Here is a 115,343-nt window from a genome sequence, read left to right on the forward strand (position 1 = left end):
GACTTGCGCGATTTGTAGAACCCGCCAATGGGCAATACGTCCTGCCCGCCAAGAAAGCCCAAGCGGTGGATTTCCTCAGCCTTGGTCTGGATGCCGCTCACGCCGATACCGCTGATGCGGCTGATCATGCCGGGGAAGAATTCGGCACACATGGCGCGGGACAGGCCGACCGCCTCGAAGTTGAGGCCGCCGCGATAGGATGAGATCACCGAAATACCCATCTTCGACATGATCTTGAGCAGGCCCTGATCAATCGCCTCGCGGTATTTGCGCACCGCCTGCGTCAGCGTCATGTCCAGCAGTCCGCGTTCGATTCGGTCGGCCAGGCTGTCTGCCGCAAGATAGGGGTTCACGACAGTCGCGCCGGCGCCGATCAGCACCGCAAAATAGTGCGGATCGATACATTCGGCCGAGCGGACGTTGATCGAGCAGAAGGTCCGCAGCCCCTTGCGCGTCAGATGGCTGTGAACCGCCGAAGTGGCCAGGATCATCGGCATCGCGACCTTGTCTTCGCTTGCCAGATGGTCGGTCAGGGTCAGATGCCCGGCACCCGAACGCACGGCATCCTCGGCTTCGGCGCGGATCCGGTCCAGACTGCGGCGCAGGCCTTCCTTGCTGCCGCCTACGGGGAAGGTGCAGTCGATTTCGACACTGTCGGCGTTGAAATGCCGCTTGAGGTCGTCGAACTGCGCATTGCCCACAAACGGGCTGTCGAGCACCAGGATCTCGGTCTGGGCGCTGGATTCATCCAGCACGTTCTTGAGGTTGCCGAACCGTGTTTTCAGCGACATGACCCGGAATTCCCGTAGGCTGTCGATGGGCGGGTTGGTCACCTGACTGAAATTCTGGCGGAAATAGTGGCTTAGCGGGCGGTACTTCTTGGACAACACCGCGCTGGGGGTGTCATCGCCCATACTAACGATGGTTTCCTTGCCATCCTCAGCCATCGGGGCAAGGATCTGCTCCAACTCCTCGATGGTAAACCCGGCTGCAATCTGACGGCGACGCAGTTCAGCGCCCGAGAACATGGCCTTTTCACTGACCTTTTCCAGCTCTTCGTCCAGCTCGTTGATCTTGCCGACCCACTCGCCGAACGGCTGGCTTGCCGCCAGTTTGTCCTTGATATCCACGTCGTGGAACAGCTTGCCTTCTTTCATGTCGACGGCAATCAGCTGTCCCGGGCCAAGCGCGCCTTTTTCGCGGACGGATCCTTCGTCCACCGGTACCATCCCGGCCTCAGATCCGGCGATCAGCAGGCCATCACCCGTCACGACATAGCGCATCGGGCGCAGACCATTGCGGTCAAGCCCGCCACAGACCCAGCGGCCATCGGTCATCGCCAGGGCGGCGGGGCCGTCCCAGGGTTCCATGACGGAGTTGCAGTAGGAATACATGTCGCGCCAGGCTTCGGGCAGTTCGAGCGCCTGCTTGGACCAGGATTCCGGTACCAGCATGGTCTTGGCCATCGGCGCATTGCGCCCTGCCCGGACCAGCACTTCGAACACTGCGTCCAGTGCCGCACTGTCGCTGGCCCCGTTGGCGATGATCGGCTTGATGTCGTCTGCCATCTCTCCGAACGTGGCGGATGCCATACGGATCTCGTGCGACTTCATCCAGTTGACGTTGCCCTTGAGCGTGTTGATTTCGCCGTTATGGGCCAGCATTCGGAACGGCTGCGCCAGCCACCACTGCGGGAAGGTGTTTGTGGAATAACGCTGGTGGTAGATCGCAAATGCGCTCTCGAACCGCTCGTCCATCAGGTCGGGATAGAATTCGGCCACATCCTGCGCCAGCATCATCCCCTTGTAGATGATCGACCGGCAGGACAGAGACGCGATGTAAAGTTGACCGACTCCCTGCGCAGCAGCCGCCTTTTCGATGCGGCGGCGGATGACATAAAGCTCCCGCTCAAAGGTCTCTTCATCCACGCCTTTGGCGTTGGAAATCAGGATCTGCTCGATCTCGGGGCGGGTCGCATTGGCCTTGTCGCCAAGGCATTCGACATTCACCGGCACGTGCCGCCAGCCATAGATGTAATGGCCCATCCGCAACACTTCGGATTCGACGATCGTACGGCAGGTTTCCTGCGCGCCGAAGTCGGTACGCGGCAGAAACACCTGACCCACGGCCATCAATTCGTTCTTGCGCGGTGTGTGCCCGGTGCGGTCAATCTGGTCGTAAAAGAACGAGACAGGGATCTGTACATGGATGCCCGCACCATCACCGGTCTTGCCGTCCGCATCGACGGCGCCGCGGTGCCAGATCGCCTTAAGCGCGGAAATTCCGGCCTCGACAACCCGGCGACTTGGTTTGCCGTCGATCGACACCACAAGACCGACCCCGCAGGACGAATGTTCTTCGTCAGCCGCATAAAGGCCATTTTCGGTCATCCACTTGCGCTTGGCTTCTTCGGCCCGCACCCAATCTGCATCATACTTGGTCATGTCTGCGCTCCTTCAAGAAATGCCGCGAAACCAGCTTCGATCTCGGCCTTGGTTTTTCTCTCGTGATCCCCGGCAAAGGCATAGCCGTCCGGTTTCACGTCAATATAGATTTCCGTCCCGAGGGTCAGGCCCCCCGCATCCTCGACCAGACCGGCCGAGATGCTGTAATAATCGTGCTCCGGCAGCGTCAGGTGATACCACAACGTCGTACCGCAAGTATCGCACCAGGCGCGCTCGGCCCAGTCGGACGAGGCATAGGTCCTGACCGGCCCTTCATATTGGACCGACCCCGGCTTTGCGTCGATCTCAAGCAGGGCCGATCCGGTCCAGCGGCGGCACATGCCGCAATGGCAGGCCGACAGTTTGTTTTCCGCCGCCTGAAATTCCACCGTCACTGCGCCGCACAGACATTGTCCCAGCATGCTTACCCCTCCGTTATTCCCAGACGCGCAAGTGTCTCAGCCTCGCTCAACCGTTCACGGTCACTCGCCAGCGCATAGGAGCCCGGCTTGCAGCCTATGAAAATCTCACGTGCGATCACCAGTCCCCTGGATCAGCTCAGAAATCCTGATCCGGAGGGGGCAATCCATTACTCTGCGGCGACCACACCAGCGGCGTTCAACTGCTGCAGGATCGCTTCGGCACAGTCGCGCCCGTCGCGGATGGCCCAGACGACAAGCGATGCACCGCGCACAATGTCGCCCACCGCATAGACGCCCGGCATATCCGTAGCGCCCGTGGTGAATTCGGCCTTGACCGTACCCCAGCGTGTTACGGCCAGTTCGGGCTGGTCCCAAAGCTTGGGCAGATCCTCAGGCTCGAACCCGAGCGCCTTGATGACGATGTCAGCATCTTCGACATAATCCGAACCCTCAATCACCTCAGGGCTTTGACGGCCCGTGGCATCTGGCAAACCCAGCCGCATCCGTTCGACGATCACGCCGGTGACGGTATCGCCTTTGAAGGCCTTGGGCGCGGTCAGCCAGTCAAAGACAACGCCTTCTTCCTCGGCATTCTGCACTTCGCGCTGGCTGCCCGGCATGTTGGCGCGGTCGCGGCGGTACAGACATTTGACGCTTGTAGCGCCCTGCCGGATCGCCGTACGCACGCAGTCCATTGCCGTATCACCGCCGCCGATCACGACGATTTTCTTGCCCTCGGCATTCAGATCGCCGTTGTCGAATTCCGGCACCGCGTCGCCAAAGCTTTTGCGGTTGCTGGCGGTTAGATAATCGATCGCCCGAACGATGCCTTTGGCACCAGAACCCGGCCCTTGCAGATCGCGGGTCTTGTACACACCCGTCGCGATGATGACCGCGTCATGGGCATCGCGAATTTCCTGGAACGAGATATCCTCGCCCACAGTACAGTTCAGCCGGAAGGTCACGCCTCCAGCCGCCAGCTGCTCATTGCGGCGCATGACGATGGGCTTTTCCAACTTGAAGCCGGGAATCCCGTAGGTCAGCAGCCCGCCGGCGCGGTCGTAGCGGTCATAGATCGTGACCTGAATGCCCTGTCGGCGCAGCACATCAGCGGCGGCAAGGCCCCCGGGGCCGGCACCGATGATGCCGACGCTTTCCGTGCGCTCGACCCGCGGCTTGATCACTTCGACCCAGCCCTCGTCCCAGGCGGTGTCAGTGATGAACTTCTCGACCGATCCGATGGTGACGGTGCCGTGCCCCGACATCTCGATCACGCAGTTGCCTTCGCACAGGCGGTCCTGTGGGCAAATGCGTCCGCAGATTTCCGGGAAGGTATTGGTGGCCTGACTGACCTCATAGGCCTCTTTCAGCCGCCCTTCGGCGGTCAGGCGCAGCCAGTCGGGGATGTTATTGTGCAGCGGGCAATGTGACTGGCAATAAGGCACACCGCACTGGGAACAGCGCGAAGCCTGCTCCTGCGCCTTTGCCTTGGCGTATTCCGCATAAATCTCTTGAAAGTCCTTGTTGCGCAGGCTTGCATCCCGCTTGGCGGGCATGGCCCGTTCGACTTCTACGAACTTCAACATTGGCTGCTTCGCCATAAACCGCTCCCATTCCGTCTGGAATTTCTCTTTACTCAACAGAAAAACGAAAGAAAAGTCATAAGTGCTGACCCATATGTCGAATAATTTTCGAAAACCCAAGCCTCAGTAAGCGACCACTTGGAAAATTAGGTATACATGCGGACCTATATTCGACCTTTCCTCTTTATTCTATGGGCTTATACGAAGACACATCTTCACACACGAGGGCACCCATGCCACTGACCCATCTGATCATTCTTGCCTTGATTCAGGGCATTACCGAATTCTTGCCGATTTCGTCCTCGGGACACCTGATTCTATTGCCAAAACTCGCAGGCATTCCGGACCAGGGTCAGGTGATCGATGTCGCCGTTCACATCGGGACGCTGCTGGCGGTCATCATCTTTTTCTGGTCCGATGTGCGCATCGCCGCCGCGGGCACCCTGCGCCTGCTGCGTGGCAAGGTCGACACCCCGGGTGCCTTCCTTGCACTTTGCCTCGCGATTGCCACGGTGCCGGTGGTGCTGGCCGGTCTGGCGCTCAACCTCAGCGGCCTGAACGACATGCTGCGCTCGGTCGCTGTGATCGGCTGGACCATGCTGATTTTCGGCATCGTCCTTTACTGGACCGACCAGCGCGGGGCCGGAGTGAAGCAGGACACCGACTGGACCCTGCGCGACGCCTTCAAGATGGGTCTTTGGCAGGTCATCGCGCTCATCCCCGGCACATCGCGTTCGGGCATCACAATCACCGCTGCGCGCCAGATGGGCTATGCCCGTCCCGATGCGGCAAAGCTGTCGATGCTGATGTCGATTCCGACTATCGCCGCCTCCGGCCTGCTGCTTGGCATCGAGGTGGTGCACGACGCCGACATGTCCACAGCGCGCGATGGCGGAATTGCGGCGGTTCTGGCGTTTTTCTCGGCGCTGGTAGCGCTCACGCTGATGATGCGTTTGCTGCGTTCCGTCAGCTTTACCCCCTACGTGATCTATCGGGTTATCCTGGGGATCGCGCTGCTAGTCTACGCGTATAGCTAAGGCCATACAAAGGGCAGTGCCACCCTTAGCGGGCAGGCGCTGCCCGGCGCTTTTGTGCGGACGTACCGCGTGGATCACATGCCGAAAATCTAGACCCGATGATACGGACTGCCCGCCAGAATCGATGCCGCGCGGTAGAGTTGTTCGGCCAACATCACCCGTACGAGCATATGCGGCCATACCATTTTTCCGAAAGAAAGCGTGCTCTGCGCCTGCTCGCGCAGCGACGGGTCGATACCATCCGCGCCGCCGATCACAAATGCCAGATCACTGGTTCCGCTGTCACGCCATCCCGCCACCCGGTCCGCGAACTCGGGCGAGGACATTACCGGCCCGCGTTCGTCTAGTGCACAGATGAGGGCCCCGGTCGGGATCACCTTTTGCAGCAATGCCGCCTCGGCGGCCATGCCGCCACCCTTACGGTCCTCGACCTCATGCACCGTCACGGGGCCAAGACTGAGCGACCGCCCGCCGCGGTCGAACCGCCGCAGGTAGTCGTCAAGAAGCTCGCGCTCGGGACCGGTTCGCAACCGGCCCACCACGCACAGATGTACCCGCATCTACTGGGGTTTGGCCTTTGCCAATTCGCCAGCAGGCATCCACATCTTTTCCAGCTGATAGAATTCGCGCACTTCCGGACGGAAGACATGAACAATCACGTCGCCCGTGTCGATAAGCACCCAGTCGCCGGTTTCCTTGCCCTCGACCTTGGACAGCACGCCGAACTGCTGCTTGAGATCGTCGACCACCTTTTCGGACAGCGCAGCAACCTGACGGGACGAACGCCCCGAGCAGATCACCATGTAGTCGCCAATGGCAGTCTTGCCGCGCAGATCAATCTGCACGACATCTTCAGCCTTGTTATCATCGAGACTGGCAAGGATCGACGCGAGAATCTTTTCGCTGGTCACATCCAGATGGGTCACGCCCGACATGGGCATTCCCGGGTGAGCGGCATGGGCCGCATCAGTATTGAATGACAGGACATTGTCCTCCTGATTTTGCTGCGTCGACCACATCCCCGACGCTGGTGTATTCTCAAGATAACACCGCAGATGTGAAATCTCAATGTCAGGCTACATTTCAGCAGCGCAAGAGGGGTCCCATAGGGTGATTCTGGCGAAACCACCAGCACTGTCTCAGGGATGGATCACAATTGTTCGATCGCCGTCACTGGCCCGGTCGGCCGGATCACGCGCCGTAGGGCACCCAAACCGTTTTGACCTCGGTCGCGGCATCCAGAAACGCTCGCCCTTCACCCGTCGGCCCCATCCAGTCGCACGCCATGCCGTTGTTAACCCAGGTCCGTTTCAATGAGCCCGCAGCCCCCTTTTCGATCACCGCAGAAACATCCGCCGTCGAAAAGCTCCAGACGGCTTCGACATCCATGTGGCTCGCCAGAGTCGGTGCCAGTTCCGCGTGGCTGCCGGTCAGGATGTTGACCACCCCCCCGGGGACATCTGATGTATCGAGCACCTGATAAAGGTCCGCCGCGATCAACGGAAAGGCATCCGATGCGACCAGAACCGCCCGGTTGCCCATAGCGATCACTGGTGCCAGCACCGAGATGAGGCCCAACAGAGGCGCTTCATCCGGGCAAAGCGCGCCGATCACGCCACAGGGTTCGCGCAGTGCCAACGCGACCCCGCGCATTGGCACCTGCGTCACGCGCCCTTCGTATTTGTCGGCCCAGGCTGCGTAGGTGAACAGACGGTTCACTGCAGCGTCAACCTCGCGGGCGCCGTCGCGGCCGCCGGTCATCCGGTCGATGGACCGTGCGAATTCGCCTGCACGGGCCGAAAGGTTCTCACCCAGATAATATAGGATCTGCGCCCTCAGATGTGCTGTCGTCCCGGCCCAGGCTTTTGCCCCCCGCGCTGCTTCGACCGCATTTCGGATATCCTTGCGGTTCGCCAACGGTGACTGTCCGATCAGTTTGCCCGCCTTGTCATAGACATTGCGCATATAGCCCCCGTCGGGCCGCGCCTGCTTGCCTCCGATATAGAGCTTTGCCGTGCGGTCGACGGCCTGGGGATTGGCCTCATCGCCTTTGAACGCCTTCACCGGTTTCAGCGCCTTCGCGCCAACGTCCTCGCGCGTATAGGCCAGCAATCCGTCCCAGCCTCCCTCGCGACCAAAACCGGATTCGCGCATCCCACCAAATGGGGCTGACGCGTCAAACATGTTGGTTCCGTTGATCCAGACCACCCCGGCGACCAGTTTCGGTGCGATGTCCAGTGCGACGTTGATATTCTCGCTCCACACCGTCGCGGCCAGCCCGTAGCGCGTGTTGTTGGCAATCTCGACAGCCTCTGACGGCGTGCGGAAGGTCGTCGCCACCAGCACCGGGCCAAAAATCTCTTCCTGCATCAGGGCCGAGGCCGGGCTAAGCCCTGTGATCAGCGTCGGCGGATAGAAACACCCCTCGGGACAGGGCGTTGCGGCCCGGTGGGTTTCGCCTTCGCTGTTTCGATCCACAAGCACCCGGATCCGATCCAGCTGCGCCGGATCGACGATGGCGCCCACGTCGATGCACTTGTCCAGCGGGTTGCCGATCCGCATGCCATCCATCCGCGCGCGCAACTTGGCATAGAACCGCTCGGCGATCCCCTCCTGTACCAGCAGGCGCGACCCGGCACAGCAGACTTGCCCCTGATTGAACCAGATCGCATCCACCAGACCTTCGACCGCTGAATCAATATCCGCATCCTCGAAAACGATGTACGGGCTCTTGCCACCCAGCTCCAGGGTCAGCGCCTTACCGGAACCGGCCGTCGCCTCGCGGATTTTGCGGCCCACCTCGGTCGAGCCGGTAAAGGCGATCTTGTCGACTTCTGCGCTGACGATCATCTCGCCCACCGCGCCGTCCCCGGTCACGATATTCACCACACCCTTGGGCAGGCCCGCCTGTCGGCAGATATCGGCAAACAGAAGTGCCGTCAGCGAAGTGTACTCTGCGGGCTTCAATACGACGGTATTGCCCATGGCCAGCGCCGGTGCGACCTTCCAGGCCAGCATCAGCAGCGGAAAATTCCAGGGGATGATCTGTCCGCAAACCCCCAGCGCGACGCGTCCCGGCAGCTCAGATTCCATCAGCTGCGCCATCCCGGCGTGGTAGTAGAAATGCCGCTGCGCGAGGGGAATATCGATATCCCGGCTCTCGCGGATCGGCTTGCCGTTATCCAACGTCTCCAGCACGGCGAAAAGCCGCGAGTGTTTCTGCAACAGCCGCGCAAGCGCATAGAGGAACCGCGCCCGCCCCGGTCCGCCCAGCTTTGCCCACTTGGGCTGTGCGCGGCGCGCCGCCGCGACCGCCGCATCGACATCGGCCGACCCGGCCTGTGACAGGGTGGCCAGAACCTCTCCGGTCGCTGGGTTGCGGGTTTCAAAGCCGTCGCCCCGAGCAGTCATTTCACCGTCGATGAAATGGCCGAACGTGCTGCCCTGCTCTGCCAGCCAGGCCTTCGCCTCAGCGGCGCTCTCGGCTGCGGGGCCATATTCCATCGACTCGAATATCTCGCTCACGCTCATCTCTTCTTCTCTTTCCAAATACGCAAATCCGACCAGCCAAAAGCCCCGTCAGGCCATGGCGTGTCGCCAGTTGGCCGAATAGGCGCCAGTCACATAATGCTCCAGCTGCCGCTCGATGTCGCCCAGCAGCGAGGACGCCCCAAAGCGGAACAGATCGGGCCGCAGCCAGCGATCTCCAAGCTCGTCCTTGATCAGCGCGAGGTAAGTGAGCGCATCCTTGGCCTTGGATATCCCGCCGGCGGGCTTGTAACCCACGCGAAACCCGGTCGCCTCGTGATAATCCCGGATCGCCCGCAACATCACCAGGGTCACCGGCAGTGTCGCGTTCACCGGTTCCTTGCCGGTCGAGGTCTTGATGAAATCCGCCCCTGCCATCATGCAGATCAGCGACGCCCGCGCCACGTTTTGCAACGTCCCCAGCTCACCGGTGGCAAGGATCGCCTTCACATGCGCCGCGCCGCAAGCCGCACGAAAATCGCGCATCTCGTCATAAAGCGCCTGCCAGTTCCCCGTCAGCACATGCCGACGCGAGATCACAATATCGATTTCAGCAGCACCCGCCGCCACGCTTTCACCAATTTCGGCGACACGTAGGTGAAAGGGCGACAGCCCCGCCGGAAACCCCGTAGACACCGCCGCAACAGGAATGCCGGACCCGGCCAGCGCCGCGACAGCGGGGGCAATCATGTCGTGATAGACACAAACCGCGCCGACCGTCAGCCTTGGCAGACCCAGTGCATCGAGCACATCTGCGCGCACCGGATGACGCGCCTTGGCACACAGCCGCTGCACCCGCCCCACCGTATCGTCGCCTGCCAGCGTCGTCAGATCGATGCAGGAAATCGCCCGCGCCAGCCAGGCAGCCTGCCACTCTTTCTTGACCGACCGCCGACCGGGCAAGGATGCCGCCCGCCGCTCGATCGCGGATCGGTTCGCCGTGGCCCGCATCACCCAGTCCAGATCCAGCGGGATCCCCGGGTTGCGCGGTTCAAGAGTTTGCGGAAGGTTTCCGACCCCACTGAGGGCAGTCCCCTGCCCGGACACTCCGTAATCCGGCATGTTATCCTCCGTCGTGAAGCCGTTTGCGACAACTGTGGCGGCCGCGGCACACAAGTTCAAGAGCAACGCAACGCCACCCCGCGCGCAAAGGCCGGGCGTTCCGGCGGAACTTCGCCCCGTTATTGCGAGTTACTCGCAATTGAGTTGACTATTTGCGAATGACTCTCATATTCAATTTTAACAAACAGGATTGAACCGACTATGAAACTCGACCGCCGCTCGCTCCTCCTTGGCCTCGCCAGTGTGTCTTTTGTGCCCACAACCGGCTTGGCGCAGGACCGGCTGGCCATCACCGCCACCACCGGCATGATCGCCGACGCCGCGCGCCACATCGGCGGCGACGTGGTAGACGTGACTGCCTTGATGGGGGCTGGTGTCGATCCGCACAGTTACCGCCAGACCCGCACCGACATCGTCGCCCTCACACGCGCCGATCTTGTGTTGTGGAACGGTCTCTACCTCGAAGCACAGATGGAGGACTTTCTGCTTCGCCTTGGCGAACGCTCATCCGTCGCCCCCATCGGCGAGGCCGTCCCCAAGGACCAGCTCCTCCACCACGCCGCATACGAAGGCCGCCCCGATCCGCATATCTGGATGGTTCCGGATATTTGGCGCCATGCAGTTCTGGCCGCCCGGGACGCGATGAGCCAAGCTCGTCCCGACCTCTCCGCGACGTTCGAGGCGAACGCCAAATCCTATCTGGCCGAAATCGACGCCACCGCGACCTACGCAGCCGACGCCCTGTCCAAGGTGCCCGAAGAAACCCGGATTCTTGTCACGGCCCATGACGCCTTCAGCTATTTCGGCCGTCAGTACGGTTTTGAAGTCCTCGGCATTCAGGGCATCTCGACCGAAAGCGAAGCCGGCTTGCAGCGCATCGGCGGCCTTGTCGATACGCTCGTCAGCCGCAAGATTGCGTCGGTGTTTGTGGAAACCTCAGTATCAGATCGCAACATCCGCGCCCTGATCGAAGGTGCCGCGGCGCAGGGCCATGCCGTCCAGATCGGTGGTGAACTATACTCTGACGCCATGGGCGAACCGGGCACCTACGAGGGCACCTATATCGGCATGATCGACCACAATGTGACCACCATCGCCCGCGCACTGGGTGCCGACATCCCCGCGACGGGCATGTCGGGCCAGCTGACGAACGGAGCCTGAGCAATGACCGCCGCCCTGCCCCACACCGATCCTGCGCAAAGCCCGCTTGCCATCCGGGGGCTCACCGTGTCCTACGGCGAACAGCCGGTGGTATTCTCGGTCGACATGACCGTTCAGGACGGTGCGATGACTGCCATCATCGGCCCCAACGGCGCGGGGAAATCGACCCTTCTCAAGGCCGCGCTGAACATCGTGAAACCGCTGTCTGGCCACGTCACCGTTTATGGACGCCCGCTCGCCGAACAGGCCCACCGCATTGCCTATGTCCCCCAGCGCGCAAGCGTCGACTGGGACTTCCCGACCGAAGTTCTGGACGTGGTCTTGATGGGTCTTTATCGCGACCTTGGCCTGCTTGGCCGCGTCCGTGCGCGCCACATTACCCACGCAAAGGAATGCCTTGCCCGCGTCGGAATGGAGGATTTCGCCTCACGCCAGATCGGCCAGCTTTCGGGCGGCCAGCAACAGCGCGTCTTCCTTGCCCGTGCGCTGGCGCAAAAGGCCGACCTTTATCTGCTTGATGAACCCTTTGCCGGGGTCGATGCGGCAACAGAACGCGCTATTATCGACGTGCTGAAAAGCCTTCGGGCCGAAGGCAAGACCGTGGTCGCCGTGCACCATGACCTCTCCACTGTGCGGGCCTATTTCGACAATGTCTTTCTGATCAACCGCCGCAAGATGGGCGAAGGGCCGATTGCCGCCTCCTTTACCCCGGAAACGGTGCAGGCCACCTATGGCGGGCGGCTGGCCGACGGACAGATTACCCAACTGACGCAGGAAGCCTGAATGATTGACGCGCTGCTCCTGCAGATCGGCTATAACGCCACGCTGGTCACGCTCGGCTCGGCGGCATTGGGCCTTGCCGCCGGTGCCACGGGCACCTTCCTGTTTCTGCGCAAACGTTCTCTGGTCGCCGATGCGGTTAGCCACGCAACGCTGCCCGGACTCGCGCTGGCCTTCATGCTGATGGTTGCCCTTGGCGGAGACGGGCGCAACCTCGCGGGGCTGATGTTCGGCTCGGCTCTTTCGGCCTGGGTTGGCCTGCTCAGCGTGTCCTGGCTTACCCGCAAGACAAGGCTTGCCGAGGATGCCGCGATCGGTGCGGTACTGTCAGTCTTCTTCGGCTTTGGCATTGTCCTTCTTACGGTTGTCCAAACCCTGTCCTCGGGCCGTCAGGCCGGGCTTGAAAGCTTCCTCCTTGGGTCCACTGCGGGTATGCTGTTCAGCGATGCCATGCTGATCGCCGCGGGGGGGCTCACAGTCCTTGCCAGCGCCCTCGCCCTGCGTCGGCCGCTGCTTCTGGTGGCGTTTGATCCCGGATATGCGGAAACCCAAGGCATCAACGTGCAACGGATGGACCTGGCTATCATGACGCTGGTGATGGCGATCACTGTTGTCGGCCTCAAGGTTGTTGGCCTGATCCTGATTGTTGCCCTGCTGATCATCCCCGCCGCCACGGCCCGGTTCTGGTCCAACCGCGCCGACCGGGTGGTGCTGCTCGCCGGCCTGTTCGGTGGCCTCTCGGGCTATGTCGGCGCCGCCATTTCCGCGACCGCCCCGGGCCTGCCGACGGGGCCGATCATCGTGCTGGTCGGATTCGCATTCTTCATCGCCTCACTGCTGCTTTCTCCGGCGCGGGGAATTCTTTCTGCCGTTGTGCGCCACCGCGCCTATCAACGCCATGTCCATCTGCGGCAGGGGTTGCTGTCCCTCGCCCAGAACCAGCCGGTTTATGAGGCCATGACCCGCTGCCTATTGCGCCGCGCTGGCCTGGTGCGCGCCGATGGCGTCCCCACCGCCAAGGGCCACAGCCATGCCGCCGCCGCCCTGCGGGACGAAACCCGCTGGCAGGCGCTGCGTTCGAGCGCGCATCTGTCGGAACTGTCCGCCCGCGACGACGGCCTGACGCTGATCCTCGACGTGCTCACCCCCGACCAGATCGCTGAGTTGGACCGCCGCATCACTTCTGAGCAGAGGGCCATCTGATGGGCGCCGAATTCGTCATCCTTTCGCTTGCGCCGCTGTTGATCGGCATCTTCGCCGCTGTGGCCTGCGCGCTGCCGGGCAACTTTCTGCTGCTGCGTCGGCAGTCGCTGATCGGGGACGCCATCAGCCATGTCGTCCTGCCCGGCATTGTCGTCGCCTTCCTGCTGACCGGCCAGATCGCCGCCTGGCCGATGATGCTGGGCGCCGCCGGGGCAGCCCTTGTGGCTGTGGTGCTGATCGAAAGCATCCGCCGTCTTGGCCGGGTCGATGTGGGCGCGGCGATGGGGGTTGTCTTTACCTCCATGTTCGCCGCCGGGGTGCTTTTGCTCGAACAATCCGACACGTCTTCTGTGCATCTGGACGTGGAACATGCGCTTTATGGCAATCTGGAAAGCCTGATCTGGCTAGACGCCACCGGCTGGTCGTCCCTGCTCGACCCGGTGGCCCTGCAGGGGCTGCCCCCCGAATTGCCGCGCATGGCGCTGACCCTGCTGGCCGTTGCCTGCTTCACCTGGATCTTCTGGCGTCCGCTGAAGCTCACCACCTTTGACGAAGGTTTTGCCCGCACCCTTGGCATCCCGGTCCAGTTGATCAGTCTTGGGCTTGTTGTCACCGCCGCCATCGCTGCCGTCGCCGCCTTTGATGCGGTCGGATCAATCATCGTGATCGCGATGTTCATCTGCCCCCCCGCGACGGCGCGGATGATGACCAACCGCCTGTCCGCGCAAATATGGTGGAGCGTCGCCTTCGCTGCCCTCTCGGCAATTCTAGGCTATGTCCTTGCCGGCTATGGCCCGCTTTGGTTTGGTGCCACCGATGCAGTTTCGGCTGCGGGGATGATCGCCACCGTTTCCGGCCTTATGCTGGCCGTCGTCGCGACCATCGGGCCGCATCGCACCGCGTGATTGAGACCAACCTTGCGGGAGGTCACCTTGGTTCCTTCGGCCACGCGGGAATGCTGTAGATCTAAAACGGCAATGCCGGGGAACGACTGTAATCGGACCGCATATAACCAAGATCAACCACATGTGGAGTTTTGGGGAACAGGAAAACGGTCCGGCGACTTTTCACCTGATGAAGGTCACGCTTTAGCAATATGACAGCGGGGATCATCTGCAGGTCCAATTCGCAAATTTCCTGGTGACCTACACAGGTGTACATGCATTTTGACCAGTTCTCAGCTTTTCTGAGACTGATCGGCTCAGTTACGCAATGCTTGAGATCGCTGGATCGTCCGCCCGATCAGATCATTGACCTGCCTCGGAGCTTCGATTGATGAGGAATGCCCTGCGCCATTGAAGATCTCCAGTTTCGCCCCCTTGATCGCCGCATGTATGGCATGGATTTCCGAGGTTCCGTGGCGACATCCTCATCACCGACGCCAATACCGACTGGCATCCTGATCAATTCCAAAAGGTCACCGCAGCCGACACGTTCAATCACACCCGACACCGCCCGGGTGATGCCGATGCGATCATTGGCGGCAATCGCCTTCGCCCACCGCACCTTTTCCGTCGCTCGGGTAGCGTCGGTCAGAAAGGTCTGCCCAAACACGATTGGCATGACGCGACCAACAACAGCCCACAGCCCGATCCAGCGGGCCACAAGGTTAAGAAGCCGGTATTTTGCCCCGTTCTCAACAGGTTCAGGGTCTGCAGAAGTAGACAGAAGCGTGAGCGTTTTCAACAAATCCGGGTTTCGAGCCGCCAAGCGCATACCAACGAACCCGCCCATGCTGAGTCCGACAAAGTGGCACGGCGCGATCTCAAGGTGCCTGATAAGTGCCGCCGCATCTGCGGTCAGCGTCTCGATATCATATCCACCTTTGGTCACACCACTTTGGCCCTGACCACGGTGATCAAAGGCGATGCAGCGATGGTGCTTTCGAAAATGGGCTATTTGTGCCTCAAACATCGCGCCATTGAACAAAAGCCCGTGTGAAAACACGATGACCTCACCGTCACCACCAGTGTCGGTGAAATAGATACGCGCTCCATTCAGGTCAGCATAGGGCAATCTTCTTTTCCTCGGGCAATGGCGATCTCGCCAAGCTTAGCATGATGCGAGTTCGTTCGGCAGAGCGACAGGTGCATGCCGACTGTCCACCACATTATATGCTTGTTGAACACACTTGCTGCTAGGCACAGGAAGGGCGGCATTGGCGACGCGTTTCGTATTGATCTGAGCATTTAGTGCCCTCCCATCCGACAATCTTAAACGTCGGGCAGATGAGGAAGTATTTTGATGCATCAGTATATCCGCCCCTTCTGTTGAGGGCGGATGTCTTGAAGTGACTGTTCCGGGTGAAAGACTTTGACGACGAAATATGCATTGATTTTAACCTTTCAAACGTCGGCTTGAACGTTCGGTTAAGTCAACGTTAACCATGACTGAGTCTTCAATGTCTGGCGACAGAGGGCATACCCCGCGAAGAGGCATACGAAATGGCGATGAGCAGATGGCTGGAAAACCATGTGCGCAGCATCGAAGACAGCCCCGTTCTTAAGGGTTTTCTGCGGGCGCGGCACAAGAAGGGGCCGTCAGGTCCTGCGGGGTTCTCAGAAGAAGCCTTGCAGGGTCTTCGCGACCTTGAGGCACGGTCGGTACCAGCCGGCGTCGAAACAAGACCCGCCAATGCGCCCGCCTACCAAAAAACCACCCGATTGTCGGCTGAACATTCTGCCGGCGGCGGGTTGGTCACAGGGGACGATGGCGTGCAGAGGCCGCATTATTGGGGGCATCGGGAACGGTTACGCACGCGATTTCTCAAAGGCGGGCACGCACCTTTACCGGAATACGAATTGTTGGAATTGCTTCTGTTCAATGCGATCCCGCGCATTGATGTGAAACCATTGGCCAAAAGGCTACTGGCCACTTTTGGCGATCTGAACGGCGTTATCGCGGCGTCCAAATTTCGCGTGCTGCAGGTCGAAGGGGCGAATGAATGGGTCTATTATCATTTGCGTCTGAGCGAGGCCTTTGCCCAGAGAATGGGGCAAGCCAAGGTTCTGAACCGGGAAATCATGTCGTCTTGGGGGGATCTGGTTAGCTACTGCCGCACCGTCATGGCACACCGCGAAACCGAACAATTCCGCATTCTCTTTCTCGACAGAAAGAACATTCTCATTGCGGACGAAGCGCAGGCCACGGGGACAGTGGGCCATGTGCCGGTCTATCCCCGTGAAGTGGCCAAACGCGCGCTGGAACTGAATGCCAGCGCCTTGATCCTCGTTCACAATCACCCATCGGGTGATCCGACCCCCAGCATGGAAGACATCGACATGACGGAACGGGTTCGCTTTGCCTGCGAAGCCATTGAGGTCACCGTCCATGATCACGTAATCATCGGTAAAGACCGGGAAACATCGTTTCGAACAGAAGGTATGCTGTAACCGTATTCTATCGCTCCATACGTCGAATTCGCGCTGCAACCACGCCGCTGGAAACGGAGTTTTCCAGCGCTAAGGTATCATGTCAGGGTGTTGCATTTGCCAATTGACCGGGCGTCGGACACTGCTAGCATCGCTCATCATTCCCTGTTTCAGGACACGTCGAAAATGAGTCGAACCACCCGCCTTGTTCCCGCTCTGCTGGCTCTTTTCCTCGCGCCCGGCCCGCTGATCGCAGACAGCGCCTCTGGCGAGGCGCCGATCCCCAAGCTTGGGCCCGATGCCGTGCCCGTCACTGCTGATCACGCCTATCTGACCGGCGCGGCGGCCCCCGATTACTGGGCTTTCTCGGCCTTCATCAAGCCGCAGGTGACAACCTCCGCCTGCTCTATCGCTGCTGTCACCGGGGCGCTCAACGGTCTGCGCGGCCTGCCAGCTAATTCAGAAGACAAGATCACCACGCAGCAGCAGATGCTGGATCTGGTGGGCGAGGCCGATTGGGTCACTCTGTCAGCCGAAGGCGGCGACGGGGTGACGTTCGACCAGCTCGTTCGATTCACCGACGCGGCCTTGAAGGCCGCAGAAATGGGCGGCTATCACACAAAGATCCTCAAGCCCGCCAATGACGCCGCCACCACTTTGAACGATGTGCGCGCGCTGCTGAAGGCCAACGAAGCCTCTGCCGATGACGCGCTGCTGCTCTACTTCAATCAGGGTGTCGTCACCGGCGATTGGGACGGGCCCCATGTCGCGGTCATCGGAGCCTATGACGCCTTGGCCGACAAGGTCCTGATCCTAGAGGTAGATCAGGAATGGTATATCCCCTACTGGACTCCGACCACGGTACTGCTTGCCGCCATGCTCAGGCCGACCGGAGCGGAACATGGGGTGCTGGAAGGGGAAACCGGCGGTCTTGTCCACATAGTGAAGTAAAGCCCGGAGCGCGATGGCAGGCACAGCCACGCCAATCAGACAGGTGACGCATCTGAGTTTCGGCACTGTCAGGCCGTTCCCGATCTCCCCACTGGACCAGTAAACACCTCGCTGAGCCGAAGGTTGGCTACGGCATCGGCGTTAAAGAAAGCAGCCATTGCGCAGCTTGCGCAATCCTGCGGTCGCCCCAAAAATCTGTGCAGGAGGGAGCGGACTTCCGTCCGAGACTGTGCTAGCCGAATTGGTCAACACTGACGCTCAATCCAGGACAGCCCTACATGACCCTCCCCAATCGCGTACTCGATCACGCTCGCATCCCCGAGCTCAGCAATCCCTACTTCGGAAAGGTTCGTGACTGCTACGACCTTCCTGGGAATCGGCGCATTCTCATTGCCTCGGACAGAATATCTGCTTTCGATCGCATCCTTGCCTCGATTCCGTTCAAAGGGCAGGTTCTGACCCAAATGGCGCGATATTGGTTTGAGCGCACCGCTGATATTTGCGCAAATCATGTTATTGAATATCCGGATCCCAACGTCGTGATCGCCAGAAAACTTCAGATCCTCCCGGTCGAGATCGTCGTGCGCGGATATCTGGCGGGAACAACCAGCACCTCCATCCTGACACGCTACAAGGCTGGCGAAAGGGTCATTTACGGGCACGCCTTTCCTGATGGGTTGCGCGATCATGCAAAGCTGCCCAGCCCCATCATCACACCGACCACGAAGGCCTTTGATGGCGGGCATGACGAACCATTGACCGCTGAAGAAATCCTCTCGCAGGGCCTGCTGACAGAGGCCCAGTGGGACGCTGTTTCTTCAGCTTCCATGGCGCTATTTGCCCGAGGACAGGAGATCGCTGCGGATCGCGGTCTGATCCTCGCGGATACAAAATACGAATTCGGCACGGATGAGGACGGGAAGATCTTTCTCGCGGATGAGATTCATACCCCCGACAGCTCCCGTTTCTGGCTGGCCGATGGCTATGACAGTGCTTTTGCGGGCGGCACCCGCCCGCCGTCCTTTGACAAGGATGTCATTCGCACCTGGGTCGATGCCAGATGTGACCCGTATCACGATGCGCTACCGGAAATTCCGGCAGAACTGATCGACACTACGGCTCAGGTCTATGTCGACGCTTTTCAAACCATCACCGGACAAACCTTTGAACCTGATGTTTCCGGAGAGACGCCATTGGCGCGCATTCGAAACAATCTGTCTCGCTTTTTCAACATCCAGCAGATCTGAACAGGTCAGGCGCGCCAAGTTTTTTGGTCAGTTGCGGGCACGACTGACCGTCCCTCGTTGCAAGGGGCGGTCCGGCTTTGTGAGGCAGTGCTGGGTGCCATTGGCCTCGCATATCATGTCAAAGCGCATTGCACGGGAATAGATGGTGCTCAGGCTCCGAAGCTGCTCCCGTGATGAACTTGTCCCATCTTGCTTTGTCCCACGCATGAGAGCGGGATCGCACCATAAAACCGTGGGATCAAATACATCTGCGCGATACGACAGCGGTCACGCTAATGGGTGCCATCGTCGCGCCGCACATGTCGGCGTTTTTACATCAAAACCAAAGGGCTGGAGAATTTGATCAATCATCACGCCAATCGCTGGTTGGACGTGCTTGGGATCGACGTCGATCTGGCGCGCTGTGGATCCCAGTTGTTTAGCCCTGCCAGATCCCGTCAAGGGGCGCGATTTTCTCTGCGCCCGGGGCAGTTTTGGCCCAAATTTCACATCCGCAGGGTATCAGTCAGCGCCCTGTGACTCTGGGGCAGACGTCGCACCCTATCCCAGCTCCATCGTCGCAATCGCCTGAAGGCTTGGGCCGACACTTGGCGGGCAGCCGCGATACATCCGCGCTGTGGCGAAGGGCACCTGAAACCCAGCCCCCTCAAGCGCGGACCGCAGGGCCGCATTGGAGGACGGCAGATCAATGACCAGCGGCCCGTTGGGGCGAAGGTCGGCGATGTCAGCAATCAGATCAAGCGCCGACGCGGTATCCGGTGCAATGATTGGCCCGATCTTTGTTCCCTCACGACAGGCGCGCCAAGTTGCAAAGCCTATGATACCGCCATCGCGCCTCAGGATTCGGGTGCCGCGCAGATCGCCCTTGGGCTGCAGCCAAGCACTTAGAAACACCGGCCGCGTCACACCATTGGCCCGCGCATCCAGTTCGATCAACGTGGCCAAATCGCCTGGGAGCGGCGCACAAATGCCGGGCGTCGTTCTGGCAGGCCAGCGTCCTTCATGCCTGAGCGTGGATCCCACGCGCACGAACCCCGAAATGCGGTAGTTGGCTTCCTGCTCCGGCACCCCATCAAGGCCGATCGATCGCGCCCCCGCATGCTCAATGGCATGGCGCCAGATCGCCATCCCAAGACCCTTGCCACGCCAATCCGGGTGGCAGATGTAAAGCCCCAGAAAGGCATCCTTTGCCCCGTGATTGACGACCGAGATCGCGGCAACAGGCGTATTTTCCACCCGCGCGAGGAAGAACCCCATTGGATCAGCGGCATGAAAAGCCTCTGCGTCGGCCATCCCCGGATTCCATCCGGCTTCGCCCGCCCAGCCGAGGACGGTTTCAAGCTCTTCTACACTCATCGCAGTGATCTGGATATCGCCGGGCATAGCTGTTTCGCCTCTTGTCATGGAACTGGGGGTCATATGACCGTCGCGGCCATAGTGATCGCACCTTTCGGGGCATTTCAAGGTGATGCGCCGTCATAGGTTGCCCCTCGCCTTTGGCCACTATCACCAAAGTTTCAATAGCCGACCTTTCCGTTCCCGGAACCCGAAAAATAGCGAAAAAATCCGCCCTGCAGAGCACAGAGAAGAGCCGCGAAATGGTCATTGTTTTACCTGACGGGCTCAACACATTTGTCGTCCTGCCCAAGCGTCTCACATGCAGGCAGGACCAATGAAGACCAACAGGCCCTCCGTTGGCCCCGGCTACCTGACAACCTCTCTGTTTCCCAAGGCCATCACCCAGAGCGGAAAGCCGGCAGGACGACACAAGAAAAAAGCCCCGCGCAGCGGCAAGGCTGGCGGGGCATCACTCGTTAAAAACGTGGCACAGGTCAGGCCAGCTCGGGCGTGATGGTCAGACCTTTGGTGATCGCGTTGGAATAAGGGCAGACGCCGTGCCCGCCCTCAATCAGGTTCTTCGCGATTTCGGGGTCAACGCCGGGCAGGTCGACCTTGATCTGGATGTCGAGGCCAAAGCCGAGATCTTCACGCGGGCCGATGCCCACGGTGACGTGCACCTTGGCATCATCCGGGACAGTCAGTTCTTTCTGGCTGGCGTAGAACCGCATCGCGCCCATGAAGCAGGCCGCGTAGCCCGCCGCAAACAGCTTTTCCGGGTTTGCACCGTCGCCGCCCGGACCACCCATTTCCTTGGGAACCGTCAGATCAAACGCCAGCGTGCCGTCGTCGGTCTGTGTGTGACCGTTGCGGCCGCCGCCAGAGGACGTGGCGCTGATGGAATAAACAATCTTGGTCGGCATTGAGCTCTCCCTTTTATCGTGCACGCTTAAATCGTGAGCGATACATAATGTCCGCACGGCCATACAGTCAAGGCTTGCGACTAGATCGTGCGCGATATAATTCTCGGCCATGAGCAGAACCGATCCGGAAACCACTGGTCTCGAGCACATGCTGTGCTTTGACCTATATGCTGCGAACCACGCCTTCGGACGGATGTACAAGCCGTTGCTGGAACCGCTTGGCCTGACCTATCCCCAATACCTCGTGATGGTGACCCTGTGGGCCGCCGCACCGCTGAGCGTCGGGGACATCGGACAGCGGCTCGCACTGGAATCCAACACGCTGACCCCACTTTTGAAACGACTCGAAGCGATGGGGCTGGTGCAGCGGACCCGGGACAGCGCGGACGAGCGGCGGGTCTCTGTCGATCTGACAGACACTGGACGCGCGCGGGAGGCGCAGGCCGCCCATGTGCCAGGCTGCGCGGCTGAGGCGACGGGACTGAGCCTGGACGAGTTGCAGGCTTTGCATCAACAGTTGCGCAAGCTGCGATCCGGCCTGAAGCGGGTCTGATGGCCACGCACTTCTTCGATCAAGGCACCTCGGCATAGATAGCGCCGCGGCTGGAAGTACGCTACGGATCGGTCCGGATACCACAGTAAGGAGAGCAAACAATGATCGCCTTTCTGGAATTGATGGTCGGTGGCTTTGTCCTGCTGACGCTGGTCTATATCGGCATTTCGCTCTATTCCCGCTCTGTGCGGCGCGGCAAGTTGATGGCCGAATGGAAAGAGGAGGGCATGACCGGTGATCGGGATGCCTTTGTCGAACAGGGGCTCAAAGACTATGACGGATCCTTGCGGCGCAAGCTGATCCTTGGCGTCTATGTGGTGCCGGTTACACTGATGGGGCTGATCATCTACCTCGTCAATTTCTACTGAGAGGAGACCGCGATGGTCTACGTCAAATGGGTCTTTATCCTTCTGTTCTGGGGCTGCTTGGCCACCTTCCTGCACTACACCCTGCCGCAGCACGACATCGTGCGTATCACCGACACCTACGGTAAACGGGTCGATCCGGGCGAGAACAGCTGGTTCTGGGCACAGCCGGACGTGGGCACGGACGGGAGTGTCGCCAACCGGGACGTGTTCTTTATTCAGACACGGCGCGCCGGCGGGGATGTCATGGTCTATCGCAACGAGGACACTGGCTGGGGCTGGCCGCCCTACTTCAAGTTCGACACCTCTAACCTGCAGGCCGAAGCCTCTGATCTGCGTTCGACCGCTGCAGCGCCGCAATGGGCGGTGCTGACGCATTATGGCTGGCGCAACGAATTCTATTCGATCTTTCCGAATGCAGTGGGGATCCGCGCGGTGGACGGCCCGGATGTAACGATCATCCCCTGGGTCAACATCATCATCCTGACGCTACTGGCCGCCTTTTTCTGGGCGATCTGGGTGCGGTGGCGGAGATTCCGCCGCAATCGAATCGATCCGATACTGGAAGACATGAACGATGGCTTTGAGGCCGCCGGGGATTCCTTTGCCGAAAAGCGCGGCCGGTTTGGTCGCTGGCTGAACGGGCGCAGAACCAAGTGATACGACCCGTCCGGGACTACCGCTTGCCGTAGTAAAGCCCCACCACATGCTCGGCCTCGGCAAAGAACAGCCAGCGGGCGGTCAGAACGCCCGCGACATGGCTCAGCACCGCCAGCAGGGCGGTGATGTGGTGGAATGGCGCGAGCAAAAGCGCCACCGGTACAACCACCATAAAAACAAGGGCGATGATCCGAAGTTTCAGCGCGTGGCGTCGCGCAACGACATAGACCATTTCCCGCAGCAGATAGTTGCTGCCGGTATGGGGCGGCTCGAACGCGCGGACCGTGCCGCGCCCGCCCAGACCCGTGGCGGTGCCAAGCGTGGTGCCGGATTGACCCAGCGCCTTGTCGCCTCTGTACCACCACCAGACTTGCAGCGCCCCGGCGATCAGCATCAATGACATCGCGACCGTGACCCGCCCCGACAGCAACGCGCCGCCTGCAAGCGACAGACTGAGGAACAGTGGCGGGGTCCAAACGCTGTGCCAGCGCGGGACGGTTTTCAGCTGGGCGTATATCATTGACGTGGTTAACACGGTCAAAAGCGACAGCGCGGCACCCAGCCAGCCAAGCGGGACAAGGTCATAACCGGCAAAGACCAGACCCGCCGCGTAGAGGCCCATCGTGACAAGGGCGGCCACGGCGCAGCATGCCTCGCGCGAGAGCCAGCTGCTGCGCCATTGGGTGAACGCCTTGAGCGCGCGTTCGGGACGGCCAAGATGTTTCGCCGAGGCGGCCAAGCCACCGACGGCCATGGCGAAGCCTATGAAAAAGAACACGAAAGCGACCCATCCGGTGGGTGGTGTTGCGTCGATACCAAGCCAGAACAGCAGGCCGAAGCCAAGGCCCGAGAAGGTCGTGAAAGCGATGATCGAGGGGGCCGGGTGCATGTCAGATCTTGTCCAGAGCCTTGTCGAGCCAGCCGAGGAACCCACGCGGTTCTTCGGCAACGGGGGTGAGGTACGGGGCGAGGACAGAGGTGTCGGCCCAGTCGTCTCTGGGTCGCGGTGGCAGGTATTTGTTGACCGGCTGTGTGCCTTGTTCGGGCATGATGTCCATGCCACCACGTTCCCTAACCAATTGAGAAACCTGACTTTCAGGGTCCGAAAAATCGCCGAAATGCCGCGCATTTGACGGGCAAGTGCGCACGCAGGCGGGGGTGCGATCCTCTTCGGGGAGGTTCTCGTTGTAGATCCGGTCGACGCAGAGTGTGCACTTCTTCATCACCCCCTCGGCCGCGTCCATTTCGCGCGCGCCATATGGGCAGGCCCACGCGCAGAGCCCGCAGCCGATGCAGTCTTTTTCGTTGACCAGAACGACGCCATCCTCGGTGCGCTTGTAGCTTGCACCCGTGGGGCAGACGGTGACGCAAGGGGCATTTTCGCAGTGTAAACAAGACTTTGGAAAGTGGATGAGTTGAGCCGGACCGGTGTCTGGCTGGACCTCGTACGAGTGCACGCGGTTGAGGAAAGTGCCCGAGGGATCCGGGCCATATGGGTCCTGATCGGACAGGGGTGCACCGTGATTTTCGGTGTTCCAGCCCTTGCAGGAAATCACGCATGCCTGACAGCCGACGCAGGTATCGAGGTCGATGACGAGACCCAGCTTGCGGGTGGTGGATGCGGGCAGATCGGTCATTTGAAGCCGTATGGAAAGCGTATGGCAGGCGTATGGTTTTCGTATGGCTGGGGTATGGTTGCGCGCGCTGGGCCACAAAAGTCTTGTGAAGACTTTTGGCAAAACTTTTCTGAAAAGTTTTGGGCGCTCATTTGCCGATCTTCCAACGCAGATTACGAGGTGCAGGCGGGACGGGTGAGACCTGTGGCGGAAACACCGGTTGGGATTCCTTTGGGGGGGCGGATTTCTCGATCTTGACGCGCAGGTCGAACCAGGCGGCCTGTCCGGTGATCGGATCGGAATTGGCCCAGCGCAACCCGTCGCCCTTGGGTGGCAGCAGTTCGTGGATCAGGTGATTGAGCAGGAAGCCCTTGGTCGCCTCGGGGGCGTCCTTGTCCAGTGCCCATGCGCCCTTGCGTTTGCCGATGGCGTTCCAGGTCCAGACGGTGTTTTCGTTGAGTGCCGCCATATGCGCGCAGGGCACGGTGATTTCGCCGTGGCTGGAGGTGACGCGGACCCAGTCGCCATCGCGCAGGTCGTGCCGGGTCATGAGGTTCGTCGGCAGGTACAGCGGATTGTGTCCGTGGATCTGGCGCAGCCAGGCGTTCTGCCCGCCCCAGGAATGATACATCGCCATCGGCCGCTGGGTCAGGGCGTGGATCGGGTATTCCACCGGATCCTCGTGCCCGTCCGACATTGGCGGATACCAGATCGGCAGCGGATCAAAGGTGACCTGCATGCGGCCGCGCAGGTGGTCGGGCGGCTGGCGGTCGCCGTGTCCTTCGGCGGCGAGTTGGAATTTGCGCAGGGGTTCGACGTAGAGCTGGAACAAATAGGGCTGGGGTGTCTCATAGAAACCCATCGAGACGGCCCAGTCCTGATAGGCGGTGTTCCAGGGTTTGAAATAGCGCGCCTCCTGCGGGACATGGGCGGTGAAGAAACCGCCCTGCGCGATATAGCTGTCCAGCTGGGCCGCGTTCGGTTCGCCGCGTCCGTGGGTCAGCCCGTGGTCGCCCATGCGAAACCCGGCCAGCGGGCCGATTCCGGGTTTGCGCATGTGGTTGGTGATGTAGTCGGCATAGTCCGTATAGGCCGCGCTGCCGTCATCATTGATAAACCCCGGCAGGTTCAGCCGGTGGCCCAGATCGCAGAGCACGGATTGAAAGCCGCGCACATCGCGGTCGGGTTCCACCACCGGCCAGCGGATGGCGTCACCGGCAGCGTCGGGTTCGCTGATGGGCCGGTCGAGCAGCGAGATGCAGTCATGCCGTTCGAGGTAAGTCGTGTCGGGCAGGATCAGGTCGGCATAGGCCACCATTTCGGAACTGTAGGCATCCGAATAGATGATGTTGGGGATCTTGTAGGCGCCGTTTTCGTCCCGGTCGGTCAGCATTTCCATCACGCCGCGCGGGTTCATCGAGGAGTTCCACGCCATGTTCGCCATATACAGAAACAGCGTGTCGATCTTGTAGGGGTCGCCTGCGTGGGCGTTCGAGATGACCATATGCATCAGCCCATGCGAAGACATCGGGTTTTCCCAGCTGAACGCCTTGTCTATGCGCGCGGGGGTGCCGTCGTCCAGCAGGGCGAGGTCCTCGGGGCCCTGAACAAAGCCGAGGTGCGGGCCGTCCAGAGGGCTGTTCGGTTTGGAATGGCAGTGCGGCGTCGGGTGCGCTTCGGCGGGTTTGGGATAGGGCGGTTTGAAGCGGAAACCGCCGGGGGTTTCGACGCTGCCCAGCAGGATCTGGAGCACATGCAATGCGCGCGCCGTCTGAAACCCGTTGGAATGGGCCGAAACGCCGCGCATGGCGTGAAAGCTGACCGGGCGGCCGATCATTTGTTCGTGGCGTTCGCCGCGAAAATCGGTCCATGGCTGGTTCAGGATCACCGGATCGTCAAAGGCGGTGTGTGCCAGTTCGGCGGCGATGCGGCGGATGCGGGCGGCGGGGATGCCGCAGCGGGTTTCGACCGCTTCGGGGCTGTATTTGTTATCGAGGTAGCGTTCGGCCAGCAGATGCATCACCGGGCGATGGGTGACACCGGCGTGACGGTAGCTGGCCGCAAGATCGGGGCGCACGCCGGGCTGGTCAAAGGGCGCGGGTTTGCCGGTGTTGCGGTCGATGACCAGCGGTTTGCCGCTGTCGTCGCGCAGGAACAACCCGTGGTCCGGTGATTTGTCATCGCCGTTCAGCAGCACCGGCGCATTGGTGTAGCGCGACAGGTAATCGAGGTCGATCTGCCCTGCCTTGAGCAGTTCATGCACCAGCGACAGGATGAACAGCCCGTCGGTGCCGGGCGTGATGCCGACCCATTCATCGGCGATGGCGTTATACCCGGTGCGGATCGGGTTCACGCCGATGACCTTGGCCCCGCGTTGTTTCAGCCGTCCAAGCCCCATCTTCATCGGGTTGGAATCGTGATCCTCGGCCACGCCGAAGAGCATGAACAGTTTTGTGTGTTCCCAGTCCGGGCTGCCGAATTCCCAGAAGGCGCCGCCCATGGTGTAGATGCCCGCCGTGGCCATGTTGACCGAACAGAACCCACCGTGAGCGGCATAGTTCTGGGTGCCGAAATTCTGCGCCCAGAAGCTGGTGAATGACTGAGACTGGTCACGCCCGGTGAAAAAGGCGAGCTTTTCCGGGGCGGTTTCGCGGATGGGTTTCAGCCAGCTGACGGCGGTTTCCAGTGCCTCGTCCCAGCTGATCTCCTCGAACTCGCCCGAGCCGCGCGGACCGGTGCGGCGCAGGGGGGCGCGCAGGCGGGCGGGCGAATTGTGCTGCAGGATGCCGGCGCTGCCTTTGGCGCACAGAACGCCCTTGTTCACCGGGTGGTCGCGGTTGCCTTCGATATAGGCGACCTTTCGTTTGCCATCGGGGCCGTCCTTGAGGTGGACGTTGATACCGCAGCGGCAGGCGCACATGTAGCAGGTGGTCTTGCGGACCTCGTCCGAGACCTTGGGCGATGTGTCGATCTGAGGCTGGATCGGGGCCATGCGCCGCCTTTGTTGTGCCGTTGGATGAACGCTAGGGGATCACCGCGCGACGGGCCAGAATTTTCTGCAAAGCTGGGATGTTGCCGCGCGGGCACGGTCCGCGATCTGGCCCTGCTCGGCGTCAGCGCACAGGCAGAGGGTCCATGAAAATGTGTCAGCAGACGCGGGTATGACCATGGAACGTACCAAAGTGGCCACACATTGTAAAAAATCCGCCACTTCTTTGCCATGTTCGCAGCTGCAAACTATGGCCAAATCCGGGATTGGTCTAAAATGTGTCACCATATGTCGTGCTGCTGCGACAGGGAAAATCATACGAAGGCCGACGGTTTGGGACATCCTTTGCGGATCGGGTATCTTGTGCCGCAATTTCCGGGACAGACCCACATCTATTTCTGGCGCGAAATCACAGCGCTTGAGGCTCTGGGGCACCATGTCGACATCCTTTCGACGGTTTTGCCGCCCCAACAGCTGATGCCGCACGGCTGGTCGCAGGAGGCCGTCGCGCGCACCACCTATCTGAGCGATACCGATATTGCGGCAGGCGCGGGCGCGCTGGCCCGGCTGCTGCCACGGGGTCTGCCGCTATGGATGGCGCGGGGCGGTGTCCGGTTTTCGCGGGACGTGCTGCTGTCCCTGTCTGCGGCGCAGCGACTGCTGAGCTATGCCCGGGCACAGGAGCTTGACCACATCCATGTGCATTCCTGCGGGCGGGCAGCGGTGATTGCGGCCCTTGCCCAGCGTATGGGCGGGCCGAGCTATTCGCTGACGCTGCACGGACCGCTTGCCGAAAATGGCCCGGGGCAGCGGTTCAAATGGCAGGGCGCGTCTTTTGCCATGACGATTACGGAACAGATGCACGCCGAGGTTTGTGACGCACTGGCAGGCGCCCTGCCCGACCGGGTTCTGGTCCAGCCGCTGGGCGTGGATGCCGACGTGCTGCGACGCGATACACCCTATGTCCCGCCAAGCCATGGCAAACCGGTCAAGGTGTTCAGCTGCGGGCGGTTGATCCAGCCCAAGGGGCATCAGGATCTGATGCAGGCGATGCGTCTGCTGCTGGATCAGGGGGTTGATGTGCGGCTTGAGATCGCGGGCGAGGATGATGTCGGCGGCACAGGTTACCGGCGGGTTCTGGAAAAGCTGCTCAAGGATCTGCACCTGCGCGATCATGTCAAACTGCTGGGCGCGATCAGTGCCGAAGCGGTGCGTGACAAGCTGATGGAAAGCCACCTGTTTGCGCTGGCCGCGTGGCAGGAACCGCTGGGCATTGCCTATATGGAGGCGATGGCCTGCGGGGTTCCGACCATCGGGACAGAGGCAGGCGGCGTGACCGAATTGATCGTCGATGGCGTTTCCGGCCGCCTGGTGCCACCGCGCAACCCGCGCGTGATGGCGCAGGCGATCCGTGATCTGTCCAACGATCCCGACGCCGCGATGCGTCTGTCGCAGGGCGGGCGCGCCCGGGTCGAGGCGCAGTTCACTTCGGGTGCCGGGGCGGCGACGCTGGTCGCGGAGATTGAACGGCTGCGTCCCACGCCCCTTGGCATTGCCGCGCCGGATGTGACAACCAGCGAAGTCTGAGAGTTTCGACAGAGGCAGACCTTCACCGGTCCGGGGTGGACCAATCGGTGGGTGGGATGTTGCGTCGGCGCAGGCGCAGCGCCAGACCGATGGCGACACCGACGCCGATGGCGACGGTGAGATCGGCAAAAACCGTCAGGAACATGGTCAAAAGCAGCAGGATGCGGTCAGAGACGCGTTCCCGCATGTATCCGCGCCATTTGTGCGGCTCGCTCATGTTCCAGGCGGTCAGGATCAGCAGGCCCGCAAGCGCCGGCATGGCCAGGTATCCGGCCAGAGGTGCGGCCACCATCATCACCAGCAAAATCGTCAGGGCATGTACGATGCCGGCAACGGGCGTCTTGCCGCCTGCACGCACGTTCGTCGCGGTGCGGGCGATGGCCCCGGTCGCCGGAAGGCCGCCAAACAGGGCAGAGCCGATATTGGCGGCCCCCTGAGCGAGAATCTCGGCATTTGGCCGATAGTGGCCACCGATCATCCTGTCAGCCACCGCCGCGGACAGCAGCGATTCAACCCCAGCCAGAAAGGCGATGACAAAGGCCGAGGGCAGCAGTTCGCTGAGCCGGGCGAAGGAGATATCGGGGAAGCCGGGCACAGGCAGGGTGCTGGGCAGCGGGCCGAAGCGCGAAAAGATCGTATCGACCGGCAGGTTGGCCCAGGCGACGCAGGCCGAGGTGAGGGCCACGGCAACGATAAGCCCGGGAAGCCGGGGTGCAAGACGGCGCAAAAGGGTGATCAGCGCCATGGTGGACAGGCCGATCAGCAGCGCGGGCCAGCTGAGTGTATCGCGCGCCGACCAGAGCGTTTCGACCTTGCCGATGAATTCGGCAGGCACCTGCGCGGCGGTGAGACCCAGCAGATCCTTGATCTGGCTGATCGCGATGATGGCGGCGATGCCGATGGTAAAGCCGTTGATCACCGGTTCGGGCACATAGGCCACAAGGCTGCCCGCCCGCAGAAAGCCCGCAACCAGCATGATCACCCCGGCCATCAGCGTGGCAAGGACAAGCCCGTCATAGCCGTGCTGGTGAATGACGCCGAACACCACGACGATGAAGGCGCCCGTGGGGCCGCCGATCTGCACCCGGCTGCCCCCCAGCAGCGAAATCAGGAGGCCCGCGACGATGGCTGTGATCAGCCCCTTTTCCGGCGTCGCACCCGATGCGATGGCGATGGCGATACTAAGCGGCAGCGCCACCATGGCGACGGTCACGCCTGCGACAAGATCACTGCTCAGCTGATGCCGGTCATAGGTGCGGAGCGTGGTCAGGATCTTGGGTGTCATGGCCAATGACTGCGCCCTTTCAGATCCCGGCACAATGCCACTTTGGAAGGATACCGTTGGCCAAAGGAAAAGCCCGCTGAGGCGATCAGCGGGCTTTTGCATGACGATTGCGGTTATCAGGCGGTTTTGCGACCCGCGCTATCGGTCGTCAAAACTGTCCCCATCGTCGGCGTCTGTGGCGAGCCGCGTGTCGACCTTGTTTTCCGAAGGCCTTTCATCGTGATCTTCGGCTGGTTTCGCCTCGGTCGCATCGTTCTGAACCTCGGCATCTGCGATGCGGATCGGCTGGGTCCTGCCATCCTTGGATTCGCCAAAGACGATTGTCTGGTGCGGGAACGGAATTTCGATGCCGCGTTCGTCAAATATCCTCTTGAGGATTTCGTTATAGGCACGTCCGACGCCCCACTGGCTGCCCGGCAGGGTCTTGATCCGTGCGCGGCAGACCACAGCGCTGTCACCAAAGGCGTTGAGGCCGAACCATTCCAGATCGGCGGTGATCAGGGCGGCCTCTTCGGGATTGCTGCGCAATTCGTCAAAGCCGTCGAGCATGGCCTGTTTCACCTCGGAGACATTTTCGCGATAGGCGACGCCCATGTCACAGACAAAATATGAGAAATCGCGGGTGTAGTTGCTGACCATATCCACCGAGGAGAACGGGATGATGTGGAACACGCCGTTCACATCGCGCAGGCTGACCGAGCGCACGGTCAGCTTTTCCACCGTGCCCGTGGTGCCGCCGACGGTGATCACATCGCCGACGTTGATGGCGTTTTCGAACTGGATGAATACGCCGGTAATGATGTCCTGCACCAGTTTCTGAGCACCGAAGCCGATGGCCAGACCCAAGACCCCGGCCGAGGCCAGAAGCGGGCCGATGTTCAGGCCGATTTCCGCCAGACAGAACATCAGCGTAAGAATGAAGATCGCAATCGTCGCGGCGTTGCGCAGCAGGCTGAGCAGCGTCGTTTCCCGCGCCGTGGGAATTGATCCGTATTCGGGGTTGAGACGGTAATCGACCCAGGAGGTCATCGCCAGCCAGATGCCATAGGCCACCAGCAGCACCAGAATGACCGCAATCACGTTGCCGGTCATGGTCAGGCCGATCTGGCTTTCCATCCAGCCGCGCAGAGCGATGAGGCCGATGACATCAAAGATATAGAGCACCACCAGCGCCGCCACGAAGAAGCGCAGCAACAGCAGAACGCGGGGCACGAAACGGTTCAGGCGGGGCTGGAGCAGCGGCAGTTTTTTGGTCAGTTCGTCGGGCAGGTAGATGCCTTTGGAAATGGTCCGGGAAATAGCCCCCGTGATGACCGAGGCGAGCAGCACCGCCAGCGCGATCTTGCCCGAGGCGGCAAGGTAGCCCATCACCGCATCGGTTGGCTGGCTCATCACGACGATGAACATGAACGCCAGATAGGCCAGCGCGAACCAGTGCCAGTGCCGCACAAACGGCCCGAGGAAGCCCTGGATCTTGCGCTCGGCCAGATCGATGGCGTCGGGGCCGTCGCTGTACAGGTCTTCTTCGAGTCCGGTGTCTGCCACGACCGGCACTGGCGTCATGCGTTCGTGCAGCCAGTTTGCCACGGTGACGCGGTACATCAGAACGGCGGCGATCAGGCACAGCAGCGCGATCACCGCCAGCAGCGCCGATACGGCGATTCCCGCGGCCGGTGAAACACTTTGGGTGATGAGCGGCGCGATGAGCAGCTGGCCGTAGCCCAGAATGCTGACCACCACGTTGACCAGCCGGTTCAGGCGGCGGGCGGCTCTGTCGCTGATCGGGATCAGCCGCAGACCGCTGGAGGATGGCGACAGCATGGCGCGCATCGCGACCTTGATCATTTCAACCAGCAGAAAGGCGTTGAGGTAGAGCGACTGGAGGAAATCGATCTGACCGAAGTCGCCCAGCACAAGGGTGGCGACCAGATACCCGATGGCCCAGGCAATCACGACCGTCGACATGTCGATCAGGATGGACCCCAGAAACCGGAGCATATTGCCGACGAGCGATCCGGCGCGCGAGCGGGCACCCAGTTTCTTGAACAGCGGGATCGCCAGCCTGCGCAGGAACAGGAACACGGCCACGGTCAGCACGATCACCAGCAGAAGGCTTTGCGCCGCCTCCAGCAGCACGGCCAGTTCGCTGCCTTGCAGGCCTTCAAAGACCTTGCCGGCGTTTCGGAGGCTGTTCCAGGCGATGAGCGTCTGGGAGGCCGCTGTTTCGGCACCTTGTTGTGTGATCAGGGCGATCTTGCCACCCAATGAGACGATGCTGCCTTCGAGCCTGGTCACATCGTTGACGGCGGCTTTGATGGCGTCCTTGTCCTCAGTCGCTCTGACGGCCTCGGGTGGGGTGCCGGCGGACACCTGCTTTTCCAATTCGGAAACCAGCGTCGCGCGGGCCTGATCATCCTTCAGAACATCAAGCAGCGCGCTGAGCGCGTCGGCCTGAGCCGTTTCAGCCGAAGCTGTGCTGGCTCCGGTGGCGGATGATGGCACCAGGCTTTGCGCCTGAACGGCGGCGGGGGTGGCGCCCAAAAGGCTGATCGTCAGAAACAGACCCAGCAACCCACGAATAAAACCCGATGAAACGCTCTTTGAAAATTGCACAGGCAGGCCTCTTTTTATTTGCGCATACTGGATGCGCAATGCATTCGGGGGCCTGTTGGTTGCCGTTTTTCAGCAGATATCCAGTCGGCCAGGGATCCCATCCGGATTAACCTGCCTTACCCTAGACGACAACCCGTGGTAGGGCTGGACCTTCTGACACAGTTGCACAGGCCGCGCATTGCAAGATGTCCCCAAACCCTGACATGAACGTGGAAATCGACGAAACACAGGCAACGGTGCGGCTGGTGCTGCGCGGTGCGCTGACCATTGCGAATGTCACCGAACTGGAGGGGCATCTGGGCAAGATCGGTGCCACCGCGCCGGTCGCCGCCGACCTTTCCGGGGTGCAGCGGATCGATACGGCGGGTGCCTGGGCCGTGGCGACGCTGCGCGAACGAATTCAGGCGGGCGGGCAGCAGTTTGACATACTGGGCGCCACGGAACAGGTCGAGGACCTGTTGCACAGCGTCGCCAATGCCCTGCCCCACCCCGAGGCGCTGCCGGTCCGCCGCGCCACCCTACCCGACTGGATCATCCGGGTTGGCAAGGCTGTCAGCCGTTCGGTACAGTTTCTGGCGGCGCTGACCAGTTACCTTGGCCTTTTCCTTGCGCGGCTTGGCCGTGCCGCGCGTCACCCGACCGAATTTCGCCTGACGGCACTGGTGCATCACTGCGAAGAGGTCGGCCTGCGGGCGGTGCCCATCGTGGCGCTGATGTCGTTCCTGATCGGGGTGGTTCTGGCCTTTCAGGGGTCCACCCAGCTGCGCCAGTTCGGGGCCGAGGTGTTTGTGGTCGACCTGCTGGCCATTTCGATCCTGCGCGAATTGGGCATTCTTTTGACGTCGATCATCGTGGCGGGACGCACGGCGTCGGCCTTTACCGCCGCCATCGGGTCGATGAAGATGCGCGAAGAGATCGACGCCATGCGCACCCTTGGGCTTGATCCGGCCATGACGCTGTTCGTGCCGCGAATCCTGGCGCTGATCCTGATGCTGCCGATTCTGGGGCTGGTTGCCGATGTGATGGGGCTGGTGGGCGGTGGGCTGATGGCCTGGATCGACCTGGGGATTTCCCCTGCGATGTTCGTCACCCGCCTGATCGAAGGCACAGACGTCAATCATGTGACGGTCGGCATGATCAAGGCGCCGTTCTTTGCCGTGATCATCGGCGTTGTGGGCTGCCATGCCGGCATGCAGGTCCAGAGCAACGCGGAATCGCTGGGACGGATGACGTCGAACGCGGTGGTGACGGCGATCTTTGCGGTGATCGTCGCGGATGCGGTGTTTTCCATCTTCTTCGCACAGATAGGGATCTGAGCATGCAGGAGACCGACGAAAAAGAGGTGATCATCAGCCTGCGCGGCATCCGCAACGAGTTCGGCAGCCATGTGGTGCATGCCGATCTGGATCTGGACGTCTACCGGGGCGAGATTCTGGGCGTTGTGGGCGGATCTGGCAGCGGAAAATCGGTGCTGCTGCGCACGATTGCCGGATTGCAGATCCCGATGGCGGGCACGATCAACGTGCTGGGCACCAATGTGCGCACCGCCGACGAAGACACGCGCGTCATGCTGGAACGGCGTTGGGGCGTGATGTTTCAGGACGGCGCGTTGTTTTCATCGCTTAACGTGCGCGAGAATGTCGAGGTGCCAATGCGCCCGGTTGTGGGGCTGGACCCCGCGATCCGCAGCAAGCTGGCTGATCTCAAGGTGTCCATGGTGGGGCTGCCCTATCTGGCGGGCGACAAGTTTCCGTCCGAGTTGTCGGGCGGGATGCGCAAGCGTGCGGGGCTTGCGCGCGCTTTGGCGCTGGACCCTGAACTGCTTTTCCTCGATGAGCCGACAGCGGGCCTTGATCCCATAGGTGCCGCAGAATTCGACAAGTTGATCCATGGATTAAGCCGTTCACTGGGCTTAACTGTATTTCTGGTCACCCATGACCTAGATACCCTGCACGCAACCTGCGACAGGATTGCGGTGCTTGCGGAAAACAAAGTGCTGGTCACAGGAACCCTGAACGACATGCTGAAGGTGGATCACCCCTGGGTGCACGAATATTTCCACGGACCCCGGGCCCGGGCGGCGACCGCCTCGGCCCAGGCCGGGCATGGGGGTGACTGAGCCATGGAAACGCGCGCCAACTATCTGCTGATCGGGATATTCACCCTTGCGGGCCTGACCGGCATCCTTGGATTTTTCCTGTGGTTCGCGCAGGTCCAGCTGGATCGGCAGTTCGCCTATTACGATGTCGCCTTCACCACGGTTTCGGGGCTGTCGAATGCGTCGGATGTGCGGTTCAGCGGTCTGCCGGTCGGACAGGTGGTCGATGTGCGCCTGTCGCCGGAACGCGACGGCACCATCACCGCGCGGCTCGAGATCGATGCAGACACACCGGTGCGCATCGACAGCGTCGCGACAATCGAATCCCAGGGTGTCACGGGGGTGTCCTATGTGGGCATCAGCGCGGGCACGCCCGAGGCGGCATTGGTTGAACCGGCACCGGGCGAAATTCCGCACATTGAACCGGGCCGGTCGGTCATCCAGACCCTGTCCGAGGACGCGCCCCAACTGCTCGAAGAAGCGCTGAAGGTCGTTCAGGGGTTGGGCGACATTCTGAACGGCGAAAACCGCGACCGGATCGCAAACATCCTGACCAATGTCGAAGCCGCGTCGGACGATTTTTCCACCACCTTGCGCAGCTTTTCCAACGTGACCGAGTCGGTTTCAGGTTTTGCCGAACAGATCGACAGGTTCAACAGCACGCTGGAGGCCCTGACCAGCGACGCATCCCAGATGCTGAACACCGCCAGCACCACGCTGACCACGATCAACGATTTGACCGAACAGGCCAAGGGCTTCCTGACGGACGGGTCCGCCACGCTGAACGCTGCGACCGGAACGCTGACAACGGCCGATAGCTATCTGGCCAACGACCTGCCGCAGCTGACATCCGAACTGGAACTGACGGTTACGGACCTGCGCCAGCAGGTGGCGAAAGTGCGCGAGGATGCCAGCCGCACGCTGAATACCTTTAACGAGACCGGCCTTGCCGCCACCGCCCGCCTGACCGAGGCCCGCAAGGTGCTGGCCGATACAGAGGTGATGATCGCCAATCTTGAAGTCACGCTGGACACCATGGACAGCGCCGCCATCAGTTTCGAGGATCTGATGGAAAAGGACGGTGCCGAACTGATCGCCGACGCAAGTGTGATGATCGCCGATGCCACCCGTGCGATGCAGTCGATCAACGCCGTGACCGAAACCGATCTGCCGGGCATCGTGGCCGACATCCGGACCGCCACGGCGACCGCGAACCGGGTGATCGCGCAGGTTGGCGACGACCTGACCGGTGCCTCGGGGCGGATTGAATCGCTGTCGGCCACCGCCGAAGTGACGCTGAACCAGGTGAGCGAGACCTTTGCCAGCGCGAATGACACGCTCACCGCCGTCAACTCTGCGCTGGTTGTGGGTGAAGACGCGCTTGGCGCGGCCCAGCGGGCCTTCGACGGGGCGGACCGGGTGATCAACGACGATGTCGCCGGGATCACAGCCGATCTGCGGGGCGCGATCGCAAATCTGAATGGCGCGATCAATCAGGTATCCGCCGACATTCCCGGAATTTCGGCGGATCTGCGCGCCGCCAGCCGATCCGCCGAACAGACCTTTGCCGAGGTGCTGCGGGTGGTCAACGCGTCGGGAACACCGATCGCCGAGTTTGCCGCCAACGGTCTGCCGCTCTATAGTCGGCTGGCGCAGGAAACGCGCAACCTGATCGCCAACCTTGACCGGCTGACCACAAGCATCCAGCGTGATCCGGCGCGGTTCTTTCTGGACAAATCGACCCCGGAATTCAGACGATGAGGTGCCACATGACGTTCCGATCCCCGATCCCGCGCGCCTTGGCGCTGTGCCTTGCCCTGTCGGGGCTTTCCGGCTGTTCCGCCCTGTCGGCTCTGTCGGATGTGAGCACCCCGCTTGACGTCTATGAACTGCGCGCGCCCGACGATGTGCCGGTGGCACGGGGCAATCCCCTACCGCTGGTCGTGACCATCGAGACACCGACAACTGGCGGCGCGTTGCAGACCGACCACATCATGATCCGCCCCGACCCCTATCAGGCGCAGTACCTTCCCGATGTGCGCTGGTCCGAGGATGTGCCGCAGTTGGTGCAGACGCTGATGCTGCGCACGCTCGAATCGACGCAGGCGTTGCGCTATGTCGGCCGCACACCGCTGGGGGCGGGCGGGGATTACGCCATCATGACTGAAATTACCGATTTTCAGGCCGAGGCCGCAGCTGTCGATGCACCGGTGCTGATCCGATTGCGGATCGTGGCGAGCCTAGTTCGGGAACGCGATGTGCAGATTATCGCGAGCCGGACCTTTGGCGCGACGGCCGAGTCCCCGACCACAAAGACCGGCGATGTGGTCCGTGCCTTTGACGCCGCCAGTGACGAAATGCTGCGCGACTTTGCGGTCTGGGCGGCTGGTGCGATGGGACGCAGGCTCTAGCGTTCAGGCCATCATGCGCAGCGGTTGTTGCGCCACGCGCGCGATGTCCTTGGGCCATGACACCATGATCACGGCACTGCCTTTGATCTGTTCGGACGCCAGCGTCGTGGCAAGCGCGCTGATGGTCGTTTCAACGAAACGTTCGCCGTCCTGCGTCACCTTGACGGCGATGGTCACCGGCAGATCGGCAGGCATGCCATTGGCCAGCAATGCCGCCGTGATCTGTTCGGCATGGCCAACCGACATGTAGAACGCCAGCGCGGTCCCGGGGCGGGCATGATGCTGCCAGTCCGGTGCGGCGTCCCCGTCGCGACACTGGCCCGTTGTCAGGACCAGCGTATCGGTCTGCCCGCGCAGCGTCAGCGACCGCCCCATGGCCGCCGCCGCGCCGGATACCGCCGTCACACCGGGCACCAGTTCGATGGGAATCCCGGCGGCGCGGGCTGCATCCAGCTCTTCGGTGGCGCGACCAAAGACCGCCGGATCGCCGGATTTCAGCCGCACCACGCGACGGCCTTTCAGCGCCTCGGCCACGATCAGCGCGTTGATGCGGTCCTGCGGCCAGGCGGTCGCGCCGACGACCTTGCCGACGAACACCCGTTCGGCATCACGCCGGGCGAGTTCGAGGACACCGGGATCGACCAGACGGTCGTAAAAGATGACATCCGCCTCTTGCAGACGCTCGACCGCGCGCAGCGTCAGCAGGTCACGCGCCCCGGGGCCGGCACCGACCAGCGCGATTTGTCCCTGCCGGGGTGTCTGCGGCGCGCCGCCGACCTCAATCGCCTGTTTCAGCAGTTGGGCGGCATCGCGTTCGGCACCACGTTTGTGGTTTTGCCAGGGGGTTTCGTGAAACGCCCAGCGCCAGAAGGCGCGGCGTGCGTCACGCGGGACCCGGGCGGCGACACGGTCGCGCAAACGGCCCGCAAGTGCGGCAAAGCTGCCAAGGCGCGGGTCAAGCTGTTCCTCGATCCGGGTCTTGATGGCACGGGCCAGAACGGGTGCCGTGCCTTCGGTTCCGATGGCGACGACGACGGGATCGCGGTCCACGATCGACGGCGTGGTGATGTCGCACAGCGCGGGCTGATCGACCACGTTCACCAACACGCCGGATTCCTGCGCCAGCGCGTGTAACGACGCGTCCACAGCAGGGCAGCCGGTGGCGATGAATGCCATGGCGGCGCCTTTGAAATCACCGGGGGCGATGGGGCCGTGTTGATGGATCGCGCGGCCTTCGGCCACCAGCGTCTGTAGTTCGGGGTCCAGCGTATCGGCCAGCAGGATCAGTTTCGCGTCGGTCTTGAGCAGCAGACGCGCCTTTTGCGCCGCCTGTTCGCCGCCGCCCGCGATGATGACGCGGCGACCGGTGGTGCGGATGAACATGGGAAAGCTTTTCATCTCGGATCTCCTTCAGGCGGCTTTGGCACGGCGGCGGTCGGCCCAGAGGGCCAGCGCGGTCTGTTCGGGATCGCTGACACCAAGGGTATCGAGCGCAAGAGCGGCGGTGCCGGTGACGATGCGTTCCGCGAATTCATCGTTCAGGGTTCCCTGCCAAAGCTGTGTCAGCCGGGCCGGATCGTCGGCACCGTCGTTCAGCCTGCGGGTCTCGGGCAGGAGCGCATCAAAGGGTGCTTCCCAACGGGTCGCGGCGCGCAGGCCATAGGCCTGAACGCCCTTGCAGGGGTGACGTTCGAATTCGCCGCCGCCGCCCTTGATGATGGTCAGGGACTGCTGGCCCAGAAGGACGCCCGCATCGGCCTGAAGGTCGCGGTAGGGCGGATGGAATACGCCCTGCACACCGGCGGGGGCGCACGCGGGGTTGAGCACGCGCAGAACCGTGTTGATGCAGGACCGCAGGCCCAGCACATCGCGCAGTTGCAACAGGTCAAGCAACTGCGGCGCAAAGGATTCGAGCGGCAGATAGGCGATCCCGTCACGGTTCAGCACGTCCGCAACTGTGTCGGGGCTGGTCGATTGGATGCCGACATGGGGCAGCGCGCGGCGAACAGAGGCATGGCCCTGCTGGTGCGAATTCCAGCCGTGCAGCAGCACCGGATGACCGGCCTGCGCCACAAGGCGCGTCGCGAGCAGGAACCACGGCAGGCCACGCGTGCGCCCGGCGGCATAGCTTGGCCAGTCGAGCGCGGGGCGTGGCAGGGCGGGCATGGTGGCGCGGGCGGCGCTGACGAAACCGGCGATCTCGTCCGGGGTTTCGCCCTTCATCCGCAGTAGCATGAGCATGGCACCGACGGCTTGGGGTTCGGCCTGTCCGTTCAGGGTGATGGTCATTGCCTCTGTCGCCTCATCCCGGGTGAACGAGCGTGACCGGCCCGGGCCACGGCCCAGAATGCGCACGAAGGGGGCAAGGCTCATTCCGCCGCCTCCTGTACCTGACCACGGGCCAGAAGTGCGGCGAGTTCCGGGCGGCAGGAGCCGCAGTTGGTCCCGGCCTGAAGAGCTATGCCGATCTGGTCAACGGTTGTCAGGGCGTCGGTTTCGATTGCGGTGAGGATGGTATTCATCCCGATGCCAAAGCACGAACAGACGATGGGGCCGGGATCGGGCATGTCGGCAGGGCTTTGCCCGGTCAGGACCGACGGCGCATCGGTGCCCGGCAGGGTCACGAGGTAGTCGCGCATCACCGCCACGGGTTCACGCGCCACGAAAAGCGCGGCAAGCAGACGGTCACCGTTGTGAAAGGCAAGGCGCGCCATGCCGCGGGCCGCGTCCTGCACCATTTGCACGGTTGCATCGGGCAGTCCAAACAGGGTGCGGGCATAGCCTTCCCAGTCCTGCGGGGTGGTAAAGGTGGCCAGTTCGGCGCGCCAGCCGCCGGGGGTGCGGGCCATGGCCCAGTAGTCGGTTTCGGGGGTCATCGGCTGCGAGGACACGGCGAACCCGTACCAGCCCGCGTGATAGGGCGCGAGCGCGACCACGGCAGCCTTGCTTTCGGGTTGACCCGAAACGGGGTCGACCGCATCCGGCACAACCATGTCGATCCGGGCCGAGGGCGCGGTGTCGCTGGTCCAGTGCATCGGGGCAAAGACTTCGCCCGGGCGGACGCGGTCGGTGATCAGCGTGCGCAGGATGGCCGAGCCGACAGGGCTGGTCACCTGCACCAGCGAGGCCGGGCCAAGACCGGTGCGGGCGGCATCGTCGGGGTGAATTTCAAGAAACGGCTCGGCCAGATGCGCAGACAGGCGCGGCGACAGGGCGGTGCGCGTCATGGTGTGCCACTGGTCACGGACGCGCCCGGTGTTCAGCCGGAAGGGAAAGCGCGGCCCGGTTTTGGCAGCCGGCGGACGGTATTGCAGCGCCAGCATCTGCGCCTTGCCATTGGGGGTGAAAAATTTGCCATCCGCAAAGAAGCGGCCACCCTGACGATCCTTGGTGACGGGCCAGCGGGTGGGGGCAAAGTCGGCATATTCATGGTCAGAAATGTCCGACAGGCCAGAGATGTCGAAATCACGGTCGAAATGCCCGGCGATATGCGACAGGGCGGCATATTCGCGAAAGATCTCGGCCGGGGTTTCATAGTCAAAGGCACCATGCCAGCCCATGCGGCGACCGACTTCGGCCAGGATGGCCCAGTCGGGGCGGGCCTGACCGGGGGGCGGCAGCGCGGCACGCTGGCGGCTGATCGTGCGATCCGAATTGGTGACGGTGCCGTCCTTTTCGCCCCAGGCGGCGGCGGGCAGCAGGACGTGGGCAAGCCGCGCTGTGTCTGTCGCGCCGGTGATGTCGCTGACCACGGTAAAATCACAGCCCGCAATCGCCGCGCGCACGGCATCGGCATCGGGCATGGTGACGGCGGGGTTGGTGTGGATGACCCAGAGCGCCTTGATTTCACCCTTACCCACGGCGCGGAACATATCCACGGCCTTGAGCCCCGCGTGGTCCGCAATGCCGGGCGATTCCCAGAAGCCGCGCACTGCCTGGCGGTGGTTCGGGTTCTCGATGTCGAGGTGACAGGCGAGCATGTTGGCAAGGCCGCCGACCTCTCGGCCACCCATGGCATTGGGCTGACCGGTGACGGAAAACGGCCCCATGCCAAGCAGCCCGATGCGCCCGGTGGCAAGGTGACAATTCAGGATTGCGTTGACCTTGTCCGATCCGGCCGAGCTTTGGTTCACGCCCTGGCTGAACACGGTCACGGTGCGATCGGTGCGCAGGAACAGGTTGAAAAATGTCTGTATGTCGCGCCGGTCAAGGCCGGTTTCATCCATCCGGTCGATACTGGCGGCGGCAAGTGCTGCGTCAAAGCCATCGACATTTGCAATATAGGCCTTGTCGATGCAGCCGCCTTCGTAGATCGCCGAAAGCAACCCGTTGAACAGGGCCACATCCGTCCCGGCGCGCAGTTGCAGATGCAGATCGGCAAGGTCGCAGGTCGCGATGCGGCGCGGGTCGATGACGACGACGCGCATTTCCGGGCGCTGCTTTTTCGCCGCCGCCAGCCGCTGATACAGCACCGGGTGGCACCAAGCGAGGTTGGAGCCGACAAGAACGACCAGATCCGCCTCTTCCAGATCCTCATAGGTGCCGGGAACGGTGTCGGTGCCGAATGCGCGGCGGTGCCCGGCGACCGTAGATGCCATGCAAAGCCTTGAATTCGTGTCTATATTCGCGGACCCGATGAAACCCTTCATCAGCTTGTTGGCGACATAATAATCTTCGGTCAGCATCTGACCCGAGACGTAAAAGGCGACCGAATCCGGCCCGTGTTCCGCGATCGTGGCCGAAAAACGGTCGGCAACTGTTTGCATCGCGTCGTCCCAGCTGGCCTCTTGCCCGTTGACAGTCGGGGACAGCAGACGGCCCTGAGTGCTGACGGTTTCGCCAAGCGCCAGCCCTTTGGAGCAAAGCCGACCCTTGTTGGCCGGATGGTCGCGGTCGCCCGTCACATGCAGGCCGCCCTGACCGTCAGGCCGCAGGATCACCCCGCAGCCAACCCCGCAATAGGGGCAGGTGGAGCGGACACCATCTGTATCTTTCATTGTCCGCACCTCCTGCATGTTGCTCACTCCGCCGGAGTGGCGATGGCTGTGGCCTCATCGCGGCCCAGTTCCGGAGAGGTCTTGTGATGTGTGGCATAGATCATCGCGCCAACGAAGGTCACGCCGCCGACAAGGTTACCGATCACGGTCGGAATTTCATTCCAGAGCAGGTAATCGACGACGGTGAAATTGCCGCCCAGCAGCAGGCCCGAGGGGAACAGGAACATGTTGACGATGGAGTGTTCGAAGCCGAGGTAGAAGAACACAAGGATCGGCATCCACATCGCCATGATCTTGCCCGAGACTGAATCCGACATCATCGCCGCGACCACACCGGTGGACACCATCCAGTTACACATCACCGCGCGGATAAACAGCGTCAGCATCCCTGCCCAGCCGGCAGCGGCATAGCCCACGGTTCGGCTTTCACCGATAACGCCGATCTTCTGCCCGACGGCGTTCGGTTCGGTCGAAAATCCGGTGGTAAAGATGATCGCCATGAACACGGCGACAGTGAAGGCCCCGCCAAAATTCCCGACAAAGACCAGCCCCCAGTTGCGTAGCATGCCCTTGACCGTCACACCGCGACGTTTGTCCAGCAGCGCGAGAGGCACCAGGGTGAAGACACCCGTCAGCAGGTCAAAGCCCAGCAGGTAGAGCATGCAGAAGCCGACCGGAAACAGCAGCGCGCCGATCAGGAAGTTGCCGGTGTTGACGGCGACGGTGACGGCAAACGCAGCGGCAAGCGCAAGGATTGCACCGGCCATATAGGCGCGGATCACGGTGTCCTTGGTGGACATGAAAACCTTCGCCTCGCCGGCGTCGATCATCTTTTTCGCAAAGTCCTTGGGTGTAACATACATGGGTATTTCCTTTCTCCGGGGTGAGGAGGGTTTCAGTCTGGAGGAATTTCCGATGGGTCTGCGTGGTGTCCTACTCGTAAAAAGATCCGCGCCCGAAGCGGCGGGGACAGCTGCCGCCTCAGGCGGCAGAACGCTGTTGCAGTTGCGTCTGGTCGAGCATCAGGCGGCCGTCTTCGACCCGGACCGCATAGGTGTCGATCTGACCTTTGTCGGCACCCTGCGCCTGACCGGTTTCCAGCGAAAACACCCAGTTGTGGAGCGGGCAGGTCACCTGATGGCCGTGAACGATGCCTTCGGACAGGGGGCCGCCCTTGTGCGGGCAGGTGTCTGAGACGGCGAACACCTGATCGTCGCCGGTGCGGAACAGGGCGATACAGCCCACTTGGGTTTTGACCACCCGCGCGCCGCGCTGGGGGATGTCAGTCAGGGCGCCAATGTCGATCCAGTTCATTCCGCAGCCTCCAGTGTGAGATCGGCAAGGGGGGCAAAGCTTTCGGCCTTGGCGGCCAGCGGGGCCCAGGGATCCTTGCGGTAGATGGTTTGGGACAGTTCGAACCGGGCGGCGAGCGCGCGACGGTTTTCAAGATCGTCAACCACCCGTTCCTTGACCCAATCAAGGCCGACCTTGGCAATCCATTTGTAGGGCCGATCGAGGTATTTGGCATTCTCGCGGTAGATCTGGACAAAGGCTGCGGTGACTTCCAGCGCCTCTTCCTCGGTCGGGACATCGCAAAGACGTTCGGTTTCCTTGAGGTCCATGCCCGCCGCGCCGCCGACACCGACCTGATAGCCCGAGTCCACGCAGATGATGCCAAGATCCTTGCAGGTCGCCTCGGCACAGTTGCGGGGGCAGCCCGACACGGCCAGCTTGACCTTGTGCGGTGTCCAGGACCCCCAAAGCAGTTTTTCCAGCTTGATGCCAAGGCCGGTGGAATCCTGCGTGCCAAAGCGGCAATGGTCTGTTCCAACACAGGTTTTGACGGTGCGCAGACCCTTGGAATAGGCGTGACCCGAGACCATGCCGGCGGCGTTCAGATCGTACCAGATGCCGGGAAGGTCTTCTTTCTTGACGCCCAGCAGGTCGATGCGCTGGCCGCCGGTAACCTTGACGGTGGGCACGTTGTATTTGTCCGCCGCATCGGCAATGGCGCGCAATTCCGCTGCGGTCGTGATGCCGCCGAACATGCGCGGCACAACCGAATAGGTGCCGTCCTTCTGGATGTTGCCGTGGTTGCGTTCGTTCACAAAGCGGCTTTGCGGATCGTCCTGATATTCCAGCGGCCAGTCCGCCAGCAGGTAGAAATTGATCGCCGGGCGGCAGACGTGGCAACCGTTGGGCGTGGTCCAGCCCAACTCCTGCCAGACGGCGGATTGGGATTTCAGCTCTTTGCTCTTGATCAGCCGGCGCACGTCCTCGTGCGTGAGGTCGGTGCATTTGCAGACCGATTGCGCCGTGGGCATGACAAAATCATCGCCCAAAGTAACGGCCAGCACCTGTTCGACAAGGCCGGTGCAGGTCCCGCAGGAGGCCGAAGCCTTGGTGGTTGCGCGGATGCCGGCAAGGTCGGTGGCCCCGCCCTCAATGGCAGTAACGATCTGACCTTTGCACACGCCGTTGCAGCCGCAGATTTCTGCGTCAGCCGGTAAGGCTGCAACGGCCGACAAAGGGTCCACAGCGGCCCCCCCCTGATAGGCAGGCCCGAATATCAGCGTATCACGCATCTCCGACACGTCAGTGCCGTCCTTGATCATCCCGAAGAACCAGTTTCCGTCGGCGGTATCGCCATACATCACGGCACCGATCAGGCGGTCATCCTTGAGCACGAGGCGCTTGTAGACGCCGCGCGCCGGGTCGCGGAACACGATGTCTTCGCGGTCGTCGGCTTCGGCAAAGTCACCGGCGCTGAACAGATCGCAACCCGTGACCTTGAGCTTGGTGGCGAGTTCCTTGACGGTGAAAACGTCGTCTTCGTTCATCAGGGTTTTGGCCAGAACCTTGGCCTGATCGTAAAGCGGCGCGACGAGGCCAAAGATATTGCCCGCGAATTCAACACATTCCCCCAAGGCGTACACGTCCGGGTCCGAGGTCTGCATCTGCGCATCGACGGTGATCGCGCGGCCGACCGCAAGCCCGGCATCCTTGGCCAGCTGGGCCGAGGGGCGGATGCCCACGGCCATGACGACCAGTTCACAGGGCAGCTCGGTGCCGTCGGCAAGTTTGACCATCTCAACCTTGCCATCACCTTCGATGCTCTGGGTCGAGGCCTGGGTGATGACGGTGATGCCGCGTGCCTCAAGATCGCGGCGCAGAAGGTAGCCCGCTGCGGCGTCAAGCTGACGTTCCATCAGGTGGCCCGCGATGTGCAGGACGGTGACCTCCATGCCGCGCATCCGCAGACCGGCGGCCGCCTCAAGCCCCAGAAGACCGCCGCCGATCACCACGGCGCGGGCACCGGGTCTGGACGAGGTTTCGATCATCGCATTGGTGTCGTCCAGATCGCGGTAGCTGATCACGCCGGGCAGATCGTGGCCGGGCAGCGGAATGATGAAGGGGTTCGATCCGGTGCCGATGATCAGCTTGTCATAGGGGGTTTCGCCGCCTGCGCTTTTGACGACCTTGCGGGCCAGATCGATGCCTTCGATCGCCTCGCCAAAGCGGCAAGTCACCCTGTTGTCGGCATACCAGTCGTCACCGTGGGTGATGATTTCGGCATAGCTTTTTTCGCCCGACAGGACGGGGGACAGCATCAGGCGGTTATAGTTGCCGCGGGGTTCGGCGTTGAACAGGGTGACGTCAAAGGCGTCGGGGGCGGTTTCGAACAGGTGTTCCAGCACGCGGCCAGAGGCCATGCCAGCACCGATCACAACGAGTTTCTGCATCTTCATACTCCTCAGCAATACCAGGCGACGATGTGGGCCAGCTCGCCATTGCGATGGATCGGCAAGGCGACCATCGAGGCGTAGCCGACAGCACCGGCGCCGGTGTCAATCACGGGCAGACCGCTACCCAGCGCGCGACCGACGGGCCCCTGCCAGGCGGTCACGGTCCGCTCTTTTTCAAAGTCCCACAGCGGGCCGCTTCGTTCGCAGATCCCGTCCGTCAGGATCGCCTTGCCGGATGCGCCGACCTTGGCCGAGCGGGCATCCCAGATTTCGAACCGGCGCGCGATCGGCGTGCCGCTGGCGGTCAGCAGGGTCAGCACATAGGTCGTGCCGTCCGGCACCGGGACCGGCAGGCCAAGCCCGGTGTTCAGGCCGATCTTGCCCGCGCTTTCGGACCGCACAAAGCCATAGCCCTGCCCCAGATCGCGCATCAGGATCGGTGTCTTGGACGACCAGACGCTGCCGGGAAGCCCCTGCCCGCGCTTGAAGGTGGTGCGCTGGGAGATCTCCTCGAACTGCTTGGCGGCGCCGTAATAGCCGTCTTCCAACGACAGGATGCCATCGTTTTCGGCCCAGACTTCGATCGCGCCAAAGCGATCAGCATCATCACTGCACAGCACCATCAGAACTGCCTTGAGGGTGCGCCCGGCAAAGACCGGGATCGCCACGGCGCTGGTCAGACCGGCCTGTTTGGCGGCATCGGTGCGCAGGAAATAGGACCCCTCAAAGGCCTTGAGAACAATGGGCCGCTCTTCTGCCCATGCCTTGCCCGGCAGTCCTTCGCCCTTGGCAAAGCTGGTCTTGCGCGAGGCTTCGGCAAAGGCGCTGAGGGTGCCGTAGTGACCGCCACCGGGGACCAGACGGTCGCCTTCGGGCACCCAGATCTCCATCACGTCGACAAAGGTTCTGACGGGCGGTTCCATAAGCGTATCCATCAGGCTGCTTCCTGTTTGCCGGGCTTCTTGTCGCCCTTGGGCTTGTGCCCGTGTTCGTATTCCTCAAGAAAATCAAGGACCTCCTGGCGATACGAATAGTAGTCCGGATGTTCGAGCAGCGCCTTGCGGGTGCGCGGACGGGGCAGGTTCACCTCGGTGATCTTGCCGATGGTGGCCTGTGGTCCGTTGGTCATCATGACCACGCGATCAGCCAGCAGGATCGCCTCGTCCACATCGTGTGTCACGCAGATCGCGGTGACCTTGGTTCGGGACCAGACCTCCATCAGGACCTCTTGCAGCTCCCACCGGGTCAGACTGTCGAGCATCCCGAAGGGTTCATCCAGCAGCAGGAGTTTGGGCGAGAGCGCAAAGGCGCGGGCGATGCCGACGCGCTGTTTCATGCCATTGGACATCGACGCGGCGTTGCGGTCCATCGCATCGCCCAGACCGACGCGTTCGAGGTAATATTCCACGACTTCCTGCCGTTCGGCCTGCGACGCGCGGGGATAGACCTTGTCCACGCCGATGGCGACGTTTTCCTTGGCGGTGAGCCATGGGAAAAGGTTGGGCGATTGGAAGACCACGGCGCGTTCGGGATCGGCGCCCATGACGTGGCGACCATCCAGACGAATGGCGCCTTCGCTGATACTATTGAGGCCGGCGGCCATGGTCAGCACGGTGGATTTGCCACAGCCGGAATGGCCGATCAGGCTGATGAATTCGCCCCGGTTCACCTTGAGATCGAAGTTTTCGACCACGGTAAGCGGGCCTTTGGGCGTCGGATAAACCTTGTGCAACTGACTGAAATCAAGGAATCTTTCCTCGATCATGCCTTCCTGCGCATCTTTCACCGCCGAGGGAACGCCATGGATTGGCGTGACGTTGGGCAGCTGGCGGGTGCCTTCGACCTTGGCCTCGATCCCGACGTCCATCAGGTATTTGGTGACCTGAGCGCGCAGGGCCTTGAACGTTTCATCGTTGTTCATCGCGGTGCGTTCGCGGGGGCGCGGGATGGTGACCTTGAACTCTTCGCCGAGGGTGCCATCGGGGTTCAGCGCGATGATCCGGTCGGCCAGAACGATGGCTTCGTCCACGTCGTTGGTGATCAGGACGCAGGTTTTTTTGTCTGCCTCCCAGATCTTTTCGATCTCATCCGCCAGATTGGCGCGGGTCAGCGCATCGAGCGCCGAAAGAGGTTCGTCCAGCAGTAACATTTCCGGGCTCATGGCGAGCGCGCGGGCGACGTTGACGCGCTGGCGCATGCCACCGGAGAGTTCCGCAGGACGGCGGTGCATGGCATGGCCAAGCCCGACCATCTGCACGTAATGCGCTACTTTCGCTGCCTTTTCCGCCTTGGGCATACCCGGAAAGATCGTGTCCACGGCCAGACCGACATTCCCGGCCACGGTCAGCCAGGGCATCAGCGAATAGCTTTGGAAGATCACGCCGCGTTCGGGACCGGGTTCGGTGATCGGCTTGCCCTTGAAGGTGACGCTGCCCTTGGACGGCATTTCGAGGCCTGCCATCAGGTTTATCAGCGTCGTTTTGCCGGTTCCGGAAAAGCCGAGGAGGACCAAGAATTCGCCCTCTTGCACCTTAAGGTTGATATTTTTCAGGACTTCTTCGCGGTGGATGCCGGTTCCGAAACCCTTGGAGACGTTTTTGAATTCAAGAATGCTCATGTTGATCACCGGTTGTTCGAGAAGGTGAAAAGCGATTGCAGCGCGAACATCACCCGGTCGAGAAGGAAGCCGATGATGCCGATGGTCAGCACCGCGACGATGATCTTGGCCAGTGACTGGCTGGAGCCGTTCTGGAATTCATCCCAGACGAATTTGCCAAGCCCGGGGTTCTGCGCCAGCATTTCGGCCGCGATCAGAACCATCCAGCCCACACCCAGCGACAGGCGCAGACCGGTAAAGATCAGCGGCAGGGCCGAGGGCAGAACCAGTTTGGTGATCTTGGTATAGGTGTTCATTTTCAACACCTTGGAGACATTCACCAGATCCTTGTCGATGCTGGCGACGCCCAGAGCGGTGTTGATCAGCGTCGGCCAGAGCGAGCAAAGCGTGACGGTGATCGCCGAAACCAGAAAGGATTTCGAGAACATGCCATCGTTGGTCGCGTAGGCGGCGGAAACGATCATCGTGACGATGGGCAGCCATGCGAGCGGCGAGACAGGTTTGAAAATCTGGATCAGCGGGTTCAGCGCAGCGTTGGCAGTAGGCGACAGACCGGCGGCGATGCCCAGCGGGATGGCGACGGCAGAGGCGATCAGAAAGCCGAAAAAGACGGTCCGGATCGAGGTCCAGATCTGCGCGTAGTAGGAGGGCGCGCCGGTATAGGCGATGTCCTTGACATCCTCGGGGCGGCCAGCGGCGATCAACTTTTGGTTGCGCTGATCAAGGCGGTCGTAGAACTGCGCCTCTTTGGCGCCTTTGCGCACCGCGTCTTCGTGCAGGTTGACGGCCTCTTCCCAGACGGCGGCGGGCCCGGGGATGGCACCAAGCGAGGTCTGCACCGTGGGAGCGAGCACCGACCAGAGCATCAGAAAGACCCCGATGGCCAGCACAGGAACACCAAGAAGTCGCCAGATTTCAGAGACTTGACCGCGAGGATTGTCCCCGGCGGCAGCCTTGAGAACAGGCGTGATCCAGGCGAGTCCGAGGACCTGGAACCAGGCGTCAGCCTTGTTGATGCGGGTGAAAAGCCGGGCGCGGCGGGCCTCTTTTGCCTGGGTCGTGGCGAAATCCGGATCGACAGTCGTCATGTGGCTGGTCCTCTGAAAACGGGGCTGGCGGGCGTATGGTATGCGTATGGAAAGCGTATGGTTCGCGTATGGCTGCGGACCGGCGTGTGGGGTGCGCAATGACTGCGCACCCCGGGGGGCATCAGCCCTGAACTTCGTTGCCGACGACCTTTTGTTCGCCTTTGAGACCGATCGGCATGCTTTCGAGATAGGCGTTGGGGGTGCGGCCATCGTAGCCGATGCCGTCGATCACATCAGAAGCGGGGGTTGCTTCCTTGTAGCCGTCGCTGTCCCAGGGGAAGTCAGCCTCGGAGGCGAGACCTTCGTCCACCAGCAGGCGGGCCGCTTCGAGATAGATTTCGGGCTTGTAGACGGATTTTGCGACTTCGTCGTACCAGCTGTCAGGCTTGGCTTCGCCGATCTGGCCCCAGCGGCGCATCTGGGTCAGATACCAGACGGCGTCGGAGTAGAACGGATAGGTCGCGTTGTAGCGGAAGAAGACGTTGAAATCGGGGACTTCGCGGGTGTCGCCCTTTTCGTATTCGAACGTGCCGGTCATGGAATTGGCGATGACTTCGCGGTCGGCACCGACGTATTCGGGGCGCGACAGGATATCGACCGCCTCTTCGCGGTTGGCGTTGTCGTTTTCATCCAGCCACATTGCGGCGCGGATCAGCGCCTTGGTCACGGCGAGCGTGGTGTTGGGGTAGCTTTCGGTGAATTCGGCGGTCATGCCGAAGACTTTCTCGGGGTTGTTCTTCCACAGCTCGTAATCGGTGATGACCGGCACGCCGATGCCCTTGAACACCGCCTGCTGGTTCCACGGCTCACCGACGCAGTAGCCGTTGATCGTGCCGGCTTCCATTGTCGACGGCATCTGCGGCGGCGGCGTGACGGAGAGGAACACATCGGCGGCGATCTGGCCGGTCACGTTTTCGGCCGAATAATAGCCGGGCGCGATGCCGCCGGCGGCGAGCCAGTAGCGCAGTTCATAGTTGTGGGTCGAGACCGGGAAAACCATGCCCATGTTGAAGGGCTTGCCTTCGGATTTGAAGGTTTCAATCACCGGCTTGAGGGCGCTGGCCGAAATCGGGTGCTGCGGGCGGCCGTCATCCATTTTGGGAATGTTCGGCTTCATCATTTCCCAGACCTGGTTGGAAACGGTGATGCCGTTGCCGTTCAGGTCCATGGAAAAGGGCGTCACGATGTGAGCTTCGGTGCCGTAACCGATGGTCGCCGCCAGCGGCTGACCGGCCAGCATATGCGCGCCGTCCAGCTGGCCGCCGATCACGCCGTCGAGCAGGACCTTCCAGTTTGCCTGCGCTTCGAGCGTGACAAACAGCCCTTCGTCAAAGAAATAACCCTGTTCATAGGCGACGGCGAGCGGCGCCATGTCGGTCAGCTTGATGAAGCCGAACTTCAGCTCGTCTTTTTCAAGCTCCAGCATCTCGGCAAAGGCGGGGCTGGCCAGAGCGGTTGTCGCGACAAGCGTAAGAATGATTTTCTTCATCGGTGTGTTCCCTCGTTTCATACGATCCGGGACGCACAGAGATGCGGGGGCCCGGGCAAAACAAAAATAGCCGCTGACTCACCACGACGGATGTCGCGGAGGTCGAGCGGCTTTGCTCAGATAAACCCAAATCTCTGGGAGAATTTTGTCGGTGGACGCCATTGTCTGCCTACAGGACCTTTGTGCGACAGCGGCAGTTCTCTGGCAAATCTAATTTTATGAAAGACGTGGAAAATTGCGGCAGCGCAGCAATTTCAGACCGGAAGCGCCCGAAAATTCAGCGTTCTATCTGTGAAGGATCAAAAACGCGGCCATCGAAAAACACATCGCGGCTCAGCGTTATGCGGCCTGATTCTGCGGGAAGCGTGGTTCTGGCACCAAGCGCGCCTTCGACCTTGGACGAGGCGGCGGGCAGTTCGGCGCTGGTCTGGCGCAGGGCATTGCGGTGCAGATTGCTGCGAAACACGCCCTCGGCCGTGTTGACCGAAGCGACCCGGTCGAGCCCCGTACGCAGGGCGAGCTGAAGCCCGATCCACTGCGCCTGCGACCGCCAGGGAAAACTGGCCGCACCGGCGTGAAATTCGATAAAGCCTGGGGTGTCGCGCTGATCGCCACGCGCGGAAATGACCAGGCTGCCGTTCAGCGACCGGTCGAGAATTTCGGCCGGAAGGTTGAGATATGTGGGGCGGCTGAGCAGTTCCGCCGCCAGAGTGTTCGACGACGAATCCCCCAGCCAGCGCCCGGCACGCCAGACCGCGCGGATCAGACGACCCAGCAGGGCGGGTTCGGCATCGGCCCAGTCGCTGCGCACGGCAAGCACCTTTTCCGGGGCAAAGGCCCAGATCGCGGCCCCGGGCAGCAGCAGCGACCCGACACCGTTTTCAACCGCGATCGAGCCCCAGGGTTCACCGACGCAAAAGGCGTCAATTTCGCCCGCTTCGATCGCCTGCGCCATGAGCGAGGGCGGCACGGTGCGGATATCGACGTTCTGCGGCGCGGGCAGGCCCAGCGCGGAGAGCCAGTAATACAGCAGTTCGGCATGCATCGAAAACGGAAAGGGCACGCCGATCCGCAGGGTGGGCACGGCGGCCTTGATCAGTGCGGTTCCGGCCGCGCGGGCATCGTTGAATGCAAAATCATGACCGCCGTCGCGCAGCCGTTCCGCCAGCGCGTTGCTGACCCCGATGACCGTTCCGTTGATCGACAGCACCGACACGGCGGCGAGCGGCGCCTGCGTGCCGCCCAACCCCAGCGCCGCCGCCACGGGCATCGGCGAGAGCATATGCGCCGCGTCGACACGGCCAAAGCTGAGCATATCGCGCAGGGATGACCAGGACGGCGCGCGCACCAGATCAAGGGTGATGCCCTCTTCGGCGGCAAAGCCCATTTCCTGCGCCACGATCAGGGGGGCCGCGTCCAGCAGCGGGATGAACCCGACGGAAAGTACCGTGCCCTTCATCCCAGCAGCCCCGCCGCCGTGACCAGCGCGCCGGCCACGTCTGCCACCCGCTTGCCCTGATCCATCGCGGCCTTGCGCAGCATGGCATAAGCCTCTTCTTCGCCCACCCCGCGCGCCTTCATCAGCATACCCTTGGCGCGGTCGATGACCTTGCGTTCTTCGAGCGCGCGCTTGGTTTCCATCAACTCCGTGCGCATGCGCTGGAACATATGGAACCGCGCGATGGCGGCATCGAGAATGGGTTTGAGCCGTTTGGGGTTGAGCCCGTCGACCACATAGGCCGACACGCCGGCCTCGATCGCGGCCTTGGTCATGCCGTCGTCCGAACGGTCCACGAACATCGCCACGGGCCGCTCCATCGGGCCAGAGGCCAGCGCGAGTTCTTCGAGCATGTCGCGTGAGGGATTCGAGATGTCGATCAGCACCACATCGGGCGACAATGCCTTGACGCGGCGGCCCAGACCGGTCGCCTCACCGATGACGTGGATGTCGAAATCGCCCGCCTCGCGCAAGCTGTCCACAATGAGCAGCGCGCGGTCCCGGTCGTTTTCGACCACGATTACGGAAAGACGGTCAGCCATGCCCTAGCGGCGCTGAGTCGGGAGCAAATGTAAATGTCGCATGGCGTGTTCCGGCACGTCGTTCGGGGGCTGCGCCCAAAACTTGGGCGTCTTTGCCCGGGGTCGGATTGTCCGCCCCAGAGACGCGGCGCACAGAGTCATCGGCCGGATCAGGATTCCTGCTTGTTGATTTCGGTGATCAGAACGTCCTTGACGATCGGGCCGACACTGGTCCGCGCCGCCGTAAGCAAGATCCGACGCAGCGGGTCCAGTTTGTTGGGCTGGGTGAACGCGCCCTCAAAGCCGCCGACATTCGCGTGGTCAAACAGCACCTGCAGAAAGCCGTCCCGCAGTTTGGGTTCGCGCTGTAGCACCTGGCTAGAGGTGCCCGCGTTGACCTCAAGGCTGAGCGAGACGACCACAAGCGCCGAAATACGGTTCTCTCCGATCACCGGCACCACGAACTGGTTGGACATCTTGACGTATTCAGCCGTATCAACTTCGCCCTCGCCGCCCTCTTCGCCATGCGACGCCGCAGGCGCCGTTTCGGCATGGGCATCCCCGGCAGGCGGCGCGCAACCATCGGCGGTGACCACTTCTTCAGGAGCGGCGGGTTTGAGAAGAATACCCGCGCCGAGCCCGCCGCCGATGCCGACCAGTGCAAGAATTATGGGAAGCAGCTTGCGCATCTTTATGTTCCTTCAGAAAGGCAGGACAGCATCAAGAACCTGCTGACCGATCCGGGGTTGCTGCATGTCCGAGATCTGACCGCGTCCGCCATAAGAGATGCGGGCCGAGGCGATCTTGTCATAGGTGATTTCGTTCTGCCGCGAGACATCGGCGGGCCGCACGTAGCCGGTGACAAGCAGTTCACGCAGTTCGAAATTCACCCGCACCTCTTGCGAGCCCTGAATGGCCAGAACGCCGTTTGGCAGCACCTCGGTGATGGTGGCGGCCACGCGCAGGGTCAGTTTTTCGTTTCGTTTGACCGATCCGTCGCCCTTGGATTGGCTGCTGCTGTCCAGAGACACCGCAGAATCCAGCGAAGCACCGTCGGTCAGACCCTGATTGATCCGCTCCGGAATGCCGAGGAGGTCCGGTACACCAAGGGATTCGGACCCCGAACGCGACCGTGCGGTAGTGTTCGAAATCTCGGCTTTTTCGTCGATCTCGATCACGACTGTCATGATGTCGCCGCGGCTCATCGCGCGCCGGTCGCCCAGCAGCGATTGCCGCCCGCCATCCCAAAGGCTGGCGCGGACAATGCTGTTTCGACTGGGCAGAGTGCGCGGCAGGCTGGCATAGACCATGGCATCATGCTGGGCATCATCGTTGGGCGGGGTAAACGTTGGGGCACGTCCGATATGATCCATGCGGCCGCACGCGGAAATGGCAAAGGCAAGGGCAGCAAGGGCAAGGAGGGTTCTTGGCATCATGGGAAGTGCTTTCATTGCGAAACGTGAACAGAGCCGTCGGGCTGCACGGCGCCAAACAGGGTGGTGTGGGAATCCAGATTCATCACCCGGATCCGTTCGCCCACCCCACCGCGATCCAGAGCGCGCCCCTCTGATGTGATGCGCAGCCCGCCGCGCGCGAACACGAGCGAGATGATCTGGTTGCGTTCGATCAGCGCCGCGGGGCCAACATGTGCGCGCAGGACCGGCCGACCGGCATAGAGCGAGACGCGCGCCTCAAGCCCGAGGACATCCATCGGATCTTCGAAACCGGCGTCGAGGCTGCCCGCTTTCATGCTCAGCGCGTCGGCAGTCACGATTTCCTGCGCGCGAATGGTGCGGTTGGCGATGACCATGTCGGCCCATGCAGGCCCGGCGAAGATCAGCAAGAGGAGAGCGAGCCGGATCATCGGATTTGCGTCGTCGCGCCCAGCATCTGGTCGGCGGCGGAGATGACCTTGGCATTCAGTTCATAGCCGCGCTGCGCCTCGATCAACTCGGTGACTTCGCGCACCGCGTCGACGGAGCTGTCCTCAAGATAGCCTTGCCGCAGGGTGCCAAGACCGTCGAGCCCGGGAGTGGTGACATTGGGGGGGCCTGACCCTTCGGTTTCGACAAAGAGGTTCGAGCCGATCGCCTCGAGTCCCTTGGCGTTGGTAAATCCGGCCAGAGTGAACTGACCCAGAAGCTGTGCACCGGCGGTGTCGGCGAAGTAGGCGTAAACTTCGCCAGAGCCGTTGATCGAAATACTGCGGGCATCGTCGGGAATGGTGATTTCCGGCGCCACGGCATAGCCATCCGAGGTAACGATCAGCCCCTCTGCGTTGCGTTTCAGCCCGCCGTCACGGGTATAGGCCGCCTGTCCCGAGGGCAGAGTAACCTCAAGATAACCCAGACCTTCGATGGCAACATCGAGATCGCCGCCGGTGACCGAGAGCGCGCCCTGCTCAAGCTGCATCGATACGGCGGCGGGCCGCACGCCCATGCCAAGCTGAACACCGGTGGGCAGCACCGTGCCGTCGTTGGCATTGACCGTGCCCGCGCGCATCATCTGCTGATAATGCAGATCCGAAAATTCGGCCCGGCGCGTATTGTAACCCGTCGTGCTCATGTTCGAGAGGTTGTTGGCAATGACCTCGACCCGCATCTGCTGGGCGCTCATGCCGGTGGCGGCGATTTTCAGTGCACGCATTTTGCTGCTCCTTGCAGATTATCTGATGAACGTCTTGATGGCGTTGGTGATGCGCTCGTTCTCGGCCTGGAGAAAGTTCTGCCCCATCTCGTAGGCGCGCTGCACCTCGATCATGCGGGCGATCTGACCCACGGCATTGACGTTGGAGGATTCGAGAAAGCCCTGCATCACCATCGGCTGCTCGACTGGTTCGAAACCGTCCGTGCTTTCAAAAAAGGTGCCGTTTTCGCGGATCATTCCGTTGAAATCAGTAGGCTGCACAACGCCGACCTGCCCCAGTGGACGGCCCTGACTGCTGAGCGTGCCGTCCTGCGCGATGGCAAGGTCGCCGGCATCCGGCGGAATGAAGATCGGCGCACCACCGGCATCGAGCACCGGATAACCATCGGGCGTGACCAGATCACCGTTCGCGTTCGGGGTGAAGGCGCCCGCGCGGGTCAGGCGATCACCATTCGGCGTCTGCACCAGAAAGAATCCATCGCCCTGAATACCGATGTCGAACTGTCCGCCGGTCTTGGTCAGAGTGCCCTGCAGGGTCGAGGTGTTGTGGATCTGCGCCGTCGCCATCGAGATGCTGCCCATATCGGTGCGGGCGATGAATTCGGCAAAAACCACCCCTTCCTGACGGAAACCGGTGGTGGCGGTGTTCGCGATGTTGTTCGCAATCACCTGCATTTCGCGCATCAGCCCCGACTGGCGGGTAAGGGTCGTATATCCTGCAGTTTCCATGGCTAGCCTCCGGCTATGATGGGAATGATCTGGTTTTGGAAAAAGGCCACCAGGGTTTGGGTCATGAAGCTCATCGAGAGCCAGAAGACGCCGACGATGCAGGCCAGTTTCGGCACAAAGGTCAGCGTCATTTCCTGGATCGAGGTAAGCGCCTGGAACAGGCCGACCGTAACACCCGCAACAAGCGCCGCCGTGAGGATCGGCACCGACGTGATGGTGGCGATCCAGAGTCCCTGGCGGAGCGTGTCAAAGAAGATGGCCTCGCTTAGCATATCAGACCGGCATTCTCAGGATTTCCTGATAGGCCTCGACCACCTTGTTGCGGACGGTAACCACCGCCTCGACGGCAATCTCTGACTGGGCCAGCGCCTGAACCAATGTATGCGGGTCCGCGTCGCCCACCATGGTCGCCTTGGCGGCATTCTCGCCATCACGCAGGGTCTGCGCAAAGTCGGTGGCGAGCTGGCCAAAGGCCGATCCGGGTTGATCCGCCCGCGGTGTTGCCGTTTCAGGCTGCGGTTCGGTGACGGGGCGGGATGCCGCATAGGTCTGCGCGGCGAAAAGTGAACGAACGTCCATTCTGGTCTCCATTCGGTAGGGGGTTAGCGGCGCAACAGCTCGAGCAGGCTGGACGACATTTGCCGGGCCTGATCAAACATCTTGAGGTTGGCGTCATAGGAACGCTGCGCCTCGCGGGCGTCCGCAATTTCGATGATCATATCCACGTTCGAGCCGTCATAATTGCCGTTCGCATCCGAGAGGGGGTTTGACGGATCGTGGATCTGCTGCAGATCCGAGCGGTCGAGGTGGACCCGCCCGGTGCTGACTGTGGCCACGCCAGTGCGCGGGTCGGTGTCTGCTTCGAACGGCACCGTCTTTCGACGGTACCCGGGTGTATCGGTATTGGCGATGTTCTCGGACGTGAGCCGCAGGCGCATGGCCTGAGAGCGCAGGCCACTGGCCGACATCGCAAGAGAGTTGGTAAAATCAGACATGGTTTCCCCCTGCCGTTAACCGCGCCCAAGACTGGTGCGCAGGATGTTGAGGTTTGAGCGATAAATCGCCAGCGACGTGTCATGCTCGCGTCGGGCTTCGACAGCGGTCAGCATCTCGGTTTCGATGGACACGGTGTTACCGTTCGGATCTGCCGATTCGCGACGTTCGGTGGTGGGGATTTCGGTTGCTGTCTGGCCCATCAGATGAGCCGCCCTTGTGGCCCGCAGCTGATCCGGGCCGGAATGGCGATCCATCATCTGCGCAAAGCCCATGACGTCGTGGCCACGGTAGCCAGGCGTGTCGGCATTGGCGATGTTCTGCGCGGTAACGCCCTGCTGGGTCCCGGCATGCCGTGCCATTGCCATGGCGGTTTTGAATATTTCCAGGTTCTGGAACACCGGGGCTTCTCCCTCGATTTATCTTGGCTTCAATCAAGGCTTAACCCTGATTCCTTTAGAAACAGTGATCAGAGCATGAAGGGATCGCACGATGGACCGAGACGAGATTACGGGCCTGCGTGCCCAGCTGGCTGGGCTGCAGACCGTGCGCGCCGTTGGCCGTGTAAGGTCGGTTGATGGTACGGTGATTTGGGTGCGGGGCTTGGCGCATCTTGCGTCGATCGGCGACCGGGTCCGCCTTTTGCGCGGTTCGGGCGAACCTGTGAGCGGCGAGGTCCTGCGCATTCGTGAGGATCTGGTTGGCATGCTGCCCGACACCGGGATCGAAGGCGTTTCACAAGGTGACCGCGTGGCAGTATTGGGTCCGCCAACGCTGGCCCCATCCGATTCCTGGATCGGCCGGGTGATCGATCCCTACGGCGCTCCGCTGGACGGGCCACCCTTGGTTAACGGACCGCAGCGTCGCCCGTTCCGCGCCGCACCTCCGCCGGCCGCGCAGCGGCGCGGGCTTGGTGAGCGGCTTGAAACAGGTCTGTCGGTGTTCAACACACTGCTGCCCGTGGTCAAAGGCCAGAGAATCGGTCTTTTCGCCGGGTCGGGCGTCGGCAAGTCGCGCCTGCTTGCCCAATTCGCCAAGGGGATGCAGGCCGATGTGGTCGTCCTTGCCTTGGTTGGAGAAAGAGGCCGCGAAGTGCGCGACTTCGTCACCAACGTATTAGGCCCCGAAGGTATGGCGCGCGCGGTCGTCGTTGCGGCCACTTCGGACCGTTCCCCGCTTGAACGTCGTCGCTGTCCGCAGGCCGCGATGACCATTGCAGAACACTTTCGCGACCAGGGAAAACACGTTCTCTACCTTGCCGATTCGATAACGCGTTTTGCCGAAGCGCACCGCGAGGTGGCCATCGCATCGGGCGAAATGCCGGCTCTGCGCGGCTTTCCCCCATCGACCGCGCATCAGATCATGACTCTGGCGGAACGTGCAGGTCCGGGGATGGGCGACATGGGTGATATCACCGCGGTTTTCAGCGTACTGGTGGCTGGGTCGGATATGGACGAACCCGTGGCAGATATCCTTCGCGGTGTGTTGGATGGGCATGTCGTGTTGGACCGGCAGATCGCAGAGCGGGGACGCTTTCCTGCTGTGGATCTTCTGCGCTCTGTCTCGCGCAGTCTGCCCGAAGCTGCGAGCGACGAAGAAAATGTTCAGATTGCTTTGGCGCGCAGATTATTGGGCGCCTATGCACGCTCTGAAACCATGATCCGCGCTGGCCTCTACCGTGATGGTAGCGATGCGCAGCTGGATCAGGCGATCAAGGCATGGCCTGAATTAGAAGCCTTCCTTGCCGAAGCTTCGGCTTCCGGAATCGAAAACAGCTTTTCCCGGCTTCAGTTACTCTTGCGTCGGGCCACTTCAGGAAACGGATCGGCTGCGCCACTCAGAAACACAATGACCCCGGCAAAGAACCCTGCAGGACGAGGCGCATGAATTTAGCGGTCGGCTAACTGGGACTGGGACTGGGACTGGGACTGGGACTGGGACTGGGACTGGGACTGGGACTGGGACTGGGACTGGGACTGGGAAACGCCTATTTGCTCTATCGAGAGCGTTCAACCCGCGAAATTTGACGTGGGAAAAGGCGATTTGTCTGACCGGGCCAGATGACTTTGGTCGCGGTTGTTCAGGTCAAATGCGCCGCAAGAAGCCGGTCTTCTCTGGGAATGAGCGCACGCAGTGACTTCAGGCACTGATAAAATTGATCGCCAAGCAAAGCTTCGGTGGCCGCTGACAGAAGGGTGCGACTGTCAGCGTCAGTCAGGATGCGGCTGAGTTCCTCGATGTGGCGCAGGAGCCTGTGGCGACTCTCTTCCGGATCCGCATCGCCCGTCAACACGAGCTGAGTTGCATAGCAGATGCGGCGAACCGGGGTGCAGGCTTCCTCAGGGTGAATGGCATCCCGCAAACGCAAGATATTGGCGTTCGGTGACACAATCGATAGGCGGCTGCGTTTGTCGCCGTTTTCGATCACCGCGCCGTTGATCAGCACGCGTTCCTTGGGGGCCAGTTTCAAGACAAGTCCGCTCATTTATTCGCCCTCCGTCCGCTCAGTCCACGCAGGACAGCGACGTTGATTTCGAGAATCGGACCAACCTTGGCCTCGCGCTTCAGGACCCGGCGGGTGTGTTGCTGCATGAATTCGGCAAGGTAGAATATCCGTGCGCGTAGTTCCTGAGGAAGGTCATTTCCGGAACTGCTGACATCGACAGCCAAAGCGGTCCAGAGCTTGCGGTTCTCGTGTAAAGCCTCGACCAATTGCGGAAAGCCGCCCTTACCCTTTTGGGCTGCAGTCTTCAGTCGGTATGTCACCTGCGCAATCAGTTCGTATTCGGTACTGCGTTCCGAACGGGTTGAACCCGCGTTAGCCGAGTAGGCGCGTTGAGCCAGGGAATGTGCGTTCACGTCACATCCTTCCAAAATTCATATTTCTTACTAGATTAGGAGATCGGCCGGGTACGGAGGCCGGATAACCGGCCTCCGTTGAGCTGCGCTTAACGGAAGAGCGACAGCAGGGACTGCGGTGCCTGGTTGGCAATCGACAGCGACTGAACACCCAGCTGCTGCTGAACCTGCAGAGCCTGAAGGCGCGCAGAAGCTTCTTCCATGTCTGCATCGACCAGTGCGCCGATGCCCGACTTGAGCGAGTCGCTCAGGCTGGTGATGAAGCCAGCCTGGGTTTCGATACGACCCTGGGCCGAACCAAAGGCTGCCGCCGAGTCGATCGACGTCTGGATCAGTTCCTCGACAGCTGCGATAGCTGCTTTTGCACCACCTTCAGTGCTGACATCGATATCTGTCAGGATATCAAGACCACCACCGGCAGTACCGCCGGAAGTCACCACGATGTCGGTAGCAGCAAAGGCGGCGGTGCCGACCACACCAGAGTTGTTGGTGATCGTGAAGGTCGCGGTGCTATCGCCATCATCAGTGAAGCTTGCAGCGAAATCTTCGTCGTAGCCAGCTTCGGCCAGCGCCATGTTCACGCGTGTGGCAAGACCTTTGGCGATATCGGCAGTGCTATCACCAGCTTTGGCAACATAAGCCACCGCCGAGGTGATATCGGTACCCGCACCTGTCGAGAGCTTGTCAAAGAAGGTTGCCGCAAGCGTGTAGGTATCACCGGCAAGGACGCGATTGCCGCCACGAGCCGCGGCCGTGGTGTCACCGTTGATCGCAAAGTCTTCAGAAGACCCGACTGGTGCTGCAATCGTACCGGTGCTGCCTGCGACTGCCGTTGTGGCGATAGTGGTTGCTGATGCAGCCACGGTGCCAGCAATCTGGGCTGTTTGCGCCAGCGACTGCTTGGTGACCCCAATGGAAGCAGAGGTCACGCCGCTTGCTGTCCGGTCGAGCGAGGACAGGACGTTCACGGTGCCCGAGGTGGTGTTTGTGACCTGCTGGGCAATGCTGTTGGTCGCGCCGCTAGTTTCGGCATCGAAGTCGAGAAGGTTCAAACCGTTGAACTGAGCTGCGCCCGTAACGGATGCAATCTGATCACGCAGAGCACCGATATCGGCCTGGATCTTGGTCCGGTCAACGTTCTCTTCCTGCGACGCGACGATCTTGCCCTTCATCTGGGTCAGCAGATCGGTAACAGTTTCCGCAGCAGAGCGGGCAACGGCGACAGTGGATTCACCGAGGTTAAGGCTGTCCTCAATCGCTTTGAAACCCTTGACGTCCGATTCCATGACCTTGGAAATGGCCCAGACAGCGGCGTTGTCCTTGGCGGTGGCGACGCTTTTACCAGTCGAGATCTGGCCCTGGATCGTGCCGAGGTTCGAGTTGATGGATTTCAGGGTTTGCAGCGCAACCATTGCGCCATTGTTTGTCAGAATGCTTGACATGTGATGTCTTCCTTGCAGTCGGTCGGCGCTTTTGCGCCTGGTTTCGATGTCGCCGCTTTCGGCGTCTGAAAGGTCTTTCTGACACTTGCAGAGGCGGTGTTGCCGCGTCTGCGCCACCTGTTCGGGTGCATCACCGTTTTACATCCATCAATCCTAATGGAGTGCTAAAACCGCTATTTGGGTTAAGGCACATTTGAGACAAATTTCACGCTCGCCGTTCGAGTTTGTTTTCCGCGCTGGTCAGCAATGCCGACTTGCGCCCGTGCTGGTCATATGTCTCAAGCGTTTTGCGCAGGTGGCGCATGGCACTTAGCCGACTGGCCACATTCCGTATACCTGCAAGGGCCTGATCAAACAGAGCCTGATTGCGCCCAAGCTTGGCCTGCAGGGCGGACACAGTTTCGACATCATCTACGCCAGATTCGGCAAGGGCATCGATCAGCGCCGACTTGCGTTCCATCACGTCTTCGATTCGGTCCAGCGCGCCGTTCAGCAGCGCAGAGCGTTCTTCTTCCAGCAGCGCATCGAGCGCGGCCATGATATCCGTTGTGGTTTGCTCAGTCATTTTCGCGTTCCTTCAATGCATGATAAAGCGATTCAGCAAGTCCAATTCCACCACCCTCAACCATCGCGCGGGCCTGCTCCTGGCGCAGAAAAGAGGAAAACTGCTCCTCTCCCTGACCCCCACCGAAAGATTCGCTGGTCTTGCCCAACCCGGCGGCCTTGAGCATTTCGGCAAGAAATCCAGCCTCCAACTCTTTGGCGGCTTCGCGCAATGCCAAATCGCGGCGCGCAGACACGTCCGGGATTGAGGGGGAGAGAGAAACGGGATCCATACTTTTGCTCCAATTCGAGTCACTTTCCCAATTAGGCTCTAGAGTCGGTAAAGATGCGGTAAGGAAACTCGGACTATTGTGAAGCACACGGAAGAATTCCCGGAGCACACATGATACCGAATCTCACTCCAATCCCGTTCAAGAACCCGACGACCGTGGCGCAGGCCTCGGCAGAACCGTCGCCTGCAACAAAACGGTTTTCCTCTTTGTTTGCAGCCATGGGCCGGGAGGGTCAGTCGGATCGCGATGCGCGGTCGGATTCAGGTCTGCCCCAGGGCGGGGTAAGGGAAACTGAAGAGTCGACTGATTCCTCATCAGTTACCGAGGCGGAAGCCTTGGCTGCCGATACGGGCATCAATGCCGATCTTGCCGAAGAGGAGGGCCGGACCGTCCGGATCCCTTATCTTTCTGCGAAGAGTCCACTCGGGCATGCAGAAGATATCGGGGCAGAGGATTCTGTCGAAGAAGCCCTCGTTCCTCCGCTGGGTAAAGCCAGCCGAGGCACAGGAATTGCCGAATCGAATCTGTCTGCAATGGACCCGCGAAAGCAGGCTCCAGAAAATCAAAAAACGCAGCGATTCAATCTGATGTCGAATCAGCCTGTTGGCACAGCGAGCAACCATTCGCCCGGTTCAGATCCCAAAAGCGGTCTGAAAACTGGCCTCCCTGCGGAACCTGCGGCGGCAGTAGTCGGCGCACCGCCCGGCATCCCCGCCGCAGGGCGCCCGGGCGGCAGTCAGGCGACATCCGAAGATGCAGTGCAGCCTTCAACCGCGAGCCGGATTGCTCCCGGGACCATGGCTCAAAGTGGCCAAGCAGCCTTGGGAACCAATGCGTCTTCATCAGCCATAAGGGCGCAATCCGGCCAGACAGCTGTTCAAACGGATGCCCCCACCACGCCAAATAATAGTGCTGGTTTGCATGAGATGCCTTCATCGTCCCGCGCTTCGGAAAACAGGACCGATATTACATTGCAGCCAGCCACCGCCATGACGGACGCGGAGAAGGCGGCCATGGCCATTGCGTTCAAGACCTCTCTTCAGCGCACCCAGAGATCGCCAGCCGGGGCATCTATGCCTGTTGCAACCGCCGCGCAACGCGCGGAACAGCAATCCGGGCAAACCATCCCCACCGGGCAGAGAATCATTCCCGAAGGATCGGTCGGCGAAGTTGCCCCGATTCTAGCCGCGACAGGGCAACTCTCCTCGCCCTCTGCGCGTTTTATAAGGAGCAGCGCACGGGATGAGAGTTTTGCACACGCCCGCTCCGTGACAACGGATACGACTGCAGCGACACCACAATCTGTAAAGACGGCGGCACCGGTGCCCGTTCAATCCGTGTCAGTGCCATTCAGCGCCGAAGTTCTCACCGGCGACACCGCTGAATCAGAAGAACTGGCGCCCCTGCCCCCCCTATTCGGAGACGCGCGCAGTCAGGCGCAGGCGTCTCAGATGCCAGGTGTGATCCAGCCGATTCGCGGCGATCACGGCGCTTCGGCAATGCGTCAGATGATCGAGGTCACTGGCCAGCTCAAGGATGGCCCCGTCGATCTGCGGCTGAACCCAGAAGAGCTCGGCCGGGTGCGCATGCATATGGTCAGTTCGGAAAACGGGATCGTGATGCACATCACATCGGAACGCCCGGAAACGCTGGATCTGCTGCGCCGCCATATCGACCAGCTTCACCGTGAACTGACCGATCTTGGCTATACTAGCGTGGATTTCACGTTTGGTCAGCAAGGCTACGAAACCGGTACCGGTGATGCGCCAAACGGGGGCACCGAATCTTCGCGTTCGGCACCCTCTGGTTCGTCAGAGCAAAGTGCGCCCCTCCCCACACCCCTGTCTGTCGCCAGCGACGGGCTCGATATTCGACTTTAAGGAGACTTCCATGGTTACCACTCAAGTCGCCCCGCCCGCCTATAGCGGCCTTGCGTCCGAGAAAACATCGACAAACGCGAGCGCCACGGGCGCAGTGTCTACGGGCACCAGCAACCGCGAGATAAGTTCGGATTTCGAGACCTTCCTGCGCATGTTGACCGTCCAGATGCAGAATCAGGACCCGCTCAACCCGGTGGATTCATCAGATTACGCGGTCCAGCTTGCGACATTTTCATCGGTCGAACAGCAGGTACTGACCAATGACCTTCTGCGCGCATTGGGCGATCAGATGGGCGGCGGTGCGCTTAGCCAGTTGGCAGGCTGGGTCGGGATGGAGGCACTGGCGCGTGCGCCTGTCGCCTTTGACGGAAGCCCGATTCATCTGAGGCCCGAACATGCCTCTGATGCGGATGCGGCCAAGCTGGTTGTACGAGATTCCGCAGGGTCGGTCGTTTCCCGCGAAACCCTGCCCCTGGGGGAGGATTCAGTCATCTGGGCCGGGGTCGATGCCACGGGCGCAACCTACCCTTCGGGCACTTACAGTTTCGAAGTCGAAAGCTACCAGAGCGGCAAGGTGATCGAAAGCACTGCGGCCCTTGCTTTCAGCACCGTTCAGGAGGCGCGCATTAGCGGAGAAAAGATCTTGCTTCGCTTATCCGATGGCTCCGAAATCGAATCAACTCTGGTTACGGGCATGCGCGCCCCAGACTGAGCCGACACTCTGTACTTTCTGAATCATGTCGCCCCGGGGATGCGCAAACGTGTCTGCGATGCCCGGGACGGCGGGGGCAAGAACAGCGCGAGAATTAGATTAATCGTATCGATGGCCGACAACGCCGGTCTTAAAGCGACGGCCATCTTTCTGGTTCGGATTTACATCGGGTCGCGGTCAGAAGAGCAATTCCCCGAATCTTCAGAACAAGACCTGAGTTGCCAATGCCAGAACCAGTCCCACAGCCAGTCCAGTGCCCCCCCATAGCAGGCGGCTCCACCAGGGTGACCGCGAAAAAGGGGCGGGATCCTGTGCCTGGCGGATCAACGCGGCCTCGACGAGGCGCGGCAGGCGCGGCCCAAAGCGGGCAAGGACCAGCGCCGTCTTGTTCAGATCGCTGAGGATTGCGCGCGGCCCGATGGACTTCTTTATGTAGTCTTCGACCACTGGCTGGGCGACCTTCCAGATGTTCATATGCGGGTTCAATGACCGCGCAACGCCTTCGACCACGACCATGGTGCGCTGCAGCAGGATCAGCTCCGTGCGGGTTTCCATGCCAAAACGTTCCGTCACCTCGAAGAGATACGAGAGCAGACGGCCCATAGAAATGCGCGTGGCGTCCATGCCAAAAATCGGCTCGCCCACGGCGCGCAGAGCACGGGCGAATTCATCTACATCCCGATCGGCGGGGACATAGCCGGCCTCGAAATGCACTTCGGCGACGCGCATGTAATCGCGGCGGATAAACCCGAACAGGATCTCGGCATAGACGCGGCGGGTGTATTCGTCGATATGCCCCATGATCCCGAAATCAAGCGCGACGATGTCGCCATTCGGCGCGACCTTGAGGTTGCCCTGGTGCATGTCCGCGTGGAAAAACCCATCGCGCAAAGCGTGGTTGAGGAAGAGTTGCAGCACCCGTTCGCTCAGCACGGCGCGGTCGTGGCCCGCGGCGTCGATGGCGTCGTTGTCGCCCATCGACACACCTTCGGCCCAACTGAGGGTCATCACACGACGGGCAGAAAAATCCCATTTGACCGATGGCAGGGTAAACCCGGCGTCATCTTTGGTGTTGGCGGCATATTCCGACGCGGCGGCAGCTTCGAGCCGCAGGTCAAGTTCGCCTTTCACGACGCCTTCGAAATGCGCGATCACGTCCATTGGCCGCAAACGGCGCGATCCGGGCGAGATCCATTCGATCAGGGTCGCAGCCAGCCAGAATGCATCGATATCCTTGCGAAAGGCCCGTTCGATCCCCGGCCGCAGAACCTTGACCGCCACAACTTCGCCTGTGTCGATCAGTGTTGCCTTGTGAACCTGGGCGATCGATGCCGCCGCAACCGGATCGCTGAAGGTGGCATAGAGGCTGTCCGCGGGGGCGCCCAATTCGTGCGCCACCATCTGCTTGGCTTCGGCCACCGGGAAGGGGGGCAATTTGTCCTGCAGCACGCGCAGTTGCACGGCCAGTTCGTTGCCTACCAGATCAGGCCGGGTGCTAAGCACCTGACCGAACTTGATATATGCGGGGCCAAGGGCCGACAGCGCGCGGGTGGCGGGTGGCATGGCCGGGTCACCCTCATAGCCCAGCCACTTGAACGGCCAGCCCAGAACCCGGGCGGCAATACGCAGCGATCGCGGCGCGTCAAAGGCATCCAGTACCACGCCCATGGCGCCGGTGCGTTCGAGCGTGGCGCCGGTGCGGATCAACCGCCAGATATTGTGGGGTCCGCGCATCAGATCTTCCAGCCCGAGTGCAGGCAGGCAACGCCCAGCGTCAGGTTGCGGTATTTGGCCTGTTCAAACCCGGCGGCGCGAACCATGCCCAGAAACGTTTCCTGATCGGGGAACTTGCGGATCGATTCCACAAGGTACTGATAGGAGTCGCGATCATTCGCAATCACCTGCCCCATCGCGGGAATCACGTTGAACGAATAGCGGTCATAGGCCCATTGCATCGCCGGATTGGGGATCTGCGAAAACTCCAGCACCATCAGGCGGCCACCGGGTTTGAGCACGCGATAGGCTTCGTTCAGGGCCTCTTGCGGGCGGGTCACGTTCCGGATGCCGAAAGAGATGGTGTAGACGTCAAAGGTATTGTCCTCGAACGGCAGGGCCATGGCGTCGCCGACGATCCATTCGAGGCTGTCGGCCATTGCCTCAGCCTCGGCGCGCTTGCGGCCTTCGATCAGCATCGGTTCGGTGAGGTCAAGCACGGTGGCATGGCCCGATCCGGCACGTTTGAGAAACCGGAACGAAATGTCGCCGGTGCCCCCCGCCACATCGAGAAGTTTCTGACCGGCGCGCGGAGCCAGCCAATCCATCATCGCGTCTTTCCAGACACGGTGGATGCCCATCGACATGGCGTCGTTCATCACATCGTATTTGGAAGCCACCGAACCGAAGACGCCGCGCACGCGGCCCGCCTTTTCAGTTTCGGGGATGTCGGTAAAGCCGAAATGCGTGGTTTTTGCGGTGTCGTCGGTCATGGCGTATTGTTGTCCTTGGTTCCGCCCTTTCTTATAGAGCGCGAGGTCGCCGTTACAATGCACCCCATGCCACAGGACCCCGCAAGATGCCCGAATTGCCCGAAGTCGAGACAGTCCGTCGCGGGCTGGCCCCCGTGATGGAGGGACAGGTCATCGTGCGTGCGGATGTGAACCGCCCTGATCTGCGCTGGCCATTTCCCGAGCGCATGGCCGAACGGTTGACCGGCGCGCGTGTGCTGGGGCTGCGGCGGCGGTCGAAATACATCCTTGCGGATCTGTCCACAGAGGCGACTTTGTTGGTTCATCTGGGAATGTCCGGACGGATGCTGATTTCGGGCGATCCGCTGGGGACGTTTGTCCATGAGCACCCCGCGGCGCAGAAACATGACCACGTTGTGTTTCATATGGGCAACGGTGCGCGCATCACCTTTAACGACCCCCGCCGGTTCGGCGCGATGGATCTGATGCCAACGGCGACGGCGGATCAGCACCCGCTGCTGGCCGCGTTGGGGCCGGAACCGTTAAGCAACGCGTTTCACGAGGCGCATCTGGTCGAAAGGCTCAAAGGGCGCAATACACCGGTGAAATCTGCGCTGCTGGATCAGAAGATCGTCGCGGGATTGGGCAATATCTATGTTTGCGAGGCGCTTTTTCGGGCGCGCATCCACCCCGCACGCAAGGTTGGGAAAATATCGGCGGCCCGTGTGGCGGCCTTGGTGCCGATCATCCGGCAAGTGCTGACAGAGGCCATTGAGGCCGGTGGATCGTCCCTGAAGGATTTCCGCCAAACCGATGGTGAACTTGGGTATTTTCAGCACAGCTTTGACGTCTATGGCCGAGAGGGCCTGCCCTGCCGAACCACTGACTGTGCCGACCAAGTTCGCCGGATCGTGCAGTCGGGACGATCGTCCTTCTATTGTCCAACCTGTCAAAGATAGCTTGAACCGGCTGAATTTGATGCTAAGGCTTCGAATTCTGACAGAAACAACCGAAAGCATGTTTCATGGCCTATGAGACGATCATCGTCGAAGTAGAAGACCACGTCGCCACCATCAAGCTCAACCGCCCCGATGCTATGAACGCCCTCAACTCTCAGTTGTTGCGCGAACTGGCGAGCGCACTGGCGGAAGCTGATGGAAACGACAGGGTCCGCTGCATCATCCTGACCGGATCGGCCAAGGCCTTTGCCGCAGGGGCCGACATCAAGGAGATGTCGGAAAAGACCTTTGTAGAGATGTTCCTTTCGGACTTCTTTGGCCCTGAATCCTTGGCCATCACGAAGACCCGCAAACCGATCATTGCAGCCGTAGCCGGTTATGCGCTGGGTGGCGGCTGTGAACTCGCCATGATGTGCGACTTTATCATTGCAGCCGACACCGCCAAATTCGGTCAGCCCGAAATCAATCTGGGCGTTCTCGCCGGCATCGGCGGGACGCAACGCCTGACGCGCTTTGTCGGCAAATCCAAATCCATGGACATGCATCTGACGGGCCGTTTCATGGATGCCGAAGAGGCCGAGCGGTCTGGTCTGGTGAGTCGTGTCGTGCCCGCAAAGAGCCTGATGGAAGAGGCAACGGCCGCGGCGGAAAAGATCGCCGAGAAATCCATGCTGACTACAATGGCCGTAAAAGAGGCCGTGAACCGCGCCTACGAAACGACGATGTCAGAAGGCATCTTGTTCGAACGGCGCCTGTTCCACGCAATGTTTGCGACGGAAGATCAAAAAGAAGGCATGGCGGCCTTTCTTGAAAAACGCGCGACTCAGTTCCGAGATAAGTAAGTCAATCTGACTTCCATCACACCCTTGCCTGCGAATCGGGCAAGGGTGTTTTGCCTGCAACAGGCAAGCATTCTCCAAGTTTTGCCTTTGCATTTCAGCGGAACCTAGCTATAGGCCAGCGCTACATGCGCGTGATGCCCGCCCAGGCAAGAATCGATCCGGTCTTTGTGACTCCGGGGGCCTTGGGCATTTCGCCGACCTTTTTGGAACCAGAACCGGGAATCGAACCATGGCAAATACGCCGCAGTCCAAGAAACGCGCCCGCCAGTCGGAAAAACGCTTTGTCGTCAACAAAGCCCGCCGCTCGCGCATCCGTACCTTCCTGCGTAAAGTCGAAGAAGCAATCGCTTCGGGTGACAAGGAAGCCGCAACAGCAGCTTTGCGCGCCGCCCAGCCCGAGCTGATGCGTGGTGTGACCAAAGGCGTGATCCACAAGAACACCGCTTCGCGCAAAGTTTCGCGTCTGGCATCGCGTGTTAAGTCGATCGCCTAAGCAATATCTACATACTGGGCTATCTTAAAAAGGCACCACAAAATGTGGTGCCTTTTTCATTTTTTACGTGGTATACCAAAGACTTACGCCACAAAAAAAGCATCAAATGAGATTCTTTTTCGTGAATCCCGAGTCAACCAAGAAGATCAGTTGCCGCCGTTTGAAGACAACTGATACTTTGACCCAGCGAGTCACTCGCGGGGGGACAAGGTAGCAGAATCGGCCCGAAATTATCGGGCCCATCTTCTGCGCTGCTGTGATCGGGCTGCCCCGATCGCGCAGAAGATGAAGGCGCTGCCTTCTGCCATGTCCAATTGTCGGCGCCGTATTTCGGTGTAGCTCCTCTGATATGGGACATCAGGGGGATGCATCTTTTGCGGAGCATGCTTGACCACAGGATCGGCCTTGTACAGCTGCTGTACAGGCGGGATGGTTCTGTGCCCCGAATAAAGTGGCCGCTGCGTGGCTGAGCACTCTGCGCATATCGAAAGCTGCTGATTGGGAATGGAACGGGGACAGATGACACAGGAACAATGGGGCGCACTGCAGGATAGGCTCTGCAAGACGATAGGCGAAAACAACTACAAGACCTGGATCAAACCACTGTCATACGATGGCACCACCGATGGCGTGGCCGTGTTTGAAGTACCGACAAACTTCATGGGCACCTACGTATCCCAGAACTATGGTGACATGCTGCTTTCGCAACTGACCTCGGTTGCGAACAATGTCCGCCGGATCCAGTTCAAGGTCGCTGGTGTGGACCGTCCGCGCACCCCGACCCCGGCCAAGCCGAAAGCGGCAGCCCCAGGAACATCTGACCTATTGCCAAGCGCCCCGCTTGAATCCCGTTTCACATTCGACACTTTCGTGGTCGGCAAGCCGAACGAACTGGCCCATGCCGCCGCCCGCCGCGTCGCCGAAGGCGGTCCCGTCTCCTTTAACCCACTGTTCCTTTATGGCGGTGTCGGTCTGGGCAAGACGCACCTGATGCACGCCATTTCGTGGGAGCTGCGCAGCCGCAATCCCGAACTGAACGTGCTCTATCTGTCCGCCGAACAGTTCATGTATCGGTTCGTGCAGGCCCTGCGCGAACGCCGTATGATGGATTTCAAAGAGCTGTTCCGCTCGGTCGACGTGCTGATGGTCGATGATGTCCAGTTCATTGCCGGCAAGGACAGCACGCAGGAAGAATTCTTTCACACCTTCAACGCGCTGGTCGATCAGAACAAACAGATCATCATTTCGGGTGACCGCGCCCCGGACGAGATCAAGGACCTTGAAAACCGCATCCGGTCGCGCCTGCAGTCGGGTCTTGTCGTCGACCTGCACCCCACCGATTACGAACTTCGCCTTGGCATCATGCAAACCAAGGTCGAGGCGCAAAAGGCGCTTTATCCCGATCTTGAAATCGACAATGGCGTACTGGAGTTCCTTGCGCACCGGATTTCGACCAACGTGCGCGTGCTCGAAGGTGCGCTGACCCGTCTGTTCGCCTTTGCCTCGCTGGTGGGCAAGCGGATCACCATGGATCTGACGCAGGATTGTCTGGCTGATGTGCTGCGCGCGTCGGAACGCAAGATCAGCATTGAGGAAATCCAGCGCAAGGTGGCCGAGCATTACAACATCCGCCTGTCGGATATGATCGGACCCAAGCGGGTGCGCAACTATGCCCGTCCACGGCAAGTTGCCATGTATTTGTGCAAACAGATGACCAGCCGTTCGTTGCCGGAAATTGGTCGCCGTTTTGGCGGTCGCGACCACACCACGGTCATGCATGGGGTCAAACGTATCGAAGAACTCAAAATTCAGGACGGCCAGATCGCGGAGGATCTTGAACTGCTGCGCCGGGCGCTCGAAGCCTGATTTCTGAGACTGTGGGACAACAGTTGCACGCAGGTCGCCCCCGGGCGGCCCGCTGCCCTTGACGCCCCCGCAAATCCATCGGACAAAACAAATAAAAATGGTTGGAGCAGCGTGCGCCCGGGTCTACGGTGCACCTCCGGCCAGACGGAGAGGGCGAAGTCATGAAGTTCAGTATGGAGCGCGGCACCTTGCTTAAGGCGGTGTCTCAGGCACAGTCAGTTGTCGAACGTCGCAATACGATCCCGATCCTGGCCAACGTTCTGATCGAGGCCGACGGCGCCTCGGTTCAGTTCCGCGCCACGGATCTGGACATCGAGGTGTTGGACAAGGCGACCGCGATGGTGGAACGCCCGGGTGCCACGACAGTATCCGCAGTCACCCTGCACGAAATCGTCCGCAAACTACCCGACGGTGCGCTGGTGACGCTGACCGAAGAAGCTGCCACTGGCAGGCTGACGGTCGAAGCGGGTCGATCCAACTTCTCGCTTGCCACGCTGCCCAAGGAAGACTTTCCTGTCATGGCGTCGTCGGAATATTCGGCCAACTTCACAGCGCCTGCAAAGGTACTGCGGCGGCTGTTCGACAAATCCAAATTCGCGATTTCAACTGAAGAAACCCGTTATTACCTGAACGGTGTCTACATGCACACCGCCGATGGTGATGGCGGGCGCAAGCTGCGCTGTGTCGCAACCGACGGTCACCGTCTGGCCCGTATCGACGCCGATCTGCCTGCCGGAGCCGAGGACATGCCCGGCGTGATCGTGCCCCGCAAGACCGTGGGCGAGCTGCGCAAGCTGTTGGAGGATGACGATATGGACATCGCCGTTTCGGTTTCCGAAACGAAGATCCGTTTCGCCACGCCCGACATTACCCTGACATCCAAGGTCATTGACGGCACCTTTCCCGACTACACACGTGTCATTCCGCAGGGCAACACCCGTCGGCTTGAGGTTGACGCGGCAGAGTTTGCCAAGGCCGTCGACCGTGTTGCAACGGTGTCGTCGGAGCGGTCGCGCGCAGTCAAGCTATCGCTGGACGAAGATCGCCTCATCCTGTCGGTCAACGCCCCGGATTCTGGTGCCGCCGAAGAAGAACTGGCCGTCGCCTACAGCGACGAAAGGCTCGAAATCGGGTTCAATGCCAAGTATTTGCTGGAAATCGCCAGCCAGGTGGATCGCGAAAACGCGGTGTTCATGTTCAATTCTTCGGGCGATCCGACACTGATGCGCGAAGGCAATGACATGTCCGCCGTCTATGTGGTCATGCCGATGCGGGTATAACGCCGCGGGAACCTGCCACTTGCACTGGCCCGTTTCTGGTATGCGTAAACGGGTAAGGGCCTGACGTGCCTCTGTCGCTTGATACTTTGACGCTCTCGCACTTTCGTTCGCACAAACGCGCGGAGGTTACGGTTGATGCGCGTCCCGTCGCGATTTACGGGCCAAATGGTGCGGGCAAGACCAACCTGCTCGAAGCCGTTTCGTTGTTTTCACCGGGACGCGGCATGCGCCGGGCCTCGGCTCAGGAAATGACCCGCCGACCCGAGGCGCTCGGCTGGAAGGTGTCGGGCCTGATAGATGGGCCGCAGGGTCGGCACGAGGTCAGTTTTCTGTCGGAAGCGGGCAACCCCCGGCAAGTCAGGATCGACGACAAACCAGCGCCGCAGTCAGCGCTTGGACGGATCGCCCGGGTTCTGTGGCTGGTGCCGTCCATGGACCGGCTGTGGACCGAAGGCGCAGAAGGACGGCGGCGGTTTCTGGATCGCATGACGCTCAGCTTTTTTCCCGAACATGCCGATCTGTCGCTGGATTATGAAAAGGCGATGCGCGAACGCAACCGGCTGCTCAAGGATCAGACCCGCGATGCCCACTGGTACGCTGCGCTGGAACGGCAGATGGCACAAAGCGGTGCTGCGATCCATGCCAACCGGCAGGCTGCCCTGCAACGGCTGACGGCCGCGCAGGACGGTGCCGAAACCGCCTTTCCCACCGCCACCCTGACACTGACCCAGACCGAAGGTGAGATGCCCGCCACCGAAGAAGACTTGCGTACCGCCCTTGCCGACACGCGGCCGCGTGACCTGATGGCCGGGCGCACGCTTATCGGGCCGCACCGGGCCGACCTGCTGGGCGTCTTTGCCGCCAAGGATGTGCCAGCCTCGGATTGCTCGACGGGCGAGCAGAAGGCGCTTCTGATTTCGCTCATTCTGGCCAATGCACGGGCGCTGGCCCCGGAATTTGGCGCGCCGCCGCTTTTGTTGCTGGATGAGGTCGCAGCGCACCTTGATCAAACCCGCCGGGCCGCGCTTTATGACGAAATCTGCGCCCTTGGCGCGCAGGCCTGGATGACCGGCACGGAACCGGCCCTGTTCGAGGCCTTGGGTAACAGGGCGCAATATCTGGAAGTGACCGAAACGGACGGCGTTTCGGTGGTGAGGCAAGCATGACGATAACTTTCGCGGATATGACTCTGTATGCGGGCGCGCTTTTGATCCTGTTCCTGACACCGGGGCCGGTTTGGGTCGCGCTTACCGCGCGGGCGCTGTCCGGCGGGTTCCACGCGGCATGGCCGCTCGCCCTCGGGGTGGTGGTCGGTGACATCCTGTGGCCCTTCCTTGCCATTCTTGGTGTGACCTGGATCGTCAGCGTCTTTGCCGGTTTCATGACGCTTCTGCGCTGGGTCGCCTCTGGCACCTTTCTGGTCATGGGCCTGCTTCTGATCCGGCACGCGGATGCGAAACTGACATCGGATTCACGGCTGACCCGGCCCGGTATGCTGGCCGGATTTCTGGCCGGGCTGGCCGTCATCCTTGGCAATCCCAAGGCGATCCTCTTCTACATGGGGGTGCTGCCGGGGTTCTTTGACCTCACCCAGTTGCGCTGGCCCGATATGCTGGCCATCGCGGCAATCTCGGCTGTGGTGCCGCTGATCGGTAATCTTGTGCTCGCGCTTTCGATTGACCGGGCCAAACGGCTGCTGTCTTCGCCCCGGGCATTACGGCGCACGAATGTCACCGCCGGGGTTCTTCTGATTGGCGTGGGGCTGGTCATTCCCTTCGTCTGATACAGGTTTGCCGCCTAGGCGCGTGGCCACAGGACGACCACAAAATATAGTGTCAGTCGCGTGACAATCCCTGCCGGACTGCGTATAAATACGCAGCTAAGAACAAGGAAAGTCCGCATGGCCGAGAACGAGCAGATCCCCGAGGAATATGGCGCCAGTTCCATCAAGGTTCTCAAGGGGTTGGAAGCAGTTCGCAAACGTCCCGGTATGTACATCGGCGACACTGACGACGGCTCGGGCCTGCACCATATGGTGTATGAGGTGGTGGATAACGGCATTGACGAGGCTCTGGCCGGTCATGCCGACGCGGTAAACGTGAAAATCCACGCCGACGGATCAGTTTCAGTCAGCGACAACGGACGCGGCATTCCCGTCGACATGCACGAAGGCGAAGGCGTTTCCGCAGCCGAGGTCATCATGACCCAGCTGCACGCCGGCGGCAAATTCGACCAGAACTCCTACAAGGTTTCCGGCGGTCTGCACGGCGTGGGCGTCTCGGTTGTGAACGCGCTCAGCGACTACCTCGAACTGCGCATCTTCCGCAACGGCAAGGAGCATTATGCCCGCTTTGAGGGTGGCTTTACCGTCGAACCTCTGCGCGTGCTGGGCGATGCCCATGGCCGCAAGGGAACCGAAGTTCGTTTTCTTGCCTCGACCGACACGTTTTCCAACCTCGAATATGATTTCCACACGCTGGAAAAGCGCCTGCGCGAACTGGCCTTCCTCAATTCGGGCGTCCGCATCATCCTTGAGGATGAACGCCCCGCTGAGCCGCTGCGTTCGGAACTCTATTATGACGGCGGTGTACGCGAATTCGTGAAATACCTAGACCGGTCCAAGACGTCGATCATGACCGACCCGATCTACATGACCGGCGAACGTGACGGCATCGGGGTCGAGATCGCGATGTGGTGGAACGACAGCTATCACGAAAACGTCCTGCCCTTTACCAACAACATTCCCCAACGGGATGGTGGGACGCACATGGCAGGTTTCCGTGGTGCGCTGACCCGGACGATCAACAACTACGCCCAGACCTCCGGCATCGCCAAACGGGAAAAGATCACCTTTACCGGTGACGACGCGCGTGAGGGCCTGACCTGTGTGCTCTCGGTCAAGGTGCCCGACCCCAAGTTCAGCAGCCAGACCAAGGACAAGCTTGTCAGTTCAGAGGTCCGCCCGGCGGTCGAAGGGTTGATGAACGAAAAACTGGCCGAGTGGTTCGAAGAAAACCCAAGCTGGGCCAAGGTGATCGTTGGCAAGATCGTTGAGGCCGCCATGGCCCGCGAAGCCGCCCGCAAGGCGCGCGATCTGACCCGGCGCAAGAACCCGATGGACATGAACTTCCTCAGCTCCAAGCTGAAGGATTGTTCCGACAAGGATCCCGTCAACACCGAAATCTTTCTGGTCGAGGGTGACAGCGCCGGTGGGTCCGCCCAGACGGGACGCGACCGCAAGACACAGGCCATCCTGCCGCTGAAAGGCAAGATCCTGAACGTCGAGCGCGCGCGTTTTGACCGGATGCTGGGAAGCCAGGAAATCGGCAACATGGTGATGGCGCTTGGCACCGGGATCGGCCGGGACGAATTCAACATCAAGAAGCTGCGCTACCACAAGATCGTCATCATGACCGACGCCGACGTGGACGGCGCGCACATCCGTACGTTGCTGCTCACCTTCTTCTACCGGCAGATGCCCGAGCTGATCGAGGGCGGGTTCCTCTACATCGCGCAGCCGCCGCTCTATAAGGTGAGCCGCGGAAAATCAGAGGTTTACCTCAAGGATCAGGCCGAGATGGAGAGCTATCTTGTCCACCAGGGCACCGAAGGCGCCCTGCTGAGACAGGGAAATGGCGAAGAGATCTCGGGTCAGGATCTGGCGCGCGTGGTCGACGAAGCCCGCCAGTTGAAGCGCGTGCTGGACGTGTTCCCGACGCACTATCCCCGTCACATCCTTGAACAGGCGGCCATCGCGGGTGCCTTTGTTCCCGGCGCTGTAGATGCCGATTTGCAGGGCGTGGCCGACAAGGTCGCGACCCGACTGGACCTGATCGCTGCGGAATATGAACGCGGCTGGATGGGACGCATCACCCAGGACAAAGGCATCCGCCTGGCCCGCATCCTGCGCGGCGTCGAAGAGGTACGCACCCTGGATGGCCCGATGCTGCGGTCTGGCGAGGCGCGCAAGACCGGCAGCTTTACCAAAAGCCTGCAAGCGGTCTACGATCTGCCTGCAACGCTTGAACGCAAAGACCGCAAGCAGATGATCCACGGTCCGCTGGAACTTCTGAAGGCCGTTCTGGAAGAGGGTGAAAAGGGTTTGTCGCTGCAGCGCTACAAGGGTCTGGGCGAAATGAACCCCAGCCAGCTCTGGGAAACGACACTTGACCCGGACGCGCGCACACTGCTGCAGGTCAAGGTCGATGACATGGCCGAGGCGGACGATCTGTTCACCAAGCTCATGGGCGACGTGGTCGAACCGCGCCGCGAGTTCATCCAGCAGAACGCGCTGAGCGTGGAAAACCTGGATTTCTGAGCGGTTGTAGGGAAGCGCATATTTTTTCGCGGCGCGCATGAAGTTGTGCGTCGCGACGCGAATAAAAAACTTCAAAATCATTTTTATTCAGCAGCGTATTCGGGATCTCCCTGCAACCCGTTACTTATGATCCTATGTGTCGCCATTGTCGGCATGGATATACCAAGGTGGGTTTGTAATGGACCACGAGGGGCGGCGGCCCTGTCATCAATGCTCTGCGGGATACAAATGAAGGCTGTCACTTTCGACCTGAGCACGATGGCGGTCTGCAACCCTTCATTGTCCTGTTCAGGATGTGATCGCTCCGGGGCTTTCCGTTGGGTCGGGGAACGGTTAGGTTTGTGCGCATGAAGTTGTTACCTCGGCTTTCCCTTGCGCTGTTCCTTATTGCGCTATCCTTTGCCCTGCTCGGCCCTATGGCCGAGGCGGCGCCGTCTTGTGACGGGGCGATGTGTCACGGCTGTGCGCATGACGACCCGTGCCCGGACGATATGGCAAAGGAATGCGGGCTTTGCTTTGGGCTGGTAACTCTGCCGCGGGCCGAAATGGTCTTTGACAGCGCCTTTGCAGAGTCATCTGCCCTTGCCCCCCTGCGCAACGGTCGTCGAAACGAAGATGCCCCGACGGGGCAGGATCCGCCTCCGCCGCGAGGATGATGCTTTCAGCTGCATCATTCCACGCACCAACGGAGACTTTCATGAAAACCACTTATCTTTTGACCGGCGCGATTATCGCGACCGGTCTTGGGGCTTGGCTGACCTTCAGCCAGGCGCAGCCAGTGACCGCAGCGCCCGAAGACGGTGCGCTTGTCGAGATCCGCTTGCCCGACAACCTGTCCGATCAGGCGCAGATGGGCAAACGCGCCTTTGATGCGGTCTGCGCCGCCTGCCATGGCGAAAATGCCGTGGGCCGCGACGGTATCGGGCCGCCTCTGATTCATAAGATCTACGAGCCGTCGCACCATGGCGACATGAGCTTTTACATCGCGGCCGAACGCGGTGTCCGCGCGCATCACTGGCGCTTTGGGAACATGCCCGCGCAAAATGGCCTGACTCGCGCTGATCTGGGCGCTATCGTCGCTTATGTACGCGAAGTGCAGCGCTCCAATGGCATCGACTGATGCGAGGATATCCAATGAACAGGACGACACTGGCGATAGGCATAGCCCTGGCACTGGTCGCAGGTGGGGCGCTTGCACACTCGGGGGTCAAGAATGCCACCGTATTGGCGCGCATGGAATTAATGAAAGACATGGGCCGACAGATGAAAGTGTTGGGCCGGATGGACAAAGGGTTCATCAATTTTGATGCTGGCGCGGTGCAAGTCGCGGTTGCGCGGATCGCGGTGCTGGCCGAAAAAACTCCTACGCTGTTTGAAGCCCCGGCGCAGGACCCCAACTCCGAGGCACTTCCGGTCATCTGGGATGACTTCAGCACTTTTGCCCAAGAGGCACAGGCCTTGGAAATGGTAACTGCCAGGCTGACAATTGTTCAACAGATCGACCTGCACCCGGCCTTGAAGCAACTCGGCGCGGCCTGCAAATCCTGCCACGGAAGGTTCCGTAAATGAATCCGTATCTGACCCGCCGGACTTTTTTGGGAGCAAGTGCCGCGATCCTGACCCTGCCGCGCTTTGCTCATGCTCAGGGCCTGACCCTGACTGCGGAGCCGGTGATGGCACAGATCCTGCCCGCGCCCGATCCAAAAACCGCGATGCTGGGGTTGAACGGCATGACCCCGGGGCCAGAACTGCGCGCGCAGCAAGGGGGGCGTCTGACGGTGAGGTTCGAAAACCGGATCTCTGCGCCTTCGGCTCTACACTGGCACGGGATCAGGATCGATAATGCCATGGACGGCGTGCCGGGCCTGACGCAAGAGGCGGTCGCCGATGGCACTGGTTTCGACTATGCCTTTGATCTGCCGGATGCGGGAACCTACTGGTATCATTCGCACAATCGATCATGGGAGCAAGTCGAACAGGGTCTGTATGGTCCACTGATCGTCGAAGAGCGCAACCCGCCGCAGGTCGATCACGACGTGACCGTGTTGATCGATGACTGGAAGCTTGAGCAGGACGGCAGGCTGATCGGCGGTTTCGGCAACATGCATGATTTCGCCCATGCCGGGCGGATGGGGAACTTTGCGCGCGCCATCCCTTCGATCTCGCAGGTCAGCAAAGGGGATCGGCTGCGACTGCGCCTGATCAATGCCGCCACCGCGCGCGTCTTCCCCCTCGTCCTGCGCGGGATCGAGGGACGGATCCTGGCGCTGGATGGCATGCCCCTGTCAGAACCCCGCGAGCTTGGGGAGATGATCCTTGCCCCGGCGCAGCGGATCGATGTGATTGTGGATGTGACCGGACCGGTGATCTTTGACTTTCCCACAGGGGACGAAGCCTATGAACTGGGCCGGATCACGATCGAGGGTGACAACACCACCCCGATCACCGCCCCCATAACCGCATTGCCTGCCGCCCGCGTGGCCAAGCCATCTGATCGACCGACCGAACTTAGCCTGCGCATGGAAGGCGGGGCCATGGGCGGCGGACATGCGGGGGACGACATTTGGGCCTTCAACGGGATCTCTGGCCTGCCAGACAAGCCGTTCGCCCATTTCGAACGGGGCGAAACCGCGCGAATAACCCTGATCAACGACACGGCGTTTCCGCATGGCATCCACCTGCACGGCCATCATTTCCACGAAGTCCTGGCCGATGGCACCCCCGGCGATCTGCGCGACACCACGCTGGTTAATCCGGGCGAAAGCCGTGACATTCTCGCCGTCTTCGACAATCCCGGAAAATGGCTTTTGCATTGTCATATGCTTGGCCATCAGGCATCGGGCATGAAGACATGGGTCGAGGTCGCGTGAAGTTGGTTGCGACGGCACTACCCTGTCTGGGGCACCAGCATCCGCTGGATTCGCCCATCGGGGCTGGGCCGCTGATCATAGCCGAAATAATTCTTTCTGATTAACGCCTTGCCGGGATCAGGTCATTTTCTGCCACACATCTGGTCATTTCCTGCCTGCAAAAACCGCGCCAACAAGAGCGATAACTTGCGTGGTAAACGCAGGGCGACGTAGCGTCCGCCGCACGGGGCTGCAGACAGCGCAGACCTGCCAAATTTCTGGGAGGAAACCATGATCAATCTGAAATCCGCACTTCGCGGCTGCGCGCTGGTATCGACGCTGGCGGCGACGCCCTTTGCTGCACAGGCTCAGGACTTTATCAACGTCCTGACCGGCGGCACATCGGGTGTCTACTATCCGCTGGGCGCGGGTCTGGCCAATATCTATGGCGAAAAGATCGACGGCGCACGCACGCAGGTGCAATCCACCAAGGCCAGTGTCGAGAACTTGAACCTGCTGCAGGACGGCCGGGGCGAGCTGGGCTTTGCCCTGGGTGACAGCGTCGCGATGGCCTGGGAAGGCAATGCCGACGCCGGTTTTCCGGCCAAACTCGACCGCCTGCGCGGAATCGCTGCGATCTATCCGAACTACATTCAGGTCGTTGCCACACAGGAAAGCGGCATCACCGATTTCGCGGGCCTCGCCGGCAAGAGCCTGTCGGTCGGCGCACCCGCCTCGGGGACCGAGCTGAACGCGCGGGCGATCTTTGGCGCGATGGACCTGTCTTATGAGGATCTTGGTAAAGTCGAATACCTGCCCTTCGCGGAATCGGTCGAACTGATCAAGAACCGCCAACTGGACGGCACGTTGCAGTCGGCCGGTCTTGGGGTTGCGTCGATCCGTGATCTGGCCTCATCCTTGCCGATCAATGTTGTCGCCATTCCTGCCGAAGTGGCGGAAAAGCTGGGAGCGCCGTATATCGCAGCGACAATCCCGGCCAACACCTATGACGGCCAGACCGCAGACGTGCCGACCGTTGCCGTATCCAACTTTCTTGTCACCCACGAAGGTGTCAGCGACGAAGTTGCCTATCAGATGACCAAGTTGCTGTTCGAAAACCTCGACACGCTTGTCGCATCGCATCAGGCGGCAGCGCAAATCGACATTGCCAACGCACTGAACGGCATGCCGATCCCGCTGCACCCGGGGGCCGAGCGTTACTACCGCGAGCAGGGCCTGCTGCAGTAAGCACTGACATAGTTAGAACGCGGGCGCACCCACCGTGGTGCGCCCTTCCCCGCCGTTCCCGGTTTGAGGTCCCCCAATGTCCAATCCCGCCACGCCCCCTGATCCCCAGGAGGGTCACGAGATCGCCTTTAGCAAAGACGCTACCGGTCGTCTGCTGTTCTGGATCGCCATCGTTTTTTCGGTGTTCCAGATTGCCACGGCGGCGCATCTCGTCGACTTGGCCAGCCAGGTCACACGCGCCTTTCACGTCGGTTTCCTGACCCTGCTCGCCTTTCCTCTGATCGCTTATGGCCGCAACGTCAAAGGCGCGTTCAAGGCGCTGGCATGGGCATTCGCCCTCGCCGGGGTGGCCGTGGCTCTTTATCAGTGGTGGGAATACCAGCCACTGATCCTGCGTGCGGGCCGTCCGTTGACGCAGGACATCATCGTTGGCGTCCTCGCGCTGACCGTCGTATTTGCAGCAGCCTGGACTATGATGGGACCCGCGCTGCCGGTGATTGCTGGATTGTTCCTGGCCTACTGCTTTCTGGGTCAGCATCTGCCGTCGCCGCTGAATCACCGTGGCTACAGTTTTTCTCAAGTGATTGATCACATGGCCTTCGGAACCGAGGGTATCTACGGCATTCCCACCTACGTCTCTTCGACTTACATCTTTCTGTTCATCCTGTTCGGGTCCTTTCTGGAACGGGCCGGGATGATCCGTCTGTTCACCGATGTGGCCATGGGTCTGTTTGGCCATCGGCAGGGCGGCGCGGCCAAGGTCGCGGTCGTCTCTTCCGGATTGATGGGCACGATCTCTGGCTCGGGTGTTGCCAACGTGGTCACGACGGGGCAGTTCACCATCCCGCTGATGAAAAAGTTCGGCTATCGCCCGGCCTTTGCCGGCGGGGTCGAGGCGACGGCTTCGATGGGTGGACAGATCATGCCGCCGGTCATGGGCGCGGTCGCCTTCATCATGGCCGAAACGCTGGACGTGCCCTATGTCGAGGTCGTCAAGGCGGCGCTGATCCCCGCCATTCTCTATTTCGCCTCTGCCTTCTGGATGGTGCATCTTGAGGCCGGCCGCTACGGCCTGCGCGGTCTGCGCAAGGACGAACTGCCCTCGGCCCGCAAGGCAATTTCCGAGAACTGGATGCTTCTGGTCCCGCTGGGTGTGCTCGTTTACCTGCTGTTCGGCGGCTATACCCCGCTGTTTGCCGGCACGATCGGTCTGGGCCTGACAGTACTGCTGATCCTTGGGGGTTCTGCTGTGCTGCAACTTCCGGCTGGTGCGATGCGCGTTGTCTTCTGGGTCTGTCTTGGTCTTGTCGCTGCCGGGTTTCTTCAGTTTGGCATCAACGTGCTGCTCGCCGCGCTTGTGGCATTGATCGTCTGGTGCGCCCTTACCAAGGGCGGACGCGAGACGCTGATCCTGTGTCGTGATTCACTTGCCGAAGGGGCAAAGACCGCGCTGCCGGTCGGTGTCGCCTGCGCATTGGTTGGTGTGATCATCGGCACCATGACTCTGACTGGTGCCGCCAATACGTTCGGCCAGTTCATCGTATCGGTGGGTCAGCATAGCCTGCTGCTAAGCCTCATCCTGACGATGTTCACCTGTATCCTGCTGGGCATGGGGATTCCGACGATCCCGAACTATATTATCACTTCGTCAATTGCCGGTCCCGCACTGCTGGCTCTGGGTGTGCCGTTGATCGTCAGCCACATGTTCGTCTTTTACTTCGGCATCCTCGCTGACCTTACCCCGCCCGTGGCGTTGGCCTGCTTTGCGGCAGCGCCCATAGCCAAGGAAAGCGGGCTGAAAATCTCGATCGAGGCGATCAAGGTGGCGGCAGCGGGTTTCGTCATTCCGTTCATGGCGGTCTACACCCCAGCGCTGATGCTGCAGGCGGGCGGGCCCCTGGCTGACGCCATCGGCTACTGGCCTGCGGTTGCCTATATCGTGTTCAAGACAGTGCTTTGCATCGGCCTTTGGGGCGTTGCTGTGATCGGTTGGCTGGGCCGTCCGCTGGGCTGGCCCCTGCGCGGACTTGCGGTGATCGCCGCCGGTGTGTTGATCGCGGCACTGCCCGCCACGGACGAGATCGGCTTTGCTCTGGCGGCAGTCTTTGCGATTGCCGTTGCGCTGACCCGACGCCGCGCCGTGGCATGACCGCCTGCCTCGCCATTGGCGCGCTGGTACTGCACCTGGGCAATCCGGCGTTCACGCTAGGCTGGCAACACTCGGTGGAAAAGACCGGGTGGGAGGAAAGCTGGATCGTCGCCCCCAAAGGCCTGACCCTGATCCAGTCGCGGATCAAAGGATCGGGCGCCGGGATGGAGCCCGGACCCGACGCCGTATTGCAGGACGGCTGGTGGGTATCTCCGGGGCATCTTGAGGTGCCTCGGCTGATACTGGCCGCTTCGGGGGCGACGGGCGGTGGCTGGATGCTTTGTGCGGATGGGACTTGCCACTCTATCGGCACCTCTGCCGGGGATCCGGTCGCCATTGCCCCCTGCGATATGCCGCTTTAATTCTGGCATGGGCGGTGCCACACTGATCCGAGCCATGACCCGGATACTGCAAACCCGCTCTCTAATCTTCGTTCTGTGCCTGGCCCTTGTGGTAGCGGCAGCTGGAGGCTTTGCGGCCTATCGCGTGGCGCTCTCGCGCAGTGCTGTCACTCTGGACCAGTCACTGATCCTGACCCGACGCGCCATCGAAACCGAAATCGATCGCTTCCGTTATCTGCCGCAGGTCACTGCGCAGGACATGCGCATCCGTCGCGCCATTGCCGAACCCTCCTCTGCCGATGTCGTGGCGACCGCCAACCGCTATCTTGAAACGTTGGCTGATGTGTCCGGGGCAGATCAGCTTTATCTGTTGGGCCGCAGTGGCACTGCAATTGCGGCAAGCAACTGGAACTCACCCAAAAGTTTTGTCGGCATCGATTACAGTTTCCGGCCCTATTTCCGCGACGCCATCGCCCAGGGGGCCGGGCGGTTCTACGGCATCGGCATAACCACCGGGCAGCCGGGCTATTTCCTGTCCTCCCGGGTCGATCTGGCCGGTGGGCAGCGTGCCGTTATTGTCGTCAAAATTGACCTTGCCCCGCTGCAACACGCCTGGCGCACTGCCGCCGTGGACACAGCCATCGCCGATTCCGATGGCATCATCTTTCTGTCCGGACAGCCCGCGTGGCTTTATCAGCCGCTCTTTGCGCTTGAACCCGGCGCGCTTGACCACATTGCGGCAACCCGCCGTTATGAAGGCGCTTCTATCGTCGGAGCCACGCCACTGCTGCCCGCAGGCAACGCCGCCATGCAGCGCGCCGAACCGGTCGAGGTTGCGGGGCGTTCACTGCTGATGCGTCGCCTGCCGATGGAGCCAGACGGCTGGCAGGTGGTGATGGCTGCATCGGTGGCAGGCGCATGGCGTACAGCTCTTGCCACAGCGACAATTTCTGCGTTGGCTACAATAGCTGCCGGACTGCTGGTTCAGACATCCCTGCAGCGTCGGCGTCTCGTGCGGATGCGTCTGCAGCAAAGCCGCCTTCTGGAACAGCAGGTTGAGCGGCGAACCCGGGAGCTTGCCGACGAGATTGAAACCCGCATCGCCGCCGAGTCCGAGCTGCGCGCCGCGCAAGAGGCGCTGATCCACTCGGAAAAGATGGTGGCGCTGGGGCGTATGTCCACCGCCATCGTACATGAGATCAGTCAGCCGCTGGCCGCGATGGAGGCAACGCTCGCCGCCGCCGTGATCGGCATTCGCAAGACCGACCCTGCTACAACCAAACGGATCGATACGGCACGCGGCCACATCCGGCGCATGCTGCGTACGATCAAGCACCTCAAAAGCTTTGGCCGCAAGGAAACCGGGGCCCTGTCCCGGGTCGACATGGACTTTGCCGTGGACAATGCGATCGAGCTTGTGCGGCACCGGGCCGATGACATGGGTGTGGCGCTGACCTTTGCCCGCGATGGCGCGGCACCTGTCGTGATTGGCGGACAGGTGCGGTTGGAACAGGTGCTGGTGAACCTGCTACTCAACGCGCTGGATGCCGTGGCGCTAAACATAACACCCGGCGTTGTGCAGGTCTCACGTAAGGTCACAGGTGATAGCGTGATCGTGCAGGTCACCGATAACGGCGTTGGAATGGATGCTGTGGCCCTGACAAAAGTAGGAGAGCCGTTCTATAGCGACAAATCCAGCGGAGACGGTCTGGGGCTGGGTCTGTCTATCTGTCAAACCATTGTCGAGGATGTCAAAGGCACGCTGCACTTTGAATCGACCCCGGGTGCCGGAACCAGCGCGTATGTCACCCTGCCGCTGGCAGACGCGGATGCAAAGGCGACTGCCGCATGACCAAAGCCGTGATCTGGGTGGTGGACGACGACGACGATCACCGCGAGGGGCTACGCGATCTGATCGCTCAGGCGGGCCATTCGCCAGTCGCGTTTGATGGTGCGACCGATGCGTTGGATGCGATGGCTGTCAGCATACCAGACATAATTCTCAGCGATCTGCGGATGCCAGGGCTTGATGGCATCGCCTTTCTGAAAGCCGTGCGGGAACGGGGCGCAGAAGTGCCACTAATCCTGCTCACCGGTCATGGCGATGTCGGGCAGGCTGTCCGGGCCATGCAGATGGGCGCGCAGGACTTCCTTGAAAAGCCGTATGACGCGGATCACCTGCTATCGGTCGTGGACCGCAGTCTTGAGGCGGCCCGCCTTACTGCTGAAAATGCCGCGCTACGCCAGTCGCTGCAGGCACTACAGCCCCATTTGCTGGGCAATACCACCGCCATCACTGCTTTGCGTAACCGGTTGGAGCAGATTGCGCCACTTGATGTCGATGTGATTCTGCAGGGCGAAACCGGCACGGGCAAGGAGTTGGCCGCGCGGATTTTGCATCAATCCGGACCGCGGCGGACTGGTCCCTTTGTAACCATCAACTGTGCTGCCCTGCACGCCACCGGGTTCGAGTCCGATCTCTTCGGTCTTCTGCTCGAGGACGGCAGCCTGCGACCAGGGCGGATCGCGGCGGCTGAAGGCGGCACGCTGTTTCTCGACCAGATCGACGTAATGCCCTTGCCACTTCAGCCCCGTCTGCTGCGCTTCATGCAGACACGTTGTATCGAGCTGGGGGGCGCGGCGATCCCAGTCGATATCCGCATCGTCGCTGCGGCAAGCGCCGACCTGCGCGAACTGATCGCCTTGGGCCGGTTTCGGCAGGACATGTTCTACCGCCTTGCCGATGTGGAAATCCCGCTCCCGCCACTGCGTGAGATACCGGCAGACATCCCCATCCTTTTCGCGCATTTCGTCACGGAAGCGGCGGCAAGACACGGCCTGCCTGAATCAGAGATCACATTTGCCGACCGCAAGGCGCTGATGCGTCATCACTGGCCAGGCAATGCGCATGAGCTGAGGCAGGCGGCCCTGCGGCGCGTCATGGGGCTGGAAGGCAGCGTCGCGGAGACCATCCGTGCGCCCGGGAGCAGCCTGAAGGACCGGGTTCTGCATTTCGAGGCAATGGAAATTGCCCGCGTCCTCGATCAATTCAAGGGAAACACCGCAAAGGCGGCACAGGAACTTGGCATCCCGCGCCGCACCCTTACTGCCAAGATGAGCCGCAGCGCGCATAGGCCTGCGGACTAAAGCCGTGGGTCAGACGGCCAGCTTGCGGGCCGTGGCAAAGGACACCAGACGGCGGCTTTTTTCGTCCCACAGATCCAGGCTTGCGCATTTGAAGCTCTGCAGCAGAGTCATCCGGCTACACTCGACCAGTTCCTCGTGATCGCGCAGCACTTCGGTCAGGCGATAGAACGGGATGCGACTATAGAGGTGGTGGACGTGGTGAATACCGATATTCGCCGTGAACCAGGCCAGGATCGGCGGCAGGTCATAGTGCGAGCTGCCGTGCAGCGCTGCCTCGTGCAGCTGCCAGTCGGGGGCTTGTTCCCAATGGGTCGTTTCGAATTGGTGCTGGACGTAAAACAGCCAGACCCCGATGGAAGCCGCGATAAGAGTGGTCGGCAGGAACACGAGGAACAGCGCCTGCACGCCGCCGAAATAGATGATCAGAGTGACAACACAGGCGATTCCCAGATTGGTTCCCATCGCCGAGATCCAGTATTTCCGCCCTTGTGTCATCAGACCCAGAGGCAAACGGTTCTGAAGGAAGAACAGATAGGTCGGTCCAACGCCAAACATTACCAGGGGGTGCCGGTAGGCGCGGTAAAGGAATCGGCCAAAGGCAGTGCGCTGGTGGTATTCTTCGGTCGTGAGGGTCATCACATCGCCAATGCCCCGGTGATCAAGATCCCCGGCGTGGCTGTGATGGATGGAATGTGTTCGCCGCCAGACATCATATGGCGTCAGCGTAACAATCCCCAGCCCGCGCCCGATCCAGTCACTAAGAGTGCGGTTGCCAAAGAACGACCCATGTCCGCAATCGTGCTGGATGCAGAACAATCGTAGCAGAAAACATCCATTCAGCGCCGAGATCAGCAGCGCACCGATGTAGCTGAACTGTGCAACCCAGCAGGCAAGCACCCAAAGCGTCACAAAAGGTATCAGACTGACACCCAGCTCAAAGCTGCTGCGCAAAGTGTTCGGTTCACGGTACCGAGCGAGAATGCGCACCCAGTCGCTTGGGGCACGTGTCGAGTCGTCAATGGTGTGATGTATCATGGCCTGCTTCGTATTGTTTCCTGCATTCGGATACGCGAACCCCGTTGCATAGCAAGCAAAAACGGGTCGGCCGATCAAATCTGACGGTTAAATCCGCCCGAATCGAGTGTTTGTTACAGTGCTAACAGTGGAGGGCTTAAGAATGGCTAAAGAGTTCCACGGAGTTTGAAAGCGAGTTCGGTGGCTTTCAGAGACAAAGTTTCGCGCGAATGCGCCCTAGGGCTGTCTATCCATAGTGGCCAGAGGTGCCCGAACGCCAGCAGCATTTGCAGTTGTGGTCCAATGGGATTGCCCCTAAACCCAGTCTGTCAAAAAGCCGGGTCACCGGGTCCGCCACAGACCCCGCACGGCGATGGATCGAAGGGCACGACAAGATGGCAGGCGCCAAGACCAAGCTCAATTTCGCAATCAGCGGCTTTCCCGAATTTACCCCTGCTGTCCGTGATGTGGAACGGCAGTGGCTGGCCACGCTTGCCGAGGTATTTGAGAGCTATGGCTACGCAAATATCGAAACGCCTTCGGTCGAAACGGTGCAGACGCTCGCCTCCAAGGGTGAGGATGTAGACAAAGAGATCTATGCTCTGACCCGGCTTGCCGCTATCGGTGAAAACGCCAGCGCCAAACTGGCGCTGCACTATGACCTGACCGTTCCTACCGCCCGGTATGTGGCCAAGCAGCACGGCAACCTTACATTTCCATTCAAACGCTATCAGATGCAACGCTGCTGGCGTGGCGAGCGCCCGCAAGAGGGACGCTACCGCGAATTCACCCAATGCGACATCGACGTAATCGACGCCGACACCGTCTCGCTCTCTTATGATGCCGAGATGCTGGAAATGGCAGTTGTCGCGCTTACGCGTCTCAACGTCGGACCGGTCAAGTTCCAAGTCTCCAACCGCAAGATCATGGACGGCCTTGCCGCATGTCTGGGTTTGTCTGACGGCACCTTGCTTGCGCGCATCCTCGATAAGGTCGACAAACTGAGCACCGAACAACTATCCGAACGCCTATCGACCGAGCTGGGCCTTGATGCCACCGGCATCGACACTTGTATCCGGTTTTGCCAGATCAAAGGCGGCCCCGACGCAATATCCGACGGCATGGATGCGCTTGGCCTGTCGAACCCCGACGCCGACGCTGGACGCGATGCTCTCTGCACTCTGCTAGCCAAGGTCGAGAAGAGCCGACCCGACGGCTTCATCATTGACGGCGACCTCGCGATTTCGCGCGGCTTCGACTATTATACTGGCGTGGTTTATGAGGCACGATTCATAGACTTCCCAGGCTACCCGTCGATCTGTGCGGGCGGGCGGTACGAAAACCTCGTCGGGCAATTCATGAAACGCAAGCTGCCCGGTGTCGGCATTTCCATTGGTCTGACCCGGATTTTCACCAAGCTGTTGACTGAAGGCCTGCTGGAAACTGGGCGCAGCACACCGACCGAGGTTTTGGTGGCTGGCGACGCGTCGCTGACCGAAGTTGAGGCCGAGGCGCTGGCTGCGCAGATACGCGCAACGGGCACAAATGTCGAGATTCTGCCGGATGTGCCCCGACTGGACAAACAGCTAAAGTACGCCAACGACAAAGGCATTCCCTATGTCTGGATCGTCCGAGATGGCAAACATCAGCTCAAGGACATGACAACAGGCACCCAGAAGGACATCACAGTCTCAGATTTTGCCGCATCACGCCCCAATTAATGGACTTCGGCTAGGTCGGGGAATCTGAAGTTTTGGGGCCCCTTTCGTCAGTTTTCTGGTAAGACTCTGATACGTAATGCCTTTGTACTGAATTTACCAAACGGAATGACCGCGGAATTAAGCCAAAAGCCTATGGACAAGCAGCAAAGCATTCGCTAAATCCGGGCCACCGCGGCGACTGTAGCTCAGCGGTAGAGCTCTCGGTTGTGGTCCGAGCGGTCGCGGGTTCGAACCCCGTCAGTCGCCCCATTTTACGCATAGATCTGCGATGATGCATACTTTGCGTAATCAGAATGCTCCGTCCTGTTGATTTCGATTCTTAAGCTAAAAGAGAATCACCTTGCACATCATGACGTGTCAGATCGTCTTGGTGGTGGAAAGCGCGTTCCAGAGATCAGCCGCAAGGTAAAATACACCCATAGCGAGATCTCTTTAACGCCACCACAATTCTAAGTACGCATATAAATTCGGCGGCGCTGGCTGAACTGCATCATTTGCACAAAAAACGAACGCGTAAGAAAATTTCCGAACTTTTTAAAATTTGGTTAACGGCGAGTTCAACGGGACAACCCGAACCGGCGGCATCATAATATTAACTATTATTATCAAAAGGTTAACATTATTTGAGGGGATTTCCCTCTACAGTTTGACACAGAAATGTGGCCAAAACCTGACAGAATGCACAGTTGTTGTGCGGTGCGTAACGATTTATTAATATCTCATTATTGTTCACATCCCGACTCATGTTGGCTAGACGATATCCTTAATAAGCGGGCAAGAAATGCCCAGACCAAGAACACCTCTTTTGATCAGTAATTTTGCCACCAAACACGGCGAACGACAATTTTACCAAGCCCAAACTGAAGCGAACCCGAATAAATTCCTAGATTACCGAAGTTGGAGCTTCCGACATGAGCACGAAACAGTCGTATAATGGCAATTGGATAGGCGATATTCACGCCCCCGCCACGACAAGCGACCATGAAACCAACTCTCCCGTTGAAAGCATCTACGCCCGCCGCGGCAAGCGTGTTTTCGATGTTGTGCTAGCCATCCTTCTCTTGCCCGTCATTGCGCCCGTACTTCTTGTGCTCTGGCTACTGGTTCGACGCGACGGGGGCCCCGGTTTCTTTGGTCACCGCCGCATCGGCCGCAATGGCAAGGTATTTCCGTGCTGGAAGGTTCGGTCGATGGTGTTTGATGCAGAACGTAAATTGCGGGATTATCTGGCCGAGCATCCTGAGGCCGCCGACGAATGGAGCCGCGACCACAAGCTGAGCAACGACCCCCGGATCACCCCGCTGGGCAACTTCCTGCGCAAGAGCAGCCTCGACGAACTTCCTCAGATCTGGAACGTGATAAAGGGCGACATGAGCTTTGTCGGCCCCCGCCCCATCGTCCGCGAAGAGCTAAAGAAGTACGGGCCCTATAAGCGGATTTATGTCTCTATGGCGCCGGGAATTACCGGGCTATGGCAGGTCTCTGGACGCAACGATGTGAGCTATGATGAACGCGTCAACATGGATGTGGAATACGTTTCCTCCATATCACTGCGGACCGACGTAAAAATCATCCTCGCCACAGCCAACTCTGTCGTAAATCGGACCGGAAAATAGAAATACACTCGCAGAACGCTCTGAAATCAGAGCGTTCTGGAGGCCCCCTGTCCTGACGCGCAATGTCAGAAAAACCGAACCGAACCTTGCTCCACAAGTGCTGCTGTCAACCGCCCAGTGGCATAGGCTCCAGTGTCTAAGGCGATGCGTCCCTGCAGCGGCTGGGGACAATCAGTGATGGTATGGCCGTGGACCACCCAAATTCCGTCGCCCCGGGGAATTTTGGCAAAGTCCCGATGCCCCCACAACAACACCTTATCGTCTTGCTCTCCAATCGGCTGCGAAGGCTGTGCGGCGGCATGCACCACCGCAACGTTCCCGGTGCGCCAAATCAGCGGCAGTTCACGTAACCACTTTTCGGTCGGGCCAAGTGCTTCGCGAAACTTATCACGAATGGTGACCCAAGCTTCCTGGCCAGAATTCTGTGATACCGCAGCGATGCGATAGCTGGCCAGGGTCTGAAGGCCACCAGTCGCAAGCCAGCGCGGACCATGCCGTACGGGATCGTCGAGAAAATCCAGCAGCATGCGTTCATGGTTTCCCATCAGGCAGATGATTTCGCCCGGATGTTCCGATTGCATGGACTGCAGCAACTCCAGAACCTCCCGGCTCTGCTCCCCCCGGTCGACGTAATCCCCGACCAGGATCAGTTTCGCATCAGGATGTCCCGTCTCGCCCAGTTTATGCAACAGGCTCAGCAACAGGTCCAGACAGCCATGGACATCGCCCACCGCAAAAAAAGGTACCTCTGGCACCAACGGGGAATCGAATGTGGGCTTAGGGGCACATTTCCGGAAAAAAAATCGCATGAGGCTCAGTTATGCTGTTTATTATCTACATCCAAGTGATCATTATTCAATTGGGTGTGAAGATTTCTTGCTAACGCGATCACCCGCTCGGCAGACCCGAAGCATCCGAACTGCGTGCGCATAAGGTATTCATGAAGACTTTCTCACTGAAAAATTGTGTCGGCTACGCTGGTATCGCGATGGCCCTGAGTACAGGTGCCGCTGGCTTCGGGCGTGCACAGGATCAGCCGCAACACAAACCGTGGAGCCGCCCAACGCTTAACTTCATGGGCGTCCCGGGTATGATCGACATGCCCACGGGTCACGCAATGGCGGACGCGGACCTCGCCTTTTCCGTAGGTATCTTTAGCGGGACCGTGCGCAACTCCGCGTATTTCCAGATCACTCCGCGGCTCTCTGGCGTGTTTCGGTATAGCTACATACAAGATTTTTCCAGAGATTCAGAGGCATACTACGACCGCAGTTTCGACCTGCGCTATCTGCTTAACCCGGAAACTGACCTCCTTCCTGCAGTGACTGTCGGACTTCAAGACTTTGGCGGCACGGGCATCTACGCCGGCGAATATGTCGCGGCGACCAAGACCTTCGGGCGTCTCCGGGCGACCGGTGGTATCGGCTGGGGCCGGTTTGGCAGCTACAACGGGTTCAGCAACCCACTCGGCATTCTAGGCAACAGCCTAAAGTCCCGCCCCGAAGATTCCGGCGGCATTGGCCAGACTGGCCAGCTGGACACCGGTCAATGGTTCCGGGGCGACGCAGCACTTTTTGGCGGACTGCAATACCAGCTCAATGACCAGCTTGTCCTGACGGCGGAATATTCGTCGGATGCCTATGTGGCAGAGAGCGCGCGCGGGCTGATCGACCTCAATTCACCGATTAATATCGGTGCAAGCTACCGGTTCAGCAATGGTCTGGATCTGAGCGCGGCCTATCTTTACGGTTCCGAAGCTGCGGTGCGGCTGACCTACACCTTCAACCCGAAAAACCCGAACAAACGCCCCGGTGGCATAGAAGCCGCGCCACCCTTGGTCGCCATGCGAGCCGCAGGTGCATCCGCAGATCTGGGATGGACGCAGCAAGCCGACGGCGCAGAAATCCTGCGGGACAACGTTTCAGAGGTCTTTGCGAACAACGGTCTGCGACTGGATGCGCTTGCTGTCGATGCCCGATCGGTTCATGTGCGATTTCGCAACGAACAGTACAGCAATTCCGCCCAGGCCATCGGTCGCGCAACCCGTATCCTTACACAGCTAATGCCCGCCTCGGTCGAAACTTTCGTTCTGACACCGGTAACCAGCGACGGTATGCCAACATCTCGGATGACCCTGAAGCGCAGTGACATTGAGGAACTGGTTCATTCCCCTGACGGTGCTTGGCAGACCTTGGCCCGCGCCGACATCTCGGATGCCTATCCACCTGACGGAATCGCTCCGACCCGGCTGGCATTTCCCGATTTCACCTGGGGCTTCGGACCTTATCTTTCGGCTAGCTACTTCGACCCGCGACAGCCGATCCGATTGGACCTTGGGGTCGAGTTAAATGCCCGCTACGAACTTCAGCCCGGGCTGGTGTTTCAGGGCGGCATCCGTCACCGGCTGACGGGTAATCAGGACGAAGCGGATCCGTCGAATTCGGAAATCCGGCATGTCCGATCGGATTTCGGCATCTATGCACGCGAAGGCCAAACCGCTCTTTCCAGCCTGACAGCGGCGAAATATTTCCGCCCCGGCGAAGACCTCTATGGCCGTGTGACAGTCGGCTACCTTGAATCCATGTACGGCGGGGTGTCCGGAGAGCTTTTGTGGAAACCCGTGGCCAGCCGCTTGGCCTTTGGCGTCGAGGCAAACTACGCCCGTCAGCGAGACTTCGATCAGGACTTCGGCTTTCAGGACTACGAAGTGATGACCGGTCATCTTTCGACATACTATGACGCCGAAGGTGGCTTTATCTATCAGGTCGATGCAGGTCGCTATCTGGCAGGTGACTGGGGCGCAACTTTGTCGGCCAGTCGGGAATTCGACAACGGCATCCGAATCGGCGCTTTCGCCACCTTCACTGCCGTTTCCTTTGATGATTTCGGCGAAGGATCGTTTGATAAGGGCATCCAGTTCGAGATCCCACTGTCTGTTCTGACAGGAACCCTGACACAACGCAGTATCAGCCGCACACTTCGCCCTGTTCAACGTGATGGTGGAGCGCGTCTTGACGTGTCTGGACGACTCTACGAAGGCGTCCGCGATTTTCACCAGCCAAAACTGCAATCTGAATGGGGACGGTTCTGGAGATGAGGAAAATTTCGCTCGCCCTCTGTGTCGCTATGACACTTGCCTCATGCGGTTCGGATCCGAACATCCAGCAGGTTGGCATGGTGCGAAACGCCCTGCGCGGGCTTTTCTCACCGCCGCCAAAGGTAAATCTGCGTCAAACACTCACCCCTGAGGTTTTGGAAAATTTCAACCAGCCTTTGCTGCTGGTCGACCTCCCGGACCGGGGTCTTCAGGCCGGCGCGCTACTGGTGCAGCAGAATGGCTTGCGTCAGATATGGCAAACCCAGGATGGCGTGACCCTTACCTTGGAATCGGGGATTCTCACCGAAACCAGGGGGCTTGGTGGCGATTTGATGACCACTGACCTAGGGAGGATCGGCGCCGCCATACGCGGCGAAATCAACACATCTGCGCGCATTCATCGGTACCTGAACGGCGAGGATCATCTTGAGGCCAAAGCGTTCGTATGTACCTACGCGATCCGGCCCAACGTACCGGTCAGCACCCTGGCAGGCAATTTCAACACGTTACGAGTAACGGAGGACTGCGTCGGCCCCGAAATAACCTTCCAGAACCGTTATTGGCTGGATGGCCGCGGGCTGATGCGTAAAACACGTCAGTGGGTGGGTCCGAATGTGGGCTACGCGGACACAGAACTGGTTAAGGAATAGGGTGCAAAAACTTGCAACACGTCGACCTCAATATCTAAAATGCCCAGCATCTTTGAACAATAGGATTTGAAAAAAGCAAGTTCTTAGGTTAGAAGACAAAGGGAGTTTTTTAACAAGGAGACAAAATATGAAGACTGGTTTTATCGCCATCGTTGCGTCCGCCGCATTGCTTCTCGGTTCCGCTGTGAACGCGGAGCAGATTAAGCCCGTTCAAAAAGCTAACGGAATTGTTTCGTCGCAAGGTATCTCAGCTGCCTTTGGCCTTGGTGGACTCGGCGCTGGCGCGACTGCTGGCCTCATCGGCACGATCGTCGTCGTTGGTGGCGTTGCTGCATCTGGTGCCGTCGGCGGCTCAACAGGCAGCTCTGCATCGCAGACCCCGATCTTTATCCAGTAACTATCCCCTTTCACAGGGTGTGACATGAAAGCGAACCTTTAGCGGGGTTCGCTTTTTCTTTGTCGCGCAAGATGGCTCATCGTGCTTATCCTTGTTATACGCAAATTTGCAGACAATAACGAAGGACGCTGGGAAACATGATAAAAAACGCGCTGATTTCTCTGTTTCTGGCAGCGCTCGCCGGGTGCGGTGTAGCGTATAATTCGCCGTCGATAAATTCTTTTGCGCAGACAGATTCTAAGGTCCGCGTACTGCCCATCACGGCAGAATCGACACTTGTAGCCAACAGGTCCGCCTACAGCCCCAAAACCCTTCCGGCCGCCTTCTTCCAGACCGCTGGTACTGGTAGTGGACTACGCAGCGGCGGCGCTGTTCCAGATTCAGTCTTGGATCAGCGCATCAAGCCGCTTTCCATGGAAACCCGTCTGCCGCCCCCTGCTCCGGTGCAACCTTACCAGATCGGAATTGGCGATGTTATTCTGCTCGCCACCCCCCAGACCGGATCGACAGTCGAACAATTGACCGGACTTTTGGCCGCGTCCAATTCACGCCAAGGTTATACCGTACAAGATGACGGCTCCATCTCGATCCCCAATGTCGGGCGGGTCGTGGTTGCTGGCCTGACCCTTGAATCGGCCGAAGCGGAACTTTTCCAGCGTCTGGTCGAAAAACAGATCGACCCCACATTCAGCTTGGAAATTGCCGAATTCAACTCCAAGAAAGTATCGATTGGCGGCGCTGTGGCCAAACCAACCGTTGCTCCGATCTCACTGACCCCCCTCTACCTTGACGAGGCTCTTGCGGCGGCAGGCGGTATCACCGTGACGGATCAGGATTATGCCTCGGTCCGCATCTACCGCGACGGCAATCTGTATCAGATCCCGCTGACGGAGCTTTATTCCAACCGTGGCCTGCAACGCGTTCCCCTGATCGACGGTGACAGCGTTTTTGTCGACACGACCTATGAACTGGACCTCGCTCAGGCCTATTTCGCCGAACAGATCCAGATCGCGAATTTCCGCCAGCAGTCACGCATTTCGGCACTGAACGAGTTGAATGCCGAAGTCGCGATCCGCCGCGGCGCGTTGACTGAAACGCGTGATAATTTCATGACACAGATCGAGCTGGATTCGGCTGGCCGCGACTACGTCTATCTCGCTGGAGAAGTTGAAAAACAAAGCCGCTTTCCCCTGCCATTCGGGAACACCGCGTCGCTTGCCGATGCGCTTTACAGTCAGGGCGGTATTCCCACGATCACAGGGAATGTGAGCAAAATCTATGTACTACGCGGCTCGGCCGACCCAAGGGAATTTTCCGCACTGACGGCATGGCAGTTGGACGCGAGCAATGCCGCGAACCTGTTGCTGGCCACGCGGTTTGAACTGCGCCCCAATGATGTGATCTTTGTTGCAGAACAACCGATCACCCGCTGGAATCGCGTCATCAACCAGATCACTCCGACCATCATCAACACAACGGTTGCTGCCGCCGGAAACTGATCACGCGGAAAGGTTGGCCACTGTCAACCTTTCCACCGCACCACCTGCAGCCTCAGCATCCTCCTGATCGTGGGTCACCATCAGAACAGGCAGATGCATCCGCCGCGCGCGGTCAAAGACCAGCGCCCGTATCTGCCGCCGCAATGACACATCGAGCCCCGAGAACGCCTCGTCCAGCAGGAGTGCTCGCGGTTCCGACAGCAGCATTCGCATCAGGGCCACTCGCGCCTTTTGCCCCCCTGAGAGAGTCGCGGGATCGCGATCAGCGTAGCCCTCCAATTCGATATCCGACAAGGCAGACTCGATCCGCTGCCGCCGGTGAGCGCGTGTGCCGCCAGGGCGCAGACCAAAAGCCAAGTTTGCCCCGACCGACAGGTGCGGGAACAGCAGATCATCTTGAAAAAGAATGCCAATGCGACGTTTCGCGGGTGGCAGATCGGTGATGTCCGTAGCGCCGAGGCAGACCTTGCCAGAAGCCTCGAAATCCGGTGACAGCGTGCCAGCGACATAGGACAACAGCGTTGATTTCCCAACGCCCGACGGCCCCATGACGGTCAGCACTGTGCCTGGGGCGATTGTGTGATCAATGCTTACCAACGGCGCGCCCCTCCGACTGATTCGAACATTGTGCAAGATCAGACTGTCAGCCATGCAGAGACCTCCGGTTGCGCCAGACCACGGCGGGCACTGCCAGCGCCAGAATGAAGGGCCCCAGCACGGCCAGTGTCTGGGATACGCCGTAAACGCCAATTGCACGCCGGTCGCCGCCCGAGGCAAGCGCGACGGCCTCTGTCGTTAGGGTCGACACACGCCCCCCACCCACCAGCAGCGTCGGCAGATACTGTCCGACCGAGACCGCAAAGGCGACGGCCGCTGTGGTCAGGATGGGGCGCAGTAGCATCGGGAGGCGTACCCGCCACAGGACCCCGCGAGGCGAGGCTCCAAGCGCTGCCGCCACAGTGCTGTTGCGCCTGTCCCATGCGCGCCACGGATCGCCCAGCGACAAAAAGGCATAAGGCAGCACAAACACGAGATGGGCCAGGACCACGGCCCAGATCGCACGATCCGCGCCAAGGCTGAGCAGCAGGGTCTGCAGCCCTGGCAAAAAAGCGGTCTGCGGCACCAGCAGCGGCAGATAGATCAGCCAGAGACCGCGCTGGGTCAGGTTTTGCCCGCTGCGGAATTCGGATTCGAGGCACCCGATGACAAGGATCAGCGAAAGGCCCGTCGCCAGAACGGCAATCAGCACCGTGGTTCCGCCCGTTGACAGGATGCCCGGAAGGTGTCGCGCCCAGCTGCGCAAATCGAAACTCTGCGGCAGGGCCTCGGGGAAAGCCCAGTAGCCCGCAAAGGACCAAACCGCGAGCCCTGCCAGCCCAGCCAGCACGGCAAGGGCCGACATCGCCCCCAACGCCAGGCCAAGAGGCCGCAGAACAGGATCCAGCGCGCCCCGGCTTCCCCTTGCGATCCAGAGGACACCCAATCGTGCGACCACGGCTTCTCCGGCGCGCCACAGCGTCAACGCGGTCAGCACCAGCCCCCCCTGCAGCAGGGCAGCGGCAGCGGCGGTGAGGCGCTGGGACAGATCCGGATCGCTCATCCAGCGGACGACCTGCACCGACAGCGGCGCAGGGGTCGAAGGGCCGAGAATCATCGCCACGTCGACGACTGACATGGAATATGCCAGCACCACATAGACCGGCAGGCGGATCTGGGCATAGACCGGCGGAAAGACGGTCTTCAGCCAGCCAGTGATACGCCCATATCCCAGCGCCTGCGCCACCCGCATCCGACGACGTGCATCCGCCTGCCCCAGTGCGGCCAATGCCATGAGCAACAGGAACGGCACCTCTTTCGCGACCATCCCTGCAGTCAGGGTCAGACCCCATTCGTCCTGTAGTATCAGAACGTCCGGGGGCCTGACCCATCCGGTCAGGGGCGAAGCGATCCGCGACAGCCAGCCAGAGGGCGCGACAAGGAAGGCAAGACCAAAGGCCGCTGCGGCATGCGGCACCGACAACAGGGGCGACAACAAACGTTCGAGAACCCGAAAGGGACCCGTGTCATACCAGCCTGCCAACGTCAGCGTGACGACACCCAGCGACAACAAGGTCGCCAAGAGGCCGGTGCTGATTGACAGGCGCATGGCCACCGGCAGGCCGGGCCACTCGAATAGCTGTATAAATGGATCGAATGAGAGGGTCGAAAGCCCCGCCGCGGGGAGGTAGCCAAGCGATGGCATCAGCGTTCCCAGCAGCCCTGCACAGACCGGCCCGAGCATCGCCATTAGAGTCAGCGCCGGGATCAGCCCCACTGCTGAAAGCCGTCCAGACCCACCGTTTTTCCCGGCCCAAAGTGGGGCCAGCAGGCGCATCAGGTCATTGTCCGGCCCCATAGCGGCGAGTCCAGTCCTCGGTTACACGCGACATCCAGCTCGGATGTGGTTCGGGCTGGGCTGAACCCAGTTCGGCGGGGGTCAGCGTCGCAATGCCAAGCTCAAGAGCGTCAAAGGTTTCGCGTTCTTCCGGCGACAGCTTGTCCATCGACAGCACCGTGCCATAGCCAAGGATGGCCGGATCCTGCGCACGCGCCTGCGCTTCGGGCGACAGCAAGGTATTTGCAACGACCATCGCCCCGGCCTTGGAGCCCGAATTATACGGGATCGCCACGTAAGAGGCATTTCCCAGGGTGCCGTTTTCCAGAACGAAGGTGCGCACCGTGTCGCGCAACTGGTTGTTGGCGATGGCGGTCGACGCCTCGCCCGGGCTGAATGAAATGGCGAGGTCGATTTCGTTATCCGCCATCAGTTGCAATTGCGCAGGCCCGGTCGCCGGATAAGCCGACCCCGAACGCCACAGAACTGGCGTGAGGGCGTCAAGGTATTCCCACAAGGGGGCTGTGACAGCCGCATAATCTGCCTCATCAGCCGACCCTGACAGGACATCGCTGTTATCCGTCAGCTCGATCAGCGTCTGCTTGAGGAAGGTAGAGCCAAGGAAGTCCGGTGGCTGCGGATAGGTAAACCGACCGGGATTGGCTTGGGCCCATTTCAGGATTGCCTCTGCAGAGGGCTGCGGCTCCATGTCCGCCGTGTCGTACATGTAGACAACCTGAGCCATCGCCCAGGGAGATTCGTATCCTTCGGTCGGGACAGTGAAATCCGACTGGACGGTTTTGCCCTCGGTATCCACATACTGCCAGTTCGGAAGCTGTTCGGCGAAAGGGCCAAACAGAAGATCCGCCTCCTTCATCGCGGCGAAATTCGGGCCGTTTATCCAGATCATGTCGACCGCGCTGTCATCGTCACGACCGGCCTGTTTTTCATTCAACACCCGGGTCACGGCATCGGCTGTGTCAGAGAGCTTCACATGCTCTAGCGTCACACCCTGCTTGGCCGCCTGCTCGCCAATCCAGGCAATAAAGTCATTGGTCGCAGTCGACCCGCCCCAAGCGTGCCAATAGACGGTCTGGCCCTGCGCCTGCTCCAACACCGAATCCCAATCAGATGGGTCAAGACCGTCAGAGAGTGCAGGCAGTGGCGCCGTGAGGGCAGCCAGCAGGGGAAGGGCGGTGGATAGGCGGGGCATGTTGTCTCCGGTTCAGTCTTTGAAAATCTGGCGTGCGGCCAGAATGCGTAGAGTTGCGGTGGCGTAGCAAAGTGCGCCAAAAATCCAGGCGAGCGGTGCGAAATATACCGGCAGAAGGCAGAGGAGCACGAAGAAACCGATGGTTTCGGCCCCCTCAAGCAGACCGTTTGAGAAGTAGAGCGACTTGGAACCTTGGGCCGAAGTTTCCATCCCGCGCTTTTCAGCAAGAATGGCATAGCCCAGGAAGGTGGTGCCGTTGAAATAGAAGGATGCCAGTAGAAAGGCCCCTGCCATGCCATTGGTGGTCGGGTCCAACAGAACAAAGGCCAGCGGCACAGCCCCGTAAAACAGAAAATCAGAGGCGATGTCGAGGTATCCGCCAAAGTCGGTCGCGTGGCTGGCGCGGGCGACAGCGCCATCCAATCCGTCGGCCAGGCGCGACAGCAGAAGCGGAACCAGGGCGATCAGTGGTGCCCCGGACCAGATCATCGCCGCCGCCATCAGCCCCAGACCCAACCCCAGAAGGGTGACCTGATTGGCCGTGACGCCAAATGCCGCAACACGACAGCCGACCGCGTTCAGCGGCGGATCGATCAGCTTGCGGGCGGCGGCGTCGAACATGGACGGTTCCTGTAGGGTGACCTGTATAAAGCCATGCCGATCCCCGGCAAGCAATGCCTTGACGGGAATGTGAAAATCCCTACGTGAATTGACGGACAAAGGACCGGTTTGCATCCGCCACAAAAAGCCGCTTTGGTGACGTCAGGATCGTCCGGCCATCCTGCTGCCCGTCCTGAATTTGATACCGCCGAAGGAGCTTGCGCCGATGACGTTCCGAAACCCGTTCCTGCCAGACGTCGCCCTAACAGGGCGCCCCTGCCTACAGGGGATGGCATGAGCGATGTTCTTATCCTCGGTGCCGGGATGGCCGGTCTGGGCGCCGCGCTGGCATTGCAGGCGCGCGGGTTGAACTGTGTGATCCTTGACCGTGGCGCGCCCGGGCAAGAGACGAGCTATGGCAATGCCGGAATCCTTCAGTCAGAGGCATCCGAGCCTTATGCGCTGCCGCGTTCGCCCATCAGTCTGCTGCAACTTGCACTAGGTCAGGGAAATGCCGTCGCGCTGGATCCTCTGGCGCTGCCCGGTCAGGCGGGAGCATTGTTGCGCTATTGGATGGCGTCCAGACCCAGCCAACATGCAAAGGCGACTCAGCTGTACCACCAGCTGATTTCCGAGGCCATTCCTGCCCATGCACCGCTGATCACTGCCGCCGGGGCGGACAATATCATCCAGCGCGACGGATATTGGGAAGTGTACCGCACAGAAAGCGCCTTCTATGCGGCGGAAACGAATGCGCGCAGGGTGGCGCGGCTTTACGGTCACGCGAATACGATTTTCTCGGGAGAGGACCTTCACCGGGCGGAACCCGGGCTCAGGGGGCGGTTAGCGGGCGCAGTTTTGTGGTCGGGTCCGTGGCGCGCAAGCGATCCGGGCGGGCTGGTGCAGGCTTATGCCGCGTTGTTCGAACAGCGCGGCGGGCGCATCATGGTTGGCGACGCCACCACGCTTGAGCAGCGCGGCGCCGGGTGGCGCGCGGCAGGGATCGAGGCCGCGCAGGTCGTTGTCGCACTTGGCCCCTGGTCCCCCGAACTGCTGCGCCCTTTTGGCTACCATGTTCCGATGGTGGCCAAGCGCGGCTATCATCTGCACTTCGACGGTGCGCACGGGCTGAACCGTTCGGTTGTTGACGCAGAGCGCAACATTGTCCTGTCCCCCATGAAGCTGGGCCTGCGCCTTGCCACCGGGGCGGAACTGTCGCGCCGGGCTGTCGACCATCCGCGCCAGCTGCTGCACGGAGAGCGCGCGGCACGTGAACTGCTGGAAATCGGGAATGCAGTCGAACAAAAAGCCTGGTCCGGTACACGCCCCTGCCTGCCGGGAATGCTGCCGCTGGTCACCCAGGCGCCGCGTCACAAGGGGCTTTGGCTGCATTTTGGGCACGGACATCAGGGTTTTACCCTTGGCCCAGCAACCGGAGAAAGGCTCGCCCGCGCGATGACCGGCGAACCAGAGGCGATTGCAGGGCTGGATCAGGGCATAAGTTGATCTCTGAGCGTCACCGCAAAGCAGACTGGAAAAGGGATGGGTTTCCGGCGCGCAGTGGCGTAACCCGGAAAGAGACACATCATCAGGAGCAAGACATGAGCCAGATCACCCGCCACCACACCGGTGCCCGCATGAGTCAGATCGTCGAACACGGCGACACCATTTATCTTGCCGGTCAGGTCGGAAACCCAGGCGAAGATGTGAACGCGCAGACGCAAACCTGCCTAGCCAAGATCGACGCGCTGCTGGCAGAGGTCGGAGCAGACAAGACGCGCCTGCTGCAGGTCACAATCTGGCTTGCTGATATGTCGGATTTCGCAGCGATGAATTCTGTCTGGGATGCCTGGGTTGCAGCCGGCCACACCCCCGCCCGGGCCTGCGGCGAAGCAAAGCTCGCCACGCCGGACTACCTTGTCGAATTCCTCGTGACGGCAGCCAAGGCCTGAGACCCGCGCGGCGGTGTCGTTTTAGACACCGCCATCCCGCGCCCGGGTCCAGCGATGAAGCCAGACCGGCGCCAGAGACTGATTTTCCGCACCGCGCATCACCAGACGCAGATTCGTGAGGTCAGCATTACCCGGCCGCAGCTTGAATGCGACACGGGTTCGGCTGGCTTGTGTGCCATCTTCGGATGACGCCGCCGGGGGAAGTGCCAGAACTACCGGATCTGTGAATTCTGCGCCGTCTGTGGCTGTGAGTTCGGGCCATGCATTTTCCGGAAGACCTTCAAAATCCACCACGTATTGCAAAGCCTCCTGCTCGATCGGGTCGATGCCGCTCCGGGCCTGAAGGATCTTCGCGCCCTCGGTAGACGCCGGGGCGAGCGTCCAGACAAGATCATAGTCGAACCGATGCTCGGAGCCTTTTTCGAGCGGCTGTTCCGGCCGCCAGAAGGCAACGATATTGTCCATGAATTCGTTTGCTGTCGGTATTTCGATCAGCGTCACGGCACCCTTGCCCCAGTCGCCACGAGGTTGAACCATGGCCGAGGGCCGGTGGTTGTAATGGGCCTCTGTGTCCTGAAAGGCGGCAAAACTCCGGTCGGACTGGTAAAGGCCGAAACTACGTGGATTGGTGTCGGAAAAGGCCGAAGCCTGAATTCTGGCGGGGTTCGAGATCGGTCGCCAAAGCATCTCGCCCGCGCCATTTTTGATCACCAGAACGTCGCTGTCATGTACAGCCGGTCGGAAATCGTCACCGACCGAAGACCGCAGCGGCCCCTTGAAATACATGGTGGTGAGCGGCGCGATGCCGATCGTGCTGATCGTTTCGCGCGGGAAGACCGTGACCGAAATCTCCTGACGTGTGTCATCGCCCGGTGTGATGGTCATGTCGATATGCGCGGTCAGCGATGGGCTGTCGATTAGCCCCTCTATGCGTTCGCTTGTGTCGCCCGGCTGATGCAGGCGCAGATGGACAATATCGGGGAATTCTTCCGGACCCTGATCTCCGCTTCCCAGCGCAATGGTGCGCGCGGAAAGGCCATAGACCATGTCACGGCCGATGGCGCGGAAATAACTGGCACCCTGCATCACGAGGAACTCGTCCATATGCTCTGGGTCATTCAACGGGGTGCGCAATCGCAGACCTGTAAATCCGGCACCCGGTGCCTTGGCGGGGATCTCATCGAAATAGCGCAGATCGAAAGAGAAAAGATCCGCCGCGAAATCGTAGGGTACAATCCCGGTGTCGGTGATCCGGTCAATGATCACAGGAGTCTGAAAGTACAGACCGGGGGGTAACAGATCCACGGCAAAGCTGTCGTCCAGGTCAAGCATGGCAGCGCGTCCCGGCAGCGGTCGGATGCCGCGATAGGCGTCGTAATCCAGACCCGCAAAGGGCGGCGGAAGCTCACGGTTCGGCGCATTGTAGGGTTCTGACGCAAGCTTGCGCGCCCGGTCCAGCAGGCCGTCGCCGGGACGGTCAGGAGTGCGTGCAAAACCGCCACGCGTGCCCATCAGGGTCGCTGCGGCAGTGGCTGTGGTCAAGAAGCTGCGTCTGTGCATTGTTTTACCGGTCAAATGTGGACGTCGTGTTGACGATCAAGGTAGGGCACAAGAATTGGTGCCGCCAGTAGTGGCGCGGCCACAGGAAGCATAAACAGCAACGCATCCGGGTTCACAACCGCTACCAAAGCGACAAGCGCAATGCCGCCTGCGGCTTCCAGCATGCCAGAGGGCAGATTCACACGGCGGCCTGTGGTGCTTTTCCAGCCGCAATCGTGCCCTGTCAGAACCGATCCGACTGCCAGCACGTGACGGATCATCACAATTGGTGCCAGCAGTGACGACATCACCAGTTCGGCGGTCGCAGCCCGCAACATGATCTTGCGGGCGCGCGGGCTATTCGTGGAGCCCAAGTTGCGCAACAGACCACAAACCTTTGGCATAAGGAGCAGGGTGACCACCGCCAGCAGCGGCCAAATGCTTGCAGCTGGCACCAACCCGGCAGAAAGCAGAATGACCAGCGCCAACCAGATTGGCCCGGCAGCATAGCCCATTATGCCCACCGCCATGTGCATGCGGCTGATCGGGTGCAGACCAGCCATGCCGATGATGCGGCTGTGTTGCAGGTTGCCCTGGCACCAGCGGCGGTCACGCTTGTGAAACTCGGCCAGGGTCTGTGGACCGTCTTCGGCGCTGGCGCGGGTCTCAGCATCGATTTCGATCTTCCAACCGGCGCGGCGCATCAAGGCAGCCTCGACAAAGTCATGGCTGAGGATATCACCACCAAAGGGCGCCGAACCGCTGAGTTTCGGCAGATGACCCGCCTCGCGAAAGGCTTTGACGCGGATCAGGGCGTTATGCCCCCAATAATTGCCGGCATCTCCAGTCCAGAGCGCAAAACCGGTCAGAAAAGTCGGTCCCATCAGGCGCGCAGACAGGCGCTGCAGCTTGCCAAAACGCGATTTTGCCGGGACCAGACGCATTCCAGCCTGCAATAGGCCGGTCTGCGGCGAACGTTCCATGCGTTCAACCATTGTCGCAATGCGCGAAGCACCCATGCGGCTGTCGGCATCCAGAGTCATCATGTAGTCGAAACGGTTGCCGTGGCTGTGCAACCAGTCCGAGATATTGCCGGGTTTACGCCCCGTATTTTCGGTACGGCGGCGGTAGACGATTTGGCCCGCGTCAATCAACGGAGCCAGCGTCTCCTCTTCCAGCGCGATCCTGTCGGGATCGCGTGTGTCAGACAGCACGAACAGTGTCGTGGTGTGGTTGATGCCTTGCCGTTCCAGATCCATCGCAAGTTCGGACAACATGCGGGCAGGACCACTCGGCTCTTCTCCGCACATGGTTAGCAAGACGGCTGTACGGCCGATCGGCTGCCAGCCAGGCAGCGGGCGAACGGTCGCCATTGGTGAGGCCAGTAGCCCAATCAGCGCAGTGGTAGCTCCCAGCGAAAGCGTGGCCGCAGTCAGCGTCAACAGGGCAAGTGCCGTGCCGCTGGCCAGTGTCCATTCATCGATCGCTGCCGCAAAGCCTGCAGCGATCATCATCGTAAGGGTAAGCGTCATTGCCGCCTGGAGCCAAGCCAGCCAGTATGAATCGCCTGCCTGTGAAAGCGTCGGAGCGTTCAGAACCGGGCGCGCGAGAAAGCGTCGCAGCGGGGCCGGTCGCAGCACGGCCCGTACGGGGGCAGCGGCGATCTGGCCTGGGAGTACATGGATTGACATGGTTAACCTTCGTGAATTCGGAGACTGAGTCTGTTGCTCCTCAAACGCTCCAATTGCTGCTTGGTTGCGCCGCCGCAATGGGCTTCAGAAATATTTCGAAGCAATGCGCCGATCCGGCCTGCTTCCTTAAGCGGAATTCCGCCATATGACTGAAATCGCGTAAAAAAACACCCAATTTCGAAGGAACAATTTGGCGAGTTTCTGCGCGTGCATAGTGCGTACTGCTTGCGAGCGTTCGCCTGCTGTGGTCTTGCGACGTCACGCACCACGAAACAGGCGCTGGAAATGATGAAACGAGGCCGCAAAAGGGCCGCATTGACCAACGGCACCGCGATTCGGAGACCGGCATGAGCCGAAGGTTCCCTTGGTCGGGCAAGCTCAGCCTGCGGATTTTTCAGGCGTTGGTGAGCATTGCACTGCTGGCTGTCTTATGGCGCGCGGTTGGCGGCAGCGATGCGCTTAACAGTCTTGCCGGTGCCGATCCGTTCTGGCTTGCCCTCGCATTTCTGATGCTGACGCTTCAAACGGTTCTGTCTGCGCTAAGGTGGAAATTGACCGCCAAAGGCCTCGGCCAACGGTTTACCACCACGCATGCGATACGGGAATACTACCTCGCTCAATTCATCAACCAGTCGCTGCCCGGCGGCATGGTCGGCGATGCGGGTCGAGCTGTTCGGGCACGACATCAGGCGGGACTAATGCGCGCCACGCAAGGCGTGGTGTTCGAGAGGCTATCGGGACAGGTGGTGGTGTTTTCGGTCATGGCCGTGACCTTTGCTGTGACAACGCTATCCCCCGGAGGGCTGCACTGGCCGATATGGGTTCGCTCATTCATGGTGCCGCTGATCCTCATCGGGTTGGGCGCGCCGGCGGTGTTCTGGCTAGGCGGGCTTCTGCCTGGGCCCCAGCGCCGCGCTCTCGACAGCCTTTGGGACGCCCTTCACACATCCCTTTTGGCGCCAAAGATCCTGAGGTGGCAGGTGGTTCTTGGGCTTGGAACGACCGCCTGCACGCTGTCGGCCTTTGCGTTCTGTGCGCTGGCGACCGGAACGGGACTTTCTCTGGTCGCGGTACTGGGGGTCGTACCTCTGATAGTATTTACCATGCTGATCCCCATTTCCATTTCAGGCTGGGGCCTGCGCGAAGGCGCGGCCGCCGCCCTGTTTCCTGTAGTCGGGGCTAGCGCGACGGAAGGTCTGGCCGCCAGTATTGCCTTCGGACTGGTGTTCATCGCCGTCGTTCTACCTGGAATTCTTCCCCTCCTCAAAGGCCGTCGGGTTCAGAAGTGAAAACACGTATGTCGTAAAAAACGACACTTATGACGTTTTTAAATTGGACTCACCGCCCGATTTGGTGGCAGGCTACGGTTATGCCCACCAGCCAGCGGAGCCGAGCCATGTCCAGGGACCCCCTTCTTCAACCGTATCAATTGGGTCATCTGACCCTGAAAAACCGGATCATGACCACCAGTCATGAACCCGCCTATCCCGAAGATGGCATGCCAAAGGACCGCTATCGTGCCTATCACGCGGCGCGCGCCAAGGCCGGTGTTGCCCTGACCATGACCGCCGGGTCGGCGGCGGTGTCGCGCAACTCTCCTCCGGTGTTCAACAACGTGCTGGCCTACAAGGACGAGGTGGTGCCGTGGATGAAGGCACTTGCAGACGAATGCCACGGCCATGGTTGCGCGGTCATGATCCAGCTAAGTCACCTGGGGCGACGTACCCAGTGGAACAAGGGCGACTGGCTGCCCGTCGTCTCGCCCGGTCCATTCCGCGAACCGGCGCACAGGGCCTTTCCCAAGGTGATCGAAGACTGGGAAATCGACCGCATCATCCAGGACTACGCCGATGCGGCGGAACGAATGCATGCCGCCGGACTCGATGGGGTCGAATTCGAATGTTACGGCCATCTGATGGATCAGTTCATGTCGCCGCTGACCAATGCGCTGGACGCGCCTTGGGGGGGATCGCTGGAAAACCGCGCGAGATTCGCGCTCGAGGTGTACCGCGCCTGCCGCAAGCGGGTCGGCGATGGGTTCTTGCTGGGCATGCGTTATTCCGCAGATGACACCGCGCCGGGTGGGATCGATACTGAAGAGGGCATCGCCATCGGGCATATGTTCAAATCCGCTGGCGTCGATTTCCTGAATGTCATTCGCGGGCAGATCCACACCGATCCGGCGATGACCGACGTGATTCCGATACAAGGCATGAAATCCGCACCGCACCTGGATTTCGCAGGCCGCATCCGGGCAGAGGTCGGCCTGCCCACCTTCCATGCCGCGCGGATTCCCGATGTGGCAACGGCACGCCACGCGATCGCGAGCGGCCAGTTGGACATGGTGGGGATGACCCGCGCCCACATGGCCGACCCGCAGGTGGTGCAGAAAATCATGGAAGGACGCGAGGAAGACATTCGCCCCTGCGTCGGCGCGACTTATTGTCTGGACAGGATTTATCAGGCTGGGGATGCTCTTTGCATTCACAACGCCGCCACAGGGCGCGAACTGTCGATGCCGCATGACATTCCGGCGGCAACCGTGCGCAAGAACGTCGTAATCGTCGGTGCAGGTCCTGCGGGCCTCGAGGCGGCGAGGGTCGCAGCAGAGCGCGGCCACGACGTGACCGTATTCGAGGCGGCAGGCGATCCCGGCGGGCAGATCCGTCTGACCGCGCAAAGTCCCCGCCGCAAAGAGATGATCGGCATCATTGACTGGCGCATGGCGCAATGCGCGGCGCGTGACGTGACCTTTCACTTCAACACCTTTGCCGAAATGTCCGACGTGACGGCGCTGAACCCCGATGTGGTGATCATCGCCACAGGGGGGCTGCCAAATACGGATGTGCTGGAGGCGGGCAACGATCTGGTCGTTTCGACCTGGGATATCATTTCGGGCGACGTGAAGCCCGGGCAATCGGTGCTGATGTACGATGATGCCGGGGACCACGCAGCACTACAAGCGGCAGAGATCGTTGCAAAGGCGGGTGGGCATGTAGAGATCATGACTCCGGACCGCAGCTTTGCCCCGGATGTCATGGCGATGAATCTGGTACCCTATATGCGCAGCCTTCAGGACAAGGATGTAAGGTTCACCGTTACCTATCGCTTGATGGCGGTCGAGAAGGGCGGGAACCGGCTGCGCGCTGTAATCGGCACGGATTATTCGGCGCACCGGGAAGAGCGGCATTTCGATCAGGTCGTGGTCAACCACGGGACTTTGCCGCTGGATGATTTGTATTTCGAACTGAAGCCGATGTCGACGAACCTTGGCGCGGTGGATCAGGATGCGTTGATCGCAGGCCGCCCGCAAACGGATGTGCGCAACGCTGAGGGCATCTTCCAGCTTTTCCGGATTGGCGATGCGGTATCGGCGCGAAACACCCATGCCGCGATTTACGATGCATTGCGGCTGATGAAGGATGTTTAACCGACCGCGCCGGGCGCGTCAGCAGCCCCCGACCGCACCCCAAAATCCACTATGTCCATTCCGACCTATAAAATACCGCAAATGAACCAACCGATCGGGGACAAATCCCGCAAAGATCAAACAGACCTACCCTGATTCCCACCCCGCCAACGCAGGACTCCCCCATGCTCAGAGACGCCGATGTTCTCTCTCTTCTCCTGTCCCGTCAGCCAGGCTATTCTCTGGAACAGCCCTTCTACCTTGATCCCGGTCTATATGATTCAGACCTGCGCCACATTTGGTACAAGGACTGGCTTATGACAGCCGTCAGCGCCGAACTGCCGAAAACCGGCAGCTATGTCACAAGGCAGATCGGCGACTACTCGATCATTGTCGTGCGTGGCGCAGATGGCATCGTGCGATCATTCCACAACTCCTGCCGCCACAGGGGCAGCCGGATCTGTTCTGCCGCAAAAGGCAACAGCCCCAAGCTGACCTGCCCCTATCACCAGTGGACCTACGAACTTGACGGCCGACTGCTTTATGCGCGCGAGATGGGGCCGGATTTCATAGCCGCTGATTTCGGCCTGAAACCCGTGCATTGCGAAGAGGTCGCAGGCCTCATCATGATCTGCCTCGCCGAGGAAGCACCAGATTTCGCGCCCCTTCGTGCACAGGCTGAAAAATACGTCGGTCCGCATGGCCTAAAGGACTGCAAAGTCGCGTTCGAGAGCACCATCGTCGAAAACGGCAACTGGAAACTGGTGATGGAGAACAACCGCGAGTGTTACCACTGCGCCGGTTCACACCCTTCGCTTTGCCGTACCTTCCCCGAAGATCCCAATCTGTTCGGCGGCGCTGACGGCAAGGGGTCACCACCACTGGAAAACCACATCTCCAAATGCGAGGCTGCGGGGCTGCCATCGAAATTCGTCATGGCGGATGACGAACAGTGGCGGTTCATCCGCATCCCGTTCCTTGGAAATGCTTCAAGCTACACGATGGACGGCAAACCGGCCGTCACCAAACGCGTCGGGAACGTACCGTTTGATGAGGCGGGCAGCTGCCTGCTCTATCACTTTCCCAATAACTGGAACCACTTCCTCAGCGATCAGGGCCTCATTTTTCGCATAAACCCGATATCCCCCACCGAAACCGAAGTGACGACAATCTGGCTGGTGAACAAGGACGCGGTTGAAGGTGTGGACTATGATCTGGAGCGTCTGACCGAGGTCTGGGTGGCAACCAACTCCGAGGACCGCGCCATCGTCGAGGAAAACCAGCGCGGCATCCGTTCGCCCGCCTACGTCCCCGGCCCCTATTCGCCAGTTCAGGAAAGCGGCGTGGTGCAGTTCGTCGACTGGTATGCCCGCACGCTTCAGCACCGTCTGACCGGGCGCGGCAAGCGCGGCCTGATAGCGGCGGAGTGAACACATGATCCCGATGCCAAAAGAGGATTCGCCGGTCTGGAAGGATTCGGAACTTCTGGAATGCGTGCAGACGATTCCAGAGGCACCGGATGTGGTCAGCTTTGTTTTTCGCCCGCCTTCCGGCGCGCGGTTCCTGTACAAGGCCGGGCAATTTGTGACACTCGATCTGCCGGTGCCGGGCGGGAACATCCAGCGGACCTACACGATCTCGTCCAACCCCGCGGCGACGGCTTATATCACTGTGACAGTCAAAGCACAGGCTGGCAGCGTCGCGTCACGCTGGATGCTGGACCATCTGAAACCGGGAATGCGGCTCAAGGTCTATGGCCCCACGGGGCTGTTCCATTTGCCGCCGCAGCCAGATGACAAGTACCTGTTCATCTCGGCTGGATCGGGTGTCACGCCAATGATGTCGATGGCCGCGTTTCTCTGGGAGCGCGGCGAAGACCCCGACATCACCTTCATCACCTGCGCGCGCCGCCCATCCGAGCTGATCTTCCGCCGCAAGCTCGAACACATGGCCAGCCGGGTGCAGGGTATCAAACTGAACTTTGTGGTCGGGCAAGACGATCCCTATGATGCCTGGACGGGCTATCGCGGACGTTTCAATCAGCTGATGCTGGGCTTGATGGCACCGGATTACCTTGACCGCGAGGTTTATTGCTGCGGGCCCGAATCCTTCATGGAATCGGTGCGCGACATGCTCAACAGCCTTGGCTACGACATGACGCGCTATCATCAGGAAAGCTTTGCCGCCCCTGCTGTGACTGTCGCCGAGATGACTGAATTCGACGACGTTGTGCCACAGGAAAAGGCCGCAGCCGAACTGGTATTTTCCCGGTCCGGCAAGACCGTACCCTGCCACGAAACAGATACGGTATTGGCGATTGCCAAGGCTTCGGGGCTGAACATCCCCTCGGGCTGCACATTCGGCGTCTGCGGGACGTGCAAGGTCAAGAAAATATCGGGCGAGGCGCATATGGTGCACAACGGCGGGATATCAGAGGATGATATCGCGGATGGCTATATCCTGGCGTGCTGTTCCAACCCGATCGGACGGCTGGAAGTAGAGGTTTAACGACCCGGCGCGAGAGGCACCGGGCAGCGCCTATTTCACTGCCATAGCCTCCAGCGTCATGCCGTGGCGCGAGGCGAAGCGCGCAAGTTCGCTGTCGCTGGCCGAGGTTCCGGTGAACGTCTGCACATAGAATGGCATCCGTGGCATGCGCACCTCGGGCGACTCTGTCACCATCATCGAGACATAGCCGATCTGCGTGTAATAAACAGTGAAAGCACGCACCTGAGCATCGGCCTCAGCAAAGCCAAACCGCAGAAACATCGCGCGGATCGCTGCGATCCGCTCCTGATCCGTCGCTTCAAGCACCGCGCGCAAGTCAGGATCGCCCAAGGCCCAGTTCCGGATCGCGAAATCGAGCTGTGAATCGAAGAGATCAGGGCGCAGCCAACAGTCGAACAGGTTCAGCACCGCCTCCGCGATCGTTTCTGAAAAAGCCTCTGCTCGGGCAATCATATTGCCGGTGTTCTTGGCACGCCAGCGCGCGATCAGTGCCGCGAGCAGCGCCTCACGGCTGTCGAAATGACCGTAAAAGCTGGTCCGCGACAGTCCGACACGTTTGGCCAGCGGCATGACCTTGACCGCCTCGACCCCTTGTTCGATCAGCAGCTGATACGCGGCCTCAAGCCAAAGATCCTCGGACCCACGCCAGCCGCCTGTCTTTTCCGCCATACCGCGCACCTCCTGCAGGCTTCTGAGTAGCCGGGAAGCCGGGTTTTGGCAATTCGCCTGCCCATTGTGCATAGGAGGACAGGGCCTGTGCATCCTGCTATTACGGCTTGCCTCAACACTTGGTTGCTGCGATGCAGCGCTAACGTGGTCTTTACCGCGGCAATATCTATTCTTATGCGCAAACGGCGCAACCCGCGCGCAATGCCGCCTGAGCGAGGAATTCTGATGATCCCGAACCGTTTCCTAATCTCATTGACCCTTGGGATACTGATGGCGCCCGTACTGTCTGGGTCCGCTTTCGCGCAGGGGCAGGAACGTCCTCCCACAGCGGTAACCGTCGTGACGGTCCAGCCTGAAATTGTCACGCTGACCTCGACCTTGCCGGGGCGCGTCGTCGCCTCTGCAGCAGCTGAGGTGCGCCCGCAGGTGGCCGGGATCATCACCGAACGGCTATTCACCGAGGGTGGTCAGGTCGAAGCCGGTGATGTGTTGTTCACCATTGATCCCGCAACCTACGAGGCGAACGTCTCGCAGGCACGCGCGCAGGTCACTCTGGCGCAGGCACAGCTGTCTGCCGCAGAAAAGGAACTGACCCGGTTCGAGGAGCTTCGGCAGCGCAATGTCGCCTCGGATCAGTCCTATGACTCGGCCCTTGCGGCGCGGGAATCGGCTGCGGCGAGCCTGCAGGTTTCACAGGCGCAGCTGCAAGCCGCAGAAATCGAACTTGATCGTACCAACATCCGCGCACGCCTTTCAGGCGAAATCGGCCGGTCGCTGACCAGTCAGGGTGCTCTTGTGACCGCGAGCCAGGCCGATCCGCTGGCAGTGATCCGCAACATCGACCCGATTTATGTGGATGTCACCCAATCCGCCGCCGAAGTGCTGCAATGGCGCCGCGGCAACGGGGTCGAGGGGCTGGGCGACGCCGCCCGTGCAGTTTCTCTGACACTCGCCGATGGCAGCATTTTCAGTGAAACCGGCAGCCTGACCGCCGCCGAGCCGGATGTCGATGAACAGACAGGCGTCGTCGTTCTTCGGATGGGCTTTGCCAATCCCGAAAAGCTGCTACTGCCGGGCATGTACGTTCAGGTCGAAATGCCGACCCAACTGATTGAGGGCGCCTTTCGTGTTCCCCAAGAGGGGGTCAGCCGTGACCGGCGCGGACAGCCTATCGCCATGATCGTAAACGCCGAAAATGCGGTTCAGCAGGTTTCGCTGACCATTGCGCAAGACATCGGATCCGACTGGATTGTCACCGACGGCCTGAACGCAGGTGATAAAGTGATTCTCGAGGGGCTTCAGAAAATCCAGCCCGGCGCCACCGTCGCACCCGAAGAGCGCGTCACGGCGGCAGGGGCCGCCTCAGCCCCCGCCGAGAAAACCGAATAATTCGCCAAACTAACCCAGACCTGATCCGAAGGACCTAACAATGGCCCGCTTTTTCATCGACCGCCCGATCTTTGCCTGGGTTCTTTCGATCTTCATCATGGGCATCGGAATTCTGTCGATCCTGACATTGCCGATTGCGCAGTATCCGCAGATTGCGCCGCCGACTGTTTCCGTCAGCGCATCCTATCCCGGTGCCTCGGCCGAGACTGTGGCAAACACCGTCACGCAGGTGATCGAACAGCAGATGACCGGCCTTGACGGTCTGCGGTATATATCGTCCAGCTCGACCTCGTCCGGGGGCGCGTCGATCACCCTGACGTTTGAGACGGGTACCGACCCCGACATTGCGCAGGTGCAGGTCCAGAACAAGCTGTCGCAGGCCACGGCGCTTCTGCCTGAACCCGTGACGCGGCAGGGTGTGACCGTGCGCAAATCTTCGGCTGGCTTCCTGATGGTGGTTGGTCTGATTTCAAAAGATGGCACTTTCGATGCCACGGACCTGTCGGATTACCTTGTCTCGAATATGGTGAACGAAATCAGCCGCGTCGAAGGCGTTGGCAATGTTCAGGTGTTCGGCGCGCAATATGCCATGAGGATATGGCTGGACCCATCCAAGCTCGCCGCGTTTGAATTGTCACCGTCCGATGTGGTCGCTGCCGTTTCGGCAGAAAACGCCCAGATTTCAGCGGGCTCATTTGGATCGCGACCTGCCGTAGAAGGTCAGCAACTGAACGCGACGATCACCGCCCAATCGCTGCTGCGTACACC

101 protein-coding genes, 1 tRNA gene and 1 pseudogene (2 of these 103 cut by a window edge) are annotated in these 115,343 nt (G+C 60.7%); 51 read left to right on the forward strand and 52 right to left on the reverse strand.

From position 1 onward, the window contains the following. The 3 genes from gltB to CHB75_RS09425 all read right to left on the reverse strand — a co-directional run. On the reverse strand, positions 1 to 2,444 hold the 5' portion of the coding sequence (gene gltB / locus CHB75_RS09415; protein WP_089270298.1) for a glutamate synthase large subunit. The gene continues 2,092 nt to the left of window position 1, outside the view; only the first 2,444 of its 4,536 coding nucleotides appear in the window; it begins with the start codon at positions 2,442 to 2,444; its stop codon lies off the left edge, out of view. Then, the gene (locus CHB75_RS09420; RefSeq protein ID WP_176439099.1) at positions 2,441 to 2,866 is read right to left on the reverse strand and encodes a GFA family protein; all 426 of its coding nucleotides are present in this window, start codon (positions 2,864 to 2,866) and stop codon (positions 2,441 to 2,443) included. The genes gltB and CHB75_RS09420 overlap by 4 nt, the downstream gene beginning before the upstream one ends. A 167-nt stretch (positions 2,867 to 3,033) precedes the next feature. Continuing rightward, positions 3,034 to 4,467, reverse strand: a complete 1,434-nt coding sequence (locus CHB75_RS09425) for an NAD(P)-dependent oxidoreductase (protein WP_089270299.1) — start codon at positions 4,465 to 4,467, stop codon at positions 3,034 to 3,036. Between the two features lie 215 nt (positions 4,468 to 4,682). On the opposite strand from CHB75_RS09425, the gene CHB75_RS09430 reads away from it, so the two are divergent. After that, on the forward strand, positions 4,683 to 5,486 hold the full coding sequence (locus CHB75_RS09430) for an undecaprenyl-diphosphate phosphatase (RefSeq protein WP_089270300.1): 804 nt from the start codon (positions 4,683 to 4,685) through the stop codon (positions 5,484 to 5,486). Between the two features lie 89 nt (positions 5,487 to 5,575). Here CHB75_RS09430 and rlmH read toward each other — a convergent pair whose 3' ends face one another. From rlmH to deoC, 4 genes are all read right to left on the reverse strand, one after another. Then, positions 5,576 to 6,046, reverse strand: coding sequence for a 23S rRNA (pseudouridine(1915)-N(3))-methyltransferase RlmH (gene rlmH / locus CHB75_RS09435; RefSeq protein ID WP_089270301.1), 471 nt, complete (start codon positions 6,044 to 6,046; stop codon positions 5,576 to 5,578). Continuing rightward, a complete protein-coding gene (gene rsfS, locus CHB75_RS09440) occupies positions 6,047 to 6,427 on the reverse strand; it encodes a ribosome silencing factor (protein WP_425439497.1) in 381 nt (126 codons plus the stop codon). Positions 6,428 to 6,677: 250 nt separating this feature from the next. Continuing rightward, positions 6,678 to 9,017, reverse strand: a complete 2,340-nt coding sequence (locus tag CHB75_RS09445) for an aldehyde dehydrogenase family protein (RefSeq protein ID WP_089270303.1) — start codon at positions 9,015 to 9,017, stop codon at positions 6,678 to 6,680. A 48-nt stretch (positions 9,018 to 9,065) separates the two neighbouring features. Beyond that, entirely contained in the window at positions 9,066 to 10,076 is a 1,011-nt protein-coding gene (gene deoC / locus CHB75_RS09450) for a deoxyribose-phosphate aldolase (protein ID WP_089270304.1), read from the reverse strand. A gap of 201 nt (positions 10,077 to 10,277) precedes the next feature. Here deoC and CHB75_RS09455 point away from each other — a divergent pair, with 201 nt between their 5' ends. The 4 genes from CHB75_RS09455 to CHB75_RS09470 are packed head-to-tail and all read left to right on the forward strand — an operon-like array spanning position 10,278 to position 14,125. Next, positions 10,278 to 11,237: a metal ABC transporter solute-binding protein, Zn/Mn family gene (locus tag CHB75_RS09455; RefSeq protein WP_089270305.1), complete on the forward strand. Its 960-nt coding sequence runs from the start codon at positions 10,278 to 10,280 to the stop codon at positions 11,235 to 11,237. 3 nt (positions 11,238 to 11,240) lie between these two features. After that, entirely contained in the window at positions 11,241 to 12,020 is a 780-nt protein-coding gene (locus tag CHB75_RS09460) for a metal ABC transporter ATP-binding protein (protein WP_089270306.1), read from the forward strand. Next, complete coding sequence (locus tag CHB75_RS09465; RefSeq protein ID WP_089270307.1) at positions 12,021 to 13,220, forward strand: metal ABC transporter permease; 1,200 nt, start codon at positions 12,021 to 12,023, stop codon at positions 13,218 to 13,220. It begins immediately after the preceding gene. Further along, on the forward strand, positions 13,217 to 14,125 hold the full coding sequence (locus tag CHB75_RS09470) for a metal ABC transporter permease (RefSeq protein WP_089270308.1): 909 nt from the start codon (positions 13,217 to 13,219) through the stop codon (positions 14,123 to 14,125). Before CHB75_RS09465 ends, CHB75_RS09470 begins: the two co-directional genes overlap by 4 nt. Positions 14,126 to 14,462: 337 nt before the next feature. Here CHB75_RS09470 and CHB75_RS09475 read toward each other — a convergent pair whose 3' ends face one another. Beyond that, positions 14,463 to 15,167 carry an alpha/beta fold hydrolase gene (locus CHB75_RS09475; RefSeq protein WP_281253201.1) on the reverse strand — a complete coding sequence of 235 codons (705 nt, stop codon included), beginning with the start codon at positions 15,165 to 15,167 and terminating at the stop codon, positions 14,463 to 14,465. Between the two features lie 497 nt (positions 15,168 to 15,664). On the opposite strand from CHB75_RS09475, the gene radC reads away from it, so the two are divergent. The 3 genes from radC to CHB75_RS09490 all read left to right on the forward strand — a co-directional run bounded on the left by radC (position 15,665) and on the right by CHB75_RS09490 (position 18,789). Then, a complete protein-coding gene (radC, locus tag CHB75_RS09480; RefSeq protein ID WP_245840855.1) occupies positions 15,665 to 16,612 on the forward strand; it encodes a RadC family protein in 948 nt (315 codons plus the stop codon). Between the two features lie 165 nt (positions 16,613 to 16,777). Then, positions 16,778 to 17,542 carry a phytochelatin synthase family protein gene (locus tag CHB75_RS09485; protein WP_089270309.1) on the forward strand — a complete coding sequence of 255 codons (765 nt, stop codon included), beginning with the start codon at positions 16,778 to 16,780 and terminating at the stop codon, positions 17,540 to 17,542. A 278-nt stretch (positions 17,543 to 17,820) separates the two neighbouring features. Further along, positions 17,821 to 18,789 carry a phosphoribosylaminoimidazolesuccinocarboxamide synthase gene (locus tag CHB75_RS09490; protein ID WP_089270310.1) on the forward strand — a complete coding sequence of 323 codons (969 nt, stop codon included), beginning with the start codon at positions 17,821 to 17,823 and terminating at the stop codon, positions 18,787 to 18,789. A gap of 540 nt (positions 18,790 to 19,329) precedes the next feature. On the opposite strand, the gene CHB75_RS09500 is transcribed toward CHB75_RS09490, so the two are convergent. Both CHB75_RS09500 and CHB75_RS09505 read right to left on the reverse strand, forming a co-directional pair. After that, entirely contained in the window at positions 19,330 to 20,172 is an 843-nt protein-coding gene (locus CHB75_RS09500) for a GNAT family N-acetyltransferase (protein ID WP_089270312.1), read from the reverse strand. Positions 20,173 to 20,621: 449 nt separating this feature from the next. Next, entirely contained in the window at positions 20,622 to 21,050 is a 429-nt protein-coding gene (locus tag CHB75_RS09505) for an organic hydroperoxide resistance protein (RefSeq protein ID WP_089270313.1), read from the reverse strand. 109 nt (positions 21,051 to 21,159) lie between these two features. Here CHB75_RS09505 and CHB75_RS09510 point away from each other — a divergent pair, with 109 nt between their 5' ends. The 3 genes from CHB75_RS09510 to CHB75_RS09520 all read left to right on the forward strand — a co-directional run bounded on the left by CHB75_RS09510 (position 21,160) and on the right by CHB75_RS09520 (position 22,628). Further along, positions 21,160 to 21,603, forward strand: a complete 444-nt coding sequence (locus CHB75_RS09510; protein ID WP_089270314.1) for a MarR family winged helix-turn-helix transcriptional regulator — start codon at positions 21,160 to 21,162, stop codon at positions 21,601 to 21,603. A gap of 101 nt (positions 21,604 to 21,704) precedes the next feature. After that, entirely contained in the window at positions 21,705 to 21,971 is a 267-nt protein-coding gene (locus tag CHB75_RS09515) for a hypothetical protein (RefSeq protein ID WP_089270315.1), read from the forward strand. A 12-nt stretch (positions 21,972 to 21,983) separates the two neighbouring features. After that, positions 21,984 to 22,628 (forward strand): DUF1523 family protein, encoded by a 645-nt coding sequence (locus CHB75_RS09520; RefSeq protein ID WP_089270316.1) that lies wholly within the window; start codon positions 21,984 to 21,986, stop codon positions 22,626 to 22,628. Between the two features lie 16 nt (positions 22,629 to 22,644). Here the strand turns inward: CHB75_RS09520 and CHB75_RS09525 are convergent, their stop codons facing one another. The 3 genes from CHB75_RS09525 to CHB75_RS09535 all read right to left on the reverse strand — a co-directional run bounded on the left by CHB75_RS09525 (position 22,645) and on the right by CHB75_RS09535 (position 27,236). Further along, a complete protein-coding gene (locus CHB75_RS09525) occupies positions 22,645 to 23,517 on the reverse strand; it encodes a dimethyl sulfoxide reductase anchor subunit family protein (RefSeq protein ID WP_089270317.1) in 873 nt (290 codons plus the stop codon). Position 23,518: 1 nt separating this feature from the next. Then, positions 23,519 to 24,265, reverse strand: a complete 747-nt coding sequence (locus CHB75_RS09530) for a 4Fe-4S dicluster domain-containing protein (protein ID WP_089270318.1) — start codon at positions 24,263 to 24,265, stop codon at positions 23,519 to 23,521. Positions 24,266 to 24,392: 127 nt separating this feature from the next. Continuing rightward, positions 24,393 to 27,236 carry a molybdopterin oxidoreductase family protein gene (locus tag CHB75_RS09535; protein WP_089270319.1) on the reverse strand — a complete coding sequence of 948 codons (2,844 nt, stop codon included), beginning with the start codon at positions 27,234 to 27,236 and terminating at the stop codon, positions 24,393 to 24,395. A 330-nt stretch (positions 27,237 to 27,566) separates the two neighbouring features. Here CHB75_RS09535 and epsE point away from each other — a divergent pair, with 330 nt between their 5' ends. After that, positions 27,567 to 28,820, forward strand: a complete 1,254-nt coding sequence (epsE, locus tag CHB75_RS09540) for an exopolysaccharide biosynthesis GT4 family glycosyltransferase EpsE (RefSeq protein WP_245840857.1) — start codon at positions 27,567 to 27,569, stop codon at positions 28,818 to 28,820. A 22-nt stretch (positions 28,821 to 28,842) separates the two neighbouring features. Here epsE and CHB75_RS09545 read toward each other — a convergent pair whose 3' ends face one another. Continuing rightward, positions 28,843 to 30,105: a SulP family inorganic anion transporter gene (locus CHB75_RS09545; protein ID WP_089270416.1), complete on the reverse strand. Its 1,263-nt coding sequence runs from the start codon at positions 30,103 to 30,105 to the stop codon at positions 28,843 to 28,845. Between the two features lie 138 nt (positions 30,106 to 30,243). Then, positions 30,244 to 32,718 carry a mechanosensitive ion channel domain-containing protein gene (locus CHB75_RS09550; RefSeq protein ID WP_245840859.1) on the reverse strand — a complete coding sequence of 825 codons (2,475 nt, stop codon included), beginning with the start codon at positions 32,716 to 32,718 and terminating at the stop codon, positions 30,244 to 30,246. A gap of 185 nt (positions 32,719 to 32,903) precedes the next feature. On the opposite strand from CHB75_RS09550, the gene CHB75_RS09555 reads away from it, so the two are divergent. From CHB75_RS09555 to CHB75_RS09570, 4 genes and pseudogenes are all read left to right on the forward strand, one after another. After that, positions 32,904 to 34,034: an ABC transporter permease gene (locus CHB75_RS09555; protein ID WP_089270320.1), complete on the forward strand. Its 1,131-nt coding sequence runs from the start codon at positions 32,904 to 32,906 to the stop codon at positions 34,032 to 34,034. Positions 34,035 to 34,036: 2 nt separating this feature from the next. Continuing rightward, positions 34,037 to 34,837 (forward strand): ABC transporter ATP-binding protein, encoded by an 801-nt coding sequence (locus CHB75_RS09560; RefSeq protein ID WP_089270321.1) that lies wholly within the window; start codon positions 34,037 to 34,039, stop codon positions 34,835 to 34,837. A 3-nt stretch (positions 34,838 to 34,840) separates the two neighbouring features. Continuing rightward, positions 34,841 to 35,173, forward strand: a pseudogene (locus tag CHB75_RS22470) (MlaD family protein); the annotation flags it as partial. Positions 35,174 to 36,585: 1,412 nt separating this feature from the next. Further along, positions 36,586 to 37,227: an ABC-type transport auxiliary lipoprotein family protein gene (locus tag CHB75_RS09570; protein ID WP_089270323.1), complete on the forward strand. Its 642-nt coding sequence runs from the start codon at positions 36,586 to 36,588 to the stop codon at positions 37,225 to 37,227. Between the two features lie 3 nt (positions 37,228 to 37,230). On the opposite strand, the gene cysG is transcribed toward CHB75_RS09570, so the two are convergent. The 21 genes from cysG to CHB75_RS09675 form a co-directional block, all read right to left on the reverse strand. Beyond that, on the reverse strand, positions 37,231 to 38,625 hold the full coding sequence (gene cysG / locus CHB75_RS09575) for a siroheme synthase CysG (protein ID WP_089270324.1): 1,395 nt from the start codon (positions 38,623 to 38,625) through the stop codon (positions 37,231 to 37,233). 12 nt (positions 38,626 to 38,637) lie between these two features. After that, positions 38,638 to 39,600, reverse strand: a complete 963-nt coding sequence (locus CHB75_RS09580) for a glycosyl transferase family protein (RefSeq protein WP_089270325.1) — start codon at positions 39,598 to 39,600, stop codon at positions 38,638 to 38,640. Next, entirely contained in the window at positions 39,597 to 42,224 is a 2,628-nt protein-coding gene (locus CHB75_RS09585; RefSeq protein WP_089270326.1) for a nitrate reductase, read from the reverse strand. Before CHB75_RS09585 ends, CHB75_RS09580 begins: the two co-directional genes overlap by 4 nt. Positions 42,225 to 42,247: 23 nt before the next feature. Continuing rightward, positions 42,248 to 43,087 carry a formate/nitrite transporter family protein gene (locus CHB75_RS09590; protein WP_089270327.1) on the reverse strand — a complete coding sequence of 280 codons (840 nt, stop codon included), beginning with the start codon at positions 43,085 to 43,087 and terminating at the stop codon, positions 42,248 to 42,250. A gap of 118 nt (positions 43,088 to 43,205) precedes the next feature. Continuing rightward, positions 43,206 to 43,538, reverse strand: coding sequence for a nitrite reductase small subunit NirD (gene nirD, locus CHB75_RS09595; protein ID WP_089270328.1), 333 nt, complete (start codon positions 43,536 to 43,538; stop codon positions 43,206 to 43,208). Next, positions 43,535 to 45,967 carry a nitrite reductase large subunit NirB gene (nirB, locus tag CHB75_RS09600; protein ID WP_089270329.1) on the reverse strand — a complete coding sequence of 811 codons (2,433 nt, stop codon included), beginning with the start codon at positions 45,965 to 45,967 and terminating at the stop codon, positions 43,535 to 43,537. The genes nirD and nirB overlap by 4 nt, the downstream gene beginning before the upstream one ends. Before the next feature lie 11 nt (positions 45,968 to 45,978). Then, positions 45,979 to 46,905, reverse strand: coding sequence for a GAF domain-containing protein (locus tag CHB75_RS09605; protein WP_089270330.1), 927 nt, complete (start codon positions 46,903 to 46,905; stop codon positions 45,979 to 45,981). Then, positions 46,905 to 48,587 (reverse strand): ABC transporter ATP-binding protein, encoded by a 1,683-nt coding sequence (locus CHB75_RS09610; RefSeq protein ID WP_176439100.1) that lies wholly within the window; start codon positions 48,585 to 48,587, stop codon positions 46,905 to 46,907. Before CHB75_RS09610 ends, CHB75_RS09605 begins: the two co-directional genes overlap by 1 nt. 5 nt (positions 48,588 to 48,592) lie before the next feature. Continuing rightward, positions 48,593 to 49,675 (reverse strand): ABC transporter permease, encoded by a 1,083-nt coding sequence (locus CHB75_RS09615; protein ID WP_089270332.1) that lies wholly within the window; start codon positions 49,673 to 49,675, stop codon positions 48,593 to 48,595. A gap of 121 nt (positions 49,676 to 49,796) precedes the next feature. After that, positions 49,797 to 51,164, reverse strand: coding sequence for a CmpA/NrtA family ABC transporter substrate-binding protein (locus tag CHB75_RS09620; RefSeq protein WP_089270333.1), 1,368 nt, complete (start codon positions 51,162 to 51,164; stop codon positions 49,797 to 49,799). 277 nt (positions 51,165 to 51,441) lie between these two features. After that, on the reverse strand, positions 51,442 to 52,623 hold the full coding sequence (locus tag CHB75_RS09625) for a CmpA/NrtA family ABC transporter substrate-binding protein (RefSeq protein ID WP_089270334.1): 1,182 nt from the start codon (positions 52,621 to 52,623) through the stop codon (positions 51,442 to 51,444). Further along, positions 52,620 to 53,204: an ANTAR domain-containing response regulator gene (locus CHB75_RS09630; RefSeq protein WP_089270335.1), complete on the reverse strand. Its 585-nt coding sequence runs from the start codon at positions 53,202 to 53,204 to the stop codon at positions 52,620 to 52,622. Before CHB75_RS09630 ends, CHB75_RS09625 begins: the two co-directional genes overlap by 4 nt. Before the next feature lie 149 nt (positions 53,205 to 53,353). Continuing rightward, a complete protein-coding gene (locus CHB75_RS09635) occupies positions 53,354 to 53,872 on the reverse strand; it encodes a flagellar basal body-associated FliL family protein (RefSeq protein ID WP_089270336.1) in 519 nt (172 codons plus the stop codon). 12 nt (positions 53,873 to 53,884) lie between these two features. Continuing rightward, positions 53,885 to 54,619, reverse strand: a complete 735-nt coding sequence (flgH, locus tag CHB75_RS09640; RefSeq protein WP_089270337.1) for a flagellar basal body L-ring protein FlgH — start codon at positions 54,617 to 54,619, stop codon at positions 53,885 to 53,887. Between the two features lie 11 nt (positions 54,620 to 54,630). Beyond that, a complete protein-coding gene (flgA, locus tag CHB75_RS09645) occupies positions 54,631 to 55,047 on the reverse strand; it encodes a flagellar basal body P-ring formation chaperone FlgA (RefSeq protein WP_089270338.1) in 417 nt (138 codons plus the stop codon). Next, positions 55,044 to 55,829 (reverse strand): flagellar basal-body rod protein FlgG, encoded by a 786-nt coding sequence (flgG, locus tag CHB75_RS09650; RefSeq protein WP_089270339.1) that lies wholly within the window; start codon positions 55,827 to 55,829, stop codon positions 55,044 to 55,046. The genes flgA and flgG overlap by 4 nt, the downstream gene beginning before the upstream one ends. 18 nt (positions 55,830 to 55,847) lie before the next feature. Next, a complete protein-coding gene (locus tag CHB75_RS09655; protein ID WP_089270340.1) occupies positions 55,848 to 56,558 on the reverse strand; it encodes a flagellar hook-basal body complex protein in 711 nt (236 codons plus the stop codon). 2 nt (positions 56,559 to 56,560) lie between these two features. Then, positions 56,561 to 56,830 carry a flagellar biosynthetic protein FliQ gene (locus tag CHB75_RS09660; protein ID WP_089270341.1) on the reverse strand — a complete coding sequence of 90 codons (270 nt, stop codon included), beginning with the start codon at positions 56,828 to 56,830 and terminating at the stop codon, positions 56,561 to 56,563. Between the two features lies 1 nt (position 56,831). Beyond that, on the reverse strand, positions 56,832 to 57,137 hold the full coding sequence (gene fliE / locus CHB75_RS09665) for a flagellar hook-basal body complex protein FliE (protein ID WP_089270342.1): 306 nt from the start codon (positions 57,135 to 57,137) through the stop codon (positions 56,832 to 56,834). A 23-nt stretch (positions 57,138 to 57,160) separates the two neighbouring features. Next, the gene (gene flgC / locus CHB75_RS09670) at positions 57,161 to 57,553 is read right to left on the reverse strand and encodes a flagellar basal body rod protein FlgC (protein WP_089270343.1); all 393 of its coding nucleotides are present in this window, start codon (positions 57,551 to 57,553) and stop codon (positions 57,161 to 57,163) included. Between the two features lie 15 nt (positions 57,554 to 57,568). Beyond that, on the reverse strand, positions 57,569 to 57,952 hold the full coding sequence (locus CHB75_RS09675) for a FlgB family protein (protein ID WP_089270344.1): 384 nt from the start codon (positions 57,950 to 57,952) through the stop codon (positions 57,569 to 57,571). A gap of 91 nt (positions 57,953 to 58,043) precedes the next feature. Between CHB75_RS09675 and CHB75_RS09680 the strand changes: the two genes are divergently transcribed. Next, complete coding sequence (locus CHB75_RS09680) at positions 58,044 to 59,438, forward strand: FliI/YscN family ATPase (protein ID WP_089270345.1); 1,395 nt, start codon at positions 58,044 to 58,046, stop codon at positions 59,436 to 59,438. 193 nt (positions 59,439 to 59,631) lie between these two features. On the opposite strand, the gene flbT is transcribed toward CHB75_RS09680, so the two are convergent. The 5 genes from flbT to CHB75_RS09705 form a co-directional block, all read right to left on the reverse strand. After that, a complete protein-coding gene (gene flbT, locus CHB75_RS09685) occupies positions 59,632 to 60,036 on the reverse strand; it encodes a flagellar biosynthesis repressor FlbT (RefSeq protein WP_089270346.1) in 405 nt (134 codons plus the stop codon). Next, positions 60,033 to 60,410: a flagellar biosynthesis regulator FlaF gene (flaF, locus tag CHB75_RS09690; RefSeq protein ID WP_089270347.1), complete on the reverse strand. Its 378-nt coding sequence runs from the start codon at positions 60,408 to 60,410 to the stop codon at positions 60,033 to 60,035. Before flaF ends, flbT begins: the two co-directional genes overlap by 4 nt. Positions 60,411 to 60,499: 89 nt before the next feature. Next, on the reverse strand, positions 60,500 to 61,852 hold the full coding sequence (locus CHB75_RS09695) for a flagellin (RefSeq protein ID WP_089270348.1): 1,353 nt from the start codon (positions 61,850 to 61,852) through the stop codon (positions 60,500 to 60,502). Positions 61,853 to 62,057: 205 nt separating this feature from the next. Continuing rightward, positions 62,058 to 62,417 carry a flagellar protein FlgN gene (locus CHB75_RS09700; RefSeq protein WP_089270349.1) on the reverse strand — a complete coding sequence of 120 codons (360 nt, stop codon included), beginning with the start codon at positions 62,415 to 62,417 and terminating at the stop codon, positions 62,058 to 62,060. Beyond that, positions 62,410 to 62,688: a rod-binding protein gene (locus CHB75_RS09705; protein ID WP_089270350.1), complete on the reverse strand. Its 279-nt coding sequence runs from the start codon at positions 62,686 to 62,688 to the stop codon at positions 62,410 to 62,412. Before CHB75_RS09705 ends, CHB75_RS09700 begins: the two co-directional genes overlap by 8 nt. A gap of 155 nt (positions 62,689 to 62,843) precedes the next feature. On the opposite strand from CHB75_RS09705, the gene CHB75_RS09710 reads away from it, so the two are divergent. Further along, positions 62,844 to 64,568 (forward strand): flagellar hook-length control protein FliK, encoded by a 1,725-nt coding sequence (locus tag CHB75_RS09710; RefSeq protein WP_176439101.1) that lies wholly within the window; start codon positions 62,844 to 62,846, stop codon positions 64,566 to 64,568. Between the two features lie 10 nt (positions 64,569 to 64,578). Beyond that, a complete protein-coding gene (locus tag CHB75_RS09715) occupies positions 64,579 to 65,280 on the forward strand; it encodes a flagellar hook capping FlgD N-terminal domain-containing protein (protein ID WP_089270352.1) in 702 nt (233 codons plus the stop codon). Positions 65,281 to 65,481: 201 nt separating this feature from the next. On the opposite strand, the gene ubiB is transcribed toward CHB75_RS09715, so the two are convergent. After that, the gene (gene ubiB / locus CHB75_RS09720) at positions 65,482 to 67,014 is read right to left on the reverse strand and encodes a 2-polyprenylphenol 6-hydroxylase (protein WP_089270353.1); all 1,533 of its coding nucleotides are present in this window, start codon (positions 67,012 to 67,014) and stop codon (positions 65,482 to 65,484) included. Continuing rightward, the gene (gene ubiE / locus CHB75_RS09725) at positions 67,014 to 67,766 is read right to left on the reverse strand and encodes a bifunctional demethylmenaquinone methyltransferase/2-methoxy-6-polyprenyl-1,4-benzoquinol methylase UbiE (protein WP_089270354.1); all 753 of its coding nucleotides are present in this window, start codon (positions 67,764 to 67,766) and stop codon (positions 67,014 to 67,016) included. The genes ubiB and ubiE overlap by 1 nt, the downstream gene beginning before the upstream one ends. An 86-nt stretch (positions 67,767 to 67,852) precedes the next feature. Here ubiE and mutM point away from each other — a divergent pair, with 86 nt between their 5' ends. The 17 genes from mutM to CHB75_RS09805 all read left to right on the forward strand — a co-directional run bounded on the left by mutM (position 67,853) and on the right by CHB75_RS09805 (position 87,237). Beyond that, positions 67,853 to 68,704 (forward strand): bifunctional DNA-formamidopyrimidine glycosylase/DNA-(apurinic or apyrimidinic site) lyase, encoded by an 852-nt coding sequence (mutM, locus tag CHB75_RS09730; protein ID WP_089270355.1) that lies wholly within the window; start codon positions 67,853 to 67,855, stop codon positions 68,702 to 68,704. Between the two features lie 65 nt (positions 68,705 to 68,769). Continuing rightward, on the forward strand, positions 68,770 to 69,546 hold the full coding sequence (locus CHB75_RS09735) for an enoyl-CoA hydratase (RefSeq protein WP_089270356.1): 777 nt from the start codon (positions 68,770 to 68,772) through the stop codon (positions 69,544 to 69,546). Between the two features lie 229 nt (positions 69,547 to 69,775). Next, positions 69,776 to 70,039: a 30S ribosomal protein S20 gene (gene rpsT, locus CHB75_RS09740; RefSeq protein WP_089270357.1), complete on the forward strand. Its 264-nt coding sequence runs from the start codon at positions 69,776 to 69,778 to the stop codon at positions 70,037 to 70,039. Between the two features lie 519 nt (positions 70,040 to 70,558). Then, the gene (gene dnaA, locus CHB75_RS09745; RefSeq protein WP_089270358.1) at positions 70,559 to 71,905 is read left to right on the forward strand and encodes a chromosomal replication initiator protein DnaA; all 1,347 of its coding nucleotides are present in this window, start codon (positions 70,559 to 70,561) and stop codon (positions 71,903 to 71,905) included. Between the two features lie 161 nt (positions 71,906 to 72,066). Further along, the gene (gene dnaN, locus CHB75_RS09750; RefSeq protein ID WP_089270359.1) at positions 72,067 to 73,185 is read left to right on the forward strand and encodes a DNA polymerase III subunit beta; all 1,119 of its coding nucleotides are present in this window, start codon (positions 72,067 to 72,069) and stop codon (positions 73,183 to 73,185) included. Positions 73,186 to 73,250: 65 nt separating this feature from the next. Continuing rightward, positions 73,251 to 74,351: a DNA replication/repair protein RecF gene (gene recF, locus CHB75_RS09755; RefSeq protein ID WP_089270360.1), complete on the forward strand. Its 1,101-nt coding sequence runs from the start codon at positions 73,251 to 73,253 to the stop codon at positions 74,349 to 74,351. Continuing rightward, positions 74,348 to 74,968, forward strand: coding sequence for a LysE family translocator (locus CHB75_RS09760; protein ID WP_089270361.1), 621 nt, complete (start codon positions 74,348 to 74,350; stop codon positions 74,966 to 74,968). The genes recF and CHB75_RS09760 overlap by 4 nt, the downstream gene beginning before the upstream one ends. Before the next feature lie 117 nt (positions 74,969 to 75,085). Continuing rightward, positions 75,086 to 77,503: a DNA topoisomerase (ATP-hydrolyzing) subunit B gene (gene gyrB / locus CHB75_RS09765; RefSeq protein ID WP_089270362.1), complete on the forward strand. Its 2,418-nt coding sequence runs from the start codon at positions 75,086 to 75,088 to the stop codon at positions 77,501 to 77,503. A gap of 347 nt (positions 77,504 to 77,850) precedes the next feature. Continuing rightward, the gene (locus tag CHB75_RS21320) at positions 77,851 to 78,159 is read left to right on the forward strand and encodes a hypothetical protein (protein ID WP_141135099.1); all 309 of its coding nucleotides are present in this window, start codon (positions 77,851 to 77,853) and stop codon (positions 78,157 to 78,159) included. 41 nt (positions 78,160 to 78,200) lie between these two features. Continuing rightward, positions 78,201 to 78,623 carry a c-type cytochrome gene (locus tag CHB75_RS09770; RefSeq protein WP_089270363.1) on the forward strand — a complete coding sequence of 141 codons (423 nt, stop codon included), beginning with the start codon at positions 78,201 to 78,203 and terminating at the stop codon, positions 78,621 to 78,623. A gap of 113 nt (positions 78,624 to 78,736) precedes the next feature. Further along, positions 78,737 to 79,072, forward strand: a complete 336-nt coding sequence (locus CHB75_RS09775; RefSeq protein ID WP_245840870.1) for a c-type cytochrome — start codon at positions 78,737 to 78,739, stop codon at positions 79,070 to 79,072. Beyond that, entirely contained in the window at positions 79,069 to 80,373 is a 1,305-nt protein-coding gene (locus CHB75_RS09780) for a multicopper oxidase family protein (RefSeq protein WP_089270365.1), read from the forward strand. The genes CHB75_RS09775 and CHB75_RS09780 overlap by 4 nt, the downstream gene beginning before the upstream one ends. Before the next feature lie 270 nt (positions 80,374 to 80,643). Next, positions 80,644 to 81,600 (forward strand): TAXI family TRAP transporter solute-binding subunit, encoded by a 957-nt coding sequence (locus CHB75_RS09785; RefSeq protein ID WP_089270366.1) that lies wholly within the window; start codon positions 80,644 to 80,646, stop codon positions 81,598 to 81,600. Between the two features lie 76 nt (positions 81,601 to 81,676). Further along, entirely contained in the window at positions 81,677 to 83,749 is a 2,073-nt protein-coding gene (locus tag CHB75_RS09790; protein WP_089270367.1) for a TRAP transporter permease, read from the forward strand. Further along, positions 83,746 to 84,111, forward strand: coding sequence for a DUF1850 domain-containing protein (locus tag CHB75_RS09795; RefSeq protein ID WP_089270368.1), 366 nt, complete (start codon positions 83,746 to 83,748; stop codon positions 84,109 to 84,111). Before CHB75_RS09790 ends, CHB75_RS09795 begins: the two co-directional genes overlap by 4 nt. 34 nt (positions 84,112 to 84,145) lie before the next feature. Further along, positions 84,146 to 85,942 carry a sensor histidine kinase gene (locus CHB75_RS09800; RefSeq protein WP_176439103.1) on the forward strand — a complete coding sequence of 599 codons (1,797 nt, stop codon included), beginning with the start codon at positions 84,146 to 84,148 and terminating at the stop codon, positions 85,940 to 85,942. Further along, positions 85,939 to 87,237, forward strand: a complete 1,299-nt coding sequence (locus CHB75_RS09805; protein WP_089270370.1) for a sigma-54-dependent transcriptional regulator — start codon at positions 85,939 to 85,941, stop codon at positions 87,235 to 87,237. Before CHB75_RS09800 ends, CHB75_RS09805 begins: the two co-directional genes overlap by 4 nt. Positions 87,238 to 87,246: 9 nt before the next feature. On the opposite strand, the gene CHB75_RS09810 is transcribed toward CHB75_RS09805, so the two are convergent. After that, positions 87,247 to 88,272, reverse strand: coding sequence for a fatty acid desaturase (locus tag CHB75_RS09810; protein ID WP_089270371.1), 1,026 nt, complete (start codon positions 88,270 to 88,272; stop codon positions 87,247 to 87,249). 374 nt (positions 88,273 to 88,646) lie between these two features. Here CHB75_RS09810 and hisS point away from each other — a divergent pair, with 374 nt between their 5' ends. The 3 genes from hisS to CHB75_RS09825 all read left to right on the forward strand — a co-directional run bounded on the left by hisS (position 88,647) and on the right by CHB75_RS09825 (position 91,588). Further along, the gene (gene hisS, locus CHB75_RS09815; RefSeq protein WP_089270372.1) at positions 88,647 to 89,972 is read left to right on the forward strand and encodes a histidine--tRNA ligase; all 1,326 of its coding nucleotides are present in this window, start codon (positions 88,647 to 88,649) and stop codon (positions 89,970 to 89,972) included. 174 nt (positions 89,973 to 90,146) lie between these two features. Next, positions 90,147 to 90,221: transfer RNA gene (locus tag CHB75_RS09820), tRNA-His, on the forward strand. Between the two features lie 662 nt (positions 90,222 to 90,883). Beyond that, positions 90,884 to 91,588, forward strand: a complete 705-nt coding sequence (locus CHB75_RS09825; protein WP_089270373.1) for a sugar transferase — start codon at positions 90,884 to 90,886, stop codon at positions 91,586 to 91,588. 65 nt (positions 91,589 to 91,653) lie between these two features. Here the strand turns inward: CHB75_RS09825 and CHB75_RS09830 are convergent, their stop codons facing one another. Further along, a complete protein-coding gene (locus CHB75_RS09830) occupies positions 91,654 to 92,397 on the reverse strand; it encodes a metallophosphoesterase (protein WP_089270374.1) in 744 nt (247 codons plus the stop codon). Positions 92,398 to 92,528: 131 nt separating this feature from the next. Here CHB75_RS09830 and CHB75_RS09835 point away from each other — a divergent pair, with 131 nt between their 5' ends. From CHB75_RS09835 to CHB75_RS09850, 4 genes are all read left to right on the forward strand, one after another. Continuing rightward, positions 92,529 to 94,685 carry a YjbH domain-containing protein gene (locus CHB75_RS09835; protein ID WP_245840862.1) on the forward strand — a complete coding sequence of 719 codons (2,157 nt, stop codon included), beginning with the start codon at positions 92,529 to 92,531 and terminating at the stop codon, positions 94,683 to 94,685. After that, a complete protein-coding gene (locus CHB75_RS09840; protein WP_176439104.1) occupies positions 94,682 to 95,335 on the forward strand; it encodes a YjbF family lipoprotein in 654 nt (217 codons plus the stop codon). The genes CHB75_RS09835 and CHB75_RS09840 overlap by 4 nt, the downstream gene beginning before the upstream one ends. A 127-nt stretch (positions 95,336 to 95,462) precedes the next feature. Next, on the forward strand, positions 95,463 to 95,732 hold the full coding sequence (locus CHB75_RS09845; protein ID WP_089270376.1) for a hypothetical protein: 270 nt from the start codon (positions 95,463 to 95,465) through the stop codon (positions 95,730 to 95,732). Positions 95,733 to 95,869: 137 nt separating this feature from the next. Continuing rightward, positions 95,870 to 97,231, forward strand: coding sequence for a polysaccharide biosynthesis/export family protein (locus tag CHB75_RS09850; protein ID WP_176439105.1), 1,362 nt, complete (start codon positions 95,870 to 95,872; stop codon positions 97,229 to 97,231). Here CHB75_RS09850 and CHB75_RS09855 read toward each other — a convergent pair whose 3' ends face one another. From CHB75_RS09855 to CHB75_RS09870, 4 genes are all read right to left on the reverse strand, one after another. Next, positions 97,232 to 97,882, reverse strand: a complete 651-nt coding sequence (locus CHB75_RS09855; protein WP_089270377.1) for an ATP-binding cassette domain-containing protein — start codon at positions 97,880 to 97,882, stop codon at positions 97,232 to 97,234. Then, entirely contained in the window at positions 97,875 to 99,518 is a 1,644-nt protein-coding gene (locus CHB75_RS09860) for an ABC transporter permease (protein ID WP_245840872.1), read from the reverse strand. Before CHB75_RS09860 ends, CHB75_RS09855 begins: the two co-directional genes overlap by 8 nt. Before the next feature lie 91 nt (positions 99,519 to 99,609). Next, positions 99,610 to 100,818 carry an ABC transporter substrate-binding protein gene (locus tag CHB75_RS09865; RefSeq protein WP_089270378.1) on the reverse strand — a complete coding sequence of 403 codons (1,209 nt, stop codon included), beginning with the start codon at positions 100,816 to 100,818 and terminating at the stop codon, positions 99,610 to 99,612. 12 nt (positions 100,819 to 100,830) lie between these two features. After that, on the reverse strand, positions 100,831 to 101,439 hold the full coding sequence (locus CHB75_RS09870) for a CDP-alcohol phosphatidyltransferase family protein (RefSeq protein ID WP_089270379.1): 609 nt from the start codon (positions 101,437 to 101,439) through the stop codon (positions 100,831 to 100,833). A 273-nt stretch (positions 101,440 to 101,712) separates the two neighbouring features. Here CHB75_RS09870 and CHB75_RS09875 point away from each other — a divergent pair, with 273 nt between their 5' ends. Continuing rightward, a complete protein-coding gene (locus CHB75_RS09875; RefSeq protein WP_089270380.1) occupies positions 101,713 to 102,924 on the forward strand; it encodes an NAD(P)/FAD-dependent oxidoreductase in 1,212 nt (403 codons plus the stop codon). A gap of 95 nt (positions 102,925 to 103,019) precedes the next feature. Next, positions 103,020 to 103,370 (forward strand): RidA family protein, encoded by a 351-nt coding sequence (locus CHB75_RS09880; protein ID WP_089270381.1) that lies wholly within the window; start codon positions 103,020 to 103,022, stop codon positions 103,368 to 103,370. A gap of 21 nt (positions 103,371 to 103,391) precedes the next feature. Here the strand turns inward: CHB75_RS09880 and CHB75_RS09885 are convergent, their stop codons facing one another. Both CHB75_RS09885 and mdoH read right to left on the reverse strand, forming a co-directional pair. Continuing rightward, the gene (locus CHB75_RS09885; protein WP_245840864.1) at positions 103,392 to 104,912 is read right to left on the reverse strand and encodes an OpgD/OpgG family glucan biosynthesis protein; all 1,521 of its coding nucleotides are present in this window, start codon (positions 104,910 to 104,912) and stop codon (positions 103,392 to 103,394) included. A 29-nt stretch (positions 104,913 to 104,941) separates the two neighbouring features. Next, on the reverse strand, positions 104,942 to 106,600 hold the full coding sequence (gene mdoH / locus CHB75_RS09890; protein ID WP_089270383.1) for a glucans biosynthesis glucosyltransferase MdoH: 1,659 nt from the start codon (positions 106,598 to 106,600) through the stop codon (positions 104,942 to 104,944). 347 nt (positions 106,601 to 106,947) lie between these two features. Here mdoH and CHB75_RS09895 point away from each other — a divergent pair, with 347 nt between their 5' ends. The 4 genes from CHB75_RS09895 to CHB75_RS09910 all read left to right on the forward strand — a co-directional run bounded on the left by CHB75_RS09895 (position 106,948) and on the right by CHB75_RS09910 (position 112,517). Beyond that, on the forward strand, positions 106,948 to 107,889 hold the full coding sequence (locus CHB75_RS09895) for a lysylphosphatidylglycerol synthase transmembrane domain-containing protein (protein WP_089270384.1): 942 nt from the start codon (positions 106,948 to 106,950) through the stop codon (positions 107,887 to 107,889). A 107-nt stretch (positions 107,890 to 107,996) separates the two neighbouring features. Then, the gene (locus CHB75_RS09900) at positions 107,997 to 110,030 is read left to right on the forward strand and encodes an NADH:flavin oxidoreductase (protein WP_089270385.1); all 2,034 of its coding nucleotides are present in this window, start codon (positions 107,997 to 107,999) and stop codon (positions 110,028 to 110,030) included. 164 nt (positions 110,031 to 110,194) lie between these two features. Then, positions 110,195 to 111,439 (forward strand): aromatic ring-hydroxylating oxygenase subunit alpha, encoded by a 1,245-nt coding sequence (locus CHB75_RS09905; protein WP_089270386.1) that lies wholly within the window; start codon positions 110,195 to 110,197, stop codon positions 111,437 to 111,439. A gap of 13 nt (positions 111,440 to 111,452) precedes the next feature. Next, positions 111,453 to 112,517, forward strand: a complete 1,065-nt coding sequence (locus CHB75_RS09910) for an FAD-binding oxidoreductase (protein WP_217898777.1) — start codon at positions 111,453 to 111,455, stop codon at positions 112,515 to 112,517. Positions 112,518 to 112,547: 30 nt separating this feature from the next. Here CHB75_RS09910 and CHB75_RS09915 read toward each other — a convergent pair whose 3' ends face one another. Further along, positions 112,548 to 113,186 carry a TetR/AcrR family transcriptional regulator gene (locus CHB75_RS09915; protein WP_089270388.1) on the reverse strand — a complete coding sequence of 213 codons (639 nt, stop codon included), beginning with the start codon at positions 113,184 to 113,186 and terminating at the stop codon, positions 112,548 to 112,550. Between the two features lie 225 nt (positions 113,187 to 113,411). On the opposite strand from CHB75_RS09915, the gene CHB75_RS09920 reads away from it, so the two are divergent. Together CHB75_RS09920 and CHB75_RS09925 are read left to right on the forward strand one after the other, a co-directional pair. Beyond that, the gene (locus CHB75_RS09920; RefSeq protein WP_245840866.1) at positions 113,412 to 114,575 is read left to right on the forward strand and encodes an efflux RND transporter periplasmic adaptor subunit; all 1,164 of its coding nucleotides are present in this window, start codon (positions 113,412 to 113,414) and stop codon (positions 114,573 to 114,575) included. A 40-nt stretch (positions 114,576 to 114,615) separates the two neighbouring features. After that, positions 114,616 to 115,343, forward strand: the beginning of a protein-coding gene (locus tag CHB75_RS09925; RefSeq protein WP_089270389.1) for an efflux RND transporter permease subunit. Its footprint extends 2,404 nt past the window's final position; the window shows 728 of its 3,132 coding nt (coding positions 1-728); its start codon is at positions 114,616 to 114,618; its stop codon lies off the right edge, out of view.

Origin of the sequence: Puniceibacterium sediminis (assembly GCF_900188035.1) — a bacterium.
Taxonomy (GTDB): Bacteria; Pseudomonadota; Alphaproteobacteria; order Rhodobacterales; family Rhodobacteraceae; genus Puniceibacterium; species Puniceibacterium sediminis.

Excerpts from the sequence above, each read along its gene's own strand:
- CHB75_RS09420 (WP_176439099.1), bottom strand. The coding sequence starts at position 2,866 with ATGCTGGGACAATGTCTGTGCGGCGCAGTGACGGTGGAATTTCAGGCG.
- CHB75_RS09425 (WP_089270299.1), bottom strand. The coding sequence starts at position 4,467 with ATGGCGAAGCAGCCAATGTTGAAGTTCGTAGAAGTCGAACGGGCCATG.
- CHB75_RS09430 (WP_089270300.1), top strand. The coding sequence starts at position 4,683 with ATGCCACTGACCCATCTGATCATTCTTGCCTTGATTCAGGGCATTACC.
- rlmH (WP_089270301.1), bottom strand. The coding sequence starts at position 6,046 with ATGCGGGTACATCTGTGCGTGGTGGGCCGGTTGCGAACCGGTCCCGAG.
- rsfS (WP_425439497.1), bottom strand. The coding sequence starts at position 6,427 with ATGCCCATGTCGGGCGTGACCCATCTGGATGTGACCAGCGAAAAGATT.
- CHB75_RS09445 (WP_089270303.1), bottom strand. The coding sequence starts at position 9,017 with ATGAGCGTGAGCGAGATATTCGAGTCGATGGAATATGGCCCCGCAGCC.
- deoC (WP_089270304.1), bottom strand. The coding sequence starts at position 10,076 with ATGCCGGATTACGGAGTGTCCGGGCAGGGGACTGCCCTCAGTGGGGTC.
- CHB75_RS09455 (WP_089270305.1), top strand. The coding sequence starts at position 10,278 with ATGAAACTCGACCGCCGCTCGCTCCTCCTTGGCCTCGCCAGTGTGTCT.
- CHB75_RS09460 (WP_089270306.1), top strand. The coding sequence starts at position 11,241 with ATGACCGCCGCCCTGCCCCACACCGATCCTGCGCAAAGCCCGCTTGCC.
- CHB75_RS09465 (WP_089270307.1), top strand. The coding sequence starts at position 12,021 with ATGATTGACGCGCTGCTCCTGCAGATCGGCTATAACGCCACGCTGGTC.
- radC (WP_245840855.1), top strand. The coding sequence starts at position 15,665 with ATGGCGATGAGCAGATGGCTGGAAAACCATGTGCGCAGCATCGAAGAC.
- CHB75_RS09485 (WP_089270309.1), top strand. The coding sequence starts at position 16,778 with ATGAGTCGAACCACCCGCCTTGTTCCCGCTCTGCTGGCTCTTTTCCTC.
- CHB75_RS09490 (WP_089270310.1), top strand. The coding sequence starts at position 17,821 with ATGACCCTCCCCAATCGCGTACTCGATCACGCTCGCATCCCCGAGCTC.
- CHB75_RS09500 (WP_089270312.1), bottom strand. The coding sequence starts at position 20,172 with ATGCCCGGCGATATCCAGATCACTGCGATGAGTGTAGAAGAGCTTGAA.
- CHB75_RS09505 (WP_089270313.1), bottom strand. The coding sequence starts at position 21,050 with ATGCCGACCAAGATTGTTTATTCCATCAGCGCCACGTCCTCTGGCGGC.
- CHB75_RS09510 (WP_089270314.1), top strand. The coding sequence starts at position 21,160 with ATGAGCAGAACCGATCCGGAAACCACTGGTCTCGAGCACATGCTGTGC.
- CHB75_RS09515 (WP_089270315.1), top strand. The coding sequence starts at position 21,705 with ATGATCGCCTTTCTGGAATTGATGGTCGGTGGCTTTGTCCTGCTGACG.
- CHB75_RS09520 (WP_089270316.1), top strand. The coding sequence starts at position 21,984 with ATGGTCTACGTCAAATGGGTCTTTATCCTTCTGTTCTGGGGCTGCTTG.
- CHB75_RS09525 (WP_089270317.1), bottom strand. The coding sequence starts at position 23,517 with ATGCACCCGGCCCCCTCGATCATCGCTTTCACGACCTTCTCGGGCCTT.
- CHB75_RS09530 (WP_089270318.1), bottom strand. The coding sequence starts at position 24,265 with ATGACCGATCTGCCCGCATCCACCACCCGCAAGCTGGGTCTCGTCATC.
- CHB75_RS09535 (WP_089270319.1), bottom strand. The coding sequence starts at position 27,236 with ATGGCCCCGATCCAGCCTCAGATCGACACATCGCCCAAGGTCTCGGAC.
- CHB75_RS09545 (WP_089270416.1), bottom strand. The coding sequence starts at position 30,105 with ATGACACCCAAGATCCTGACCACGCTCCGCACCTATGACCGGCATCAG.
- CHB75_RS09555 (WP_089270320.1), top strand. The coding sequence starts at position 32,904 with ATGTCCCCAAACCCTGACATGAACGTGGAAATCGACGAAACACAGGCA.
- CHB75_RS09560 (WP_089270321.1), top strand. The coding sequence starts at position 34,037 with ATGCAGGAGACCGACGAAAAAGAGGTGATCATCAGCCTGCGCGGCATC.
- CHB75_RS09570 (WP_089270323.1), top strand. The coding sequence starts at position 36,586 with ATGACGTTCCGATCCCCGATCCCGCGCGCCTTGGCGCTGTGCCTTGCC.
- cysG (WP_089270324.1), bottom strand. The coding sequence starts at position 38,625 with ATGAAAAGCTTTCCCATGTTCATCCGCACCACCGGTCGCCGCGTCATC.
- CHB75_RS09580 (WP_089270325.1), bottom strand. The coding sequence starts at position 39,600 with ATGAGCCTTGCCCCCTTCGTGCGCATTCTGGGCCGTGGCCCGGGCCGG.
- CHB75_RS09585 (WP_089270326.1), bottom strand. The coding sequence starts at position 42,224 with ATGAAAGATACAGATGGTGTCCGCTCCACCTGCCCCTATTGCGGGGTT.
- CHB75_RS09590 (WP_089270327.1), bottom strand. The coding sequence starts at position 43,087 with ATGTATGTTACACCCAAGGACTTTGCGAAAAAGATGATCGACGCCGGC.
- nirD (WP_089270328.1), bottom strand. The coding sequence starts at position 43,538 with ATGAACTGGATCGACATTGGCGCCCTGACTGACATCCCCCAGCGCGGC.
- nirB (WP_089270329.1), bottom strand. The coding sequence starts at position 45,967 with ATGCAGAAACTCGTTGTGATCGGTGCTGGCATGGCCTCTGGCCGCGTG.
- CHB75_RS09605 (WP_089270330.1), bottom strand. The coding sequence starts at position 46,905 with ATGGATACGCTTATGGAACCGCCCGTCAGAACCTTTGTCGACGTGATG.
- CHB75_RS09610 (WP_176439100.1), bottom strand. The coding sequence starts at position 48,587 with ATGAGCATTCTTGAATTCAAAAACGTCTCCAAGGGTTTCGGAACCGGC.
- CHB75_RS09615 (WP_089270332.1), bottom strand. The coding sequence starts at position 49,675 with ATGACGACTGTCGATCCGGATTTCGCCACGACCCAGGCAAAAGAGGCC.
- CHB75_RS09620 (WP_089270333.1), bottom strand. The coding sequence starts at position 51,164 with ATGAAGAAAATCATTCTTACGCTTGTCGCGACAACCGCTCTGGCCAGC.
- CHB75_RS09625 (WP_089270334.1), bottom strand. The coding sequence starts at position 52,623 with ATGAAGGGCACGGTACTTTCCGTCGGGTTCATCCCGCTGCTGGACGCG.
- CHB75_RS09630 (WP_089270335.1), bottom strand. The coding sequence starts at position 53,204 with ATGGCTGACCGTCTTTCCGTAATCGTGGTCGAAAACGACCGGGACCGC.
- CHB75_RS09635 (WP_089270336.1), bottom strand. The coding sequence starts at position 53,872 with ATGCGCAAGCTGCTTCCCATAATTCTTGCACTGGTCGGCATCGGCGGC.
- flgH (WP_089270337.1), bottom strand. The coding sequence starts at position 54,619 with ATGATGCCAAGAACCCTCCTTGCCCTTGCTGCCCTTGCCTTTGCCATT.
- flgA (WP_089270338.1), bottom strand. The coding sequence starts at position 55,047 with ATGATCCGGCTCGCTCTCCTCTTGCTGATCTTCGCCGGGCCTGCATGG.
- flgG (WP_089270339.1), bottom strand. The coding sequence starts at position 55,829 with ATGCGTGCACTGAAAATCGCCGCCACCGGCATGAGCGCCCAGCAGATG.
- CHB75_RS09655 (WP_089270340.1), bottom strand. The coding sequence starts at position 56,558 with ATGGAAACTGCAGGATATACGACCCTTACCCGCCAGTCGGGGCTGATG.
- CHB75_RS09660 (WP_089270341.1), bottom strand. The coding sequence starts at position 56,830 with ATGCTAAGCGAGGCCATCTTCTTTGACACGCTCCGCCAGGGACTCTGG.
- fliE (WP_089270342.1), bottom strand. The coding sequence starts at position 57,137 with ATGGACGTTCGTTCACTTTTCGCCGCGCAGACCTATGCGGCATCCCGC.
- flgC (WP_089270343.1), bottom strand. The coding sequence starts at position 57,553 with ATGTCTGATTTTACCAACTCTCTTGCGATGTCGGCCAGTGGCCTGCGC.
- CHB75_RS09680 (WP_089270345.1), top strand. The coding sequence starts at position 58,044 with ATGGACCGAGACGAGATTACGGGCCTGCGTGCCCAGCTGGCTGGGCTG.
- flbT (WP_089270346.1), bottom strand. The coding sequence starts at position 60,036 with ATGAGCGGACTTGTCTTGAAACTGGCCCCCAAGGAACGCGTGCTGATC.
- CHB75_RS09695 (WP_089270348.1), bottom strand. The coding sequence starts at position 61,852 with ATGTCAAGCATTCTGACAAACAATGGCGCAATGGTTGCGCTGCAAACC.
- CHB75_RS09700 (WP_089270349.1), bottom strand. The coding sequence starts at position 62,417 with ATGACTGAGCAAACCACAACGGATATCATGGCCGCGCTCGATGCGCTG.
- CHB75_RS09705 (WP_089270350.1), bottom strand. The coding sequence starts at position 62,688 with ATGGATCCCGTTTCTCTCTCCCCCTCAATCCCGGACGTGTCTGCGCGC.
- CHB75_RS09715 (WP_089270352.1), top strand. The coding sequence starts at position 64,579 with ATGGTTACCACTCAAGTCGCCCCGCCCGCCTATAGCGGCCTTGCGTCC.
- ubiB (WP_089270353.1), bottom strand. The coding sequence starts at position 67,014 with ATGCGCGGACCCCACAATATCTGGCGGTTGATCCGCACCGGCGCCACG.
- ubiE (WP_089270354.1), bottom strand. The coding sequence starts at position 67,766 with ATGACCGACGACACCGCAAAAACCACGCATTTCGGCTTTACCGACATC.
- mutM (WP_089270355.1), top strand. The coding sequence starts at position 67,853 with ATGCCCGAATTGCCCGAAGTCGAGACAGTCCGTCGCGGGCTGGCCCCC.
- CHB75_RS09735 (WP_089270356.1), top strand. The coding sequence starts at position 68,770 with ATGGCCTATGAGACGATCATCGTCGAAGTAGAAGACCACGTCGCCACC.
- rpsT (WP_089270357.1), top strand. The coding sequence starts at position 69,776 with ATGGCAAATACGCCGCAGTCCAAGAAACGCGCCCGCCAGTCGGAAAAA.
- dnaA (WP_089270358.1), top strand. The coding sequence starts at position 70,559 with ATGACACAGGAACAATGGGGCGCACTGCAGGATAGGCTCTGCAAGACG.
- dnaN (WP_089270359.1), top strand. The coding sequence starts at position 72,067 with ATGAAGTTCAGTATGGAGCGCGGCACCTTGCTTAAGGCGGTGTCTCAG.
- CHB75_RS09760 (WP_089270361.1), top strand. The coding sequence starts at position 74,348 with ATGACGATAACTTTCGCGGATATGACTCTGTATGCGGGCGCGCTTTTG.
- gyrB (WP_089270362.1), top strand. The coding sequence starts at position 75,086 with ATGGCCGAGAACGAGCAGATCCCCGAGGAATATGGCGCCAGTTCCATC.
- CHB75_RS21320 (WP_141135099.1), top strand. The coding sequence starts at position 77,851 with ATGAAGTTGTTACCTCGGCTTTCCCTTGCGCTGTTCCTTATTGCGCTA.
- CHB75_RS09770 (WP_089270363.1), top strand. The coding sequence starts at position 78,201 with ATGAAAACCACTTATCTTTTGACCGGCGCGATTATCGCGACCGGTCTT.
- CHB75_RS09775 (WP_245840870.1), top strand. The coding sequence starts at position 78,737 with ATGGAATTAATGAAAGACATGGGCCGACAGATGAAAGTGTTGGGCCGG.
- CHB75_RS09780 (WP_089270365.1), top strand. The coding sequence starts at position 79,069 with ATGAATCCGTATCTGACCCGCCGGACTTTTTTGGGAGCAAGTGCCGCG.
- CHB75_RS09785 (WP_089270366.1), top strand. The coding sequence starts at position 80,644 with ATGATCAATCTGAAATCCGCACTTCGCGGCTGCGCGCTGGTATCGACG.
- CHB75_RS09790 (WP_089270367.1), top strand. The coding sequence starts at position 81,677 with ATGTCCAATCCCGCCACGCCCCCTGATCCCCAGGAGGGTCACGAGATC.
- CHB75_RS09795 (WP_089270368.1), top strand. The coding sequence starts at position 83,746 with ATGACCGCCTGCCTCGCCATTGGCGCGCTGGTACTGCACCTGGGCAAT.
- CHB75_RS09800 (WP_176439103.1), top strand. The coding sequence starts at position 84,146 with ATGACCCGGATACTGCAAACCCGCTCTCTAATCTTCGTTCTGTGCCTG.
- CHB75_RS09805 (WP_089270370.1), top strand. The coding sequence starts at position 85,939 with ATGACCAAAGCCGTGATCTGGGTGGTGGACGACGACGACGATCACCGC.
- CHB75_RS09810 (WP_089270371.1), bottom strand. The coding sequence starts at position 88,272 with ATGATACATCACACCATTGACGACTCGACACGTGCCCCAAGCGACTGG.
- hisS (WP_089270372.1), top strand. The coding sequence starts at position 88,647 with ATGGCAGGCGCCAAGACCAAGCTCAATTTCGCAATCAGCGGCTTTCCC.
- CHB75_RS09825 (WP_089270373.1), top strand. The coding sequence starts at position 90,884 with ATGAGCACGAAACAGTCGTATAATGGCAATTGGATAGGCGATATTCAC.
- CHB75_RS09830 (WP_089270374.1), bottom strand. The coding sequence starts at position 92,397 with ATGCGATTTTTTTTCCGGAAATGTGCCCCTAAGCCCACATTCGATTCC.
- CHB75_RS09835 (WP_245840862.1), top strand. The coding sequence starts at position 92,529 with ATGAAGACTTTCTCACTGAAAAATTGTGTCGGCTACGCTGGTATCGCG.
- CHB75_RS09840 (WP_176439104.1), top strand. The coding sequence starts at position 94,682 with ATGAGGAAAATTTCGCTCGCCCTCTGTGTCGCTATGACACTTGCCTCA.
- CHB75_RS09845 (WP_089270376.1), top strand. The coding sequence starts at position 95,463 with ATGAAGACTGGTTTTATCGCCATCGTTGCGTCCGCCGCATTGCTTCTC.
- CHB75_RS09850 (WP_176439105.1), top strand. The coding sequence starts at position 95,870 with ATGATAAAAAACGCGCTGATTTCTCTGTTTCTGGCAGCGCTCGCCGGG.
- CHB75_RS09855 (WP_089270377.1), bottom strand. The coding sequence starts at position 97,882 with ATGGCTGACAGTCTGATCTTGCACAATGTTCGAATCAGTCGGAGGGGC.
- CHB75_RS09860 (WP_245840872.1), bottom strand. The coding sequence starts at position 99,518 with ATGGCGATGCTCGGGCCGGTCTGTGCAGGGCTGCTGGGAACGCTGATG.
- CHB75_RS09865 (WP_089270378.1), bottom strand. The coding sequence starts at position 100,818 with ATGCCCCGCCTATCCACCGCCCTTCCCCTGCTGGCTGCCCTCACGGCG.
- CHB75_RS09870 (WP_089270379.1), bottom strand. The coding sequence starts at position 101,439 with ATGTTCGACGCCGCCGCCCGCAAGCTGATCGATCCGCCGCTGAACGCG.
- CHB75_RS09875 (WP_089270380.1), top strand. The coding sequence starts at position 101,713 with ATGAGCGATGTTCTTATCCTCGGTGCCGGGATGGCCGGTCTGGGCGCC.
- CHB75_RS09880 (WP_089270381.1), top strand. The coding sequence starts at position 103,020 with ATGAGCCAGATCACCCGCCACCACACCGGTGCCCGCATGAGTCAGATC.
- mdoH (WP_089270383.1), bottom strand. The coding sequence starts at position 106,600 with ATGTCAATCCATGTACTCCCAGGCCAGATCGCCGCTGCCCCCGTACGG.
- CHB75_RS09895 (WP_089270384.1), top strand. The coding sequence starts at position 106,948 with ATGAGCCGAAGGTTCCCTTGGTCGGGCAAGCTCAGCCTGCGGATTTTT.
- CHB75_RS09900 (WP_089270385.1), top strand. The coding sequence starts at position 107,997 with ATGTCCAGGGACCCCCTTCTTCAACCGTATCAATTGGGTCATCTGACC.
- CHB75_RS09905 (WP_089270386.1), top strand. The coding sequence starts at position 110,195 with ATGCTCAGAGACGCCGATGTTCTCTCTCTTCTCCTGTCCCGTCAGCCA.
- CHB75_RS09910 (WP_217898777.1), top strand. The coding sequence starts at position 111,453 with ATGCCAAAAGAGGATTCGCCGGTCTGGAAGGATTCGGAACTTCTGGAA.
- CHB75_RS09915 (WP_089270388.1), bottom strand. The coding sequence starts at position 113,186 with ATGGCGGAAAAGACAGGCGGCTGGCGTGGGTCCGAGGATCTTTGGCTT.
- CHB75_RS09920 (WP_245840866.1), top strand. The coding sequence starts at position 113,412 with ATGATCCCGAACCGTTTCCTAATCTCATTGACCCTTGGGATACTGATG.